This window comes from Actinomadura chokoriensis, assembly GCF_041463665.1.
GTDB lineage: Bacteria > Actinomycetota > Actinomycetes > Streptosporangiales > Streptosporangiaceae > Spirillospora > Spirillospora chokoriensis_A.
Genome location: NZ_JAXCEJ010000003.1, coordinates 1 through 113,602, shown reverse-complemented (window position 1 = coordinate 113,602; position 113,602 = coordinate 1). Strand labels below are relative to the sequence as shown.

At 73.1% G+C, this 113,602-nt stretch carries 104 protein-coding genes (1 of these 104 cut by a window edge); 68 read left to right on the top strand and 36 right to left on the bottom strand.

Features of this window, described 5'->3' with window-relative positions; genetic code table 11:
• The 6 genes from SM418_RS06730 to SM418_RS06705 all read left to right on the top strand — a co-directional run.
• Positions 1–1,185: the 3' portion of an NtaA/DmoA family FMN-dependent monooxygenase gene (locus tag SM418_RS06730; RefSeq protein ID WP_371939777.1), read on the top strand. It extends 162 nt beyond the left edge of the window; the window shows 1,185 of its 1,347 coding nt (coding positions 163–1,347); its start codon lies beyond the left edge, outside the window; it ends in the stop codon at positions 1,183–1,185.
• On the top strand, positions 1,182–2,378 hold the full coding sequence (locus tag SM418_RS06725) for an LLM class flavin-dependent oxidoreductase (RefSeq protein WP_371939776.1): 1,197 nt from the start codon (positions 1,182–1,184) through the stop codon (positions 2,376–2,378). The genes SM418_RS06730 and SM418_RS06725 overlap by 4 nt, the downstream gene beginning before the upstream one ends.
• A 34-nt stretch (positions 2,379–2,412) precedes the next feature.
• Positions 2,413–3,561 carry an MsnO8 family LLM class oxidoreductase gene (locus tag SM418_RS06720; protein WP_371939775.1) on the top strand — a complete coding sequence of 383 codons (1,149 nt, stop codon included), beginning with the start codon at positions 2,413–2,415 and terminating at the stop codon, positions 3,559–3,561.
• Positions 3,562–3,671: 110 nt separating this feature from the next.
• Entirely contained in the window at positions 3,672–4,115 is a 444-nt protein-coding gene (locus SM418_RS06715) for a nuclear transport factor 2 family protein (RefSeq protein WP_371939774.1), read from the top strand.
• 3 nt (positions 4,116–4,118) lie between these two features.
• Positions 4,119–5,249, top strand: a complete 1,131-nt coding sequence (locus SM418_RS06710; RefSeq protein ID WP_371939773.1) for an acyl-CoA dehydrogenase family protein — start codon at positions 4,119–4,121, stop codon at positions 5,247–5,249.
• Between the two features lie 66 nt (positions 5,250–5,315).
• Complete coding sequence (locus SM418_RS06705; protein ID WP_371939772.1) at positions 5,316–6,293, top strand: acyl-CoA dehydrogenase family protein; 978 nt, start codon at positions 5,316–5,318, stop codon at positions 6,291–6,293.
• A 103-nt stretch (positions 6,294–6,396) separates the two neighbouring features.
• Here SM418_RS06705 and SM418_RS06700 read toward each other — a convergent pair whose 3' ends face one another.
• The 3 genes from SM418_RS06700 to SM418_RS06690 are packed head-to-tail and all read right to left on the bottom strand — an operon-like array spanning position 6,397 to position 9,348.
• Positions 6,397–7,182 carry an enoyl-CoA hydratase/isomerase family protein gene (locus SM418_RS06700; RefSeq protein WP_371939771.1) on the bottom strand — a complete coding sequence of 262 codons (786 nt, stop codon included), beginning with the start codon at positions 7,180–7,182 and terminating at the stop codon, positions 6,397–6,399.
• Positions 7,179–8,309 carry an acyl-CoA dehydrogenase family protein gene (locus tag SM418_RS06695; RefSeq protein WP_371939770.1) on the bottom strand — a complete coding sequence of 377 codons (1,131 nt, stop codon included), beginning with the start codon at positions 8,307–8,309 and terminating at the stop codon, positions 7,179–7,181. Before SM418_RS06695 ends, SM418_RS06700 begins: the two co-directional genes overlap by 4 nt.
• Entirely contained in the window at positions 8,296–9,348 is a 1,053-nt protein-coding gene (locus tag SM418_RS06690) for an acyl-CoA dehydrogenase family protein (protein WP_371939769.1), read from the bottom strand. The genes SM418_RS06695 and SM418_RS06690 overlap by 14 nt, the downstream gene beginning before the upstream one ends.
• Before the next feature lie 329 nt (positions 9,349–9,677).
• Here SM418_RS06690 and SM418_RS06685 point away from each other — a divergent pair, with 329 nt between their 5' ends.
• Both SM418_RS06685 and SM418_RS06680 read left to right on the top strand, forming a co-directional pair.
• Complete coding sequence (locus SM418_RS06685; protein ID WP_371939768.1) at positions 9,678–11,267, top strand: FadD3 family acyl-CoA ligase; 1,590 nt, start codon at positions 9,678–9,680, stop codon at positions 11,265–11,267.
• Between the two features lie 103 nt (positions 11,268–11,370).
• Positions 11,371–12,525 (top strand): acyl-CoA dehydrogenase family protein, encoded by a 1,155-nt coding sequence (locus SM418_RS06680; RefSeq protein WP_371939767.1) that lies wholly within the window; start codon positions 11,371–11,373, stop codon positions 12,523–12,525.
• Between the two features lie 40 nt (positions 12,526–12,565).
• Here the strand turns inward: SM418_RS06680 and SM418_RS06675 are convergent, their stop codons facing one another.
• Both SM418_RS06675 and SM418_RS06670 read right to left on the bottom strand, forming a co-directional pair.
• On the bottom strand, positions 12,566–13,717 hold the full coding sequence (locus SM418_RS06675; protein ID WP_371939766.1) for a thiolase family protein: 1,152 nt from the start codon (positions 13,715–13,717) through the stop codon (positions 12,566–12,568).
• Positions 13,710–14,183 (bottom strand): Zn-ribbon domain-containing OB-fold protein, encoded by a 474-nt coding sequence (locus SM418_RS06670; protein WP_371939765.1) that lies wholly within the window; start codon positions 14,181–14,183, stop codon positions 13,710–13,712. The genes SM418_RS06675 and SM418_RS06670 overlap by 8 nt, the downstream gene beginning before the upstream one ends.
• Before the next feature lie 302 nt (positions 14,184–14,485).
• Here SM418_RS06670 and SM418_RS06665 point away from each other — a divergent pair, with 302 nt between their 5' ends.
• Together SM418_RS06665 and SM418_RS06660 are read left to right on the top strand one after the other, a co-directional pair.
• A complete protein-coding gene (locus SM418_RS06665; RefSeq protein WP_371939764.1) occupies positions 14,486–14,887 on the top strand; it encodes a nuclear transport factor 2 family protein in 402 nt (133 codons plus the stop codon).
• A 163-nt stretch (positions 14,888–15,050) separates the two neighbouring features.
• Positions 15,051–15,701, top strand: coding sequence for a TetR/AcrR family transcriptional regulator (locus SM418_RS06660; protein WP_371939763.1), 651 nt, complete (start codon positions 15,051–15,053; stop codon positions 15,699–15,701).
• Between the two features lie 80 nt (positions 15,702–15,781).
• Here SM418_RS06660 and SM418_RS06655 read toward each other — a convergent pair whose 3' ends face one another.
• The gene (locus tag SM418_RS06655) at positions 15,782–16,996 is read right to left on the bottom strand and encodes an acetyl-CoA C-acetyltransferase (protein WP_371939762.1); all 1,215 of its coding nucleotides are present in this window, start codon (positions 16,994–16,996) and stop codon (positions 15,782–15,784) included.
• Positions 16,993–18,207: a CaiB/BaiF CoA transferase family protein gene (locus SM418_RS06650; protein WP_371939761.1), complete on the bottom strand. Its 1,215-nt coding sequence runs from the start codon at positions 18,205–18,207 to the stop codon at positions 16,993–16,995. The genes SM418_RS06655 and SM418_RS06650 overlap by 4 nt, the downstream gene beginning before the upstream one ends.
• Before the next feature lie 151 nt (positions 18,208–18,358).
• Here SM418_RS06650 and SM418_RS06645 point away from each other — a divergent pair, with 151 nt between their 5' ends.
• The 10 genes from SM418_RS06645 (at position 18,359) to SM418_RS06600 (ending at position 27,471) form a co-directional block, all read left to right on the top strand.
• A complete protein-coding gene (locus SM418_RS06645) occupies positions 18,359–19,249 on the top strand; it encodes an enoyl-CoA hydratase-related protein (RefSeq protein WP_371939760.1) in 891 nt (296 codons plus the stop codon).
• Positions 19,246–20,010, top strand: coding sequence for an SDR family NAD(P)-dependent oxidoreductase (locus SM418_RS06640; RefSeq protein WP_371939759.1), 765 nt, complete (start codon positions 19,246–19,248; stop codon positions 20,008–20,010). The genes SM418_RS06645 and SM418_RS06640 overlap by 4 nt, the downstream gene beginning before the upstream one ends.
• Positions 20,011–20,063: 53 nt before the next feature.
• A complete protein-coding gene (locus SM418_RS06635) occupies positions 20,064–21,341 on the top strand; it encodes an acyl-CoA dehydrogenase family protein (protein ID WP_371939758.1) in 1,278 nt (425 codons plus the stop codon).
• Positions 21,342–21,374: 33 nt separating this feature from the next.
• The gene (locus SM418_RS06630; protein ID WP_371939757.1) at positions 21,375–22,265 is read left to right on the top strand and encodes an LLM class flavin-dependent oxidoreductase; all 891 of its coding nucleotides are present in this window, start codon (positions 21,375–21,377) and stop codon (positions 22,263–22,265) included.
• Between the two features lie 57 nt (positions 22,266–22,322).
• Positions 22,323–23,267, top strand: a complete 945-nt coding sequence (locus tag SM418_RS06625; RefSeq protein ID WP_371939756.1) for a branched-chain amino acid ABC transporter permease — start codon at positions 22,323–22,325, stop codon at positions 23,265–23,267.
• On the top strand, positions 23,264–24,427 hold the full coding sequence (locus tag SM418_RS06620; protein ID WP_371939755.1) for a branched-chain amino acid ABC transporter permease: 1,164 nt from the start codon (positions 23,264–23,266) through the stop codon (positions 24,425–24,427). The genes SM418_RS06625 and SM418_RS06620 overlap by 4 nt, the downstream gene beginning before the upstream one ends.
• On the top strand, positions 24,424–25,143 hold the full coding sequence (locus tag SM418_RS06615; protein WP_371939754.1) for an ABC transporter ATP-binding protein: 720 nt from the start codon (positions 24,424–24,426) through the stop codon (positions 25,141–25,143). Before SM418_RS06620 ends, SM418_RS06615 begins: the two co-directional genes overlap by 4 nt.
• The gene (locus SM418_RS06610; RefSeq protein ID WP_371939753.1) at positions 25,133–25,924 is read left to right on the top strand and encodes an ABC transporter ATP-binding protein; all 792 of its coding nucleotides are present in this window, start codon (positions 25,133–25,135) and stop codon (positions 25,922–25,924) included. Before SM418_RS06615 ends, SM418_RS06610 begins: the two co-directional genes overlap by 11 nt.
• Before the next feature lie 46 nt (positions 25,925–25,970).
• Positions 25,971–26,195, top strand: a complete 225-nt coding sequence (locus SM418_RS06605) for a hypothetical protein (RefSeq protein WP_371939752.1) — start codon at positions 25,971–25,973, stop codon at positions 26,193–26,195.
• Between the two features lie 91 nt (positions 26,196–26,286).
• Positions 26,287–27,471 carry an ABC transporter substrate-binding protein gene (locus SM418_RS06600; RefSeq protein WP_371939751.1) on the top strand — a complete coding sequence of 395 codons (1,185 nt, stop codon included), beginning with the start codon at positions 26,287–26,289 and terminating at the stop codon, positions 27,469–27,471.
• Between the two features lie 65 nt (positions 27,472–27,536).
• Here the strand turns inward: SM418_RS06600 and SM418_RS06595 are convergent, their stop codons facing one another.
• On the bottom strand, positions 27,537–27,995 hold the full coding sequence (locus tag SM418_RS06595; RefSeq protein WP_371939750.1) for a VOC family protein: 459 nt from the start codon (positions 27,993–27,995) through the stop codon (positions 27,537–27,539).
• Positions 27,996–28,299: 304 nt separating this feature from the next.
• Between SM418_RS06595 and SM418_RS06590 the strand changes: the two genes are divergently transcribed.
• Genes SM418_RS06590 through SM418_RS06580 form a run of 3 tightly spaced genes read left to right on the top strand, consistent with a single transcriptional unit; the run spans position 28,300 to position 33,065 of the window.
• On the top strand, positions 28,300–29,520 hold the full coding sequence (locus SM418_RS06590) for an ABC transporter substrate-binding protein (RefSeq protein ID WP_371939749.1): 1,221 nt from the start codon (positions 28,300–28,302) through the stop codon (positions 29,518–29,520).
• Between the two features lie 27 nt (positions 29,521–29,547).
• Entirely contained in the window at positions 29,548–32,331 is a 2,784-nt protein-coding gene (locus SM418_RS06585) for an ABC transporter permease subunit (RefSeq protein WP_371939748.1), read from the top strand.
• Between the two features lie 5 nt (positions 32,332–32,336).
• Positions 32,337–33,065, top strand: a complete 729-nt coding sequence (locus SM418_RS06580) for an ABC transporter ATP-binding protein (protein ID WP_371940124.1) — start codon at positions 32,337–32,339, stop codon at positions 33,063–33,065.
• A gap of 93 nt (positions 33,066–33,158) precedes the next feature.
• Here SM418_RS06580 and SM418_RS06575 read toward each other — a convergent pair whose 3' ends face one another.
• The 4 genes from SM418_RS06575 to SM418_RS06560 are packed head-to-tail and all read right to left on the bottom strand — an operon-like array spanning position 33,159 to position 37,864.
• Complete coding sequence (locus SM418_RS06575) at positions 33,159–34,319, bottom strand: acyl-CoA dehydrogenase family protein (RefSeq protein ID WP_371939747.1); 1,161 nt, start codon at positions 34,317–34,319, stop codon at positions 33,159–33,161.
• Positions 34,304–35,341, bottom strand: a complete 1,038-nt coding sequence (locus SM418_RS06570; RefSeq protein ID WP_371939746.1) for an acyl-CoA dehydrogenase family protein — start codon at positions 35,339–35,341, stop codon at positions 34,304–34,306. Before SM418_RS06570 ends, SM418_RS06575 begins: the two co-directional genes overlap by 16 nt.
• Before the next feature lie 16 nt (positions 35,342–35,357).
• Positions 35,358–36,965, bottom strand: coding sequence for an AMP-binding protein (locus tag SM418_RS06565; RefSeq protein WP_371939745.1), 1,608 nt, complete (start codon positions 36,963–36,965; stop codon positions 35,358–35,360).
• Positions 36,962–37,864 (bottom strand): MaoC family dehydratase, encoded by a 903-nt coding sequence (locus SM418_RS06560; RefSeq protein WP_371939744.1) that lies wholly within the window; start codon positions 37,862–37,864, stop codon positions 36,962–36,964. Before SM418_RS06560 ends, SM418_RS06565 begins: the two co-directional genes overlap by 4 nt.
• Before the next feature lie 164 nt (positions 37,865–38,028).
• Here SM418_RS06560 and SM418_RS06555 point away from each other — a divergent pair, with 164 nt between their 5' ends.
• The 6 genes from SM418_RS06555 to SM418_RS06530 all read left to right on the top strand — a co-directional run bounded on the left by SM418_RS06555 (position 38,029) and on the right by SM418_RS06530 (position 44,096).
• Positions 38,029–38,925 carry an acyl-CoA thioesterase gene (locus tag SM418_RS06555; RefSeq protein WP_371939743.1) on the top strand — a complete coding sequence of 299 codons (897 nt, stop codon included), beginning with the start codon at positions 38,029–38,031 and terminating at the stop codon, positions 38,923–38,925.
• A 109-nt stretch (positions 38,926–39,034) separates the two neighbouring features.
• A complete protein-coding gene (locus tag SM418_RS06550; protein ID WP_371939742.1) occupies positions 39,035–40,669 on the top strand; it encodes an AMP-binding protein in 1,635 nt (544 codons plus the stop codon).
• Between the two features lie 116 nt (positions 40,670–40,785).
• Positions 40,786–41,133, top strand: a complete 348-nt coding sequence (locus SM418_RS06545; protein WP_371939741.1) for a DUF427 domain-containing protein — start codon at positions 40,786–40,788, stop codon at positions 41,131–41,133.
• A 52-nt stretch (positions 41,134–41,185) separates the two neighbouring features.
• Complete coding sequence (locus tag SM418_RS06540; protein ID WP_371939740.1) at positions 41,186–42,364, top strand: amidohydrolase family protein; 1,179 nt, start codon at positions 41,186–41,188, stop codon at positions 42,362–42,364.
• Positions 42,361–43,305 (top strand): LLM class flavin-dependent oxidoreductase, encoded by a 945-nt coding sequence (locus tag SM418_RS06535; protein WP_371939739.1) that lies wholly within the window; start codon positions 42,361–42,363, stop codon positions 43,303–43,305. The genes SM418_RS06540 and SM418_RS06535 overlap by 4 nt, the downstream gene beginning before the upstream one ends.
• Positions 43,302–44,096 (top strand): PaaI family thioesterase, encoded by a 795-nt coding sequence (locus SM418_RS06530; protein ID WP_371939738.1) that lies wholly within the window; start codon positions 43,302–43,304, stop codon positions 44,094–44,096. Before SM418_RS06535 ends, SM418_RS06530 begins: the two co-directional genes overlap by 4 nt.
• 29 nt (positions 44,097–44,125) lie before the next feature.
• On the opposite strand, the gene SM418_RS06525 is transcribed toward SM418_RS06530, so the two are convergent.
• The 5 genes from SM418_RS06525 to SM418_RS06505 all read right to left on the bottom strand — a co-directional run bounded on the left by SM418_RS06525 (position 44,126) and on the right by SM418_RS06505 (position 49,582).
• Entirely contained in the window at positions 44,126–44,965 is an 840-nt protein-coding gene (locus tag SM418_RS06525; RefSeq protein ID WP_371939737.1) for a TIGR03619 family F420-dependent LLM class oxidoreductase, read from the bottom strand.
• 59 nt (positions 44,966–45,024) lie between these two features.
• Positions 45,025–45,816, bottom strand: coding sequence for an enoyl-CoA hydratase (locus SM418_RS06520; protein ID WP_371939736.1), 792 nt, complete (start codon positions 45,814–45,816; stop codon positions 45,025–45,027).
• A 55-nt stretch (positions 45,817–45,871) separates the two neighbouring features.
• On the bottom strand, positions 45,872–46,384 hold the full coding sequence (locus SM418_RS06515; protein WP_371939735.1) for a DoxX family protein: 513 nt from the start codon (positions 46,382–46,384) through the stop codon (positions 45,872–45,874).
• A gap of 95 nt (positions 46,385–46,479) precedes the next feature.
• On the bottom strand, positions 46,480–48,378 hold the full coding sequence (locus SM418_RS06510; RefSeq protein ID WP_371939734.1) for an APC family permease: 1,899 nt from the start codon (positions 48,376–48,378) through the stop codon (positions 46,480–46,482).
• Entirely contained in the window at positions 48,371–49,582 is a 1,212-nt protein-coding gene (locus SM418_RS06505) for an ammonium transporter (RefSeq protein ID WP_371939733.1), read from the bottom strand. Before SM418_RS06505 ends, SM418_RS06510 begins: the two co-directional genes overlap by 8 nt.
• Positions 49,583–49,811: 229 nt before the next feature.
• Here SM418_RS06505 and SM418_RS06500 point away from each other — a divergent pair, with 229 nt between their 5' ends.
• Genes SM418_RS06500 through crcB form a run of 10 tightly spaced genes read left to right on the top strand, consistent with a single transcriptional unit; the run spans position 49,812 to position 57,274 of the window.
• Positions 49,812–50,792 carry an urea transporter gene (locus SM418_RS06500; protein ID WP_371939732.1) on the top strand — a complete coding sequence of 327 codons (981 nt, stop codon included), beginning with the start codon at positions 49,812–49,814 and terminating at the stop codon, positions 50,790–50,792.
• 51 nt (positions 50,793–50,843) lie between these two features.
• Positions 50,844–51,155 (top strand): urease subunit gamma, encoded by a 312-nt coding sequence (locus SM418_RS06495; protein WP_371939731.1) that lies wholly within the window; start codon positions 50,844–50,846, stop codon positions 51,153–51,155.
• Positions 51,152–51,934 carry a sirohydrochlorin chelatase family protein gene (locus SM418_RS06490; protein ID WP_371939730.1) on the top strand — a complete coding sequence of 261 codons (783 nt, stop codon included), beginning with the start codon at positions 51,152–51,154 and terminating at the stop codon, positions 51,932–51,934. Before SM418_RS06495 ends, SM418_RS06490 begins: the two co-directional genes overlap by 4 nt.
• Positions 51,927–52,391, top strand: coding sequence for an urease subunit beta (ureB, locus tag SM418_RS37950; protein ID WP_443098358.1), 465 nt, complete (start codon positions 51,927–51,929; stop codon positions 52,389–52,391). Before SM418_RS06490 ends, ureB begins: the two co-directional genes overlap by 8 nt.
• Before the next feature lie 2 nt (positions 52,392–52,393).
• A complete protein-coding gene (gene ureC, locus SM418_RS06480; protein ID WP_371939729.1) occupies positions 52,394–54,121 on the top strand; it encodes an urease subunit alpha in 1,728 nt (575 codons plus the stop codon).
• Entirely contained in the window at positions 54,118–54,828 is a 711-nt protein-coding gene (locus SM418_RS06475; RefSeq protein ID WP_371939728.1) for an urease accessory protein UreF, read from the top strand. The genes ureC and SM418_RS06475 overlap by 4 nt, the downstream gene beginning before the upstream one ends.
• A gap of 22 nt (positions 54,829–54,850) precedes the next feature.
• A complete protein-coding gene (gene ureG / locus SM418_RS06470; RefSeq protein WP_371939727.1) occupies positions 54,851–55,483 on the top strand; it encodes an urease accessory protein UreG in 633 nt (210 codons plus the stop codon).
• Positions 55,468–56,415: an urease accessory protein UreD gene (locus SM418_RS06465; RefSeq protein WP_371939726.1), complete on the top strand. Its 948-nt coding sequence runs from the start codon at positions 55,468–55,470 to the stop codon at positions 56,413–56,415. Before ureG ends, SM418_RS06465 begins: the two co-directional genes overlap by 16 nt.
• The gene (locus SM418_RS06460) at positions 56,412–56,906 is read left to right on the top strand and encodes a fluoride efflux transporter FluC (RefSeq protein WP_371939725.1); all 495 of its coding nucleotides are present in this window, start codon (positions 56,412–56,414) and stop codon (positions 56,904–56,906) included. Before SM418_RS06465 ends, SM418_RS06460 begins: the two co-directional genes overlap by 4 nt.
• Positions 56,903–57,274 carry a fluoride efflux transporter CrcB gene (gene crcB / locus SM418_RS06455; protein ID WP_371939724.1) on the top strand — a complete coding sequence of 124 codons (372 nt, stop codon included), beginning with the start codon at positions 56,903–56,905 and terminating at the stop codon, positions 57,272–57,274. Before SM418_RS06460 ends, crcB begins: the two co-directional genes overlap by 4 nt.
• A gap of 75 nt (positions 57,275–57,349) precedes the next feature.
• Here crcB and SM418_RS06450 read toward each other — a convergent pair whose 3' ends face one another.
• Positions 57,350–62,821: an ATP-binding protein gene (locus tag SM418_RS06450; protein ID WP_371939723.1), complete on the bottom strand. Its 5,472-nt coding sequence runs from the start codon at positions 62,819–62,821 to the stop codon at positions 57,350–57,352.
• A 148-nt stretch (positions 62,822–62,969) separates the two neighbouring features.
• Positions 62,970–65,054, bottom strand: coding sequence for a SpoIIE family protein phosphatase (locus SM418_RS06445; RefSeq protein ID WP_371939722.1), 2,085 nt, complete (start codon positions 65,052–65,054; stop codon positions 62,970–62,972).
• Positions 65,055–65,214: 160 nt separating this feature from the next.
• Between SM418_RS06445 and SM418_RS06440 the strand changes: the two genes are divergently transcribed.
• The 6 genes from SM418_RS06440 (at position 65,215) to SM418_RS06415 (ending at position 70,703) form a co-directional block, all read left to right on the top strand.
• The gene (locus SM418_RS06440) at positions 65,215–65,739 is read left to right on the top strand and encodes a DUF488 domain-containing protein (RefSeq protein ID WP_371939721.1); all 525 of its coding nucleotides are present in this window, start codon (positions 65,215–65,217) and stop codon (positions 65,737–65,739) included.
• Positions 65,740–65,919: 180 nt separating this feature from the next.
• A complete protein-coding gene (locus SM418_RS06435; RefSeq protein ID WP_371939720.1) occupies positions 65,920–66,675 on the top strand; it encodes an SDR family oxidoreductase in 756 nt (251 codons plus the stop codon).
• A 27-nt stretch (positions 66,676–66,702) separates the two neighbouring features.
• Positions 66,703–67,479 (top strand): methyltransferase domain-containing protein, encoded by a 777-nt coding sequence (locus SM418_RS06430; protein WP_371939719.1) that lies wholly within the window; start codon positions 66,703–66,705, stop codon positions 67,477–67,479.
• A 9-nt stretch (positions 67,480–67,488) separates the two neighbouring features.
• A complete protein-coding gene (locus tag SM418_RS06425) occupies positions 67,489–67,704 on the top strand; it encodes a hypothetical protein (protein ID WP_371939718.1) in 216 nt (71 codons plus the stop codon).
• A 10-nt stretch (positions 67,705–67,714) separates the two neighbouring features.
• Positions 67,715–69,487, top strand: a complete 1,773-nt coding sequence (locus tag SM418_RS06420) for a ferritin-like domain-containing protein (RefSeq protein WP_371939717.1) — start codon at positions 67,715–67,717, stop codon at positions 69,485–69,487.
• The gene (locus SM418_RS06415) at positions 69,468–70,703 is read left to right on the top strand and encodes a low temperature requirement protein A (RefSeq protein WP_371939716.1); all 1,236 of its coding nucleotides are present in this window, start codon (positions 69,468–69,470) and stop codon (positions 70,701–70,703) included. Before SM418_RS06420 ends, SM418_RS06415 begins: the two co-directional genes overlap by 20 nt.
• Positions 70,704–70,713: 10 nt before the next feature.
• Here SM418_RS06415 and SM418_RS06410 read toward each other — a convergent pair whose 3' ends face one another.
• The 3 genes from SM418_RS06410 to SM418_RS06400 all read right to left on the bottom strand — a co-directional run bounded on the left by SM418_RS06410 (position 70,714) and on the right by SM418_RS06400 (position 72,711).
• Positions 70,714–71,133, bottom strand: a complete 420-nt coding sequence (locus SM418_RS06410) for a cold-shock protein (protein WP_371939715.1) — start codon at positions 71,131–71,133, stop codon at positions 70,714–70,716.
• A gap of 83 nt (positions 71,134–71,216) precedes the next feature.
• Positions 71,217–72,371: an NAD(P)/FAD-dependent oxidoreductase gene (locus tag SM418_RS06405; protein WP_371939714.1), complete on the bottom strand. Its 1,155-nt coding sequence runs from the start codon at positions 72,369–72,371 to the stop codon at positions 71,217–71,219.
• Positions 72,372–72,471: 100 nt separating this feature from the next.
• On the bottom strand, positions 72,472–72,711 hold the full coding sequence (locus SM418_RS06400; protein ID WP_371939713.1) for a DUF2249 domain-containing protein: 240 nt from the start codon (positions 72,709–72,711) through the stop codon (positions 72,472–72,474).
• A gap of 97 nt (positions 72,712–72,808) precedes the next feature.
• On the opposite strand from SM418_RS06400, the gene fdxA reads away from it, so the two are divergent.
• Positions 72,809–73,165: a ferredoxin gene (gene fdxA, locus SM418_RS06395; RefSeq protein WP_371939712.1), complete on the top strand. Its 357-nt coding sequence runs from the start codon at positions 72,809–72,811 to the stop codon at positions 73,163–73,165.
• Positions 73,166–73,195: 30 nt separating this feature from the next.
• Here the strand turns inward: fdxA and SM418_RS06390 are convergent, their stop codons facing one another.
• From SM418_RS06390 to SM418_RS06380, 3 genes are all read right to left on the bottom strand, one after another.
• Entirely contained in the window at positions 73,196–73,819 is a 624-nt protein-coding gene (locus SM418_RS06390) for a maleylpyruvate isomerase family mycothiol-dependent enzyme (protein WP_371939711.1), read from the bottom strand.
• 89 nt (positions 73,820–73,908) lie between these two features.
• The gene (locus SM418_RS06385; RefSeq protein ID WP_371939710.1) at positions 73,909–74,253 is read right to left on the bottom strand and encodes an SPW repeat protein; all 345 of its coding nucleotides are present in this window, start codon (positions 74,251–74,253) and stop codon (positions 73,909–73,911) included.
• A gap of 81 nt (positions 74,254–74,334) precedes the next feature.
• Positions 74,335–74,562 (bottom strand): hypothetical protein, encoded by a 228-nt coding sequence (locus SM418_RS06380; RefSeq protein ID WP_371939709.1) that lies wholly within the window; start codon positions 74,560–74,562, stop codon positions 74,335–74,337.
• A gap of 268 nt (positions 74,563–74,830) precedes the next feature.
• Between SM418_RS06380 and SM418_RS06375 the strand changes: the two genes are divergently transcribed.
• From SM418_RS06375 to SM418_RS06350, 6 genes are all read left to right on the top strand, one after another.
• Positions 74,831–75,034: a cold-shock protein gene (locus SM418_RS06375; RefSeq protein WP_067460243.1), complete on the top strand. Its 204-nt coding sequence runs from the start codon at positions 74,831–74,833 to the stop codon at positions 75,032–75,034.
• Between the two features lie 220 nt (positions 75,035–75,254).
• Positions 75,255–76,721 (top strand): DEAD/DEAH box helicase, encoded by a 1,467-nt coding sequence (locus SM418_RS06370; protein WP_371939708.1) that lies wholly within the window; start codon positions 75,255–75,257, stop codon positions 76,719–76,721.
• Between the two features lie 294 nt (positions 76,722–77,015).
• Positions 77,016–78,104, top strand: coding sequence for a TIGR03857 family LLM class F420-dependent oxidoreductase (locus SM418_RS06365; RefSeq protein ID WP_371939707.1), 1,089 nt, complete (start codon positions 77,016–77,018; stop codon positions 78,102–78,104).
• The gene (locus SM418_RS06360) at positions 78,101–79,096 is read left to right on the top strand and encodes a phosphotransferase (protein ID WP_371939706.1); all 996 of its coding nucleotides are present in this window, start codon (positions 78,101–78,103) and stop codon (positions 79,094–79,096) included. The genes SM418_RS06365 and SM418_RS06360 overlap by 4 nt, the downstream gene beginning before the upstream one ends.
• A gap of 16 nt (positions 79,097–79,112) precedes the next feature.
• Positions 79,113–79,697 carry a GNAT family N-acetyltransferase gene (locus tag SM418_RS06355; RefSeq protein ID WP_371939705.1) on the top strand — a complete coding sequence of 195 codons (585 nt, stop codon included), beginning with the start codon at positions 79,113–79,115 and terminating at the stop codon, positions 79,695–79,697.
• 50 nt (positions 79,698–79,747) lie between these two features.
• Positions 79,748–80,542 (top strand): sigma 54 modulation/S30EA ribosomal C-terminal domain-containing protein, encoded by a 795-nt coding sequence (locus SM418_RS06350; RefSeq protein ID WP_371939704.1) that lies wholly within the window; start codon positions 79,748–79,750, stop codon positions 80,540–80,542.
• Positions 80,543–80,663: 121 nt separating this feature from the next.
• On the opposite strand, the gene SM418_RS06345 is transcribed toward SM418_RS06350, so the two are convergent.
• Positions 80,664–81,230, bottom strand: a complete 567-nt coding sequence (locus SM418_RS06345; protein WP_371939703.1) for an Rv1733c family protein — start codon at positions 81,228–81,230, stop codon at positions 80,664–80,666.
• 134 nt (positions 81,231–81,364) lie between these two features.
• Here SM418_RS06345 and SM418_RS06340 point away from each other — a divergent pair, with 134 nt between their 5' ends.
• Together SM418_RS06340 and SM418_RS06335 are read left to right on the top strand one after the other, a co-directional pair.
• Positions 81,365–82,267, top strand: a complete 903-nt coding sequence (locus tag SM418_RS06340; protein WP_371939702.1) for a universal stress protein — start codon at positions 81,365–81,367, stop codon at positions 82,265–82,267.
• Positions 82,268–82,288: 21 nt separating this feature from the next.
• The gene (locus tag SM418_RS06335) at positions 82,289–83,131 is read left to right on the top strand and encodes a universal stress protein (RefSeq protein WP_371939701.1); all 843 of its coding nucleotides are present in this window, start codon (positions 82,289–82,291) and stop codon (positions 83,129–83,131) included.
• Positions 83,132–83,195: 64 nt separating this feature from the next.
• Here the strand turns inward: SM418_RS06335 and SM418_RS06330 are convergent, their stop codons facing one another.
• The 4 genes from SM418_RS06330 to SM418_RS06315 form a co-directional block, all read right to left on the bottom strand.
• Positions 83,196–83,798: a TetR/AcrR family transcriptional regulator gene (locus tag SM418_RS06330; protein ID WP_371939700.1), complete on the bottom strand. Its 603-nt coding sequence runs from the start codon at positions 83,796–83,798 to the stop codon at positions 83,196–83,198.
• Positions 83,799–83,927: 129 nt separating this feature from the next.
• Positions 83,928–84,962, bottom strand: a complete 1,035-nt coding sequence (gene dmpG, locus SM418_RS06325; RefSeq protein ID WP_371939699.1) for a 4-hydroxy-2-oxovalerate aldolase — start codon at positions 84,960–84,962, stop codon at positions 83,928–83,930.
• On the bottom strand, positions 84,959–85,906 hold the full coding sequence (locus SM418_RS06320) for an acetaldehyde dehydrogenase (acetylating) (RefSeq protein WP_371939698.1): 948 nt from the start codon (positions 85,904–85,906) through the stop codon (positions 84,959–84,961). The genes dmpG and SM418_RS06320 overlap by 4 nt, the downstream gene beginning before the upstream one ends.
• Positions 85,903–86,697 (bottom strand): 2-keto-4-pentenoate hydratase, encoded by a 795-nt coding sequence (locus SM418_RS06315; protein WP_371939697.1) that lies wholly within the window; start codon positions 86,695–86,697, stop codon positions 85,903–85,905. The genes SM418_RS06320 and SM418_RS06315 overlap by 4 nt, the downstream gene beginning before the upstream one ends.
• Between SM418_RS06315 and SM418_RS06310 the strand changes: the two genes are divergently transcribed.
• Positions 86,600–87,121, top strand: a complete 522-nt coding sequence (locus tag SM418_RS06310; protein WP_371939696.1) for a helix-turn-helix domain-containing protein — start codon at positions 86,600–86,602, stop codon at positions 87,119–87,121. The genes SM418_RS06315 and SM418_RS06310 overlap by 98 nt on opposite strands.
• Here SM418_RS06310 and SM418_RS06305 read toward each other — a convergent pair.
• Complete coding sequence (locus SM418_RS06305) at positions 87,033–89,795, bottom strand: FAD-binding and (Fe-S)-binding domain-containing protein (RefSeq protein WP_371940123.1); 2,763 nt, start codon at positions 89,793–89,795, stop codon at positions 87,033–87,035. The two genes, SM418_RS06310 and SM418_RS06305, sit on opposite strands and share 89 nt — an antisense overlap.
• A 221-nt stretch (positions 89,796–90,016) precedes the next feature.
• Here SM418_RS06305 and SM418_RS06300 point away from each other — a divergent pair, with 221 nt between their 5' ends.
• From SM418_RS06300 to narI, 6 genes are all read left to right on the top strand, one after another.
• Positions 90,017–94,297, top strand: coding sequence for a tetratricopeptide repeat protein (locus SM418_RS06300; RefSeq protein WP_371939695.1), 4,281 nt, complete (start codon positions 90,017–90,019; stop codon positions 94,295–94,297).
• Positions 94,298–94,524: 227 nt separating this feature from the next.
• Positions 94,525–95,760, top strand: a complete 1,236-nt coding sequence (locus tag SM418_RS06295; RefSeq protein WP_371939694.1) for an MFS transporter — start codon at positions 94,525–94,527, stop codon at positions 95,758–95,760.
• Between the two features lie 112 nt (positions 95,761–95,872).
• Entirely contained in the window at positions 95,873–99,538 is a 3,666-nt protein-coding gene (locus tag SM418_RS06290) for a nitrate reductase subunit alpha (protein WP_371940122.1), read from the top strand.
• On the top strand, positions 99,538–101,280 hold the full coding sequence (narH, locus tag SM418_RS06285; protein WP_371939693.1) for a nitrate reductase subunit beta: 1,743 nt from the start codon (positions 99,538–99,540) through the stop codon (positions 101,278–101,280). Before SM418_RS06290 ends, narH begins: the two co-directional genes overlap by 1 nt.
• Positions 101,277–102,008, top strand: a complete 732-nt coding sequence (narJ, locus tag SM418_RS06280; protein WP_371939692.1) for a nitrate reductase molybdenum cofactor assembly chaperone — start codon at positions 101,277–101,279, stop codon at positions 102,006–102,008. Before narH ends, narJ begins: the two co-directional genes overlap by 4 nt.
• Positions 102,005–102,778, top strand: a complete 774-nt coding sequence (narI, locus tag SM418_RS06275) for a respiratory nitrate reductase subunit gamma (protein ID WP_371939691.1) — start codon at positions 102,005–102,007, stop codon at positions 102,776–102,778. Before narJ ends, narI begins: the two co-directional genes overlap by 4 nt.
• A 78-nt stretch (positions 102,779–102,856) precedes the next feature.
• Here narI and SM418_RS06270 read toward each other — a convergent pair whose 3' ends face one another.
• The 3 genes from SM418_RS06270 to SM418_RS06260 all read right to left on the bottom strand — a co-directional run bounded on the left by SM418_RS06270 (position 102,857) and on the right by SM418_RS06260 (position 105,235).
• Positions 102,857–104,104, bottom strand: a complete 1,248-nt coding sequence (locus tag SM418_RS06270; protein ID WP_371939690.1) for a globin domain-containing protein — start codon at positions 104,102–104,104, stop codon at positions 102,857–102,859.
• A gap of 53 nt (positions 104,105–104,157) precedes the next feature.
• A complete protein-coding gene (locus SM418_RS06265) occupies positions 104,158–104,589 on the bottom strand; it encodes a pyridoxamine 5'-phosphate oxidase family protein (protein ID WP_371939689.1) in 432 nt (143 codons plus the stop codon).
• Between the two features lie 217 nt (positions 104,590–104,806).
• Positions 104,807–105,235 (bottom strand): pyridoxamine 5'-phosphate oxidase family protein, encoded by a 429-nt coding sequence (locus SM418_RS06260; protein WP_371939688.1) that lies wholly within the window; start codon positions 105,233–105,235, stop codon positions 104,807–104,809.
• Between the two features lie 137 nt (positions 105,236–105,372).
• On the opposite strand from SM418_RS06260, the gene SM418_RS06255 reads away from it, so the two are divergent.
• A complete protein-coding gene (locus SM418_RS06255) occupies positions 105,373–105,762 on the top strand; it encodes a hypothetical protein (RefSeq protein WP_371939687.1) in 390 nt (129 codons plus the stop codon).
• Positions 105,763–105,782: 20 nt separating this feature from the next.
• On the opposite strand, the gene SM418_RS06250 is transcribed toward SM418_RS06255, so the two are convergent.
• On the bottom strand, positions 105,783–106,730 hold the full coding sequence (locus tag SM418_RS06250; RefSeq protein ID WP_371939686.1) for a helix-turn-helix transcriptional regulator: 948 nt from the start codon (positions 106,728–106,730) through the stop codon (positions 105,783–105,785).
• Between the two features lie 61 nt (positions 106,731–106,791).
• Between SM418_RS06250 and SM418_RS06245 the strand changes: the two genes are divergently transcribed.
• The 4 genes from SM418_RS06245 (at position 106,792) to SM418_RS06230 (ending at position 110,117) form a co-directional block, all read left to right on the top strand.
• Positions 106,792–107,910, top strand: coding sequence for an epoxide hydrolase family protein (locus tag SM418_RS06245; protein ID WP_371939685.1), 1,119 nt, complete (start codon positions 106,792–106,794; stop codon positions 107,908–107,910).
• 18 nt (positions 107,911–107,928) lie between these two features.
• Positions 107,929–108,804, top strand: a complete 876-nt coding sequence (locus SM418_RS06240) for a Gfo/Idh/MocA family protein (protein ID WP_371939684.1) — start codon at positions 107,929–107,931, stop codon at positions 108,802–108,804.
• A gap of 10 nt (positions 108,805–108,814) precedes the next feature.
• The gene (locus SM418_RS06235) at positions 108,815–109,204 is read left to right on the top strand and encodes a rhodanese-like domain-containing protein (RefSeq protein WP_371939683.1); all 390 of its coding nucleotides are present in this window, start codon (positions 108,815–108,817) and stop codon (positions 109,202–109,204) included.
• 202 nt (positions 109,205–109,406) lie between these two features.
• Entirely contained in the window at positions 109,407–110,117 is a 711-nt protein-coding gene (locus tag SM418_RS06230) for a hypothetical protein (RefSeq protein ID WP_371939682.1), read from the top strand.
• Between the two features lie 283 nt (positions 110,118–110,400).
• Here the strand turns inward: SM418_RS06230 and SM418_RS06225 are convergent, their stop codons facing one another.
• Entirely contained in the window at positions 110,401–111,237 is an 837-nt protein-coding gene (locus tag SM418_RS06225) for an alpha/beta fold hydrolase (RefSeq protein ID WP_371939681.1), read from the bottom strand.
• Positions 111,238–111,263: 26 nt separating this feature from the next.
• Here SM418_RS06225 and SM418_RS06220 point away from each other — a divergent pair, with 26 nt between their 5' ends.
• Positions 111,264–111,764: a metallophosphoesterase family protein gene (locus tag SM418_RS06220; protein WP_371939680.1), complete on the top strand. Its 501-nt coding sequence runs from the start codon at positions 111,264–111,266 to the stop codon at positions 111,762–111,764.
• Between the two features lie 171 nt (positions 111,765–111,935).
• Complete coding sequence (locus SM418_RS06215; protein WP_371939679.1) at positions 111,936–112,769, top strand: crotonase/enoyl-CoA hydratase family protein; 834 nt, start codon at positions 111,936–111,938, stop codon at positions 112,767–112,769.
• Positions 112,770–113,602 lie beyond the last annotated feature (833 nt).

The window sequence follows — 113,602 nt, the reverse complement described above, 5'->3', positions numbered from 1 at the left end:
GGACTGCGGCTGCGGGAGATGAAAGGACGCATCCACGAACTGGACGTCGCCGGACGGCCCGAGTCGCTCACCGTGCTGTCCGCGCTGTCGGGCGTCACCACTCGTCTCGGGCTCGCCGCGACGGTCAACTCCACGTTCAACGAGCCCTACGAGGTGGCGCGCCGGCTGGCCACCCTCGACCACCTCAGCGGCGGCCGGGCCGCCTGGAACGTCGTGACGAGCTATGACGCCTTCACCGGGGAGAACTTCCGGCGCGGCGGATTCCTGGCCGAGGCCGACCGCTACACCCGCGCGGCCGAGTTCCTGCACACCGCCCGCGAGCTGTGGGACTCGTGGGCGGACGGCGACCTCGTCGCCGACCCGGCGGCGGGGGAGTTCGTCCGCCGCGGCGCGGGCGCGTTCGCGCACCGCGGGCCGCAGTTCGACATCGCCGGCCGGTTCAACGTGCCGCGCGGGCCGCAGGGCCACCCGGTGATCATCCAGGCGGGCGACTCGCCGGAGGGCCGGGAGTTCGCCGCCGCCGACGCCGACGTGATCTTCAGCCGGCACGGCACCCTGGAGGACGGCCGGGCCTTCTACAAGGACGTCAAGAGCCGGCTCGCCCGGCACGGGCGGCGGCCGGACGAGCTGAAGATCATGCCGGCCGTCACCTGCGTCCTCGGCGACACCGAGCAGGACGCGGCCGAGCGCGCCGCCGGGATCCGCCGCGCGCAGGTCTCGCCGCAGACCGCCATCGCCTACCTGGAGGGGTTCTGGGGACGCGACCTGTCGGCCTACGACCCCGACGGCCCGCTCCCGGACGTCGAGCCCGATCTCGACGAGGGCGTCTCGAAGGGGCGCGCCCAGTTCCGCGGCGACCGGAGCGAGACCGTCCGGCGGTGGCGGGCGCTGGCCGCCGAGCGCGGCCTGAGCATCCGCGAACTGGTCATCGAGGCGGCCGGGCGGCAGACGTTCGTCGGCACCCCGCGCTCGGTGGCCGACCAGATCGACGAGTTCGTGCAGACCGACGCCGCCGACGGCTTCGTGTTCGTCCCGCACCTGACCCCGGGCGGCCTCGACGACCTGGTGGACCGGGTCGTCCCGCTGCTGCAGGAGAAGGGCGTCTTCCGCACCGACTACACCGGGTCCACGCTGCGCGACCACCTCGGCCTCGGAGCACCGCGCGCCCGCAAGGAGGCTTCATGACCGGTCTGCACCTGTCCGTCGCGCTCAACGACGCCGGGTGGCATCCCGCCGCGTGGCGCGACCCCGCCGCCCGTCCGGCCGGCCTGTTCACCGCCGGTCACTGGACCGGCCTGGCCGCGGAGGCCGAGCGCGGGCTGCTCGACTTCCTCACCATCGAGGACTCCCTCGGCCTCCAGTCGTCCGCCCCGGCCGCCACCGACGACCGGACCGACCAGGTCAGGGGCCGTCTCGACGCCGTGCTGGTGGCCGCCCGGCTCGCCCCCGCCACCACCCGGATCGGGCTCGTCCCGACCACGATCACCGCGCACACCGAGCCGTTCCACGTCTCCATCGGCATCGCGTCCCTGGACCACGCGAGCGGGGGACGCGCGGGCTGGCGGCCGCAGGTCGCCGGCGCCCGCCTCGGCGACGCCGCCCACTTCGGCCGCCGCGCCTTCCCCGAGGCCGGCCCGCCCTGGTTCGCCACGGACGAGGGGAGGGCGTTCATCGCCGGACTGTTCGCCGAGGCCGACGACTTCGTGGAGGTCGTGCGGCGGCTCTGGGACAGCTGGGACGACGACGCGGAGATCCGCGACGTCGCGACCGGCCGGTTCCTGGACCGCGACAAGCTGCACTACATCGACTTCGAGGGCGCCCACTTCAGCGTCCGCGGGCCCTCGATCACGCCGCGCCCGCCGCAGGGGCAGCCGCTCGTCACCGCCCTGGCCCACGACGTCGGCCCGTACGAGTTCGCCGCGCGCGGCGCCGACGTCGTCTACGTCACGCCGCACTCGCGTCCGGACGCCGTCACCGTCATCGCCCAGGTCCGCGAGGCGGAGCGGACCGTCGGACGGACCGGCGACCCGCTGCGCGTCTTCGCCGACCTGGTGGTCTTCCTCGACGAGACGCCGGGCGCGGCGGCTGCCCGCAAGGCCCGGCTGGACGGTCTCGACGGCGCCGCGCTCGCCTCCGACGCCGAGATCTTCACCGGCACGCCCGGCGACCTGGCCGACCTCCTGCTCGACTGGCGGGACGCGGGCCTGGACGGCTTCCGCCTCCGCCCCGGCGTCCTCCCGTCCGACCTGACCGGGATCACCCGCGGCCTGGTGCCCGTGCTCCAGGACCGCGGCGCGTTCCGGACCGCCTACGAGGCCGCCACGCTGCGCGGCCATCTCGGCCTGGCCCGCCCCGCCGGCCGCTACGCGCCGGCATGAGCCGGCCGTTCCCTCGATTCCCCGGGAGGCGCCCGTGACCCCCCTGTCCGTCCTCGACCTCGCGCCGATCCCCGCCGGCGGCACCGCGCGCGACGCCCTGCGCAACACGCTCGACCTCGCGCGGCGCGCCGAGGCCGCCGGCTACCACCGGTACTGGCTCGCCGAGCACCATCTCGCGCCCGGGGTGGCGAGTTCGGCGCCGCAGGTCCTCATCCAGGCGGTCGCCGCGGCCACGTCCCGGATCCGCGTCGGCTCGGGCGCCGTGCAGACCGGCCACTGGACGCCGCTGGCCATCGTGGAGCAGTTCGGCACCATCGACGCGCTGCACCCCGGCCGTGTCGACCTCGGGCTCGGCCGCTCCGGGCAGCGCCGCGCCGAGACCGCCCGCCGCGCCGCCGCCCCGCCGCCGCCCGCCCGGGAGGCCGAGGTGGTGGACGGGCTGCTCATCCCCGCGCCTTTCGACTTCACGCGGCTCGCGGCGTCCCCGGCGTTCGGCCTGCACGGCGCGCTGCTCCAGCAGCCCGGCGCCGAGTCGCCCGACTTCGCCGACGTGGTGGACGACATCGCCGCGCTCCTCGCCGGCACCTACACCAGGGAGGGGCACGAGGCGCACGCGAATCCCGGCGAGGGCGCCGCCCTCGAACTGTGGATCCTCGGCAGCAGCGGCGGCCAGAGCGCCCGCGTCGCGGCTGAACGCGGGCTGCCGTTCGCGGCGAACTATCACGTCAGCCCGTCCAGCGTGCTGGAGGCCGTGGACGCCTACCGGCAGGCGTTCAAGCCGTCGGACGTGCTGGACGAGCCGTACGTCGTCGTGTCGGCGGACGTCGTCGTCGCGCCCACCGACGAGGAGGCCCGGGAGCTCGCGTCGCCGTACGCGCTCTGGGTGCACAGCATCCGCACCACGCTGTCCGCCGTCCCCTTCCCGGCTCCCGCGCAGGCCGCCGCCCACCGATGGAGCCCGGAGGATCTCGACCTGGTCGCCGACCGCCTCGACACCCAGTTCGCCGGGGCGCCCGAGACGGTCGTGGAACGCCTGGACACCCTCCGGCGCGTCACCGGCGCCGACGAGCTGCTCGTCACGACGATCACGCACGACCACGCCGACCGCGTCCGCTCCTACGAGCTGCTGGCCGCCGCCTGGAGCCGCGCGGAGGCGGCCGCCGCCCAGCCACCTCCCCGGTAACTGGATTTGACGTCGATGTCGAGTTAGGATCTCGGTGTGCGCGGGGAGGATCGCCCGTGCGCGGCGCGAGTCCGACGGACGCGCATCCCGAATCCCCGAGGAGGTCACGCGTGGACGGTTCACGCATCGCCGACATCATCGAGATCGAGCAGCTGCTCGCACGCTACGCGGCCGGCATGACGATGGACGACGTGGAGGCGGTGCTGGCCGTCTTCGCGCCGGACGGCACCTACAGCGCCTTCGGCGAGCGGTACGGGGTCGGCGACTTCCCGGAGCTCATGGCCGCCGCGCCCAAGGGCGTCTTCTCCGTGAGCACCCCGGCGATCGAGTTCGACGGGCAGGACGCGGCCACGGGCGTCCAGCCCCTGTGCTTCGTCGCCCAGACCGACCACTCGATGCGGATCGGCTACTACACCGACAGCTACCGGCGGACGGCGGACGGGTGGCGGTTGCAGACCAGGGCGATGACGTTCCTGCGCCGCAACGGCTCCCGGGACTCCGGCCGTCCGCACGACCCGCGACGCCCGGTGCCGGGCGGGAAGTCCGCGGGCTGAACCATGGATCTGCGGGAGTTTCGCGCCGGCCTGGACGCCTGGCTCGACGAGCACCGGCCGGAGCTCGAACCCCGGCACGGCCCCGACGTCTCGCTCGACGAGGAGATGGCGCACCTCGCCAAGGTCAAGCGCCTGACCTACGACGCGGGCTGGATGCGGTGGGGCTGGCCCGAGCGGGTGGGCGGGCTCGGCGGGTCCACGCTGATGCGCGCCTACCTCGGGGAGGCGCTCGCGTTCCGGGACCTGATCGAGCCGGGCGTCTACTCCATGACCGAGGTGCTGGCGCCGACGATGATCGAGTTCGCGCGTCCGGAGCTGGCGGCGGAGATGGTGCCCCGGCTGCTGCGCGGGGACGAGACGTGGTGCCAGGGGTTCTCCGAGCCGAGCACCGGCAGCAACCTCGGGTCGCTGGCGTGCCGCGCCCGCCGCGACGGGGAGGAGTGGCGGGTCAGCGGCCAGAAGGTGTGGACGAGCCTGGCGCAGTTCGCCGACCGCTGCGTCCTGCTCACCCGGACCGGCACCCCCGAGTCGGGCAGCAGGGGCATCACCGCGCTGTTCGTCGACATGGACTCGCCGGGGATCACGGTGCGCCCGATCCGGGCGATGCACGGGCGGGACGAGTTCTGCGAGGTGTTCTTCGACGACGTGGGGGTTCCGCTCGACCGCACGCTCGGTGAGGTGGACGGCGGCTGGGCCGTCGCGATGGACCTGCTGCCCTACGAGCGGAGCACGTCGCTGTGGCACCGCGGCGCCTACCTGCGGCAGCGGCTGGCGTCCCTGCTCGGCTCCGCGCCGGAGGGCGCGCTCGACCCCGCCGAGCTGGGCGAGGTCGTCCAGCTGGTGTTCGCCTTCCAGGCGCGTTCCCGGTCGACGCAGCACCGGATGGCGCGCGGCGAGCGGCTCGGCCCGGAGACGTCGATCGACAAGGTGATGGTCGCGGCGACCGAGCAGGCCGTGTACGACCTCGCCGCCGGCGCGGTGGCGGCGGACGTCGCCCTCGGCGACGACGCGGACGGCGAGCGGTGGCGCACCGAGTTCCTGTACTCGCGGGCGGCGACGATCTACGGCGGGAGCGCGGAGGTGCAGCGCAACATCATCGCGCGCCGCCTGCTGGACCTGGGAGCGGAGCGATGACGAAACCCGGGAGCGGAGCGATGACGAAACCGGGAGCGGAGCGATGATGGACCCGGGAGCGGAGCGATGATGGACCCGGGAGCGGTGATGGACGCGGAGATCGCCGGCCTGCTGGCGCAGAGTTTCGAGCGGGCCTTCGAGAAGGAGGGCGCCGAGGCGGTCGAGGCCTCGCTGGACGAGGTGGGCTGGCGGGAGGCGCTGGAGGCCGAGGGCGCCGCCGTCCTGCCGCTGCTGTTCACCCGGCAGGGCGCCGCGAACGCGGCCTCCGGAGCGCTCGACGACGTGCTCGCCGCGGCGCTCGGCGTGCCGCCCGCGCCCGGGACCGCGGTCGTCCTGCCGGAGTTCGGGAGGCACGCGGCGCCCGGCTCCGTCCGGAACGGCGTGCTGGCGGTGCGCGGCCTCGGCACCGTGCGGTCGGCGACGGCCGACGCCGCCGTCGTGGTCGCCGAGGAGGACGGCGTTCTCCGGGCGATGACCGTCGAGACGGGAAGGCTCAGGATCCGGCCGGTCAGGGGCGTCGACCCGTGGCTCGGGCTGGTCACCGTGGAGGCCGAGGGCCTGCCCGCGCAGGGCGGCTCCGAGGTGGACTGGGACGACGCGCTGGCGGCCGGCCGCTGCGCGCTGGCGCATGAGCTGATCGGCGCGAGCCGGACGATGCTCCGGCTCGCGCGCGAGCACGCCCTGACGCGGGTCCAGTTCGGCAAGCCGATCAGCTCGTTCCAGGCCGTCCGGCATCGCCTGGCCGAGTGCCTGTTCGCGATCGAGACCGCGGACGCCGCCGCCGCGGCCGCGGTCGAGGAGGCGGATCGGGCGCTGCTCGCCGGCATCGCCAAGTCGCTCGCCGGCCGCAACGCGCGCACGGTGGCGCGCCACTGCCAGCAGGTGCTCGCCGGGGTCGGGTTCACCGAGGAGCACGAGTTCCACCGCCACTTCCGGCGCGTCCTCGCCCTCGACGGCCTCCTCGGCGACGCCCGGACGCTGACCCGCGAACTCGGGGAGGAGCTGCTGCGCACCCGGCGCGTCCCGGCGGTGCCGCCGCTCTGACGGGCGAACGCTCTGACGGGCGAACGCTCTGACAGGCGAAGACGACCGGCGAATGCGAAAGAGCCCCTCCCGATGCGGGAGGGGCTCTTTCGGGTCGTCGCCGTCAGCCGGCGTCGTCGCGCTTGGACAACTGCCTGTCCAGGGTCGCCCGCAGCTCGGGTGAGAGGAAGGAGCGGTCCTCCGCGGCGATCGCGAAGTCGAGCGTGGCGAGGACGGCGCGCTCCAGGTGCAGGTTGAGGATGCGCTTGGTGTCCTCCAGGGCCCGGCGCGGCAGCGCGGCGAGCCTCCGCGCGCACGCCATGGCGGCGGTCATCACCTCGTCGTCGGCGCAGACGTGGTTCGCCAGACCGATCTCCGCCGCGCGGCGGGCGGGGATCCGCTCGCCGGTCAGCGCGTACTCCTTGGCGAGCTGCAGGCTCGTCAGCAGCGGCCAGGTCACCGGGCCGCCGTCGGCGGCCACGAGCCCGACCATCACGTGCGGGTCGGCGAGGTGGGCGCTCTCGGCCATGTACACGATGTCGGAGAGCGCCACCAGGCTGCAGCCCAGCCCGACGGCGGGCCCGTTGACCGCCGCGACGATCGGCAGCCGGCACTGCACCATGCCGGTGACGATGCGCCGGGCGTCGGCGAGGGTCTGCCGCCGGAGCTCGTCGTCCTTGGTGAGCATGTCGAGGTAGGAGAAGTCGCCGCCGGCGGAGAACGCCCGGCCCGCGCCCGTGATGACCACCGCGCGGGCGTCGTCGTCCGCGTCGAGCAGCGGGAACAGTGCGCCGAGCCCCTCGTGGAGGGCGTGGTTGGTCGCGTTCAGCCGGTCCGGCCGGTTGAGCGTCACGATCCGGACGGGCCCGTCGGCGGTGACCTCGATCTCCGGGGGCAGGTCGCCGCTCATGACGCCGGCAGCCCGAGGATCCGGGTCGCCACCAGGTTGCGCTGGATCTGCGACGTCCCGCCCATGACGCTCTGCGCCCGGCTGTAGAGGTACATTCTCAGCCACGTGTCCTCCTCCGCGCCGCCGGTCACGCCGCTCACGCCGAGCGCGGCATGCCCGACCGCCTGTTCGACCCATGTCATCAGGAGCTTGTCCACCGAGCCCTCGGGCCCGTGCGAGATGCCGTCGAGCCGGTCGGAGAGCCGCCGGCAGACGTGCAGCCGCAGCATCTCGGCCTCGACGATCGCCCACGCGACGTCGCGGACGTTCTCGCCGGTGAACCGCTCCGGTTCCGCGCGCAGGCGGGCGACGAGCTCGTTGACCGCCTTGCCGTACCGCGCGACGTAGCCGAGCTCTCCCGGCTCCCGCTCGTGGCTGACCACGGTCATGGCGAGCCTCCAGCCCTCGCCCGGCGCGCCGATCATGTCGGACGCCCGGGCGATCGCGCCGTCGAAGACGACCTCGCCGAACTCCCGGGTCACCCCGTTGATCATCTTGAGCGGGCGCTGCTCGATGCCCGGCTGGTCCATCCGGACGGCGAACGCCGACAGCCCGCGGTGCTTGGCCACGTCGGGGTCGGTCCGGGCGAGGACGAGGCACCAGTCGGCGGCGTCGGAGTAGCTCGTCCAGACCTTGTGGCCGGTGATCACGTACTCGTCGCCGCGGCGCTCGGCGCGGGTGCGCAGGGACGCCAGGTCGGACCCGGCGTCGGGCTCGCTGAACCCCTGGCACCAGCGCTGCCGGCCGTTGACGATGCCGGGCAGGAAGCGCTGCTTGACGTCGTCGTTCCCGTGCCGCAGCACGCCCTGGACGAGGTAGCCGAGGCTCGGCCGGGGCGGGGCGCCGGCCGTCGCGAGCTCCTCGTCGACGATCGCCTCGTACACGCTCGGCAGGCCGTGGCCGCCGATCTCCTCCGGCCAGGACAGCGCGAAGAAGCCGGCGTCGTAGAGGGCCTGGTGCCAGGGCGCCTGCCCGTCCCAGTACTCGTCGGACGTCGAGGACGCCGGGAGCCCCGGGTTGTTCTCGGCGAGCCACGCGCGCAGCCGCCGGCGGAAGGCGGCCTCTTCGGCGGAGTCAGCGAAGTCCATCGTGCACGCCTCCAAGCCCACGGTGAGCGACAACTCGCTCCAGGTTCGTCCCCACGTCGCCGAGTACCTGTGTCGACAGGAAGGCCCGGCGCAGGTGGACGTGGGCGAAGCATTCCCAGGTGTTGCCGATGCCGCCGTGCACCTGGACGGCGGTCTCGCACACCGCGCGCGCGGCGCGGGCGCAGTAGGCCTTGGCGAGGGCGGCGGCGTCGAGGGCCTCGCCGGCAGGCAGGGTGTCGGCCGCCCAGGCCGCGTGCAGCGCGATGCTCTTGGCCCCCTCCGCCGCGACGAAGGCGTCCGCGAGCATGTGCTGGACGCTCTGGAAGGACCCGATCGCCACGCCGTACTGCTCCCGCAGGGTCGCGTACGAGCAGGCGAGCTCCACCGCGCCGCGCATCGTCCCGACGAGGTCGGCGCAGGTCAGGGAGAGCGCGAGGGCCGACCAGGCGGCGATGTCCTGCGCGCCGAGGCGGCGGGTCGCGCCGGGCAGTGGTTCGAACGGCACCCCGTCGAGCGCGGCGATCGGGCGGGTGAGGTCGCGCCCCGGCGCACCGCCGGCGACCGGCGCCACGACCAGGTCGTAGCCGTCGCCGTTCCGGGCCAGGGCGAGAGCGGACGCGGCTCCCCGGGTGTCGACGGCGACGCCCGAGCAGCGCGTGTCCCCGGCCTCCACGACGGCGAGGCCGGACAGGTCGGGGAGGAGCAGCACGGTCTCGGGCGCGGAGCCGGGAGCGGCGTCGGGCGCGGCGGCGCGGCGCCGCAGCTCCGCGGCGAGGGTCGGCCCGAGGAACGGGGTGTCGGCCGCTCCGCGGCCGAGCTCCTCCGCCACGATCGCGGTCTCGACGGCCGACGCCAGCGGCCGGTTCCCGTCGGCGGGGGTGCGCAGCTCGCGCCACCCGGAGCCGGTCAGCGCCGTGTCCAGCTTGGCGGCGCGGGCCGCGTCGTCGAGCTCGGCGACGGACTTCGGGGCGAGGTCGTCGACGAGCCGGGCCGCGGCCTCGCGCAGCGCCTTCTGCTCCGGGGAAGGGCGGACGTCCATCAGCGCTCACTCCGCATGCTGTCTCGCGGGCCGGGCGTGCGCCCGGGGCCGGGGGAGGAAGGGGGGAACGCGCCCCGGGTGAGGAGGCGGCGTCGCCGCGGCGGCTCCGCCGCGGCGGGGTCGGGCTTCGTGATCATGTACCGGCGACCTCGGAGGAAGACGCGCCGGGGCCCTGCGGTCGGGCCGCCGGCGCGGACGTTGCGAGCGATTTACAGTTCTAGATAAAAGTCTATACTGACGTCGATGTCAATCCTTGGCCGGAGGCCGAGGGTGGCCGATCCGGAGCGTGCGGCGATACGTTCGGCACGGGAGAGAGCGGGAGTTGCGCCATGAACGAAAGCTTTGAGCCGGCATGGCCGAACATCGCGGTCATGACGGCGTCCGCGGCGGAGCGATTCGCCGACCGCACCGCGATCGTGGACGGCGCCGAGCGCACCTCCTACGCGGAGCTGTACGCCGAGGCGCGCCGGTTCGGGGCGGCGCTGGTGGCCGCGGGCGTCGAGCCGCGCGACCGCGTCGGCATCTGGGCGCCGAACGGCCGTGATTGGATCGTCGCGCTGCTCGGGCTGTACCAGGCCGGCGCGACGCTCGTTCCGGTCAACACCCGGTTCAAGGGCCAGGAGGCCGCCGACATCCTCCGGCGCGCGAAGGTGAAGGTCCTCGTGACGGTGACCGAGTTCCTCGGCAACGACTACGTCGCGATGCTCACCGGCTCGGGCGCGTCCCTGCCCGATCTGCGGACCATCGTCATCGCCCGCGGCGAGCAGTCCGACCCGGGCGAGACGTGGGCCGGCTTCATGGCGCGCGGCACCGACGACGGTCTCGCCGAGGTCGATCGCCGGCGTGCCGCCCTCGGCCCGGACGATCCGTCCGACGTGCTGTTCACCTCCGGCACCACCGGCACGCCCAAGGGCGTGCTGATGACCCACCGGCGGGCGATGGGCGTCGGGGCCGACTGGGTCGCCATGGCCGGGCTCACGGCCGACGACCGCTACGTGCTCGTCAACCCCTTCTTCCACATGTTCGGCTTCAAGGGCGGCATCCTCGCCTGCGTCGCCGCCGGCGCCGCCATGCTCCCGCAGCCCGTCCTTGACGTGGACCGGGTGCTCGGCCAGGTCGCCGAGGAGGGGGTCACCGTGCTTCCCGGGCCGCCGGCCCTCTACCACTCGATCCTGGAGCACGCCGACCGCGACCGGTACGACCTGACGAGCCTGCGCGTCGCCGTCACGGGCGCGGCCGACATCCCGGTCGAACTCATCCGGCGCGTGCGCGAGGAACTGCCGTTCTCGATGATCGTCGCGGGCTACGGCCTCACCGAGGCGGGGACGGCCACCTCCACCTCGCCCGACGACGACCCGGAGACCATCGCGACGACCGTCGGGCGCCCCCGTCCCGGCTTCGAGATCCGGATCGCCGACGCCGCCGGGGCTGACGTCGCGCCGGGCGAGGTCGGCGAGATCGTCCTGCGCGGCCCGACCACGATGGTCGGCTATCTCGACGATCCCGCCGCGACGGAGGCGGTGCTGTCCGCGGACGGCTGGCTGCGCACCGGCGACCTCGGACGCCTCGACGAGAGCGGGTGCCTGCGCATCGCCGGACGCTCCAAGGACATGTTCATCGTCGGCGGCTTCAACGCCTACCCCGCCGAGATCGAGGCCATGCTCCTGGAGCACCCGGGAGTGCGGCAGGTCGCGGTCATCGGCGTCCCCGACGAGCGCCTCGGCCAGGTGGGCATGGCGTTCGTCGTGCCGCGCTCGCCCGCGCTGGACGGCGCCGGCGTGATCGCCTGGTGCCGGGAGCGGATGGCCAACTACAAGGTCCCGCGTTTCGTCGAGCTGATCGACGAGCTGCCGCTCACCGAGAGCGGGAAGGTGCGCAAGAACGCGCTGGAGGCGCGGGCCGCCGGCCGTCCCGGCTGATCCCGGGAGCCCCTGACCGCTCCGCCCCATTGATTGACATCGACGTCGGTATTGAAAGATGTGCCGCACGCGATGGCCCGGAACCGATACGGAAGGTGGCGCCATGCCAGACCACGACCTCGACCCCATGCTCGACGCGGTGCGGGACTTCATCCGCAAGGAGGTCATCCCGCGCGAGGCGGAGATCGACGAGAAGGACGAGGTGCCCGCCGTCCTGCGCGAGGCCGCCAAGCGGATGGGCCTGTTCGGCTTCACCATCCCGGAGGAGTACGGCGGGCTCGGCCTCGGCATCGTCGACCAGTGCCGGCTGCTGATCGAGGTGGGGTACACCACCCCGGCGCTGCGCTCGATGTTCAGCACCAACGTGGGCATCGCCGGACAGGTGATCATGGACGGCGGGACCGAGGAGCAGAAGGCCGGGTGGCTCCCCAGGCTCGCCTCGGGCGAGGCCGTCGCGTCGTTCGCGCTCACCGAGCCGGACGCCGGGTCCGACCCGTCCGACCTCCGCACGAGCGCCGTCCGCGACGGGGACGAATGGATCCTCAACGGCGCGAAGCGGTACATCACCAACGCGCCGATCGCCGACGTGTTCATGGTGTTCGCCCGCACCGACCCGGACGCGAAGTCGTCCCGCGGCATCTCGACGTTCATCGTCCCGGCCGGCACCCCGGGCCTCACGGTGGGCCCCCGCGACCACAAGATGGGGCAGTTCGGCGCCTGGACGGCCGACGTCTACCTGGACGACGTGCGGGTGCCGGCCGACGCGGTCGTCGGCGGGGAGGCGGGCGTCGACACCGGCTTCCTGACCGCGATGCGCTGCCTGTCCAACGGCCGCCTGCTGCTCGCCGCCGCCTGCGTGGGGATGTCCGAGCGGCTCATCGACGAATCGGTGAGGTTCGCGTCCGAGCGCAAGCAGGGCGGGCGCGCCATCGCCTCCCACCAGCTGGTGCAGGCGATGATCGCCGACTCGGTGACCGAGACGATGGCCGCCCGCAGCCTCGTCCTGGAGTCGGCCCGCGCCTACGCCGACGGCTCGGACCGCCGGACCGGCCCGGCCGCCGCCAAGTACTTCTGCAGCGAGGTCGTCGGGCGGGTCGCCGACCGCGCCGTCCAGGTGCACGGCGGCGCCGGGTACATGCGCTCGGTGGCGGTCGAGCGGTTCTACCGCGACGCGCGGCTGTTCCGCATCTACGAGGGCACCAGCCAGATCCAGCAGCTGATCATCGCCCGGCAGACGATCGGGGCGGCCGCGGGCTGAGCGCCCGGGACCGCCCCGGTCGGGGTCGTCGCCGTCTCCGTCAGGTGGACAGGATGGAGACCGCGGCGACCCCGGGCGCGCCGTACAGCTGGGCGAGCCCGACGCGCGGCTCGTTCGCGACCTGGCGCTCGCCCGCCTGCCCGCGCATCTGCAGCACCAGCTCGCGGACCTGCCGCAGACCCGAGGCGCCGACCGGCTCGCCGTTGGCGATGAGGCCGCCGTCGGTGTTGACCGGCAGGCTGCCGCCGAGGCCGGTGGCCCCGGAGGCGATCAGCTCGTTCTGCGCGCCGTCCTCGCAGAGCCCGCACTCGGCCAGGTGGATGACCTCGGCGCCGGCGTCGGTGTCCTGGAGCTGGGCGATGCCGACGTCCTGCGGGGCGACGCCCGCCGCCTCGAACGCGGCGCGCGCGGCGTCCACGGTCGGCGCGGGGACGTGGTCGGCCGCGAGGGACGCGGACGGCGTGTGCACCTCGAAGGCCCCGTAGCGCCGGGTCCGGGTGACGACGCTGCGCAGGTAGACCGGCTTGTCGGTGTAGCGGCGCGCCACGTCCGCGCTGCACACGACCAGCGCCGCCGCGCCCTCGTTGGGGCTGCAGAACATGTACTGCGTCAGCGGGTGGTTGACCATCCGCGACCCGAGGATCTGCTCGCTCGTCAGCGGGGTGCGCCGGTGGGCGTTGGGGTTGAGGCCGCCGTTGCGGTAGTTCTTCTCGGCGACCGCCGCGAGCGTCTCGGGGGTGATCCCGTGGTCGTGCATGTAGCGGTTGATCTTCATGCCGAAGAACTTCGTGGTCAGGAACAGCCCCATCTCGCCGTACCACGGAGGGCAGCCGTACTCCTGCGGCTCCGCGGTGAAGGCGCCCGGCTCGTGCTTGTCCATGCCGAGGACGAGCCCGATCTCGTGCCGCCCCAGCTCGATCGTCTGGCTGGCGAGGGCCAGCGCGCTGCCGGCCGTCGCGCAGCCGTTGTAGACGTTGGTGAACTGGACGCCGGTGAGCCCGAGCTCGGCGACGACCGCGTCCGGCTGGTCGACCTCGTAGCTGCCGCCCACCGCGAACTGCATGTCGGCCCATGTCAGCCCGGCGTCGGCCAGCGCGTCCCGGGCGGCCTCGGCGCCCATGGCGAGGGCGGGCTTGCCGGGGAACCGGCCGAACCGGTGGATGCCGACTCCGATGATCGCGACGTCAGGCATGGCCGGCCTCGGCGGGGTTGCTCGGGGACACAGGCAGGGCTCCTTCTTCGGGGCTGAAGGCGAATGTGATGATCTCGCGGCCGTCCTCGTCCGTGCGGAACGGCATGGTGACGACCCGCATCGGCATGCCGATGGCCAGATCGTCCTGGGCGCAGCCGACGATGAGCCCCTCGACGCGCAGCTGACCGGTGAGTTCGATCACGCCGACGAGCCACGGCTCGAACGGGCCCGTTCCGGCGAACTCGCCGCGGAACGGCGCCTTCGGCGGGAAACCCTGGGTCGTCCACGTCCAGAGGGTTCCGGAGCGGTTCAGCGGCGTGCGCTCCACCGCGGTCGCGCCGCACCGCGGGCAGCCCGCCCGCAGCGGGAAGGTGTACGCGCCGCATTCCGCGCACCTGCCGCCGATCAGGCTGGGTTCGCCGTCGGGCCAGGTGAACAGATCGTCGGCGATGGGGACCGGTGCCATCTCTTCTCCTTGCTTCCCCCGCCTCGCCGGGACCGGCGGGACGGGGGTTCACGGGTGTCGAGGGCGGGCGGGACGCCGTCCTGCCCGCCGTCCGCGGGGCCCGCCGAGCGCTGCCTGGATAGCGACCGGGGCCGCGCGCGGCGAGCCTTATCTTATACTGACGTCGACATCAAAGAGAAGGCGCAGGAACCCCGCAACGTCTGCTTTCTCCCCCGACGACGCTCATCGTCGTATAGATATCGACGTCAAAATCGTAAGATGGAGGACGGCCCGGAGCGGGCCGCCCGAGGACGAGGTGGGACATGCTGGACGATGACGCTGAGGCCGGCCGGCGGCTGGCCGCGGTGACCCGGTTGCAGGCGGACTACTCCCGGTTCGTCGACGACCGGGACGGGGAGGCGCTCGCCGGCCTCTACGCCGCCGGCGGGGCGCTGGTCCTCGGGGACCGCGAGATCGGCGGCGAGCGGGAGCTGGCCGCCTTCGCGGCCGGAGGGCCGCGCGCGGTCCACTCGCAGGGCGTGCCGAGCATCCGGCTCCGGCCGGACGGCGACATCGACGCCGTGTCGTCCTTCACTGTCGTCGTCGCGGACACCGGCGCGATCCTCGCCGGACGCTACACCGACCGGATGACCTGGGAGGACGGGCGCCTCCTGTTCGCCCGGCGGCACGTCGACATCCGGATCGCCCGCCGAGACGCCGGGTGACCCTCGCGCGCCGGACCCGCGGCTCCGCAGAGCACCGGCCGGCGGCCGGCGCGCTCCGCGAACGTGATCCGGATCGCCGCACCCGACACCCGCGCATGATGTTGGACGCGGCTGAGTTGCGGCATTATGTTTCTGACGTCAAATTCAGCGTTTGGAGGACAGGATGGACACAGAGCCTCGCTCGGCGAAGGGCCGCCGGACGCGGGCGCGCCTCTTCGAGGCCGGCAAGGTCGTGTTCGAGCGCGACGGCTTCCTCCAGGCGCGGATCACCGACATCGCGGCCGAGGCGAACGTCTCGCACGGATCCTTCTACCACTATTTCGACTCGAAGGAGTCGCTCTTCCGCGAGATCGCCGAAGAGGTCGAGGTGCGCCTGGTCTCCATGGACGACATCGCGCAGGACCGGGGCGAGGACGGCGGGCCCATCCAGCGCATCCGCGCCGCCAACAAGGCCTACCTGACCGCGTACAAGAAGGAGGCCCGCATCATGCGGGTCATCGAGGAGGTCAGCCGCTACAACGACGACGTCCGCCAGGTGCGCTCCAAGCGCGACGACTACCTCGCGGCCCGGCTGGAGTCGGCGATCAAGCGGCTGCAGGCGGAGGGGGTCGCCGACAAGCGGATCGACGAGCGGTACGCGGCCACCGCGCTCGGCGGCATGGTCGCGAAGTTCGCCGAGATGATGTTCGTCGGCGGCGCGCGGTTCGACATGCAGGAGGCGGTGGAGCAGCTCACGCTGCTGTGGGCGAACGCCCTCGGCCTGGACCCGGCCGCCGCCGACCGCAAGGCCCCGGCCAAGACCGGCACCGCCTGAGCCTGCCGCCCGGGCAGCCGGGCGGCAGGCTCAGGGGTGAGACCCGGCGCCTCAGCAGGGGACGCCGGGCCGCCCGCCCGTCACGCCGGGACGCGCTCGAAGACCGCCGCGATGCCCTGCCCGCCTCCGATGCACAGCGTCTCCAGGCCGTAGCGGGCCTCCCGCCGCGCCATCTCGTGCAGCAGCGTGGCCACGATCCGCGCGCCGGTGGCCCCGACCGGGTGGCCGAGCGAGATCCCCGAGCCGTTGACGTTGAGCCGCTCGAAGTCGGCGGCGCCGAAGCCCCACTCCCGCGTGACCGCGAGCGCCTGGGCGGCGAACGCCTCGTTCAGCTCGATGAGGTCGATGTCGGACAGCTTCAGCCCGGCGGCGTCGAGCGCCCGCTGCGTCGCCGGCACGGGCCCGATGCCCATGACGTTCGGCGAGACGCCCGCGACCGCCGTGGACACCACGCGCGCGAAGGGCCGCAGCCCGTGCTCGGCGGCGAACTCGGGCGTCGTCACGAGGCACGCTGCCGCGCCGTCGTTCTGGCCGCTCGCGTTGCCCGCCGTCACCGTCGCCTCGGCGTCCTCCTTCCGCATCACCGCGCGGAGGGCGGCGAGCGCCTCGCGGGAGATGTCGCGGCGCGGGTGCTCGTCGGTGTCGACGACCACCTCGCCCTTCCGGGTGCTGACCCGCACGGGGACGATCTCCTCGGCGAACGCCCCGCGGTCCTGGGCGGCGAGGGCGCGCTGGTGCGACTGGTAAGCGAGGTCGTCCTGGTCCTCCCGGCTGATCGAGTACTCGCGCCGCAGGTTCTCGGCCGTCTCGAGCATGCCGCCCGGCACGGGGTAGGACCGGCCGCCGGCCGTCGTGCGTCCCCGCGTGAGCGTGTCGGTGAGAGTGATGTCACCGGCGCGCGAGCCCCAGCGCGCGGTCAGGGAGTAGTGCGGCGCCTGCGACATGTTCTCCGCGCCGCCGGCGATGATCGCCTGGGCCGCGCCCGAGCGCACCATCGCGGCGGCCTGCACCACGGCCTGGAGGCCCGAGCCGCAGCGCCGGTCCACCTGCATGCCGGGGACGGTCGTCGGCAGGCCGGCGTCGAGGGCGATGACCCGCCCGATCGCGGGGGCCTCGGCGGTTCCGTAGCAGTGGCCGAATATGACGTCGTCGACGAGCGAGCCGTCCAGGCCGCTGCGGGCCATCAGCGCCTCGACGACCGTCACGCCCAGCGTCTGGACGGGGACCGTCCGCAGGGCGCCGCCGAACCGTCCGATCGCGGTGCGCAGGGGCTGGCAGATCACGGCCTCGTTCATGTCTCTCCTTGAGGGATGTCGCCTGGGGCGAAGCCCAGTTCCGTGAGGATCGCCGCGGTGTGCTCGCCCAGGCCGGGGACGTCCTGCAACGGCGTGCTCCACGCGGGGGTGATGACGGGGGGAAGCAGCGAGGCGAGCGGCCCGACCGGCGAGCCGACCTGCTGCCAGCGGTCGCGGGCGGTCAGCTGCGGGTGGGCGACGACCTCGGTCACCCGGTGGAACTCGGCGTTGCCGATGCCGGCCGCGTCGGCGAGCGCGCACACCTCGGTGAGGTCGAGCTTCGAGGTCCACGCGGCGACGGCCTCGTCCAGCCTGTCGCGCTGCTCGCAGCGCTGCGGCGTGGTGGCGAGGGTCTCGTCGTCCGCGAGATCCGGGCGCCCGATCAGGTCGCGGGCGAGGCGCTGCCATTCGGCGTCGTTGGTCGTGCCGAGGACGACGGTGCGCCCGTCCCTGGTCGGGTAGGCGTTGTACGGCGCCACGATCGGCGACGACATCCCGATGGGGGCCCGCTCCTCGCCGGTGTAGCGGGCGTAGAGGAGGGCGAAGCCCAGCAGGTCGGCGGCCGTGTCGAACATGCTGACCCGCAGCGCGGCGCCGGCGCCGGTGCGGGCCCGCCCGAGCAGCGCGGCCATGATGCCCGCCGCCGCCTGCATCGCGGTGCCGATGTCGGCGATGGGGATGCCCGGCTTGGCCGGGGCGTCCGCCTGCCCGGTGGCCGCGCAGGACCCGCTCTCCGCCTGGACGAGCAGGTCGTAGGCGCGCCGGTGGTCGAGCGGCCCACCGGTGCCGTAGCCGGAGATGTCCACCGCGACGAGGGACGGGTGGCGCTCGACCAGCGTCTCGGCGTCCAGCCCGAGGCGGCGGGCGGACCCGGGGGCGAGGTTCTGCACGACGACGTCGGCGCGCTCGATCAGCCGGTCGAGGACGGGACGGGCCTCCGGCCGCTTGCAGTCGAGGGCGAGGGACTCCTTGTTCCGGTTCAGCCAGGCGAAGTAGGTGGACATGCCCTCGGCGGCGTCGTCGAACCACCGGGTGAGGTCGCCGGCCCGCGGATGCTCCACCTTGATGACCCGGGCGCCGAGGTCGGCCAGCATCCGCGTGCAGTAGGGCGCCGAGACCGCCTGCTCGAAGCTCAGCACGACGGTGCCCGCCAGCGGCGGTCCGGGGCGGGCGGGGCGGTCCTGGCGTCCGGGGTCTGGCCGATCGTGCATGTGCTCCTCCGTGTGCGCGGTCGCGGGCGCGGCCCCGACGGCTCGATCCTATGCACAAGTTTGACGTCGATGTCGAGTCATGACGTGGTCCCGCGCGCGATCAGCCTTCTGGGATTGACCGGATGTCCGTCTCATTATAATTTCGACGTCTATGTCAAATAACTTGGAGGCGGGCCCGCCCGGTGCGCGGCCGGCCGGGGCCGTCGAGACGGGCACCGGGCACCTTCTCGCGTCCCTGGACTCGGGGGTGCTGACGCTGACGCTCAACCGCCCGGACGTCCGCAACGCCCTCTCGCGGGAGATGCTCGAATCCCTGGCCGCGATGCTCGACCTCGCCGACCGGTCGGCGGACGTCCGCGTCGTGGTCCTGCGGGGCGCCGGAGGCGTCTTCTGCGCCGGCGGCGACCTCGGCAGGCTCGCCGCCGGGGAGAGCGTCTTCGGCCCGGCCGGCGAGCCGGCCGTGCGCCTGGCGACCCAGAAGGCGCTCCAGCGCGCGACGGTCGCCCGCCTGCACGAGATGGGCACGCCGAGCATCGCGCTGATCGACGGCCCGGCCGTCGGCGCCGGTCTCGGCCTCGCCCTCGCCTGCGACCTGCGCTACGCGAGCGACGAGGCGACGCTGCACACCGGGTTCGGCCGGCTCGGCCTGGCCGGCGACTTCGGCTGCACCTGGCTCCTGCGCAGGCTGGCCGGGCACTCGCGGGCGCTGGAACTGCTGTACTTCTCGCCGCCCCTGCCGGCGGCCCGCGCGCGGGACCTCGGCCTGGTGACGGACGTGCTGCCCGGCGAGCTCCTCGGCGACCATGTCGCGAAGCTCGCCGGACGCCTGGCGGCCGCCTCCCCGGACGCCCTGCGCGTCATGAAGGCGCACGTGTCCCGCGCCCACGACGCCGACCTCGCGACCTGCGCCGACGCGGAAGCCGATTGGCACGTCCGGCTCCTGGAGTCGGACGCGCATCGCGACGCCGTCCGCGCGCTCACCCGGGGGCGGACGGCGCGCCCGGAATCCACTGCACAGAACTCAGGAGCTGACCGATCATGACGAACCTCGACGGCCGCGTCGCACTGGTGACGGGCGCGGCCCGCGGCATCGGCGCGGAGATCGCCCGCCTGTACGCCCGCGCCGGAGCCAGGGTCGGCGTCCTCGACCTCAAGGATGACATGACGGCCGGCACCGTGGCCGCCATCACGCAGGCCGGCGGGCAGGCCATCGGCCTCGGCGCGGACGTCTGCGACGCCGCCCAGGTGGACGCCGCGCTGGAGCGGATCGTCCAGGAGTTCGGCGGCCTCGACATAGTCGTCAACAACGCCGGCGTGACCCGCGACAACCTGCTGTTCAAGATGACCGAGGACGACTGGGACACCGTGATGAGCGTCCACCTGCGCGGCACGTTCCTCGTCACCCGCGCGGCCCAGCGGATCATGGTCGAGAAGCGGTACGGGCGGGTGATCAACGTGTCCTCGACCTCGGCGCTCGGCAACCGCGGCCAGGCGAACTACTCCGCCGCGAAGGCGGGGGTCCAGGGCTTCACCCGGACGACCGCGATCGAGCTCGGGCCGTTCGGCATCACCGTCAACTCGATCGGGCCCGGCTACGTCGACACGGAGATGACCCGCGCGACGGCCGAGCGCCTCGGCGTCCCCGTGGAGCAGCGCCTGGCGGAGATCGCGGCCGGGCTCCCGGTGCGGCGCGTCGGGCGGCCCGCGGACATCGCGAACGCCGCGCTGTTCCTCGCGGCCGACGAGTCCGGGTTCGTCACCGGCCAGGTCCTCTACGTCGACGGCGGGCGCTCGGTGCGCTGACCCGTCCGTGCCCCATCACGAACTGCATTGACAACGGAGGAGGAGACCCGCACATGACCGAGAAGACCGCACCCGTCCCGCCGGACGACACCGCCGCCGGCGAGCCGCTGACCGACGAGCCGCTGACCGACGAGCCGCTCACAGACGAGCCGCTCACAGACGAGCCGCTCACAGACGAGCCGCTCACAGACGAGGAGCTGCGCACCGCGGTCCGGGAGGTGGCCGGCCGGTTCGACGACGCCTACTGGGCGGAGGTGGACCAGGAGGTGCGGTTCCCCTGGGAGTTCTACGAGGCGTTCGCGTCGGCCGGCTGGCTCGGCATCGCGATCCCGGCGGAGTACGGCGGCGCCGGGCTCGGCATCTCGGCGGCGTCGTCGATGGTCTACGAGATCGCCGCGTCGGGGGCCGGCATGAACGGCTGCAGCCCGTTCCACCTCACGATCTTCGGCCTCAACCTGGTGGCCAAGCACGGCGGCGAGCGGCTGTGCCGCGAGCTGCTCCCGGCCGCCGCCACCGGAGACCTGCACGTCTGCTTCGCCATCACCGAACCCGACGCGGGCTCGGACACGAGCCGCATCCGCACGTTCGCCCGGCGGGACGGAGCGGACTACGTGATCAACGGCCGGAAGGTCTGGATCACCAAGGCCGCGCAGTCCCAGAAGGCGGTGCTGCTGGCGCGCACGAGCGAGCCGCGGGAGGGCAGGCGGCCGACCGACGGGCTGTCGATGTTCGTCGTCGACCTCGCCGGGCCCGGCATCGAGATGCGGGCGATCCCGAAGATGGGCCGCAACGCGGTGTCCTCCTACGAGGTGTTCCTGGACGACTTCCGCGTCCCCGGGTCCGCCTTGGTGGGGGAGGAGGGGCGCGGGTTCACCTACCTGCTGGACGGCATCAACCCGGAGCGGATCCTGCTGGCGCACGAGGCGCTCGGCATCGGCCGGGCGGCGCTGCGCCGGGCGGTGCGGTACGCCGGGGAGCGGGTGGTGTTCAACCGCCCGATCGGCCAGAACCAGGGGATCGCCTTCCCGCTCGCCGAGGCGTCGATGCGGCTGGACGCCGCGGAACTGGCGGCCCGGCACGCCGCCGCCCGCTACGACGGCGGGCAGCCGTGCGGGAAGGAGGCGAACACGGCGAAATGGCTGTGCGCCGACGCCGGTTTCGCGGCGGCCGACGCGGCGGTGCAGACGCACGGCGGATACGGATACGCGCGGGAATACCACGTCGAGCGCTATTTCCGGGAGTCCCGCCTCATGCGCATCGCCCCGGTGAGCCAGGAAATGGTGCTGAACTACATCAGCGAGCACGTCCTCGGCCTGCCCAAGTCCTACTGAGACCGCGACGGGACGCACGTGACGGAGGAACGCATGCGCATCGCCATTCATTCGGGACTCACCATGCGCGGAAAGGTCGACGGCGTCGTCGAGCAGGTGCGCAGGGTCGCCGAGTTCGGACTCGCCGGTTACTGGGCGCCGATGCTCACCGGGCATGACACGCTCACCGCCTTCGCCGTCGCCGGGCGCGAGGTGCCGGGCGTGGAACTCGGCACGGCCGTCGTGCCGATTCCGCTGCGTCCGCCGTTCGCGCTCGCGCAGCAGGTGGCGACGGTCCAGGAGGCGATCGGGGGACGGCTGGCGCTCGGCATCGGCCCGTCCCACGAGGCACTGGTCCGGGACGCGTTCGGGCTGGAGTGGACGCCGCCGATCGCGGCCACGCGCCGCTACGTGGCGGAGCTCGAGTCCGTCATGGCGGGCGGGGACGGCCGGCGGGTCGTCGTCGGGGGCGATCCGACGCCGATCCTGCTGGGCGCGGTCAACCCGGCGATGGCCGCGCTCGCCGCGGAGGCGGCGTCCGGCGTCGTCACCTGGGCCGCGGGACCGCGGACGATCACCGAGGTGATCCGCCCGGCGCTGCGCGACCGGCCGGCCGGCAAGCCGTTCCGGATCGTGGCCGCCCTGCCGATCTGCGTGACCGACGACGTGGCGGGCACGCGCGAGCACGTCCACGCCATGCTCGGCGCCAACGACCGCTTCCCGTCCTACCGGAAGGTGCTGAGCCGGGAGGGGGTGGACGGTGTGGCCGGGCTCGCGATCGTCGGCTCGCCGGACGAGGCGGCCCGCCGCCTGGACGCGTTCGCGGCGAGCGGGGTCACCGACTTCGCCGCGCACGTCCTTGCCACAACCGACGTCGATGCCGAACGTACATGGGAGTTTCTGGCCGACCGAGCAGCGGGGCACAGATGCGCAGGTCGGAGATGATTCCGATCGTTGACGCGGCTCTTCGGGTCCGTATATTGTGACGTCGAAGTCAATTAAGTGGTCCCGCAGCTGCGGGATCGCGGCGGGTGCGCGCCGCGATCCCGGCGGAGAAGGGGGAGCGACGTTGTGAGCGTTGTCGCCCAGGCTGTCGAGGGCACGATAGTGACCGGTTCCATTTACGGATTGGTCGGAGTCGGGTTCGCGCTGCTCTTTCGCGCATCGAAGGTACTCAGTTTCGCGCAGGGCGGTTTCATGCTGCTCGGCGCATTCCTCTTCTATTCCCTCGTGCGGGACGGCGACCGGCCGTTCCCGCTCGCCGCGCTCATCACGATGATCACGGTGGCGGCCTTCAGCGCCCTCGTCTACGTGCTCATCTTCGCCCGGGTCGCCGCGCGGGAGGCGTTCGCCACCTCGGTCGCGACGATCGGCCTGGCCGGCGTCCTGCAGGCGGCCGTGGGGATCAAGTACGGGACGGCGCCCCTCAGCCTCCCCGACGTGGTGTCCACGCGCGCCTACCGGGTCCTCGGGGCGGTGGTGCCGGTCGCCGACATCGTGGCCGTCGCCATGGCCGCGGCCGTCGTGGCGGTCCTGGTGCTGATGCTGCGGTACACCCAGCTGGGGCTGCGGATGGCGGCGGTGGCCGACAACGCGACGCTGGCGGTCCACCTCGGCGTCAGCTCGGCCCGCGTCGCCACCGTGGCCTGGGCGCTGGCCGGCGGCACCGCCGCCCTGGCCGGCATCGCGTTCAGCCTCCGGTCGTCGGTCGACCCGGTCGGGGTCGCCAACGTCGGGCTGTTCGCGTTCCCGGCCATCATCCTCGGCGGCCTCGGCTCGGTCGGCGGCGCCCTGGTCGGCGGCGTGATGCTCGCCGGGATCCAGAACGCGGTGCGGATCGGGATCGGGTCCGCCTGGGTGGACCTCTTCTCCTTCGCGATCATGCTCGCGTTCCTGTTCTTCCGGCCGTCCGGCCTGTTCGGCAAGGCGGAGGTCGTGCGGCTGTGACCGGCAACGAAGCAGGAGGCGAGCGCCTCGCCGTGCCGCCGGCCCCCGCCGACGGCGCGGCCCCCGCCGCCGGCGCGGCGCGCGGGCGGCGTCCCGCGATCACCGCGGCGCTGGGCGGGGCGCTGGGCAGGCAGGGAAGCCTGACCCGGCTCGTCCTGGCGGGCGTACTGCTCGCCGCCGCGCTGTGGGCGCTGAACGGCGGCCCCTTCCTCAACCTCGTGGGGCAGGCCTGCGCCGTCTACGCCATCGCCTCGATCGGCCAGTCGGTGCTCATCGGCAGCGCGGGCCAGATAGCGCTGAGCGGCGCCGCCTTCATGGCCATCGGCGCCTTCGTCACCGGCAGCCTCGCCGACACGCCGCTGGAGACGTTCCCCGTCCCGCTCGTGGTCTGCGCGGTGGCGGGCTGGCTCGTCGGGCTGCTGTCCGGGCTCCCCGGGCTCCGCTTCCGGGGCCTGTACCTGCTGCTGTCCAGCCTCGCGCTGCAGTTCATGGTGACGGCGCTGACCAAGAACTACCAGTCGGAGTACCACCCGGCGGGCCTGGTGGTGCCGCCGCTGCGGATCGGCTCGCTGGACGTCTCCGGCGGCCGGTCGCTCTACCTCGTCCTCATCGCCGTCCTCGCGATCGTGTACCTCGCCGTCGCCCTCACCGAGCGGACCGGGGTCGGCCTCGCGTGGCGCTCGATCCGCGAGAGCGAGGTGGCGGCGGCGGTCAGCGGCATCGACGTCGTCCGCTGGAAGCTGTACGCGTTCGCCGCGAGCGGCGCCGTCACCGCGGTCGCCGGCTCGCTGCTGGCCTACCTCGTCGGCCGGGCGGACTACGCCACCTACGACCTCAACCTGTCGATCGCGCTGATCACGATGATCTACATCGGCGGCGTCCGGTCCAGGCTGGGCGCGCTGACCGGGGCGGTCGTCATCACCGCGCTGCCGTACGTCCTGCAGTTGCGGCTGTCCGGCTGGCTGACCGAGCTCGGGCTGAGCGCGAACTGGTACACCGAGAACCAGAGCATCGCGAACGCGGGCCTGTTCTCCCTGCTCTTCCTCCTCGTCGTGCTGTTCGAGCCGGAGGGCATCGAGGGGCTGCTCGGGAAGGCGGAGAGATCGCTGCGGCGCGCGTTCGGCGGGCGCCGCGCCGCGGAAGGGGCGGCGGAGTCATGACACAGCCCCTGCTCAGCGTCCGGGACCTCGTGGTGTCCTACGACGGCGGCCTGCCGGCCGTGTCGAACTACCGGGTCGACCTGCTCCCCGGCACGCTCACCGTCATCCTCGGCCGGAACGGGGCCGGCAAGACCAGCACGCTGCGCGGCATCACGGGCTTCCTCGCCCATGAGGCCGGCACCGCGCGGGGCACGATCTCCGTGCGGGGCGAGGTGGTGCGGCGCCCCGGCCCGCTGCGGCTGTCCAAGCTCGGCGTGGGCCTGGTCGCCGAGCGCGACAAGGTCTTCGTCAACATGACGGTGCAGGACCAGCTGCGCCTCGTGACGTCGCGGAGACCGGACGTCGAGGAGATCTTCGAGTTCTTCCCGCGGCTGCGCGAGCGCCGGGCCGTGCGGGCCGGGCTGCTGAGCGGCGGCGAGCGGCAGATGCTCGCCACCGCGCTCGTCCTGCTGCGCAAGCCGAGCGTCCTGCTGGTGGACGAGCTGTCGCTCGGGCTCGCGCCCGGCGTCGTGCGGGAGCTGATGGGCCATCTGCGGCGGCTCGCGGACGAGCGCGGGCTCACCATCCTCGCCGCCGACCAGGCGGTGCACGCCTCCCTGCACGTCGCCGACGAAGTACAGGTCATGGACAGCGGGTCGCTCGTGGCGAGCGGGCCCCTGGACTCGCTGGACATCGACGCCGTCCTCGATGCCTACCTGGGGCGACATGAGCGCTGAGCAGCCGGGCCGCCGGCTGGACGTCGGGAACGTGGACGTCCGGCTGGGCGGCGTGCAGATCCTGCGGGGCGTCACCTTCGACGTCCGGCCGGGCGAGGTCTTCGGCATCGTCGGCCCGAACGGAGCCGGCAAGACGACGATCCTCAACGTCGTCGACGGGATCGTCCGGCCGACCGCTGGAACGGTCCGCTACGGGGACGTCGACCTGTGCCGGGTGCGCCCGCACAGGATGCGCGACCACGGGATCGGACGCAGCCTCCAGTCGACCCACTATTTCCGCGACCTCACGGCGCTGCAGCTCGTCGCGCTCGGGGAGCTGCCCAACTCCGTCGTCGGCGCGCTGCGGTTCGGCGGCCACCGGGCACGGCGGGCGAAGGCGGCGGCGCGGGACCGGAGCGCGGAGGCGCTGCGGGAGCTCGGGCTGGAGCGGTACGCGCACCGGCCGCTGGGCGAGCTGTCGAGCGCCGTGCAGAAGCTGGTCGACATCGCCCGCGCCGTCGTGGTCGGCAGCGAGCTGCTGCTGCTCGACGAGCCCACCTCGGGCGTGAGCGGCCGGGAGCGCGGCGCGATCGGCGAGGCGCTGCACCGGCTCCGCGAACTCGGCCGGACGATCGTGCTCATCGACCACGACCCCGGGTTCGTGACGGCCAACTGCGACCGGCTCATGGCCATGAACTTCGGCGAGGTACTGCACGTCGGCCTCCCGGACGAGGTGATGAACAGCGACGTCGTCAAGCGCTCCTACCTGGGCGAGGCCGCCGAAGGCGGGGCGGGTCCGTGAGCGGGCGCGCGGGCGCGATCCTCCTGCAGGCATGTGGGAGCGCGCCTTGCGCGACTACATCAGCCTGGAGGGCACCATCCGGGCGATCCGGAACTTCCGCATGGCGCGCTTCACTCCGGCTGGCGCCGTGGTCCGGGTCGAGGGCGGGGTCGTCGCCAAGGAGCGCCGGGAAGGTTGCGCAATCGTCGAAATCGAGTTGCGGACAGTGGCGGACGGCGTGGTGACGGTGGGCCCCGGACTTGCCGAGGTCACGCCGCCGGAGAGGTCTTGACACCGCCTCCCGGCTGCTTTTATTTTGTGACATCGAAGTCGAAAATGACTCAGATCACACCCCCGGTTCTTCCAGGACAAGGATGCTTGCGATGCCCGGTGCACCCCGAACCCTCCACAAGGCCCTGGCCGTCGCCGGCGCGGGCGTCCTCGCCCTCGCCGGCTGCGGCGGCGGCGACTCCAGTTCCGGCGGCGAGTACAACTGGGGCGTCAACGCGGAGCTGTCGGGAGCGGCCTCGTCCTACGGCAAGACGCTCCAGCAGGGCATCCAGGGCTACGTCGACGAGGTCAACGCGGCCGGCGGCATCAACGGCCACAAGATCAAGCTGACCTCGCTCGACAGCGGCGGCGAGCAGTCCCGGGCCGCGGCGAACGCGACGCAGCTGGCGACCGCCGCCAAGGTGAACGCGATGTTCGGCAACGTGCTGAGCTCGAACTGCTCGGCCGCCCAGCCGGTCGCGGAGCGCTACAAGGTTCCGCTCGCCTGCATCTCGGTCGCGGAGCCGAACCCCTACGTCTTCAACATCGGCCCCGACAACACGCGCGCGGCGAGCGCCATGTTCGACGGGGCCAAGAAGGTCACCGGGAAGGACAGGCCGAAGGCCGCCCTGGCCTACCTGAACACGCTGACCAACAAGGCGCTCGCCAAGACCATGACCGAGCAGGCCGGCGGCGCCGGCGTCGAGCTGGCCACGGCCCAGGAGCTCGACCTGATGGCCTCCGACGTGTCCGCCCAGGTGACGAAGATCGTCGATGCCAAGCCCGACGTGGTGCTGGTGACCGCGACCGGGCCGGGGGTCCTGAGCCTGCTGAAGGGCGTCCGCGCGGCGGGCGTCCAGGCGCCGTTCGTATGGCTGGACGGCACCGGGAACTTCGCCTCCCTCGTCTCGTCCAAGGACGAGGGCGTCTACGCGATGAACGTCTACTCGCTCGTCGACCCGGCGGGCACCGGGAGCGGCGTCAAGGAGTACATCGGCGCGGTCAAGCCGGTGATCAAGGACGCCGCGACCGCGAAGGGACTGAACGACGGCGAGCTGGTGATCGGCTACCTGGCCGCGCGGGCGTTCGGCGAGGCGTTGAAGAGCTGCGGCCACCCGTGCTCCGGTGAGCAGCTCAAGACCCACCTGGACAAGACCCGCATCTCGGTTCCCGGCGTCGTCGACGACTACGGCTACACGCCCGAGGACCGCTACCCCTTCAAGAACTGGTACCTGTACCACGCCGTCGGGAGCAAGACCACGCTGACCGAGACGCTGACGGCGTCGTCGGCCGCCTGAGCGCGCGTCCGCCCGCGAAGGCCGGGAACCGGCGACGTCCCCGGTTCCCGGCCTCCGCGACGAGATCAGCGATAGTCGCCGCCCGCCAGGTAGCGCTCCAGGCGCGGGGCGCTGGCGGCGCGGGACACGAGCTCCACCCGCGCGCCGAGGTCCGGCAGGACGTGGTAGCAGCCGCCCGCCCGCCGGCCCTCGGCGTCGAGGAGCGCGGCCTCCCACGGGCAGCCGCCGCCTTCGAGGCCGGCGGACTCGCCGGGCACGTCGTCGCTCCACATCCCGAGATGGTGCAGGCCGGTCCTCTCCCACACGCTGCCGGGGACCCGGACGAGCAGCTCGATGTAGGGCGGTCCCTCCAGGGACAGGACGAACTCCTGGTCGAACGTGCGGGGGCCCGAGGGCGTGCCGAACTCGGCCGCGAACCGCTGCACGCTGCCCCACGTGACGCCGGCCGCGTCGCCGAACTGCTCCATCGCCGGTTCGAGGGCGTCGACCACGATGCCGACGTGGTAGATCCGGGGCGAGGTCATCTCCGCGTTCTCCTCACTGCGTGCCGTCCACTCGTCACTTCATTGATGTTGACGTCAAAATATACGATGACCCGCTGCGCCAGGCGGCGGTAGATCCTTGACGTTCCCCAAGTCTTCGGTGTTGACACGGTACGAACGGTGGGATCGAATCGTTATTGATATCGACGTCACATCCTGTTAACTTCAAGGCAATTCGCCTCGGCGATCGGTGCCGCCGTCCGGATCGGACGGCTCCCGCGGCCGCCGGCCGGCCCCTCCGGGTCGCTCAGAACGCGCCTACGCGCAGATAGTTGGGAGTTCCACCGTGCGTCGCTTTCTCTCCGTCGCCGCCATCGCGGCCCTGACGGCAGCCGCCGCCACCGCCTGCTCCGACTCCGGCTCCGACGCCGAGTACGGCAAGGGCCTCACCGGCGAGCCGATCAACCTGTCGGTCATCGCCTCCGGCCCCGGCCCCATCTACCAGCCCGAGCTGCTGAAGGCCGCGCGGGCCGCCGCCAACGCGATCAACGACGCCGGCGGCGTGAAGCCGGCCGGCGGCGGCGAGGCCCGCCCGATCAAGCTGATCGACTGCGAGGCGTCCACCGTGACCGATCCCAACGCGGCGGTGAAGTGCGCCCGTGAGGCCGTCGACAAGAAGGTGGTCGCCACCGTCGGCAAGTACGTGTCGTCGGACGCGGTCGTCCAGGCGTTCCAGTCGGCGTCGATCCCCCTGGTGGGCACACAGGTGCAGACCGAGCAGGACTTCGTCAACCCGGCGTCGTTCCCCCTCGTGGGCGGCTCGCCGATGCTGTCGGCGGCGACCGGCGCCTCGCTCCAGGACGCGGGCGCCAAGACGGTCGCCGTCGTCACCGGCGACAGCCCGTCCGGGCGCCTGGTACCGAACTACGTCAAGGCGCTGCTCAAGTCGCCGAGCGACCTGAAGGGCGCCTACTACCTGCCCTTCGACGCCTCGGCCGACCTCACCTCCCACTTCAGCCAGATCGTCGGCGACAAGCCGGACGGCGTCGCCCTGCTGGCCTCCACCGACGTCACCAGCAAGACCATCGTGGGCCTGCGGCAGGCCGGCTACAAGGGCAAGATCGCGGTCGTCGCGACCGCGGTGTCCGAGGCGTCCCTGGCGAAGATGGGCGACGCCGCGGAGGGCACCATCGTGGTCAGCGACTACGACGCCCCGACGAACACCGCCAACCCGAAGATCAAGCAGTTCCAGGACGAGATCAAGAAGTACGGCGACGGCCAGATCGAGGGCACCGAGTTCGCGCTGAACGCCTGGGCGGCCGTCCACTTCGTGGCCGACCGGCTCGGCACCACGAAGGAGATCAGCGGTTCCGCGCTCATGGCCTCGCTCAAGGGCAGCAAGGTCTCCATCGGCATCGCCCCCGACTTCACGTTCGGCACGCCGAACTTCCTCAAGCTGTCGCAGCTTCCGCGCGCGACCGTTCAGTTCCAGACGGTGAACGGCGGCCAGATCAAGGCACCGGCCGGCGGCAAGTTCACCGACCTGAACGAGCTCGCGAAGAAGTAGCGGCCGGACAGGCCAGGAGCCTCGCCCATGAACGACTTGCTCACCTTCGTCATCCTGGGGCTCTCCGTGGGGGCGGTCTACGCTCTCACGGCCCAGGGTCTCGTACTCATCTACCGCGGCAGCGGGGTCGTGAACTTCGCGCAGGGCGCCTACAGCATGATCGGCGCCTACCTGTTCTACCGCGTCGCCCCCGACCTCGGCCTGTCGCAGGCCGCCGCGTGGCCGCTCGCCCTGGGCGTCCCCGCGGTGCTCGGCGGCGCCACGCACCTGCTGCTGATGAAGCATCTGCGGCGCGCGTCGGCGCTGGTGCGGCTGGTCGCGACCCTGGGCGTCTTCGCGCTGCTGGTCGGCATCGGCTACCAGTTGTGGGGGCGCGGGCAGGACCTCGTCGTCTCCCCGCTCCCGCACTCGGTGCACCACCTCTTCGGGACGGACGCGGGGATCAGCGAGGACCGGTTCTGGATCATCGGCATCGCGGGCGTGCTGACGCTCGGCCTCGTCGCCCTGTTCCGCTGGACGTCGTTCGGGCGGACGACCGAGGCCGTCGCGGAGAACCCGGTCGCGGCGGCGGCGCTCGGCAAGTCGCCGGACCTCGTCGCCACGGTCAACTGGATGATCGGCGCCGTGCTGGCGGCGCTGGCGGGCGTCCTGGTCGCGCCGATCCTGTTCCTCAGCGTGGAGGCGCTCGCGCTGATCGTCCTGCGGTCGCTGGCCGCGGCGCTCGTCGGCCGCTTCTACTCCTTCTGGCGGACCCTCGCGGCGGCGCTCGTCATCGGCCTGGTGGAGACGCTCCTCGGCCGCTACATCGTGGACGAGGGCCCGCTGGCGCCGCTCGTCTCGGACAACCGGCTGCTGTTCGGGACGTTCACCGCCCAGTCGGTGTCCCACTCGGCCGCGTTCCTCATGATCGTCGTGGTGCTGTTCGTCGCGGGCCGCAACCTGCCGGTCCGCGGCGAACTGCTCGACCGGCTCCCGGTGCTCGGCACGGGCCGGATCTCCGTCCCGGGCCTCATCGCGGCGGTCGCGGTCACCGCGGTCGTCATCATGACGGTGCCGCCCGCCTGGGCGGCCTCGGTCCAGGTCAGCCTCGCCGCCGCGATCATCTGCCTGTCGCTGGTGGTGGTCACCGGCCTGACCGGGCAGATCTCCCTCGCCCAGATGGGCCTGGCCGGCACCGGCGCGTGGATCGCCGGCAAGCTGATCCAGACGCAGTCCTGGCCGTTCCTCCCGGCCCTGATCGCCGCCGTGGCCATCACCATGGTGGTCGGGGTCGTGATCGCGGTTCCGGCGCTGCGGACGCGGGGCGTGAACCTCGCCCTGCTCACCTTCGGCCTGTCGGTCGTGCTGTCCCAGCTGATCCTGCAGAACCCCGCCCTCACCGGCGGGATGGCCGGGATCGACATCGGCACGCTGAACCTGTTCGGCTGGGCCATCGACGGCTTCGACCATCCGCGCCGGCTCGCCTTCGTGACGCTCGCGCTGCTCGTCGCGGTGTCGGTCGCCGTGGCGAACGTGCGGCGCGGCTGGACAGGGCTGCGGCTGATCGCGCTGCGCAGCAACGAGCGGGCGGCAGCGGCGCTGGGGCTCGACAGCGCGACCATCAAGGTCTACGCGTTCGCGCTCGGCGCGGCCCTCGCCGCGCTCGGCGGCGTGCTGCTCGCGTTCCGGCAGCGGAACCTGGTGCTGACCGAGTTCTCGCCGTTCTCGTCCGTGCAGCTGGTCGTGTACACGGTGATCGGCGGGATCGGCTTCGTCATCGGCGCGATCGGCGGCGGCACGTTCGCCCCGGGCGGCATCGGCGGCCAGATCATCCATTCCTTCGGGCTCGGCACCAACGCCCTGGAGATCGTCTCGGGCGCCATGCTGCTGATCATCATTCTCGCCAACCCGAGCGGGATGGCCTTCGAGCAGGTCCGCTTCGCCGCGCTGGTGCGCGACCGGTTCCGGCCCGCCGAGGGCCGCCCGGCCGCGGCCGTGCCCGCGCGGCCTGCGGCGGAGGCCAAGGCGGACTCGCCGCACCGGGAACGCCCGGCCGGCGAGCGCGTCCTGGACGTCTCGGAGCTGAGCGTCCGCTTCGGCCGGGTCAAGGCCGTGGACGACGTCCGGCTGCACGTCGGCCACGGCGAGGTGCTGGCGCTGATCGGGCCGAACGGCGCCGGGAAGACCACCGTGATCGACGCGCTGACGGGCTTCGTCCGTCCCGAGCGCGGCGCGCGGATCCGGCTCGGCGACGCGGCCATGGAGGACTGGGCCGCGGCCCGCCGGGCCCGCGCCGGGCTGGTCCGCTCCTTCCAGACGCTGGAGCTGTTCGAGGACCTGACCGTCCTGGAGAACCTCCTGGTGACGGCGGGGAGCCCGGCGCCGCTGCGCTACGTCACCGACCTGGTCCGGCCGCGCATGCCGCGGCTGACCGCCGCCGGCGAGGCGGCCGTCCAGGAGTTCGGGCTCGCCGACGACCTCGCGCGGCTCCCGGACGAGCTGCCGCACGGGCGGCGCCGGCTGCTGGCCATCGCCCGCGCGGTGGCCGCCGACCCGGCCGTGCTGCTGCTCGACGAGCCCGCCGCCGGGCTCAGCGAGGAGGAGACGGCCGAGCTGGCCCGGCTGATCCGGCGGCTGGCCGGAAACCTCGGCATCGCGGTCCTGGTCGTGGAGCACGACATGTCGTTCGTGCGGACGTGCGCCGACCGGGTCGCCGTCCTCAACTTCGGACGGCTGATCGCGGACGGGGAGCCGGAGGAGATCCTGCGGGATCCGGCCGTGGTGGCCGCCTACCTCGGCACGGACGCGCAGGCCGAGCGGGAAAGGGCGTGACGTCGATGCTGCTGAGCGTCGAAGGGCTGTCGGCGGGGTACTCCGGCGCGGACGTGATCCGGTCGCTGGACCTGCGCATCGACGAGGGCGAGGTCGTGGCGCTGCTCGGTCCCAACGGGGCCGGCAAGACCACGACGCTGCTCGCGCTCGCCGGGGTGCTGGCGCCGACGTCCGGGACCGTCCGGTACCGGGGAGCCCCGCTGCGGGGCGCGCTGCACCGGCGGAGCCGGCGCGGCGTGTCCTACATCAGCGAGCAGGGGTCGATCTTCAGCCGGCTGACGACGCTGGCGAACCTGAAGCTCGGGGCCGGCCGGGTCGAGGACGCGCTCGCCCTCTTCCCCGAGCTGGAGCCGCTGCTCAAGCGCCGCGCCGGCCTGCTGTCCGGCGGCGAGCAGCGGATGCTGGCGCTCGGCCGCAGCCTCGCGGCCAAGCCGGACCTGCTGCTGGTGGACGAGCTGTCCCTGGGCCTCGCCCCGCTGATCGTGACGCGCCTGCTGGACGCGCTGCGCGCGGCGGCCGACACCGGGACGGCGGTGCTCATCGTCGAGCAGCACGCCTCGCAGGTGCTGTCGGTCAGCGACCGCGGTCACGTGCTGCGGCGCGGACGGCTGGCGATGTCGGGCACCGGCGCGGAACTGCTCGCCTCGTCCGGCGAGTTGCAGGCGGCGTACCTGAGCGCCGGACCTGCGGAGGAGGCCACCGAGGAGACCGCCGGGAGGCCCACCGAGAAGTGACGGAACGGCGCCGGCGGCCGCCCTCCCTGACGGGGGCGGCCGCCGGCGCCGTTTCACCTGCTCGGCGATCTGCCTGTTCGGCGTCTCTCGCTCTCAGCGGGGGAGCCCGAGCCCCCGGCGGGCGATGATGCCGCGCTGGATCTCGCTCGTCCCGCCGTAGATCGTCGTCCCGAGGGAGAAGCGCAGCGCGTGCTCGACGCGCCCGCCCTCCGGCGCGGTGGGGGACAGGTGGCTGCGCAGGGCGTCCGGGCCGAGCATGGCGAACAGGTCCTCGGCCGCCCGGGTCAGCGCCTCGGAGCTGAAGAGCTTGGACATCGGCCCCTCCGCCGCGGGGACGGCGCCCTGCCGGGCCATCACCGCCGCGCGCCGCTGGAGCAGCAGGGAAACCTCCGCCTCGGCGGCGCAGCGGCCGAGGCGCTCCCGGACGCCGGGGTCGGCGAGGCGGGGCCGGCCCCGCTCGCAGGTCGCCGTCCGCGCCCAGCCCTCCGCCGCCTCCAGCATCCGCAGCATCGAGGCGCCGAAGCCGGTGGAGTGCTCCTCCTGGAGCGCCTCCCCGAGGACGCGCCAGCCGGCGCCGGCCTCGCCGATCCGCCACTCGTCGTGGACGCGCGCGTCGCGGTAGTAGGTGATGTTCGTCCGCTCACCGGAGATGGTGCGGACGGCCTGCACCTCGATGCCGGGCTGGTCCAGGGGCACGAGGAACACGGTCAGCCCCTCGTGCTTGGCGGCGGCCGGGTCGGTCCGCGCGAGCAGGAACACGTGGTCGCCGATGTGGGCGTTGGTCGTGAACATCTTGGAGCCGTTGACCACCCAGTGGTCGCCGTCCCGTACGGCGCGGGTCTGCGCGGCGGCGAGGTCGGAGCCGCATTCGGGCTCGGTGAACCCCAGCACGATGACGGTCTCGCCGCGCACCGCCTTCGGGATGATCTCCTTCCGCTGCGCGTCGCTGCCGCACCGCAGGATGGCCCGCGCGACCATGTGCGTCGTGCTGACCCCGTAGGTGGGAGCGTCGGCCCTGCTCAGCTCCTCTTCCACGACGCACAGGTCGAACGGGTCGCAGGGACGTCCTCCCCACTCCTCGGGCCAGCCCAGCGCGAGCAGGCCGGCCTCGTGCATCGCGCGGACGAATCCCGCGTCGTGGGCCACGCCGGTGCGGTGGCACCGCTCGGCGAGCTCGTCGGTGAGGTGCTCCTCGAGGAACGCCCTGACCTCCGTGCGGAGCGCCTCGCCGCGCTCTCCTAGGCGAAAGTCCACTGCTTCTCCATCTGTGCGGGGCCGTAACGGCGGTCGGCCGCCCGGCGGTAGGCGGCGCGCGGTTCGAGGCAGACGCCGGCCCATGCGCGGGCGCGCCGGTAGTACAGCTGGACGTCGTACTCGTCGGTGAATCCGTAGCCGCCGTGGAAGTGCAGGCTGCGGTAGGTCGCGTCGCGCGCCGTCTCCGTCGCGAACCCGAACGCCATGGCGGCGAGCTCGGCGAAGCGCCCCGGGTCCTCGGTGGCCGCCCAGGCGGCCTCGTGGACGAGCAGCCGGGCGCCGTCGACGGCGGCGGCCGAGTCGGCGAGGGCGTGGGCGACCGCCTGGAAGGAACCGATCGGAACGTTCCACGCCCGCCGTTCCCTGACGTACCCGACGCCGATCTCCAGGGCGCGGGCCGCGATGCCGACCTGGGCGGCGGCCGCGAGCAGCAGGAACTCGTCCTGCGCCGCCTCATGGGCGGCCGCCGCCTCCGGCCCGGCGGCGAGCGTCTCCGCGTCCGGGCCCAGCGGCAGGTCGGCGAGCGGCATCGACCCGATGTTCTCGACGGGCGGTCCTCCGGCCGGGACGAGCAGCAGCCGATCGCCGTCCAGCACCAGCGCGTCGTCAGCCACGGCGCCCGCCGGGACGAGCCGGGCCACGCCGTCGCGGACCGGATGGACGGCCATCGTCACGGTGCGTTCGCCGGCCAGCGCCGCGGCGAGCGCGGCGGCGGCGCTCGGCGTCCCGATCCGGGCGAGGAGCCGGACCGCGACCTGCGCCTCGACGATCGGCACGGGCGCGAGGAAGCGCCCGTGGATCTCCGCGACGAGCGCGAGGTCGAGCGGCTCGGCGCCCCAGCCGCCGGCGTCCTCGCCGGCCGCCATGGGCACCGCGCCGGCGGACCGGACGGCGTCCCACAGGCCCGCGTCGAAGCCGAGCGGTTCGGCCTCCCGCACCCGGGACGGCGGCGACGCGCCGGCGAACAGGGCGGTGAAGGACTCGACGAGCTGACGTTGTTCGGTACTCAGACCGACGTCCATGATGGGGATACCGCCTTCAGATCGCGATGACTCCGCGCCGGGTGGCGCGCAGCCCGTTGAGCTCCGCGTCCCACGCGTCGTCCGGGACGCCCGCCGCGCGCAGCGGGCCCTTCTTGATCTTGTTGGACGCGGAGCGCGGCAACTCGGGGACGAAGGCGATGAAGCGGGGGACGGCGAAGTAGGGCAGCCCGTCCGCGACGTACCGGAACAGCTCCGCCGGGTCGGGCGGCCCCTCGGGATGGGGGACCACGAGCAGCAGGACCTCCTCCTCGCTGTGCTCGCTCGGCACGCCGATCGCCGCGGCCTCGACGACCCGCGGGTGCGTGTTCGCCTCGGCCTCGACCTCGACGGAGGAGATGTTCTCGCCGCGGCGGCGGATGCTGTCGCTGATGCGGTCGACAAGGAAGAACTCGCCGCCGGGCGTCCTGCGGACGGCGTCCCCGGTGTGGAAGTAGGAGTTCCGCCATGCCTCGGCCGTCGCCTCCGGGCGTCCGGCGTAGCCCTGGAACATCGTCCACGGCTCGTGCGGCCGGACGATCAGTTCGCCGATCTGCCCGTCCGGGACCGGCATGTCGTGCTCGTCGACGACCAGGGCGTCGAATCCCGGCCGCACCCATCCGATGCCGCCGGCGCCCGAGACCCCGTGCGGGGCGGCGAGCGGGGTGGCGGCCTCGGTGCTGCCGTAGCCGGAGCAGTAGGTGACCCCGAACCGCTCGCAGAACGCGTCGGCGTCGGCCGGGACCGGCGCCAGGCACACCGCGCGGAGACCGCTCGTCCGGTCCAGCGGGCCCGGCGGCCGGGCCTCCAGGAACCGCGCCATGGCGCCGGTCAGCACGGCGAAGGTCGAGCCGCTTCGCGCGACCTCCGCCCAGAAGCCCGAGGCGGAGAACCGGGGGGTGAGGTAGGCGCGGGCACCGGCGATCAGCGCGTTGTACACGCCCCACAGCTGACCGCCCACGTGGAACAGCGGCAGCGCCACGTAGCTGGTGTCGTCGGGCTCGACCGCGCCGACGTACACCGGGCTGGCGTACCCGTAGGCCTGGGCGTGGGGGACGAGCACCCCCTTGCTCGGCCCGGTCGTCCCGGAGGTGTAGAAGATCGCCGCGATGTCCCACGGCCGGGCGTCGGCGACGGTGGGCTCGCCGTCGGGCAGGCCGAACCGGCTTGGGCCCGTTCCGTAGAGGCCCGCCTTCGCCGGAGCGCGGGTGATGACGCGGCCGCGCAGCCGCCCTCCGTCGGCGGCGGACAGGCGGTCGAGATGGTGCTCCTCGGCGATGGCCGCCACGCCGCCGCTGTCGTGGACGACGTGGTCGAGGAAGCCGCCGTCGAACGCGGTGTTGACCGGCACCTCGACGGCGCCCGCGCAGGTGAGCCCCAGCCATGCGACGACCGCGTCGACGTGGTTGTCCAGCATCAGCAGCACGCGGTCGCCGGGCCGGATGCCGTACGCGCGCAGGGCGCCGGCCAGCGCGGCGGCCTCGTCCAGCAACCGGCCGTAGCTCAGCTCGACGCCCGGCCCGGCGATCGCGGGACGGTCGGGGTGCCGCTCGGCGTGCCCGCGCAGGACGTGCAGGACGGTGCGCTCCGCCAGCGGCGGAAGCGAGCCTTCGAAGGAGGGTTTCACGATGCCTCACAGCGTGCGGGGTCGGGGTGGAAGTGCAGTTCGCCGCGCAGCGCGACGCGGCCGTCGCCGTTGACGGCCCGCGCGCGCACCGTGCCGCCGCCGGCGGGGGCGAAACCGAGCACCAGCCGGTCGGCGTCCGCCACGGGCTTCAGGTACGAGACCGCGGCCCCGCGAAGCTCGCCGACGCCGAGCCGCGCGGCGTTCTGGACGGCCAGCCGGGCGACGATGCCGAGGGTGACCTCCCCGGGGAGCGCCGGCGCCGGCAGCCCGAGCCTCCGCGACTCGGCCGGATCGATGTGCATCACGTCCTGCACCCGCCCGTCGGCCGTGAGCCCCAGCAGGGTGCGGAAGACCGCGGCCTGGTAGGGGTGGACGGTCTCGCGGGCCTCGACCCGCCAGCCGGTGTCCCCGTCCGCGCCGTCCCGCGCGGCGGTGGGCGGGCGCCGCGCGCCGTCCGCCGCGGGCAGGCGGAAGTGCACGTCGAGCGAGGAGTCCGCGATCGGCTCGCCGCCGGCGGACGTCTCGACGTCGAGCCTCAGCACGAGCCGGCCGGCGGTCCGCTCGGCGACGGCGAGCGAGGCCGACGCGACGGCGTCGCCGCACTCGGCGGCGAGCGGGCGGTGGACGCGGACGCGGGTCGCGCGCGCGAAGGACAGGAGCCCCGCGTGCCGCGTGCCCGTCGCGAAGTCGACGAGGGCCTCGTGCGCGAAGCGGGTGGCGAACGTCGCGAGCGTCCCGAAGCCGGGCGCCGACTCCCAGACGAGCGCCCGGCCGTTGTGCGCGTCGGCGCCGGTCGCTATGGCGTAGGTGATCGTGTCCCGGACCGACCAGGGCACCGGGTAGGCGCGCCGGCCCCAGCCCTCGACGAAACGCAGGATCTCCGAAACGCCGTCCGGCACGGTACCTCCTCGTCCTCCGCCCCCGCTGCGCGGTCCGACGAGCACACATGATTTCGACGTCGTTGTCAATAGGTATCTCTAAGACATAGGTTGATCTGTGAGCCGGCGGAACCGACCGGCGCCAGGTATCGACGTCGCAATCGGATCGAAGGGGAGTGGGAGTGATGGAGGCTGGAGCGCCGACCGGTGCGGACGACCGGGCCAGGCCCTGGGACCAGGACGAGCTGCTCAGGCTGATGGACGTCCGGCCGGACGGTCCGGGGCGGTACACGGCCCCCGCCCACGGGCCCGCCGGCCGCAACGTGGTGGAGGCCGGCCAGCTCGTCGCGGACGCCGTCGTCGCCGCGTCCAAGGAGATCCCCGGCCAGCGCGTCACGTCCGCCACGATGATCTTCTCGCGGGCGGCCCGCCACGACGACGAGATCACCGTGGAGCTGGACGTCCCGCACCGGGGCCGGACCTACTCCACCGTCCAGGCGCGGGCGGTCCAGCAGGGGAAGGTGCGCGGCGCGGGCCTGATCCTGATGGGCGCGGACGCGGGCGACCTGGTCGCCTCGACGGCGCCGATGCCGGACGTGCCCCGCCCGGACGAGCTGAACCCGTTCGAGCCGCCCGAGATGCTGGTCGGGGGCAGGGAGATCCGCGTCGTCGACGACGCCTACGACTGGGACCCGGGGCATGTGGGGCCCCCGGAGCTGTTCGTGTGGACCCGCTTCGCCGCCGCGCCCCCGGCCGGGTACCTGCACGCCGCGCTGATGACGCAGTCGACGACGCACTGGACGATCGCGGCCGCGCTGCGCCCGCACGCGGGCTACAGCGAGGCCATGGCCCACAAGACGATCTCCACCGGGATCCTGACCGCCACGGTCTCCTACCATTCCGACGTCGACGTCACACAATGGCTGCTCTACGCCAACCAGGTCGTGTACACCGGCCGGGGGATGACGCAGAGCGAGGGGCGCGTCTACGCGGAGGACGGGCGGCTGGTCGCCTCCTACTCCGTGCAGGGCATGATCCGGCCGCTCACCGGCACCGCCCCGGTTTCGGGCACGACGCTATGAGGCCGCTCCCAGGTATTGACCTCGACGTCGAAACATACTTTGATGGTGAGCGCCAGGACCGGCGGGCCGCAGCCGCCCGCCCCCACGACCGACGACTGAAGGCGATACGGTGACGGCAAGCTCTGCTTTCGAAGGCTGGGGCCTCCGGACGGTTCCCGCCGGGCTCGCCCAGCGCTACCGCGACGAGGGCCGGTGGACCGGAGACTCCCTCGGCTCGATGGTGGCAGCGGGACTGCGCCGCGCCCCCCGCTCGCGCTTCCATGTACGGTCCGCGGCGCGCCCCTACACCGGCACCCTCGCCGAGGTGGACCGGGCGGCGCGCTCGCTGGCCTGGGCGCTGCGGGTCCGCGGCATCGGCCCGGGCTCGGTCATCGTGCTCCAGCTCCCGAACTGGGCCGAGGCCGCCATCACGTTCTGGGCCGCGACGTACACCGGGGCGACCGTCGTCCCCGTGGTGCACTTCTACGGCCCGAAGGAAGTCGGCTACATCCTCGACGTGGTCCGGCCCGACGCGATCGTCACCCCCGACGCCTTCGGCCGCACCGACCACTTGCAGCAGTACGAGGAGCTGCTGGCGAAACGGGACGCCGAGCCGCTCTGGCTGGTGGTGAGCGACCGTCCGGAGCGGGAGCTGCCCCGGGGCGCGACGCCCTTCCACCGGATGCTGGAGGCCGACCCGCTCCAGGAGCCGGAGGCCGTCGATCCCGCCTCACCGGCCATCGTCGGCTTCACCTCCGGCACGACGCTCAACCCCAAGGGCGTGGTGCACAGCCACCAGACGATCGGCTGGGAGGCGCGCCAGGCCGACCATTTCTACGGCAAGGGCGGGCCGCCGCAGATCGTCGGCACCCCGGTCGGCCACTTCATGGGGATGATCAACGCGTTCCTGCTGCCGCTGCTGCGGGCCGAGCCGGTGAACCTGATCGACCGGTGGGACCCGGCCGAGGTCCTGCGCATGATGGCCGCGGACGGTCTCGGCATCGCCGGCGGCCCGCCGTACTTCCTGACCAGCCTGCTGGACCACCCCGACTTCACCCCCGGGCACCTCACGCAGATCCCGTACATGGGGCTCGGCGGCGCGTCGGTTCCGGAATCGTTCACCGAGCGGGCGACCGCGGAGGGCATCGCGGTCTTCCGGTCCTACGGGAGCACCGAGCACCCGTCGGTCACCGCGAGCCTCCTGGAGGACGCGCAGGAGAAGCGGCTGCGCACCGACGGCCGCGCGCTGCCGGGCGCCGAGTTCCGCATCGACGAGGACGGCGAGATCCTGACGCGCGGCGCGGACTGCTTCATCGGCTACACCGATCCGGAACTGACCGCCCGCGCGTTCACCGGCGACGGCTGGTACCGCACCGGCGACATGGGCACGGTGGACGCCGACGGCTACCTCACGATCACCGACCGCGTCGCCGACGTCATCATCCGCGGCGGCGAGAACATCAGCGCGCAGGAGATCGAGTCGCTGCTGCTGAGCATGGAGCAGGTCGCCGAGGTCAGCGTCGTGGCCGAGCCGGACCCGCGGCTGGGCGAGCACGCCACCGCGGTGATCCGCCCGCACGAGCAGGCCGGTCCGGTCTCGCTGGACGACGTCCGCGCCCATCTGACCGCGGCCGGGCTGGCGCGGCAGAAGTGGCCGGAGTCGGTGCACCTGGTCACCGACTTCCCGCGGACCGCGACCGGGAAGATCCAGAAGTTCCGGCTGCGCGAGCAGGTCCGCGACGGCTCGCTGCGGCACGTCCGGTGACGGGCACAGGCCAGGGCGCCCACTGCGACGGTGCGGTGTGCGGTGGGCGCCCTTCCGAAAGGGGAGAGGGTTTGGAAACGCCGGGTTATGTCGAACGGCCGGACTACCGCGTCGACGTGCGTCGCAAACGGAACCTCGTCCAGGTCTCCTGCGACGGCGTCACGCTGGCCGAGACGACGGCCGCGCTCATGGTGGACGAGCAGGACCACGGCCTCGTCGTCTACGTGCCGCGGGCGGACGTGCGGGTCGAGCTCCTCGCCCCCTCCGACCACACGTCGCGGTGCCCCTTCAAGGGCCGGGCGAAGTACTGGCGGCTGCGGGACGGCGCCGCCCCGATCGCCTGGGAGTACCCCGAGCCCTACACCGAGGTCGCGCTACTGCGCGACCACCTCGCCTTCTACCAGGACCGGGCCGTCGTCCGGATCGGCGCGGCCGACCCGGTCACCTCGGCCCCCCGCCCCTGATACCGGCCCGGGCCGCCGGGCGCTCAGCGCAATTTCCGAAAGGGTGACAGTAATGCCGTCACGTGAGCTGCCGTTCCCGCTGTTCGACGCGGACAACCACCTGTACGAGACCGAGGACGCCTTCACCCGGTACCTGCCGAAGGAGTACCAGGGCGCCATCGAGTACGTCCAGGTCCGGGGACGGACGAAGATCGCGATTCGCGGGCAGATCAGCGACTACATCCCGAACCCGACGTTCGAGAGGGTCGCCCGCCCCGGCGCGCAGGAGGACTACTTCAAGAACGGGAACCCCGAGGGCAAGTCGTACCGGGAGATCGTCGGTAAGCCGATCGAGTCGGTCCCGGCGTTCCGGGAGCCGGCGCCGCGGCTGGAGCTGATGAACGAGCAGGGCATCCAGCGCAGCCTGATGTTCCCGACGCTGGCGAGCCTGCTGGAAGAGCGGATGCGGGACGACCCGGAGCTGACCCACGCCGCGACCCACGCGCTGAACCAGTGGCTGGACGAGGTCTGGTCGTTCAACTACCAGGACCGGATCTTCACCGCCCCGGTGATCTCGCTCCCGATCGTCGAGGAGGCGGTCAAGGAGCTGGAGTGGTGCCTGGAGCGCGGGGCGCGCGTGGTGCTGGTCCGTCCCGCCCCGGCCTACGGCGTCCGCGGTCCCCGCTCGATGGCGCTGCCGGAGTTCGACCCGTTCTGGAAGCTGGCCCAGGACAGCGGCACGCTGGTGGCCTTCCACTCCTCCGACAGCGGGTACCAGCGGTACACCGCGGACTGGGAGGGCAAGCAGAACGAGTACCTGCCGTTCACCCTCCAGCCCTTCCGCGAGATCGGCCAGTGGCGGGCGATCGAGGACACGGTCGCGTCGCTGATCTGCCACGGCTGCCTGTCCCGCTTCCCCGACCTGAAGATCGCCACCATCGAGACCGGGTCGTCGTGGGTGGGGCCGCTGCTGGACAAGCTCGCGGTCACCTTCAAGAAGATGCCGCACGGCTTCCAGGAGCACCCGGTGGAGCAGATGCGCCGGCTGATCCACGTGAGCCCGTTCATCGAGGACGACATGTCCGCGCTCGCCGACCTGCTCGGCATCGACCGGGTGCTGTTCGGCTCGGACTTCCCCCACCCCGAGGGCAAGGCCGACCCGATCACCTACATCGACGACCTCGCCGGCCTCAGCGACGACGCCAAGGCGAAGATCATGGGCGGCAACCTCTCCCGCCTCCTCCCCGTGTGACCGGGCCGTCCGGGCCCGGCGGCCCGGTCACCCGGGCGCGCGCCGGCCTCTACCTGCCGCAGATCCGGATGGACTTCACCGCCATCGAACGGCGCGCGCGGGCGGCGGAGGAGGCCGGCTTCCATTCCGTCTGGTTCATCGATCACCTGGCGCCCCCCGGGGGCCGCGGTCTCGACATGCTGGACGCCTGGACGGTCGCCACGGCGGTGGCCATGCGCACCGAGCGGCTGCGCGTCGGCCACCTCGTGCTGTGCGCCGAGTTCCGCCACCCGGCGGTGCTGGCGAAGATGGCCGCGAGCCTCGACGTCATCTCCGGCGGCCGGCTGGAACTCGGCCTCGGCTGGGGGTCGGTCCCCCGGGAGCTCACCGACTACGGTTTCCACGACCCCGGTCCCGCGGCCCGGGCCGGCCGGCTCGCCGAGACGATCGACCTCCTCCGCCTGCTGTGGACCGGGGAGCCGGTCGGCTTCGACGGCGAGCACTGGACGCTCCGGGACGCGGTCTGCCGGCCGCGGCCCGTCGCCGGCCGGGTGCCGATCCACCTCGGCGGCGCCGGCCCGCGGCTCACCATGCCCCTGGTCGCGGGCAGGGCCGACTGGTGGAACTGCCCGTCGAGCGCCGCGCACCGGCTCGCCGAACTGCGCCCGTCGGCGGGCGCGGCGCGGATCTCGGTCCAGCACCCGATCGGCCTGGCCGCCTCCTCGGCGGCGCGCGAGGAGGTCGTGGAGACCGCCCGCCGCCGCTTCGGCGCGTGGGGCGGGGTGATCGCCGGAACCCCCGACGAGGTCGCCGCCGAGCTGGCGCGCGAACGCGCGGCCGGAGCCGAACTTTTCGTCTGCCAGTTCCATGACTTCGGCACGCCGGAGACGATCCGGCTCTTCGCCGAGGAGGTCCTCCCGGCACTGGAACGGCCCATCACCTCGAAGGAGCACGGGGAGTGACCATCAGCAGCGAGCCGCCCGCGCAGAAGTACCTGCTCGACGAACTGGGCTTCGCGACCAGGCGGGACGGCGAGGACCTGTGCGGTTCGGCCTCGATCACCCCCGTGATGCACGTACCGGGGACGACGCGCCTGCGGACGTCCATCCTGGCCGCGTGGGCCGACACCCTGACCGGCCTGCTGGCCACCCAGGTCACGACTCCGCGGGTTCCGGTGACCCTGGAACTCGACGTGCAGCTGTACCGTCCGGCCCCCGCGGAGGGCACCGTCGAAGGGATCGCCAGGGTCGTCAAGGTCGGCCGTTCGGTCTTCGTCTCCTCGGTCGAGTTCACCTCGTCCGGCGCGGGACCGCTGGCGATCGCGAACGCCTCGTTCATGATGGCGCCGGATCCGGGCCTGAAGCTGCCGCCCAGCTTCGACGTCGAACTCCCGGCGCGGGAGGACCGGATGGTCCTGCCGTTCGCCGAGCGCGCCGGCTGCGAACGTCGCGGTCCCGGCGTGGCCGTCCTTCCCCGGTCCGAGGACGGCTTGAACGTCTCCGGCACCGTCAACGGCGGGCTCATCGCCCTGGCCGCCGAGGAGGCGGCGCTGTCGCTGGCGCCGGGCGACACGTTGTGCTCCCTCGGCCTGCGCTACGTCCAGCCCGCCCGCGTGGGACCCGTCGTCGCGACCGCCCGCCAGCAGGACGGGCTCGGCCAGGTGGAACTGCGCGACGCCGGCAACGGCGACCGCCTCAGCTGCATCGCCACCGCCAGAACCTTCCCCGCCGGAGCCTTCCCGGGCGCCCGGTAGCCGGGCCCGGCCGAGCCCGGCGGGGCCCGTTACGCGAGGAACTCGTCGGCGAACCGGCGCAGGCCGTCCAGCGCCTCCCGGGAACGGGCCCAGGGCGCGACGATCAGGCGTGTCACGCCGGCCCGTGCATAGGTCTCGACCTCTTCGGGCCGGCCGATCCGGGCGCCGGGCAGCGTGACCTCGATGGGGGACGTCCGTCCGGCGCCCTCGGCCAGTTCGCCCAGCCGCGCCAGCGAGCGGGGGAGCCGTTCCAGGGTGTGGTTCATCGGCATCCAGCCCGTGCCGACCGTGGCCGCCCGGCGCAGCGCCGCCGCCCCGTCGCCGCCGATGTGCAGCGCCGGACCCGGCCGCTGCACCGGCTTCGGCTCGAACGCGACGGGGCCGAAGTCGAAGTGGTCCCCGTGGTGCTCCACCACGGCCTCGCTCCACAGGCGGCGGCAGATCTCAATGGCCTCGTCCATCCGGGCCCCGCGGCGGTCGAAGTCCAGCCCGACCGCCTCCCATTCGGCGCGCAGCCAGCCGGCCCCGACACCGAACGCGAGCCGCCCGCCGGACAGGACGTCGGCCGTCGCCGCCGCCCGGGCCGTCACGAACGGGTGCCGCAGCCCGATGTTGTACACGCAGGTGCCGAGCCTGATCCGGGTCGTCCGCGCGGCCAGGTGGCACAGCACGCCGAACGCGTCGAAGACCGGGACGTCTGGGGGGATCGGCGGGTGGTCGGAGCCCTCGTGCGGGCTCCCCGCCCCGTCGACCGGCAGGACCAGGTGCTCGGGGATCCACACGGACTCGAACCCGAGCCGGTCCGCCTCCTCGGCCACCTCGCCCCAGAGCCGCGGACTGACGGCGCCGAGCTGCACCCCGAACTCCATGCCGGCCTCCCGACCCGCCGTGCGTTCTCGATATCGAAGTCAGTAGTGAATGCGGCCGCTCACTGGCTCTTGAGCTTGTCCTTCATCCCGTCGAGCTGCATCAGGACGGGGAGGCCGCTGTCGCTGAGGGCGTTGCCGTGGCCGGTCTGGTGGATGTCGAAGACCGACTGGATGGCGGCGTAGAAGCCCTGGACGTCCTGGGTCTGGTTGACGGCGCGTTTGGCCTGCCGCAGGGCGAAGGGGTGCATGCGGGCGATCTGGGCGGCCAGTTCCATCGCGGCGTCGTCCAGTTGGTCCAGGGGGACGACGCGGTTGACCATGCCGACCTTCTCGGCCTCGTCGGCGGTGATGGCGCGCCCGGTGAACAGGATCTCCTTGGCCTTGCGCGGCCCCAGTTCCCAGGTGTGGCCGTGGTATTCGACGCCGCCGATGCCCATGTGGACCACCGGGTCGGAGAACTGCGCGTTGTCGGCCGCCACGATCAGGTCGCAGGGCCAGCACAGCATGAGGCCGCCGGCGATGCACTTGCCCTGCACCGCCGCGATCGACGGCTTGGGCACGTTGCGCCACCGCAGGGAGTACTCCAGGTAGCGGCGTGCCTCGATGCCGTAGATGTACTCAAGGGTGAGCTTGTCGGGGGCGGGACCTCCGCCCTTCATGTCGTGCCCGGCCGAGAAGTGCCTGCCGTTGCCGCGCAGCACGATCACCCGCACCTCGTCGTCGGCCGCCGCCTTCGACCACGCCGCGTCGAGATCGTCCAGGAGTTCCATGCTCTGGGCGTTGGCCGCCTCGGGACGGTTCAGCGAGATGACCGCGACCCGGTCCTCGACCTCGTACAGAATGTGGTCCATCGGATTCTCCTTGTCTGACCGGCCGAGCAGGCGCCCGGCGAGCATGGGGGCGGGCTCAGGCGGCCGCTTCCGCCTTCTGCGGTTCCGGCCGCCAGAACGTCGCGAGCAGGCCCGCCGTCGCGACCGCGGCCACGCCGAGCGCGACGCCGCCGCCCGCCCAGCCGTCCAGCACGATCCCGGCGGCGTCGTCCACCGACCACTTGCCCGGGCCGAGCAGCGCCAGGGCCAGCGAGACCACCGCCAGCACGAGGACGTACTCGTAGCCCTCCTTGAAGACGAAGAACCCGTTCGGGCGGTGCGCGAGGATCCCCGCGACCAGCATCACCGAGATGACCGCCGCGCAGGCCAGCGGCGTGAGGAAGCCGATCACCAGCAGCGCGCCCGCGCCGATCTCGGTGACCACGCTCGCCCACGCCTGCACCCTCCCGTGCCGCAGGCCGAGCCCCGAGAACCAGCGGGCGGTGCCGTCGATGCGGCCACCGCCCACCCAGTGATTGACCCCGTGCGCGATCATCGTGACGCCCAGCACCGCGCGTACCAGCAGCAGGGCGACGACCTCGGCGTCCATCACGTCCACCTTCCAGCCGCCGCGGCGGGCACCATTCTTGACATTGAAATCAGAATCAATATTCGGCCACCGGCCGGGACCGTGTCAAGGCCGGGTCACCCGGGGACGCGATGCGGCAGCATGCATACGAGGACGCCCGGAGCGTGCTCGCGGACACCCTCGACGAGGAGCAGGCTCCACTGGTCGTAGAGGAACCGGTAGCGGGGACGCGTCGATTCGACGATCGGGATCAGCGCCATGTGCGGGCGGTCGTCCCGTGCCGCGGCGCGGGCGATGTACTCCACGAGGGGACGCACCCTCGCGTCCCGCGGACTGGTCAGGATCGTCAGCCGCACCCCGGGATCCCACCGGTCCCACCGCTCCCGGAGTCCGCGGGCGTGCTCCTCGTCGGAGGACACCGCGACCGCGACGACGTCGCCGCCCAGGCTCAGCGCGGCGCCCAGGGCCTTCCCGGTCATCGCCCCGAGGTCGTCCACCGGCACGATGACCCGCCAGGCGGCGCGGGCCGCCTCCGGTCGCTCGGAGGGGACGCGGCCGAGCCCGAGCTCCCGGCCGACGCGGTCGTAGTAGCGGCGGATGCGGGCGAAGAGCAGCATCAGCAGCGGCACCGCGACGACGACCACCCACGCGCCCTCGGTGAACTTGGTGACCAGCAGGACCGCCGTGGCGATCGCGGTGAGGACCGCGCCCGCCCCGTTCAGCAGCGCCTTCCCCGTCCAGCCCTGGGGGCGCAGCCGTGCCCAGTGCAGGACGAGACCGGTCTGGCTGATCGTGAACCCGGTGAACACCCCGATGGCGAACAGCGGGAGCAGCCTGCTCGTGCGGGCGTCCACCGCGAGCAGCAGCAGTGCGGCGGCGAGCGCGACGGCGAGCACGCCGTACCGGTGCACCGGACGCTCGCCGCGCAGCGTGAACAGGTGGGGGAGCCTGCGGTCCTTGGCGAGCAGGCTGAGCAGGACGGGCAGGCCGCCGAAGCTCGTGTTGGCGGCCAGCGCCAGCGCGACCGCGACGACGATTCCGGCCGCCCGGTAGAGCCAGCCGGTGCCGTAGGCCCCGGCCGTGAGCTGCGCGAGCAGCGTCACGCCCTCGCGCGGGGCGAGGACGTCCCGCCGGATCAGCAGCGCCAGCCCGATGAGCATCACGCCGAGCAGCGCGCCCAGCATCAGCTCGGTGCGCTGCGCCCGCGCGACGCGCGGGCGGCGGAACATCGGCACGCCGTTGGCGATGGCCTCCACTCCGGTCAGGGCGGCGCAGCCGGCCGAGAACGCCTTGAGGATCAGCAGGAGGCCCAGTGCCTCGTGGGCGTGCGGGAGCACCGCGCCGCCGACGGACGCCACCGGGTGGCCCCGGATCAGCCCGGCCGCGACGATCCCGAGGACGGTGACGATGAACAGCAGGGTCGGCGCCATCAGGAACCGGGCGCTGTCGGTGATCCCGTACAGGTTGACCGCGGTCAGCACCGCCAGGACCGCCAGCGCCACCGGCAGCAGGTGGGGCCGCAGCGCCGGGAAGGCCGAGGCGAGGCTCGCCGCGCCCGACGCCAGGCTGACCGCCACGGTGAGGACGTAGTCGACGATGAGCGCCGCCGCGGCCAGCATGCCCATCCGGGGCCCCATCTCCGTCTTCGCCACGGCGTAGGAGCCGCCGCCGTCCGGGTGCACCGCGATCACCTGCCGGTACGACACCACCAGCACGGCCAGCAGCGCGGCGATGGCCAGGGTGATCGGCAGGGTGCGGCGCACCTCCGGGACCCCCGCGGTGATCAGCACCAGGGCGATCGCCTCGGGACCGTAGGCGACCGAGCTGAGCGCGTCCAGCGACAGCGCGACCAGCCCCTGGAGGCTGGTCAGACGGCTCTTGTCGCCCTCCCCGTGGCGTCGCTGGAGCCGCGGGCGGCGCCCTCCCGCGAGCGGTCCCCGCGCGTGCACCAGCGCCCGGCCGGCCTCCACGCCGGGCGGGCCGGCGCCGGAACCGGCCGGGCCGGCGTCAGCCATCGACGAAGCCGGTGTCCATTCCGGCGGCCTGTTCCTCCTCGGTCGTCCGCATCCGGAACAGCCGGTCGATGATCTTGCCGATGAGGTAGGTGACGACGAAGGCGTAGACGCCGACCGCGATCACCGCGACGACCTGCTTGCCGAGCACCGAGGCGGAGCCGCCGTAGAACAGCCCCGGCACGCCGCGCTCCCAGCCGGTGGCCAGGAAGCCGAGCGCCACCACCCCGACGATCCCGCCCGCGCCGTGGATCCCGGTGACGTCGAGGGTGTCGTCGTAACCGGCGACGAGCTTCAGCTCCACCGCGTAGGTGCACACCAGGGCGGCCACGACGCCGATGAGGAAGGCGCCCTCGACGCTGACGAAGGCGCAGGACGGCGTGATGGCGACCAGCCCGGCGAGCACGCCGCTGGACGAGCCGAGCCTGGTCAGGTGCCGGAACCGGAACCACTCCAGCGTCCGCCAGGTCAGCATCCCGGCGCAGCCCGCGATCATCGTGCTGACGAACGCGCGGGTCGCGAGCGCCCCGTCGCTCAGCGCCGAGCCGGCGTTGAACCCGAACCAGCCGAACCACAGCAGGCCGAGACCCAGCATGACGAACGGGACGTTGCCCGGACGGGGGCCCTCCCGGCGCCGGAAGGCGACGCCCGGTCCGAGCACGAGCGCCATCGCAAGCCCGGAGATGCCGGAGTTGAGCTCCACGACCAGGCCGCCGGCGAAGTCCATCACCCCCCACTTGCTCAGCCAGCCGGAACTCGCGAACACCCAGTGCGCGATGGGGAGGTAGACCAGCGTCACCCACACGACGACGAAGAGGATCCACGGCCCGAACCTGGCACGGCCCGCGATCGAGCCGCTGATGAGCGCGACGGTGATGATCGCGAACGTCAGCTGGAAGCACGCGTAGATCTGCTCCGGGATCCGGCCCTGCAGCGCGGTCGGGCCGATGTGACCGAGCCGCCAGTTGCCCCAGCCGATGAGACCGAGCCCGCCGGCGTCCTTGCCGAACGCTATCCCGTACCCGTACAGGAACCACAGGATCGTGACGAGGCTGATGCAGACGAAACTCATGTAGAGCATCGACAGCATGTTCTTCGAGCGGACCATGCCGCCATAGAAAAAGGCGAGCCCGGGAGTCATCAGGAGCACCATCGCGGTGCTCACCATGAGCCAGGCGGAATCCCCCGTATTGAGGCCCGTCGACATATTCGAACCAATCGTCGATCCGTCTTCCGCCGGGCGCTCGGCGGAAAGGCTACCGCCCTTATGTTTCGCATCACGGCGGTGCGCCAAACTCAATATTCCATGGCTTGACCAATGATTTGCGAGTACCGATTTTTCGCGATGCGGGAACGTGGGAAGTGAGCACGTTGTCGGCCATGCAGGTGAGTGCGGAGCATGCCCGGGACGGGTTCCCGGCGATGGGAGAGTGTCGATGGCACCACCGCCGCCGTCCGCGGATGCGCCCGGCGAGGACGCCGCGCCCGCCCCGGGGCGGGCGAAGGAATCTCTCCTCGCGATCGTGCGAGGCGTCGCCCAGGTGGAATTCCAGCCCAGCGTCTGGACCGGTTTGATCTTCATCGTCGCGCTGTTCGTCGGGGGCTGGCAGTTCGGCGTCTTCGCGCTGCTGGGCGTCGTGACCGCCACCGTGACCGCCTACCTGCTCGGGGTCTCCTGGGATCGCGTCTCGATCGGCCTCGAAGGCTTCAACGGGACGCTCATCGGCGTCGCCCTGGTGCTCTACCTGGGCGCGACCTGGTCGACGGCCGCGCTGGTCGTCGGCGGGGCGATCGCGGGCAGCGTGCTCACCGCGGCGCTGAACGCGGTGCTCAGCCCGTACAACCTGCCCACCTTCACCGCGCCGTTCTGCGTCGTGGCGCTGGTGATGGCGATCGGCGCGCCGTCCTACAACCGCGTGTGGGCCCACCACTTCAACACCGCCCCGCCGTCGGCCGCCGACCCCGGCACCGCGATGACGTGGCACGACTTCTGGCACGGCTTCTTCAACGGGATCGGCCAGGTGTTCTTCCAGGACGCCTGGTACGTGGGGCTGATCTTCCTGATCGGGCTGGCGGTGTCGAGCCGGGTGGTCGCGGCGGCGGCGGCCGTGTCGAGCCTCATCGGCCTGCTGACCGGCTGGTGGCTCGGGGCGCAGGCGGCCGACCTCGGCGCCGGCCTGTACGGCTACAACGCGGTGCTGACCGGGATCGCGCTCGGCGGGACGTTCGTCGTGCTCAGCCCGGCCGGCGCCGTCTACGCGGCGATCGGGGCGGCGACCGCCGCCGGGCTGACCGCGGGTCTCACCAACCTTTTCAACGTGGTCGGCGGCCACACCCTGACCTGGCCGTTCGTGCTGGTCGCCTGGGTGTTCCTGGCAGCCGTCCCGATCTTCTCCAAGATTCGGCGGGTCACGTGAGGGGCTCACCGCCGTCCGTGTCCCGGCGCGTCCGGGCAGAAAGGGGCATTCATGAACCTGTCACCACGAGAGATCGACAAGCTGCAGATCTTCACCGTCGCGCAGATGGCGGAGAAGCGCCGGCAGCGCGGCCTGAAGCTCAACCACGGTGAGACGGTGGCGCTGATCAGCTCCGCCATCGTCGAGGCGGCGCGGGACGGCAAGTCCGTCTCCGACTGCATGGAACTGGGCAAGCAGGTCGTCGGGCCGGAGGAGGTGATGCCGGGCGTGCGCGGCATGCTGAAGCTGATCCAGGTCGAGGCCGCGTTCGACGACGGCACCAAACTCGTCTCCTGCCACGATCCCGTCGGCGGCGGCAAGTGACGGGACCTCCCGGACGCGCCGTCCTGCCGGTCGGCGGGCACGAGAGCCGCGGCGCGCTCCCGGCCGGCGCGGCGCCGTTCACCCTGCCCGGGGCCGGCGAGGTCCGCGGCCCCGGACGCGGGCTGCGGACCTCGCTGCGGGACCGGCCGCGCGCCGTCGCGGTGCCGCTGACGCTGGGCCGCGACGCGGACCTCGCGCCGGCGGCCGCGCAGACCCTGGCCTGGGCGGCCCGCGACCGGCGGCCGGGCGACCTGCTGCTCGCCGAGCCTCTCGGCACGCTGACCCACCTGGTGGGCTGGATTCGCGCGGCGGTCATGCGGATCGCGCGGCCCGGGGACGACGCGCAGGCCGTGCTGCTGGTCGCGCCGGCCGCCGGGCCCGACGCCGACGCGGAACTGTTCAAGGTGGCGCGGCTGGTCTGGCACCATCTGCCGGTCCGCCGGGTCGAGGTCGCCCTGGACGGCGGCGAGCCCGACGTGGTCGAGGGCGTCGAGCGCTGCCGCCGCCTGGGCGCACGCGAGGTCGCCCTCGTCTCCGCCTCGCTGGTGCCGCCGCCGCGGTGCCCCGGGGCGGTCGCCGCCGGGCCGCTGCTCCGGCCGGCGGCCGTCGGGGCCCTGATCCGCGAACGCGCCGCCGCGGCGGAGCGGCGCTGGGAGCGCGACGGCGAGGACGGGCTCGCGGTGGCCGCGCACCACGGGCACTCCCATGAGAGCCGCCATCACCACGCTTTTCCCGAAATCACCGAGACGACCCTGGAGGGGGCGGCCGCTCATGGCTGATGACCTGTACATGTTCGGCAAAGGAGAGATCGAACTCAACAAGGGCCAGCGCAGGGAGTCGCTGACCGTGCAGAACACCGGTGACCGGGCCATCCAGATCGGCTCGCATTACCATTTCTTCGAGGTCAACCGGGCGCTGAGCTTCGACCGCGAGAAGACCATCGGAATGCGGCTGGACATCCCGGCCGGTACCGCCGTCCGGTTCGAGGCGGGCGACACCAAGGAGATCCGGCTCGTCGAGTACGGCGGCGGCATGCGCATCGTCGGCTTCGGCGGCCTGCTCAACGGAAGCGCCCGGTCCCGCGCCGCGCGGGAGGCCGCGTTCACCCGGATGCACGAGTGGGGCTACCTGGACAGCGAGATGGCGGGCGGCGACGGATCGGGCAACGGGCACCGGGCCCCCGCCAAGCGCTCCGGGCGCGCGAAGGCGGGCGCGGGCCGATCGAGGAAGGGCTGACGATGGCGACCACGATCACCCGCGAGAAGTACGCGAGCATGTACGGCCCCACCGTGGGCGACCGGTTCCACTTGGCCGACACCAACCTGGTCGTCGAGGTGGAGAAGGACTACAACGAGGGCCACTATGGGGACGAGACCCAGTACGGCGGCGGGAAGACCGCGAGGGACGGCATGTCGGCGGATCCGGCCTCGCTGAACTCGACGACCACCCTGGACACGGTCATCACCAACGCCGTGATCATCGATCCGCTGCTGGGCGTCGTCAAGGGCGACATCGGGATCAAGGACGGGCGGATCGCCGGCGTCGGCAAGTCCGGCAACCCGCACACGCAGAACGGGGTGGACCGGCGGCTGATCGTCGGGCCCGGCACCGAAGTGATCTCCGGGGAGAACCTCATCGCGACCGCCGGCGCGATCGACAGCCACGTCCACTTCATCGCGCCCCAGCAGGCGCAGCACGCGCTGAGCAACGGCATCACCACCCTGGTCGGCGGCGGCACCGGGCCCGCCGACGGAAGCCGCGGGACCACCTGCACGCCGGGGCCGTGGAACATCTCCCGCATGCTCCAGGCGTACGAGGGGATCCCGGTCAACATCGCCGTCTACGGCAAGGGGAACGGCAGCCTGCCCGGCCCGCTGGACGAGCAGCTGCGCGCCGGGGCCTGCGGGCTGAAGGTGCACGAGGACTGGGGCACGACGCCGATGGTCATCGACTGCGCCCTGCGCGTCGCCGACGACCACGACGTGCAGATCTCCATCCACACCGACACCCTCAACGAGGCCGGGTTCGTCGAGGACACGATCAGCGCGATCGACGGCCGCGCGATCCACACCTACCACTCCGAGGGGGCGGGCGGCGGGCACGCGCCCGACATCCTGCAGATCACCTCGGAGCCCAACGTGCTGCCGGCCTCGACCAACCCGACGCTGCCCTACACGGTGAACTCGGCGGACGAACTGCTGGACATGACGATGGTCTGCCACCACCTCAGCTACGACGTCCCCGAGGACCTGGCGTTCGCCGAGAGCCGCGTCCGCGCCGAGACGATCGCGGCGGAGACGGTGCTCCACGACCTCGGCATCATCAGCATCATCGGCTCGGACTCGCAGGCGATGGGCCGGGTGGGCGAGACGGTCACCCGGGCCTTCCAGGTCGCGCACCACTGCAAGGACAAGCGCGGCGCCCTGCCCGAGGACTCCTCGCGCAACGACAACAACCGCGTGCTGCGGTTCCTCGCCAAGGTCACCATCAACCCGGCCCGCACCTGCGGGATGGCCAACGACATCGGGTCGCTGGAGGACGGCAAGCTCGCCGACATCGTGCTGTGGCCGATCCGCTCCTTCGGCGCGAAGCCGGCCATGGTCATCAAGGGCGGCATGATCAGCTGGGCGCAGATGGGCGACCCGAACGCCTCGCTGCCGACCCCGCAGCCGGTCTACCTCCGGCCGACGTACGGGGCGATGGGCAAGGCGCTGGCGAAGACCTGCGTGACGTTCATGTCGGACGCGGCGATCTCGGACGGCGTCCCGGAGAAGCTCGAGCTGGACCGGATCGTCCGGCCGGTGCGCCAGTGCCGCACCGTCGACAAGCGGCACATGATGTACAACTCCACGCTCGCCGAGGTCAGGGTGGATCCCGAGACCTACCGGGTCACGGTGGACGGGGAGCCCGTGTCGATCGAGCCGGCGCGCGAGCTGCCGCTGAACCGGCTGCACTTCATCGCATGACGGACCGGCCGGCCGGAACCGGGGGGCTGGAGGCGCTGCTGGCGCAGCTCCAGCTCACCGACTCCGGCTTCCCGAGCGGGCTCTACACCCTGTCGCACGGGCTGGAGGGCCACGTCCAGCTCGGCCGGGCAGCGCCGGAGGATCTGCGCGACCTGGTCTCGGACCTGGTGCGGGCCGCGGGCACCGCCGACGCGGCGGCGCTGGCGCTGGCGCACCGGGCGGTCGCGGCCGGCGACTGGGACCTGCTGGTGGAGACCGATCGCAGGCTGCACGCGATCAAGCTGAACCGGGAGCAGCGCAGGGCGTCGGTGCGCACCGGCCGGCAGGTCCTGGACACCGCCGGGCCCGCGTTCGGCTCGGCTCCGGCGGCCCGGCTGGCCGCCCTCGTCGCGGACGGCGCGACGCCCGGCACCCACGCGGTCGTCGTGGGGGCGGTGCACGCGGGCCTCGGGGTGCCCGTGCGGGACGCGGTGGCGAGCGACCTGTACGCCTTCGCGGCGAGCTGCGCCGCGGCGACGGTGCGGCTCGGCCGGCTCGACTTCCGCCGGGCGCAGGCGCTGCTGCGCGAGGTCCGGCCGGATCTCGTCCGGGCGGCGGGCGCGGCGCTGGCCGCCCGGGACCCCCGGGACCTGCACGCCTCGGCGCCCGCGGCGGACGCCGTCGCGGCCGTGCACGAGCGGGCCGAGGCGCGGCTCTTCATAACCTGAATGATCGGACGAGGGGGACGTCATGGAACTGGAGCAGGTGTACAAGGTCGGCATCGGCGGGCCGGTGGGGTCGGGGAAGACCGCCCTCATCGAGGCGCTGGTCCCCCTCCTGGTGGACCGGGGGCACCGGCCCGGCGTGATCACCAACGACATCTACACGCAGGAGGACGCCGAGCACGTCCGCCGCACGCTCGCGGGCACGCTGGACGCCGAGCGCGTCGTCGGCGTCGAGACCGGGGCGTGCCCGCACACGGCCGTCCGGGACGATCCCACGATGAACCTCGCGGCGGCGTCGGAGATGCTCGACCGCTTCCCCGACATCGACGTGCTGCTGTTCGAGAGCGGCGGCGACAACCTGACGCTCACCTTCAGCCCGGCCCTCGCCGACGTGTACGTGTTCGTCCTGGACACCGCCGAGGGCGAGAAGATGCCGCGCAAGCGCGGGCCGGGCACCACCGACTCCGACCTGCTGGTCATCAACAAAATCGACATCGCCCCGTACGTGCGCACCGACCTCTCGGTGATGGAGGGCGACGCGCGGAAGGTGCGCGGGCCGCGCCCCGTCGTGCTGACCGACTGCCTCACGGGGACCGGCGTGACCGACGTCGCCGACTTCGTCCTCGCGCGCCGGGAGGCGATGTGCTCACCGGCGTGATGGCCCCGGCGGAGACGCCCGCCGGGGGCCTCGCCCGGACGGCGCCGGAGCGCTGCGCCCCGGAGTGGGTGCCCGCCGAGGTGGCGCGGTACGCCTCGACGCCGGACACCCTCCCGGTCGGGTCGCCGGGGAAGGTCGGCGTGCTGGAGCTGCGCTTCGCGGTCGCCGGCGGCCGGACGGAGCTGACCGGCTGCTTCCAGAAGGCGCCGCTGCACACGACCCGCCCGCTGTACCCCGACGCCGGGCGGCCGGGCATGCCGCACGTGTTGTTCATGTCGTCCGGGGCCGGCGTCCTGCAGGGCGACCGGTTCCGCGTCGCGCTGGACTGCGGGCCGGGGACGTCCGTGCACTTCACCACCCAGACCGCGGCGCGGATCTACCGGATGGAGCACGACTACGCCACGCAGGTCGTCGAACTGACCGCCGGGCCGGGCAGCCACGTCGAGTACCTGCCCGCGACCACGATCCCGTTCGGGGACTCGCGGTTCTACCAGCGCATGAGCGTCACGGCCGACCCGGAGGCGACCGTCGTCCTCGGCGAGAAGCTGATGGCCGGGCGGCTGGCCCGCGAGGAGTGGCACGCCTACACCGCCTACTGCACCGACCTGGAGGTCCATGACCCGGACGGCCGCCTGCTGTTCGCGGACCCGCTCCGGCTCGTCCCGGACGAGCACGAGGTGACCGGGCCCGCGGTGATGGGCGGCTTCGGGCTCATGGCGTCCCTGTACGTCGTCACCCGGACGAGAGGCGCGCAGGAGATCGCGGACGTCATGCACGAGGCGCTCGCCGGGACGGGGCTGTGCGGCGGCGCGAGCGTCCTGCCCGGCGGCTGCGGGGCGTGGGCCCGGATGCTGGGCGACCGCTCCCCGGAGGTGGAGGCGGCGTTCCAGCGGACGTGCGACGCCGTCCGCCGGTTCCTGCCCGGCCGATGAGGGAACCGCTGAGGGGACGCCTGCACAACCGGGAGCGGGCGGAGGCGCGCGTCCTCCACCCGCGCAAGGGGCCGCCGCCCATCCCCGGCCTGAAACCGCGGGTCATCGCCGACATCGCGGTGGGAGGCGCGCTCGGGGCACTCGCCCGTTACGGCCTCACCCAGGCGATTCCGGCGGCCCGGCTGGGCTTCCCCTGGAACACCTTCACCGTCAACATCATCGGCTGCCTCGCCATGGGGATCCTGACGAGCTACCTGCTCGGCGGCCGTCCGCATCCCGTGGCGCGCCCGCTCGCGGTGACCGGCTACCTGGGCGGGTTCACCACGTTCTCGCACCTGATCGACGGCGTCTACACCCTCGGCGACGGCGGCAAGCCGGGCCTCGGCATCGGCTACGCGGTCGCCAGCGTGGTGCTCGGCTGGGCCGCGGTCGCCGTGGGCCTCGTCCTCGGACGGAAGATCCCGCACCACGACTCCGGGGGAGCAGAGTGACGACCCTGATCGTGTCGATCCTGGTCCTCGCGGGCGGAGCCGTGGGAGCCGTGATCCGCTACGTGGTGGACGGCTATGTCAAGTCGACCGCGGGCAAGTCCATGCCGTGGGGCACGCTCGCCGTCAACCTCCTCGGCTCGGGCGCCCTGGGCGCCCTTCACGGGGCGGGAACCGGAACCTACGTCGAGGCGCTGATGGGCACCGGCCTGTGCGGCGCGCTGACCACGTTCAGCACCTTCGAGCTCGACACCGTCCACCTGATGCAGGACGGCGCGTACACCAGGGCCGCCGTCAACGCCGTCGGCAGCCTGCTGCTGGGGTTCGCGGCCTTCCTCGTCCTCCACATCATCTTCCAGCAGCTCAACTGACGAGCCGCTCAGCCTGACGGGCCGCTCAGCCTGACGGGCCGGGCCGCGTTCTTGCAGCGGCCCGGTCGCGGGCGGTCAGGGCAGGCGCGACTCGATGGCCTCGATGATCCGCGGACGCAGTTCGGCGGCGGGGATGACCGCGTCCACGGAGCCGACCTCGACGGCGCGGCGGATGTCGTGGACGCGGTCGAACTCCGTGGCCACCTCGCCGAGCTTCTCGGCGCGGACGGACGCGCGCAGCTCGTCGAGTTCCGCGGTCAGCGCGGCGCGGTCGGGGCCGGTGGCCGCGGCGACGCGGGCCTCCAGGTCGCGGACGCGCGGGTCGGCGGCGGTGCGGGCGTCGACGTCGCGGGAGAACACGACCGCGGCGGCGGGGGCGCCGCCGAGCACCGAGGCGAACGAGCCCTCCAGCGCGAGGACGGTCATGTTCGGGTTCAGCGCCTTGGAGAACACCACGAACGCGCCCCCGTGATAGCGCGAGATCACGCAGAACACGATGGGCCCGCGGAAGTTCACGATCGCGCGGCCGATCTCGGCGCCGTACTCCAGCTGCAGCTTCCGCAGCGACTCCGGCGAGCCGTCGAAGCCCGACAGGTTCGCCAGCACCACCAGCGGCCGGTTGCCGCTGGCCGCGTTGATCGCCCGCGCGGCCTTCCTGGACGACTGCGGGAACAGCGTGCCCGCGGTGTAGGCGTCCGGGCCGTCGGTGGGCGGGAACCCGCGCCGCGGCACCGCCTGCGACTCGATGCCGAGCAGGCACACCGGCATGCCGCCGAGGTGGACGTCCTGCACGACGGCGGTCTCCGCGTCGGCCATGCCGGCCCAGCGCTCCAGGACCGGGTGGTCCTGGTCGGACAGCGCCCGCATCACGGTCCGGATGTCGAACGGCTTCTTGCGGTCCGGGTTGGCCTCGGCGGAGAAGATCTCGCCGACGGTGGTGAAGTCGCTGCCCTCCACGATGTGCGGGTAGTCCGAGACGTCGCGGTCGGCGGGGTCGGCGGTGACCGCCCGCCGGGGCGCCGTCTCGCCGGGCGCGACATAGGTGTGCTCGTAGTACGACATCAGCACGTCCCGCGCGGCGACCAGGTTCGGCGCCCAGTACTGCGCCTGCCCGTTCGGGCCCATCACCCGGTCGTAGCCGCCGATGCCGAAGTTGTCCTCGGCGGACACGCCGCCGGAGAAGTCGAGCGACTGCTTGCCGGTGAGCACCATCGCCGATTCCGGCGTCATCACGAGGACGCCCTTGGTGTGCATGAGCATCGTCGCCTCGGCGTTCCAGTACGGCTGCGCGCCGACGTTGATGCCCGCGACCACGACGTTGATCTCGCCGCCGTCCTGGGTGAACTCGACGATCCGCTTGAGCGCCGCAGCGACCCAGTCCATGTTCTCCGTGCCCGACTCCATGGAGATGCGGGCGCCGGCCGACAGCGCGTACCACTCCAGCGGCACCCGCATCCGCTCGGCCAGGTCCAGCGCGGCGATCACGCGGCGGCACTCCGGCTCCGACAGCGCCCCGAGCGCCTTCGTCGGGTCGCCGAGCAGCACGACCCTGGTGACGCCCTGCGGGTGCCGCCGGGTCGGGGTGGTGACGACGCCCGCGACGATCGCCGCGGTGTTGCGGCCCTTCGGGCGGTCGACCGGCACCAGTGCGTGGCCGTCGTCGAGGTCGTACTCGGCGAAGTCGCCGAGCACCTCGGTCAGCTCGTACGGGTAGACCGTGTTGCGGCTGGCCGCGCGCAGCACCTTCTGCCGGTAGCCGTCGACCGGCTCGACCGGCTCGTCCGACGGCTCCCCGACGGTCAGCACGGTGCCGCCGGCGGCGTCGAAGGCGACGCGCATGACGATCTTGGCGAGCTCGCCGGTCTCCCGGTCGCGCTGCCGCGCGATGAACTCGATCTCCTCCAGCCCGGCGCCCGCGGCCGTCGGCAGCATGCGCTCGACGAGCATCTCCAGCTCCGCGCGGGTGAGCTCGCTCGGCGGCCAGACGTAGATCACGATCCGGTTGGTGGGCAGCCGCCTGCTCGACGGCCGCCGCTCCTGCGCCCGGCGGATCGAGTCCAGGCAGGTGGCCAGGGTGAACTCGGCCGTCGGGAGGGTGAGCAGCCTGCCCTCGTGGTCGCGCAGCTCGGACAGGTCACGCACCTGCGCGAACGCGACGAGGCGGTCGTCGGACGGGTTGTCGCGCGCCACGCACTGGAAGAGGTAGACCTCCTCGTCCGAGGACGGCAGCCGGGTGAGGTCGAACCCGCTCAGCCGCTCCATCCGCATCCGCTGCGCGATGTGGGGGTGCAGGCCGCGGATGAGCCGGTCCTCGGTCATCCCGGCCGCCGACGGGCGGAAGGTGAAGTGGTGGTGCATCACCGCGCCGCTGCTGCCCGCGACGGTCGCGGTGAGCCTGCGGACCCGCTCCGGCAGCGGGTGCGCGCCGATGACCTCGTGCAGCGCGGCGGCGATCGCCTCGAAGTCCTCCGGCTGGCTCTCCCAGGAGAGGTAGACGTCGGCGTCGACGGCGTCCTCGCCGTCCGCCAGCTCCGCGAGCCCCCGCAGGGCCCCGCCCAGCGCGTCGAAGCTCACCGCGGTGGAGACGAGGCGGGACCCCTCGCGCTCGGCGACGACGAACGCGCAGCCCGCGACCTCGCTGGTGCGGACGCCCGTCAGGCCCTTGTTGCCGTAGTACCGCCGGGTCAGCACCTCCAGCATGACCGAGTTGTCCAGGCCGTCGCGGCGCAGCCGGCGGCCGAGCAGCCGCACCAGCGGCTCGGTGCTGCGCACCATCTCGGCGATCCGCTCGGCGCGGTCCGGCGCGTCCGGGTGGGCGTCCAGGTGGCGCAGGTGCCCGCGGACGCCGGCGTACACGCGGGCCCGGTTGCGGCGCAGCATCGGCTGCGCGTACCAGGCGAACACCACGCCGCACGCGAGGTCGTAGACCACCGGGAAGCGGACCTGCGTCGCGGCGATCAGCCGCTCCAGGGCGAGGCCCGCGGGCTCGCGCAGCGCCTCGGCCGGCGGGGGCTCGCGCAGCCAGGCGCGCAGCAGCGACGTGACGACCGCGGCGTCCGCGGACGCGCGCTGCCGGGCGAGGAAGACGCGGAAGACCGCGGCCTCCAGCTCGGGGGAGCGGTCCAGTTCGGTGACGCCGTAGTGCCCGAGCGCCTTGGCGAGCCGGGCCTGGAACGCCTCCGGCAGCCCGGCCCGCTCGACGTCCAGGCTCTGCAGGTAGGTGTGGAAGTACTCGCGGGCGCTGTGCACGTGACCGTCCGCGCCGTCCTCGCCCGCCGACCGGTCGCGGCTCAGCTCGGCGAGATCGGCGAACACGTCGAGCAGCGCGATCTCCTCGGCCAGCGGCCGGTGGCCGTCCTCGGCGGCGGCCCCGCGCGCGGCGAGGTAGTCGTCGAGGACGCGGCGCTCGTCGTGCGGGTCGACGTCGAAGCCGAGCAGCAGGCTGCGCAGGTCCTCCCGGCCGCGCGCGGCGCGCTCGCACGGCGGGACGGTTCCGGGCGCGGCGGGCAGGTCCAGCTGCACCGACACCGCGGCCGAGGCGCCCCCGGCCTCGGCGTCGCCGCCGAGCGGCTCCAGGCGCAGCAGCGGCGCGCCCGTCTCCACCTGGCTGCCGACGGACACGACGCATTCCTTCAGCCGCGCCCTGAACGGCGCCCGCAGCACCGTCTCCATCTTCATGCTCTCCAGCACCAGCACCGGCGCGCCCGCCTCGACCTCGGCGCCGGCCTGCAGCGGCGTGGCGACGACCAGCGCCGGCGCGGGGGAGCGGACGACGCCGCCCTCGTCGCGGCTGACCCGGTGGGTCACGCCGTCCACCTCGACCAGGTGAACCGGCCCGTGCGTGCCGGTGAGCAGCCGGTACCGGGTGCCGTTGACGACGATCTGCGCGGTGTGCCGGTCGAAGCGGTCGAGTTCGACGTCGGCGGTGCGGGCCGCGCCGCCCGCGCCGTCGCCCGCCTCGATGCCGACGCGGAACCGGTCCGCGCCGACCCGCGCCACGCGCACCCGGTAGCCGGCGCCGCGCAGCTTGAGCTCCAGCGGCCGGCCGCTCTCGTGCCGCACCTGCGGGCGACCGCCGGACGCCGTCGACAGCAGCCGCCGCCGGGCGGCGCGCTCCCCGTCCTCGTACGCCTCGATGGCGGCGGCGGCCAGCGCGACGGCGGAGTGCCGGTGGGAGACGAGATCGCCCTCGGCGCGGACGCGGTCGATCCAGCCGGTGTCCGCGCTCGCGTCGATCACCTCCGGCCGGTCGAGCAGGTCCAGCACGAAGCTCTTGTTCGTCGCGCCGCCCTCGATGATCACCGTGGTCTGCGCCATCGCCCGGCGCAGCCGGCCGAGCGCCTCGTCCCGGTCCCGGCCGTAGGCGATGATCTTGGCGATCATCGAGTCGAAGTCGGCGGGGATGGTGTCGCCCTCCCGGACGCCGGTGTCCACCCGGATGCCCGGCCCGGCGGGCAGGGCGAGCCGCGCGATGCGGCCCGGGGCGGGCGCGAAGTCGCGGTCGGGGTCCTCGGCGTTCAGCCGGGCCTCGACGGCGTGCCCGCGCTCGGCCGGCGGCCCGCCTTCGAGCCGGCCGCCGGACGCCACGTGCAGCTGCGCCCTGACCAGGTCGAACCCGGTGGTCGACTCGGTGATCGGGTGCTCGACCTGCAGCCGGGTGTTGACCTCCAGGAACGCGAACAGCTCGTCGCCGGGGTGGTAGAGGAACTCGACGGTCGCCGCGCCCCGGTAGCCGACCGCGACGGCGAGCCGCTCGGCCGCCGCCTTCAGCTCGGCGGCCTGCTCGGCGCGCAGCACCGGCGACGAGGACTCCTCGATGATCTTCTGGTTGCGCCGCTGCACCGAGCAGTCGCGGACGCCGAGCGCCCACGCCGTCCCCTGGCCGTCGGCGATCACCTGTACCTCGACGTGCCGGGCGCCGGTGACCAGGCGCTCCAGGAACACGACGCCGCTGCCGAACGCCCGCGCGGCCTCCTGGCTGGTGCGCTCGTAGGCGTCCGCCAGCTCGGCCTCGCTTGTGATCACGCGGATGCCCCGCCCGCCGCCGCCCGCGGTCGCCTTCAGCATCAGCGGGTAGCCGATCTCGGCCGCCGCCGCCAGCGCCGCGTCCAGCGTCTCGACCGCGCCGCGGCTCCACGGCGCGACCGGCACGCCGACCTCCTCGGCGATCAGCTTGGCGCCGATCTTGTCGCCGAGCTTGCGCATCGCCTCCGCGCTCGGCCCGACGAAGGTCACGCCGACCTTCTCGCACAGCTCCGCGAACGCCGGGTCCTCCGCGACGAAGCCCCAGCCGACCCACGCCGCGTCGGCCCCGGTCTCCACCAGGGCGCGCTCCAGCGCCGCGAGGTCGAGGTACGGGCGCGCGGACGCGGGACCGAGGTCGTAGGCGATGTCGGCCTCCCGCACGAACGTCGCCGTCCGGTCGACGTCGGTGTGCAGGGCGACGGTCTCGATCCTCGTCCCGGTCTCCGCGGCGATGTCCCGCACGGCGTGGATGAGCCGCATGGCGGCCTCACCCCGGTTGACGATGGCGACACGACTGAACACCCGACCGAGCCCTCCTGTAGACCAGCGAGCACACCGCGAGACGGCGGCTCCGACGGTGCCACCTTTCCGCCTACCGGCCCGTAGCGCCATGTCGCAGACATCGCACGCTGAGCGGCTGGAGTTGTGGGAATCGTGCAAAGAGCCCCGGCTAGGTGCAGGCCGCCAGGCGAGCGGCGGACGTGCCCGGGGGAGGCCGGTCCGCCGCCGGGAGGCGCAGGGCGATGACGGCGATGTCGTCGGTGCCGGTGGTGGGGAGGCCGGTGAGGATGCCGTCGCAGAAGTCCGGCAGGGACGCGGTGGCGAGGGCGGCGGCCCGGCGGATGAGCCGGTCCAGCCCCCGGTCCAGGTTCTCACGCGGACGTTCGACGAGGCCGTCCGTGTAGAGGAAGAGTGTCGAACTGGGAGGGAGGGGCTCGACCGCGCTGACGTACGCGTCCTCGACGACCAGCCCGAGGAGCGGGTTCACGGCTTCCGCCAGCAGGCGGGCGTCCCCGTCGGAGGTGACGAGCAGCGGCGGCGGATGGCCCGCCGCCGCGTAGACGAGCCGCCACCCGCCCGGCCCGGCCTCCTCGACGCGGGCCATGACGCAGGTGGCCGTGCTGTCGGGCGTCAGCGTGTCCATCGCGATGTTCAGCCGGCGCAGGATGTCGCCCGGCGGCTCGTCCCGGTCGACCGCGAGCCCCCGCAGCATGTTCCTGAGCCGGCTCATCCCGACGGCGGCGGCGAGGTCGTGCCCGGCCACGTCCCCGATGACCAGGGCGATCGCGCCGTCGCGCAGCACGAACGAGTCGTACCAGTCGCCGCCCACGTCGGCGGCGAGCGGGCTCGCCTGGTACCGGGCGACGATGTCGAGACCGGGGACCTCGGGCGGATCCGCCAGGAGGCTGTGCTGGAGGGCGAGGGAGATCCGCTGGTTGCGCTGGAACCGCAGGGCGCTGCTCAGCGCGTCGTGCGCGTGGTCGAACATCTGCCCGATCAGCGCGACGTCGTCCCAGCTCATTGGCGGGCGGCCGGCGCTCGTCGAGGCGGTCACCACCGCCGCCGGGGCGCCGTCCACGATCACCGGCAGCAGCACCACACTGTTGGCATCCGCCTCGGTCAGCCACCGCACCGTGCTCGCGGGCAGCAGGCCCGCCGGCGGCTTGCCGCGCGGGAACGCGCGGCGCAGCGGGCGGCGCCGCCGGACCGCCCGGACGAACCCGCTGTCGGCGGCGAACCACTCCTCGCCGAACGGGAGCCTGCTCGGCAGCCCCGGCCGCGCGGCGGCGGCGATGCGGCGGGTGAAGACCGGGGCTCCCTCGGGACGTTCCGCGAAGTCGGGCAGCAGGTGCACGCCGCAGCCGTCGGCGAGTTCCGGGACGAGCACGTCCGCCAGCGCGCCGAGCATCTCCCGCAGTTCGGTGTGCTCGGCGGTCGCGGCGGCGGCCCGGCCGAGCAGTTCCCGGCGCCGCTGCCGCTGCCAGCGCTGCTCGACGTCGGTGCAGGTGCCCACCCATTCCACGACCCGGCCGCCCTCGTACACGGGCGCGGCGTGGACCTCGAAATGCCGGTAGCCGCCGTCCACGGTGTGCAGCCGGTAGACGTGCCTCCAGGGGCGGGCCAGCCGCAGCGCCTCGTTCCACGAGCGCACGGTCGGCTCCCGGTCCTCGGGATGCAGGGCCTGCATCCAGCCCCTGCCGCGGAACTCCTCCCAGCGCTGCCCGGTCACCCGCTCCCAGCCGGGGCTCGGCTCGATGGGGCCGCCCCTCGGGCCCGTCACCCACACGATCTCGGCGGTCAACCGGACCAGGCTCTGGAACCTGCGCAGGGCCCGGCGCCGCGTCTCGGCCACGTCGCCCGCCTGCCGGGCCGCGAGGACCTGCTCGGTGACGTCGACGGCCACCGCGAGCACCCCGGGCTCGCCCTGGTCGAAGCGGGAGAGGCTGAAGGAGAGGAAGCGCTCCTCGCGGCCGGTGCCGGGGTAGAACAGGCTCACCGGCGCCTCGGCGACGCTGACCGGCTTCCCGGTGGCCAGCACCTGGTCGAACAGGTCGAAGTACTCCTGCTGGAGAAGCTCGCCGAACGCCTCCCGGATCGGCCGTCCGAGCGGACGTTCCCCGAAGGTCGCGCGGTAGGCCAGGTTGGTGTAGACGATGCGGTGATCGGGCCCGCTCGTCACGGCCACCCCGACCGGCGCGGGGTCGAAGACCTCCAGCGGCAGGCCGCCGGGCACGTGCTCCCGGGCATCGTCCATGGTCCCCCCGTCGACCGGCCGTCCTCATGGTCGCCGTACCCCCGGAACGGGGCGGTATGAGGCGCTCACTGGGAGGCTCACCGTTCGCGGCACGTTCATGCGTCCTGCGGGAACCGGTCATCGGCGTGTTCCGCGGCCCCTTCCGGGCAGCCTGGACGGTGTGGAGCCGCTGTTGACGTTCGGGCACGGCACCGCGGGGCGGGAGACGCTCGTTCCGCTGCTGCGCGGTGCCGGGGTGCGGTCCGTGGTGGACGTGCGGACCGCGCCCGGGAGCCGGCGCAACCCGGACGTTCAGCGCGACTGCCTGCGGGTATGGCTGCCCGCGGAGGGCATCGGCTACCGGTGGGAGAAGCGGCTCGGCGGCTTCCGGCGGGCCGCGCCGGACGCGCCCGACACGTTCTGGCGCAATGACTCCTTCCGCGGGTACGCGGGGCACGCGCGCAGTCCCGAGTTCCTGGACGCCATGGACGAACTGCTGCGCGAGGCGGCCCAGGCCGGCACCGCCGTGATGTGCAGCGAGTCGGTGTGGTGGCGCTGCCACCGCCGGATCATCGCCGACTTCGCCGTGCTGGCCCGCGGCCGTCCCGTCCTGCATCTCGCCCACGACGGCCGGCTCACCGAGCATCCACCGACGTCCGGAGCGCGGCTGCGGGACGACGGGCTTCTCGTCTACGACGGAGAGTGACCTCCGGCGCCAACCCCCCGGTTTCGGCGAGCGGGGCCGGCGGGTGCCCGCCCCTGGTGGCTCGGCGGGCCGTGGGCTCCGCCCAAAAAAAGTTCGAGGAGCTGTCACAGGACCGAGGCCCGTCCTGTCTTTGCTGGCAACCGGGCAAAGGGACGCCCCGGCGCACAGGAGGGATCTGGCATGAAGATCGTGGTAATCGGCGGAACCGGCCTGATCGGGTCGAAGCTGGTGACCAGGCTCGGCGAGCAGGGCCACGAGGCGGTGGCGGCGGCCCCGAACACCGGGGTCGACACCCTGACCGGCGAGGGCCTCGCGGACGTCCTGACCGGGGCTTCGGTGGTGATCGACGTGGCGAACTCGCCGTCGTTCGAGGACGCCGCGGTGCTGAAGTTCTTCGAGACCTCGACCGGCAACCTGCTCGCCGCGGAGGCCGCGGCGGGCGTCCGCCACCACGTCGGGCTGTCGATCGTGGGGACCGAGCGGCCGCCGGCGCGCGGCTACTTCCGCGCGAAGGTCGCCCAGGAGAACCTGATCCGCGAGTCCCCGATCCCGTTCTCGATCGTGCACGCCACGCAGTTCTTCGAGTTCACGAGGGCGATCGCCGACGAGGCCACCGACGGGAACACCGTCCGGCTGGCGCCGGTGCTGTACCAGCCCATCGCCGGCGACGACGTCGCCGGGCAGCTCGGCAAGGTCGCGGTCGGGTCGCCGCTGAACGGGCGGATCGACATCGCCGGGCCCGAGCGGTTCCGGATGGACGAGTTCTTCCGGGACGCGCTGGCCTCCTGGGACGACCCCCGCGAAGTGGTCGCGGACCCGCACGCGCACTACTTCGGCGCCGAGGTCGAGGAGCGCAGCCTGGTCCCGGTCGGCGACGCCGTCCTCGGCACGATCCGCTACGCCGACTGGCCCGGCCGCGTCCCGGCCGCGAAGTAGCGCGTCGAGGCGAGGGGGGATTCCGCCGTGACCGCGCCCGCGATGGTCGCCGAGTTCGATGACGTCGCCGGCTGGACGGCGGAGGCCGTGGAAACGCTGGGGGAGCGGCACGCGATCCCGGCGGCGTGCCGCGGCAGCGCCAACCCGGCGGCGCTGGCCTGGCTGGCCGAGGCGTGCGAGCTGACGCCGGGGACGAGGCTGCTGGACGTCGGCGCCGGGGCGGGGGGCCCGGCGGCCTGGGCGGCCGGGCGGTTCGGGGTCCGGCCGATCCTGCTGGAGCCGATGCCGGCCGCGTGCCGGGCCGCCGCCCGGCTGTTCGGGCTGCCGGTCATCACCGCGGACGGCACGCGGATCCCGCTCCGCGCCGGATCGGCCGACGCCGCCTGGTGCCTGGGTGTGCTGGACACCGTCCGGGACAAGGCCGCGCTGCTCGGCGAGATCCGGCGGGTCCTGGCGCCCGGCGCCTCGCTCGGGCTGCTGGTGGTCGTCGCGCGGGGCCGCCGGGTCCGGGCGGCCCCGGAGGGCAACCACTTCCCCACCCAGCGCGAACTCGCCGCGCTGCTCGACGCCGCGGGTCTCGACCTGGTCGAACAGATCGACCGGCCCGCGGGCACGCCGCTCGCCTGGACCCGCCGCGCCGAGCGGGTCGCCGCGGTCGTGGCCGCCCGGCATCGCGGCGACCGCGCCTACGCGCTGGCGGCCGACCAGGGCGAGCGGCTCTCCCGCCTGCTCGCCTCCGGGCAGGTGTCGATGCAACTGGTCCACGCCGTCAGCCGCCCGCTCCGCCGGGCGCCCATCACGTGAGGAGAACAAGTGAGCACATCGGACGGCGATCGCGGCTTCGAGGTCGAACTCGAAGTCGAGATCGAGGCGGAACTGACCCTGGTCGAGTCGAGCCGCGCGGCGCAGGAGGCCGCCGGCCCGCCGGCCGCCGAATGGCTGTTCGACCCGACGGACGCCGAGCGCGACGAGGTCGGTCTCCGCAACCTTCTCGGTGCGGCCGAGGCACTGGAAGGCGGCCATGAATAACCCGCAGGCCATGACCACGCCCGGAACCACAGCCGGAACCGCCGCGGGGATCGCCCGCCCGGCGCGGATCACGACGCTCGACAGTCTCCGCGAGCACCTGCAGTGGGCGATCGAACTGGAGCACGCGACCCTGCCGCCGTACCTGTGCGCACTCTACTCGCTCGACCCGGAGCGGAACCCCGACGCCGTCCAGGTGGTGAGCAGTGTCTTCGCCGAGGAGATGCTCCATCTGGCGCTGGCCGCGAACCTGCTCAACGCGGTCGGCGGACGGCCCCGGCTGGACTTTCCGGGAATGCTTCCGCCGCATCCCCGGCCGCTGCCGCACGGCGACCCCTCCCTGGAGCTGTCCCTGGTCCCCTTCGGCGCGGAGGCGATCGAGACGTTCCTCCGGATCGAAAAGCCGGCGCCCCCCGGTGCGCCCGCGGAGGACGACGGCTACGAGACGATCGGGCAGTTCTACGACGCGGTCGAGGAGGGGCTGCGCCACCTGTGCGAGCGGCTCGGTGAACGGGAGGTGTTCTGCGGCGACCCGGCCCGCCAGGTGACGTCCGCGCACTTCCGCAACAGCGCCGGGCGGCTGATAGCGGTCGACGGTCTCGCGTCGGCGCTGGCCGCGCTGAAGGAGATCGTCGAGCAGGGCGAGGGCACCGCCCGCGGCGATGTCTGGGACGGCGACCGGGACGTCTTCCACCCCGAACGGGACGAGGTCGCGCACTACTACCGTTTTCAGGAACTGAAGGCCGGACGGCGGTACCGGCGCGGCGACACCCCGCAATCCGGGCCGACCGGAGAAGAGGTCCGCGTGGACTTCGAGGGCGTCCGCCCGATGAGACGCGATCCGCGGCCCGGCGACCATCCCCCCGGCAGCGCGATTCGCACGGCCCAGGAGGAGTTCGACCACACCTATTGCGCCGTCCTGCATCTGCTGGAGCAGACGTTCAACGGCAGCCCGTCCATGCTCGCGGTCGCGACCGGCACCATGTACGCGCTCAAGGCGCAGGCCGAGGCTCTGATGCGGATGCCCGACGAAGGCGGGACGACCGCCGGCCCCACGTTCGCATACGTCCCGCCCGAGTCGCGCGGCTGGACCATTGGGGAGGAGCGGCGCGTCGTCGTGCTCCGCGACGGCCCCTACATCGTGTACGGCGGTGTCCCGCTCCGCCGCAAGCGCAAGATCGTCTCGGCGGGGAACGACGCACTGACCTGGAAGACGGGCGAGGACCTGCCCACCGAGGACGCCTACGCGCTGTGCCGCTGCGGCCATTCGAAGTCCAAGCCCTTCTGCGACGGAACGCACGCCCTGATCGGTTTCGACGGGACGGAGCCCGCCGGCCTCCGCCCTTACGCGGAACTGCAGCACGTCCACGACGGGGTGGGCATCTCGGCCCAGCGGGTCGGGGAGCTGTGCATCCACGCCGCCTTCTGCATCGGGCGCACCCGGCCGATCGCGGCGATGCTCGCCGACACCGAGGACAGCGACGTGCGCTCCAACATCATGGGACGGATCGACCACTGCCCGTCCGGGTCCTACAGCTACGCCCTGGAACGCGGCGGGGCGACCGTCGAGGCCGACCTGCCGGAGGCGGTCTCCGTCCTGGAGGAGGAGGACGGCCTGGCCAGCGCGCTGTGGGTCACCGGTGAGGTGCCGGTCGTCCGGTCGGACGGCCTGCCGCTGGAGGCCCGCAACCGGGTGACGCTGTGCCGCTGCGGGCGTTCGGGCAACAAGCCGCTGTGCGACGGCACCCACCGGGAGATCGGTTTCCGTGACGAGCGCACAGCCTGACCGGACCGTGCCGCCGGGGGGCGCCGGAATCCGGGTCCGGGTGCGGATGAGCGCGCGCCCGATCGACGAGCGGCACCGTGCCGCGAGCCCGCTGGAGCTGCTGTTCGACCTGACCTTCGTGGTCGCGGTCGCGGCCGCCACGGCGTGGCTCGCGCACGACCTCGCCGCCGGGCACGGCGCAGCCGGGCTCGTCCCGTTCCTCCAGGTCTTCTTCGCGATCTGGTGGGCCTGGATGAACTTCACCTGGTTCGCCTCGTCCTACGACACCGACGACGTCGCCTACCGGCTGCTGACCATGGTGCAGATGGCGGGCGTGCTGGTCCTCGCGGCCGGCGTGCCCGCCGCGGCCGACCACTCCGACTACCGGGGCGTCACCCTCGGCTACGTCGTCATGAGGGTCGGGCTCGTCGCGCAGTGGGTGCGGGCCGGCGTGGAGGACCCGGCGGGCCGCCGCACCGCGCTGCGCTACGCCGCCGGCATCGGCGTCCTGCAGGCGGGGTGGCTGCTCCGCCTGCTGCTCGCCGAGACCGGCGCCCTGCCGCCGTCCGCCCAGGTGCCGGCGTTCGCGGCGCTGGTCGTCCTGGAACTGGCCGTGCCGCCCTGGGCGGAGCGGGCGGCGCCCACCACCTGGCACCCCCACCACATCGCCGAGCGGTACGGCCTCTTCACGATCATCCTGCTCGGCGAGAGCGTCCTCGCCGCGACCCGGGGCGTCGCGGGGGCGCTGGAGAAGGCCGAGATCAGCAGCCCGTTCCTGGTGATCGCGGTGTCCGGGCTCGTCATGCTGTTCGCCCTCTGGTGGCTCTACTTCCTGGCGCCCGCGGGAGACGGGCTCACCGGCCGCCGCCACCGCTCCTACCTGTGGGGATACGGCCACTACGGCATCTTCGCCGCCCTCGCGGCCCTCGGCGCGGGACTGGAGGTCGCGGTCGAGCAGACCGGGCACGGGCCGCACGCCTCGCCCGCGGCGGTCTGCTACGCGGTCGCGATCCCGCTCAGCGTCTTCCTCGGGATGCTCTGGCTCGTCCACGCGTCGATCGCGGCGGAGCCGCTCGCCCATCCCGTCGCGGTCGCGGCCTGCGTCACCGCCGTCCTGCTGCTCCCTCCGGCGGCGCCGCACATCGGAGTCGCGGCCGTGATCGCCGCGCTCGCCGCGATCTGCGTCCTGCTGACCGCCTTCACCATCGGCTGGGGGAGGGCCCGGAGCCCGGCGTAGGGCCTGCGGGTCAGTCCTCGCTCCAGCCGTGCTTGCGGGCGAAGGCCAGCAGCCCCTCGCGCAGCTTGACCAGGTGCGCCCCGGTCAGCTCGGGCACGGTGTCGAGGATCAGCTCGGTCAGCTCGATGCGCAGTTCCGAGGTGGTGAGGACGTCGCAGAGGACATCGTCGTCGGACGGGGAGACCCGGCCGGTGCCGCTGCCGGTTCCGGCCGGGACGCCGCGGTCGCCGATGACGCTGACGTCGAACGCCTTCAGCCCCCGCTCGCCGTCGATGAGCTCATATTCGACCGACGTTCCCGTGGTGATCAGAGATTTGTCGTCGTTCAGATCATTCACGTGGACGAAGACGTCGGGACCGCCCTCGTCGGGGGTGATGAATCCGTAACCGCGAACTTCGTCGAACCGCGCGATCCTGCCCACATGTACCACGACAACATCCTTCACCGAACACCTGCATCAGCTACCGCCGAAATGCGCGGATGTATCACGATGGCGCCGCGCCGTCTCGGCCTTCAGCCTCCAGAGTAGCCAAAGAGCGGCCCGGCGTGCGCCGATGCCAATTGGGCCCGAATTGGCCGGCCAGGGCGGTAAGGGGCCAGGGCCGGCTCGTCGTCGCGAAGGTCGGCGGCGATGAGATCCGCCAGATGCGGGCCGAGGGTGATGCCGCTGTGCGTCACGGCGGTGTAGAGGCCGGGGAGGTGCCGGCCGGCGAGCGGGCGCCCGTCGGCGGGGAGCGGCCGGACGCACCGCCGGACCTTCTCGATCCGGGCGGTGAGGCCGGGGATGAGCGAGCGGGCGCGGTCGAGCAGTTCGGCGGCGCGGGCGTCGAGTTCGGCCGGCGAGCTGGTGAGGTCCGTGGCGTCGTCCAGGTCGGCGGCCTCCAGCACGAGCCCCTGCCCGGGGGTGGGGCGCAGGTCGAGGCCGGGGGAGTGGACGACCCCGTTGACAAGCCCGGGGGCAGGGGTCGTGGTGGCGGTGAGACCGGGGGCGGACGACCCGGCCGCCTCGGCGTCCACCAGGGGGAGGACGACGCCGGCGCTTGCGAGCAGGGCGGGGCTGTGCCGGCCCGCCGCGCAGATCGTGAGGTCGGCGTGAAGGTCATCGCCGGTGCCGAGCCGGACGCCGGTGACGCGCTCGCCGCGAAGGTTGAGCCGGGTCGCCGGCGTCCCGGTGACCAGCCGGGCTCCGGCGTCGCGGGCGCGGCCGAGGAGGGCCGCCACCGCGTCCGGGCCGTGCACGTACCCCTCGCCGGGGTAGTGCGCGATGACCGCACCGGCCGGCGGCCGCAGGGACGGTTCGATGTCGCGCAGCCGATCGGCCGTGATCAGCGTCGCCGCGTAGCCGAGGGTGGACAGCCGCGCGACCCGCTCGCTCAGCACCGCCTTGACCGGGTCGGTGTCGGCCCAGGCGGTGTTGCCCGTGATGCGGAACCAGCCGGGGTCGCCGAACTCGCCGGCCAGGCGCCGCCAGGCGCCCAGCGCCGCGACGCGCAGCGAATGGTAGGCGGGGTCGCCCGGATCGTTGGCGTTGAGCCAGGCGAAGCTCGCGCCCGAGGCGCCGGCGCCCGGCCGGTCCTGCTCGACCAGGGTCACCTCGTCCGTCCCGCCGGTGAGCCGGTCGGCCAGCGCGGCGCCGATGATCCCGCCGCCGATGATGACGATGCGCACGCGTCCAGGATCGCAGCCCCGCCGCCGGGCGGCCATACCCTCCGGCCGCCCGCCCGGACCCGGCTCCGAATTTTCTACAGAGACGGTTGTCGAAACGCGGCTAGGCGGCGGTGCGGCCGATGCGGACCCGCCAGGTCTCCGGGCCCTCCTCCAGGGAGTCCCAGGTGAACGCGCCGGCGTGCTCGGCGGCGAACTGGTAGTACAGCGGCTTCGGGTCGTGGTCGTTGACGAGCACGAAGCCTTCGCCCGCGCCGAGCGAGGCCCACGTCTCGAAGATCAGCTCGTGGCGGCGCGCGGGCGCCTCGGCGCGGACGTCGAGCGGGCGGTCCCCAGCGGTCATGTCGGTCTCCCTCGCCTGTTTCTCCAAGGATAATTTGTTTATACAAGGAGACTAGTGCAAAATAGGGGGCGCGACAACGTGACCGAGGAGGCCCGTCGTGACCTACGTGATCGGTGAGCCGTGCATCGATGTGATGGACCGCGCCTGCGTCGACGAGTGCCCGGTCGACTGCATCTACGAGGGCGAGCGCTCCCTCTACATCCATCCGGACGAATGCGTCGACTGCGGCGCGTGCGAGCCGGTCTGCCCGGTGGAGGCGATCTACTACGAGGACGACCTGCCCGCTGCGCTGGAGCCCTACCGGGACGACAACGCGCGGTTCTTCGCCGAGGCGCTGCCCGGCAGGGACGAGCCACTCGGCACGCCCGGCGGTGCCGCGAAGCTCGGGGCGGTGGGCGTCGACACCCCCCTGGTCGCCGCCCATCCGGAGCCGGAGGGGGCGGCCAGGGCCTGACCGGTGGTCAGCCGAGGTCCACCGCCGCGTTCAGCGCGCGACCCTTTCGGCGAGCAGTTCACGCCCCGGCCCGGACAGTTCTCCGACGGCGCTCGGCCGTCCGGCGATGGCCATGAGAATCGCCTCGGCCGACCCCCTCGCCTCCGGCCCGGACCCCCTGGACCAGTCCAGGTCGGTCGCCACGAGCCGCAGCCTCCGCGCCCGCCGGGCACCGCCGAAGACCGGCACCTTCAGCGCGCCCCGCAGCGCGGCCACGAGGCGCTCCGCCGGGATCTCGCGCGGCAGCCCGAGGGGGCGCCGGATGTCCTGATGGTGGATGACGCCGCCGGTCAGCGCGACGACGCCCCCGGACCACGCCATCACCCCTGCCGGCCGGACGTGCTTCCTCGCCAGCGCCAGCAGTTCCCCGCTCGTGCGGCCGCCGTATTCGGCGAGACCCACGTCGTTGGCCCCATCGAGCGTGAAGCGCCCTTTCACGAACCGCCCGGCCATGTCCCGCAGGCTCAAATCGTCGTAACTCACCAGGTGGGCGACGAGGTCCCGCACGCGCCATTCTCCGCACAGCGTCGGGGCGTCCCACTGCTCCGGCGAGAGCGTCTCCAGGAAATCCGCTAAATCCGTTCGCTCGTCACGCGCCAACGACTTGAGATCCATGCCCTTCTGGGTAACCCATGCACCGGAGGCGCGCAAGCGCGGGTCCGGGCCGGCGGCCGCCGGCCCGGACCCGTACTCCGGACGTCGGGCTAGACCTTCTTGCGCATGACCGCCACGCCCATCGCCGCCGCCCTGAGGGCGACCGTGATCGCCCCCGTCACGACGTTCGTCACGACGTTGCTCCAGACCGTCGAGGTCGTGGACATGTCACCGGCCACCGCCCAGGGTGCGATGATCGTCCAGATCCCGACGACCGGGGCCACCCAAGACATCGTGTGGGTGCGGCCGTAGGTGGACGCGAAGCCGGCGGCCAGCAGGGTCAGCGCGACCCCCATGATGAGGTTGTTGATCGCGAGGTCGGTCAGCCCGCTGAACCCGACGATCCAGGGGGACGCCGCCAGGTACAGGCCGGTGAGGGCGATGAGGCCGTGCACGCCCTGCGCGACGGGCGTCTCCGCCGCGGCCGCGGGACGGGCGCGCCGACGATCGGGTCGGACGCTGGAGCCTGCGGGGTCTCAGAGCTTGAAGAGCTTGGTGAAGGGGGCGAGGACCTTGACCTTCTGCGCTCCGAAGTCGACCAGGACGCAGTGCCCCTGCTGGACTTCCAGGATGCGGCCGAGCCCGTACTTGTCGTGGGTGACCCGGTCCTCGGGCGCGAATTCCTTCGCGGGCGGGGCGGCGGGCGGCGGCTTGAAGGGGCTGGTGGGCAGGTGCCGCCGGCGGGAGGGTTCGGTGGATTTCACCCTTGCAGTATGCGCTCACCTGGGACGTTGGGGGGCCGTCTTCGGCAGGCGGTATGGAAATCATCACAGTGGATCCCGGATGGCGCCTCCGTACCGCGGGCCATGTGGTACGGTCGGAAAAGTTGCGGTTCCCAAGACATGTGCATGCGCCTGCGGATCAAACTTCAGCAGGCGCATTTTTTGTTGCTCTGGATTTTCCGGATGGGCCATCGCGGCGTCCCCGGCCGTGCAAGGTGTGCGCCCGGGACCGACCAGAAGGAGAACGACCATGGCCACCGGCACCGTCAAGTGGTTCAACGCGGAAAAGGGCTTCGGCTTCATCGAGCAGGACGGCGGCGGCGCCGACGTCTTCGCCCACTACTCCAACATCGCCGCCCAGGGCTTCCGTGAGCTCCAGGAGGGCCAGAAGGTGTCGTTCGACGTCACCCAGGGCCAGAAGGGCCTCCAGGCGGAGAACATCGTCCCCGCCTGATCGCCGAACGGACGGCGGGCGGGCTCCCCGGAGCCCGCCCGCTGTGCGAGGTGCCCGCACGGCACCGTCTCCGGCGGGGCGCGTCTCGCCCCCGCCCGGCCCGCTGCGAGAGCACCGCGGGTTCAGTCCCGGTTCGTCTTGAGAGCTGTTCGTCCGGCCCCTGGCCGCGATTCCGCGCCCGCGGAGCACTTCCTCGACACGCACCGCTTTCGAGGAAGGCTTGACCATCTCCCGTATCCCCAGCCCGGCCGCCCCGGAGCGCTCCTCCCGCCCCTCCCGCTCCCGCCGCGCCGCCGGACGCCGCCGTCCGGCGCAGCGCTCCGCGGCCGAGTCCGGTCCTCCCGAGACCCTCACCGCGCCGCTGCCCCCGGTCGAGTCGTTCTCCGACCTGCGGATGCCGGCGCCGCTCCTGGCGGCACTGGCCCGCCAGGGAGTGACCGCCCCGTTCCCCATCCAGGCCGCGAGCCTGCCGAACGCCCTCGCCGGCCGGGACGTCCTCGGCCGGGGACGAACCGGCTCCGGTAAGACCCTCGCCTTCGGCCTGGCGGTGCTCGCCCGTACCGCCGGCCACCGCGCCGGGCCCGGCGCGCCCTCGGCCCTGGTCCTGGTGCCCACCAGGGAACTCGCCCAGCAGGTCGCCGGCGCGCTCGCACCCTACGCGGACGCCGTCGGGCTGCGGCTGGCCACCGTCGTGGGCGGCCTGCCGATCGGCCGCCAGGCGAGCGCCCTCAAGAGCGGCGCGGACGTCCTGATCGCCACCCCCGGGCGGCTCGCCGACCTGATCGAGCGCGGCGACTGCCGGCTCGGCGAGGTGGGGATCACCGTGCTGGACGAGGCCGACCAGATGACCGACATGGGGTTCCTGCCGCAGGTCACCCGGCTGCTGGAGCAGACCCCGCGCGGCGGCCAGCGGATGCTGTTCTCCGCGACGCTCGACCGTAACGTCGACCAGCTCGTCCGGAGGTTCCTCAGCGACCCGGTCACCCACTCGGTCGACCCGCCGGCGGGCGCGGTGGCCACGATGGAACACCACCTGCTGCACGTCACCGACACCGACAAGCACGAGACGACGGCGCACATCGCGGCCCGCGCCGACCGAGTGATCATGTTCGTGGGCAAGAAGCACGCCGCCGACCGCCTGGTCCGCAAGCTGACGTCCCGCGGCATACGCGCCGCCGCGCTGCACGGCGGCAAGACGCAGTCGCAGCGCAACCGCGCGCTGAACGGCTTCCACACCGAGGACGTCACCGTGCTGGTCGCCACCAACGTCGCCGCGCGCGGCATCCACATCGACGACCTCGATCTCGTCGTCAACGTGGACCCGCCCGCCGACCACAAGGACTACCTCCACCGCGGCGGACGCACCGCCCGGGCCGGACGCACGGGAACGGTGGTCACCCTCGTCCTCCCCGACCAGCGCCGCGAGATGAACGACCTGATGGCCAAGGCCGGCATCACCCCGCGCACCGCCAGCGTGCGCCCCGGCGACCCTGAACTGGCCCGGATCACCGGTGCCCGGACCCCGGTCCGCGCCGCCGCCACGGGCACCGCCCCAGGACGGAAGCCGCGCAACGCCGCGCCCGCCGCGCCCGCCGGGAAGGCCGGGAAGGCCGGGAAGGCCGGGAAGGCCCGGGCCACCACCCAGGAGCGCAGGCCGCGGCGCCGCGCGTCCTCCCTGAACTCCTGACGCCTCCTGCCCGGGCCAGATCTCGGTGAGCACCGGGATCTGGCGCCGGGCCGGTCACATGGTGTCGAACAGGTTGGGCCGGCCGGCACGGTAGCCAGGAGCGGCTCGTCGTTGGCGTTGCGTCCGGTGGCAGGGTCCCAGCTGATTGCGGGGTCCAGGAATCACGAGTGCAGGAGGTCGACCCTCGCCCGGGCGATCTGGCTGACGGTCTACGGCGTGGCGCCGCCCCCGCCCGTCCGCACCCGGGCCGTCCGCCCTTGATTGTGGACAACTGTCCAGACTAGATTCCACATCGTGCAGAGCGCCGATCTCCCCGAATTGGGCTGCTACGGGCTCGCCGGGCATTCCGCCAGCCCCCGCGATCTCCTCGGCGAGGTCGCCGAGGCCGAGCGGCTGGGCCTCGGCGCGGTCTTCCTGTCCGAGCGCTTCACCACCAAGGAGGCCGCCGCGCTCTCCGGCGCCGCCGCGGCGGTGAGCGAGCGGATCGGCATCGCGACCGCCGCCACCAACCACAACACCCGGCACCCGCTGCTGACCGCGACGTTCGCGACGACCGTGCACCGGCTGTCCGGCGGACGGTTCGCGCTCGGGCTGGGCCGCGGCTTCGACATGCTCTTCGACGTCATGGGCCTGCCCCGCGTCACCGCCGCGCAGCTCGAGGACGCCATCGGCGTCCTGCGCCGCCTGTGGCGCGGCGAGGCCGTCGTCGGGCACGACGGGCCCGCCGGGAAGTTCCCCTACCTCAGCCAGGACCCGTCCTTCGACGAGGACATCCCGGTCATCCTCACCGCGATGGGGGAGCGGACGCTCGAGTTCGCCGGACGGGTCGCGGACGGCGTGGTCCTGCACACCTTCTTCACCGACGGGACTCTCGCGAAGGCCGTGGCCGCCGTCCGGCGCGGAGCGGACCAGGCCGGGCGCGACCCCGCGTCCGTCCGCGTCTGGTCGGTGCTGGCCACGGTCGGCGAGCACCTGGACGAGGAGGCGCGCCTGCGCAAGCTCGTCGGCCGCCTCGCGACCTACCTGCAGGGGTACGGCGACCTGCTGGTCAGGGTCAACGGCTGGGACCCGGCGGTCCTGGACCGGTTCCGGGCCGACGAGCTCGTCGCGGGCTACCCCGGCGCGTTCGACGTGATCGGGACGACCCGCGATCTGCGGCATGTCGCGGACCTCATCCCGCGCGAATGGCTCGCGGCGTCCGCGACCGGGTCGCCCGAGCGGTGCGCGGCCCGCGTCCTCGACCAGTTCGACGCGGGCGCCGACGGCGTGATCCTGCACGGCGCGACGCCCGCCGAACTCGCCCCCGTGCTGGAGGCCTACCGGCGCGTCCGGCCGGACGGTTTCGACGGCCTTCCCCGCAACCCCGGACGGGTCCGCCGTTGATCACCGCGCCGTGGCTCGGCGGCGTCCTGAACCGCCGGGTGGACGAGGTCACCATGGAGCCGATCGGCACCGGGCAGATCGGCTCGGTGTACCGGCTGAGCCTGGCGGGCGTCGGGGCCCCGCCCCGACTCGTCGCGAAGCTCCCCCTGGCCGACCCCGCCGCCCGCGCCATGCTCGGCGGCACCTACCGGACCGAGGTGCTCTTCTACCGCGACATCGCCGGGACGGTCGCCATCCGCACACCGCACTGCCACCACGCCGAGATCGATCCCGACACCTTCGAGTTCGTCCTGCTCCTGGAGGACCTTGCCCCGGCGGTGCAGGGCGACCAGCTCGCGGGCTGCTCGGCGCGGCACGCGCGGGACTGCGTCGCCGGCCTCGCCGGGCTGCACGGACCCCGCTGGTGCGACGCGTCCCTCCTGGACGTCGACGGGCTGACCCGCCCGACCGCCTCGGACGCGGCGACCCTTGCCGAGGTCTACGGCCCCGCCGTCGAGATCTTCATCGACCGCTTCCCCAACCGGCTCTACCCCGAAGACAGGGAGACGCTGCGGAGCACGGTCGGCGCCATCGGTTCGTGGCTGATCGACCGCTCCGAGCGCTTCGGGCTCGTCCACGGCGACTACCGGCTCGACAACCTGCTCTTTCCACCGGAAGGCGTGCCCGTCACCGTCGACTGGCAGACCCTCACCATCGGGCTGCCCGCACGCGACCTGTCCTACTTCCTTGCGACCAGCCTCAAGGTCGCCGACCGCCGCGCCCATGAGCGCGACCTCGTCGCCCACTATCACCGGGCACTTCTAGGCCACGGTGTCCGCGACTACTCTCTCGACCTCTGCTGGGACGACTACCGCTTCGCCCTCCTGCAAGCCCCCCTCATCATCGTCCTGGGCTGCGCCTACGGAACCCCCACCGAGCGCGGCGACGCCATGTTTCTGGCCATGACCGCCCGTGCCTGCGCCGCGATCCGCGACCATTCGGCCGTACCGTGACGAGTAGGGTCGGCCGATGGCTGTGACACTGCGTACCGACCGCCTCCTCCTGCGCCGCTGGAAGGACGCCGACCGCGAGCCGTTCGCCGCGCTGAACGCCGACCCGGAGGTCATGGAGCACTTCCCGGCGCCGCTGAGCCGCCCGGAGAGCGATGCGCTGATCGACCGGATCGAGGAGCGCTTCGACGAGAACGGGTTCGGCTTCTGGGCCCTGGAGGTCGCCGGCACGGGCGAGTTCATCGGGTTCGCGGGTCTGTGGGTACCGCGCTTCCACGCCCATTTCACCCCGGCCGTGGAGATCGGCTGGCGCCTCGCCCGTTCCGCCTGGGGCCGTGGTTACGCCACCGAGGCCGCCCTTCGCGCGCTCGGCTTCGCCTTCGACGACCGGGCCCTGGACGAGGTGGTCTCCTTCACCAGCCTGGGAAACGTCAGATCCCAGGCCGTCATGAAGCGCATCGGCATGTCCCACGACCCCTCCGACGACTTCGACCACCCCCTCGTCGACGAAGGGCACCGCCTGCGCCGCCACGTCCTCTGGCGGATCACCGCCGCCGGCTGGGCAGCGAAGGTCCTTCCCGGGACGGACGTTCGTCCCTGGTGACGCGCGCCCCCCGGCGGGAAGGTGGAGGCAAGACGGAATGAGGGGGACGCATGGTGCACGTGAGGAATCTGCAGGACGCTCCCGACGCGGTCTTCGACGTCAGGGGCCACGTCCCGGACCGGCTCGCCGAGACCGCCCGGGAGAAGGTCGCGGCAGCGTTCCGGCAGGCGCCCGAGCCGGTCCTGTTCGCCCGCGTCAAGCTGGCGACCGCGCCCGACCCCGCGGTGGAGCGCCCGGCGATGGCGCAGGCCAACGTCGACGTCAACGGGCGCCCCGTGCGGGTGCAGGCGGCCGCGCCGACGATGCAGGAGGCCATCGACCTGCTGCCCGACCTGCTGCGCGCCCGGTTCGAGCGGATCGGCGGGCGGCGCGAGGCGTCCCGCGCCCCGAAGGCCGGGCGGCACGCGCACCGGCCCGCCCGCCACGTCCGGCCGCCGGGCGAGCGGGAGATCGTGCGGCGCAAGACGTTCGCGGCCGACACCCAGACCCCGGACGAGGCCGCCTTCGACATGGACCTCATGGACTACGACTTCTGGCTGTTCACCGACGCCGAGACCGGTCAGGACGCCGTCGTCTACCGTGCGGACGGCGGCTACCGGATCGCGCTCGCGGACCGCGAGGCCGACCGCGAGGCCGACCGCGAGGCCGACCGCGAGGGGCCGGTGGCGATCCCGCTGACCGTCAGCCCGCACCCCGCGCCGCGCATCGGGGAGGGGGAGGCGGTCGAGCGGCTGGAGGCGCTCGGGCTCCCGTTCGTGTTCTTCGCGGACGCCGGTACCGGGCGCGGCAAGGTGCTCTACCACCGCTACGACGGCCACTACGGTCTCCTGGAGGCCATGCCGTAGCCGCGGAGAAGAGCCGCCCCACCGGCAGGTGGGGCGGCTCTTCCATGCGACCGGCAGGCCCGGAACTGCGGGCCGGAACAGCAGGCCTGGAACAGCAGGCCCGAACCAGCAGGGCCCCGGGTCAGAAGGTCTCGCGGTGGGCCAGGGCCGCCCAGCTCTCGTCCCACATGGCCTCGCGGCGGCGGTCGTAGCGGCGGCGGGCGGAGAAGTAGACGGCCAGCAGCGGCAGGCCGACCACGGCGACCGCCATGGTGCCGCTCACGGTCGTGGTCGCGACGGTGTCGGCGCGGGTTCGCGGGGCCCGGACCAGGGCGCCGGACCCGTCCACCCAGATCCGGTGGCTCGTGCCGGGCTTGACGGACGTGTCCGCCGGGATGACCGCCGTGTGCGGCCGGTCGTCGGGGGACGTCCAGGCCAGCTCGGCGGAGGGTCGCCGGACGCCCGCGCCCTCCCGCGGCTTCACCCGGGTGACGCGGGCTTCGACGCGGTGGTACGCGGCCTGCCGCTGCTCGGCCTCGACGCCCGTCCGGTAGGACTGGACGGCGACCGCGACGGAGGCCGGCGGCGCGAGACCCGCGAACAGGACGGCGGCGCCGGCCCCGACGGCCCACTGGCGGCGGTCGACGGTGCGGCGCAGGTCGTTGCGGTCGAAGCCGAACCGGCGGCGGACGTGTCCGAGCCTCTCCATCACTCCTCCTTCCCCTCGACGGTAATCGGTGCGCAAAGAACCCCGGCAGGGCCCGCCGGTCCCGCGCGCGGGGACGTTGGTCCCCTTCTGGACAGGCCGCGCCGCGCGCAGACTGGCAGGAGGGAGGCAGGCATATGAACGGAGAGGAAAGGACACGGTGGCCGCACGTCCTGTTCGGGTTCGACGGGACGGCGGAGAACGAGGCGGCGTTGCGCTGGGCGGTCGAGGAGGCCCGGCTCCGGGGGATGGGGCTGGTGATGTGCCACTGCTGGCACTGGCCCTACCCGGCGGGCCACACCGACCCCGACATCGAGGCGATCATGAGGCGGGCGGGGGAGAACCTCCTCGACAGCGGCGTGCGCCGGGCCTATGAGCTGGGCGTGCCGGGCGCGGTCCGAAGGCGGCTGCGGCGCGGCCCCGCCATCGAGGCGCTCCTTCGCGCGTCCGCGGGCGCGGAACTGGTCGTGGTCGGGGCGCCCGAGGAGTCCGCCGAGGGGTCGGCGGCCCTGGAGCTGCCCGCCCGGTCCCCGCGCCCGGTGATCGCGGCCCGGGAGGGGGCGGCGCCGCGGCTGGTCGTCGTCGGGGTGGACGGCTCGCCCGGCTGCGCCCCCGCCCTCGGATTCGCCGCGCAGGAGGCGGCGCTGCGCGGCTGGGACCTGCACGTCGTCCACGGCTGCTGGGAGCCCGGCGCGGTCGTCGAGTACGAGCTCGCGTTGTTCCACGACCGGGACCTGCTGGAGCGGACCCGCGCCGCCGAGTTGGAGCAGGCCGTGGGGCCGCTGCGCGTCCGGTACCCGGATCTGCGCATCGAGGCGTCGCCGCTGCTGGAGCGCCCCTTCGACGCCCTGTGGGAGGCGGCGAAGGACGCCGGCCTCGTGGTGCTCGGGGACCGGGGGACCGGCTTCGACCCGCTGGGCGCGACCGCCACGGCCATGCTGCTCCGGGCCCGCTGCACCGTCGCGATCGTGCCGGGACGAAGGTCCCGGGAGGCGCGGACCGTCGCCTCTGACCGGCGCGTCCCCGCCCGGCAACGATAGGGAGTGGTGAAGGGAGCGACGATGAGCGATCGACGCGGTGTGGTCGTCGGTTACGACGGATCCGGGCAGAGCGAGGAGGCCGTGCGCTGGGCGGCCGAGGAGGCGCGGCTGCGGGGAGTCCCGCTGACCGTGGTGCACGCGTGGGAGATGTTCACCGCCGTCGGGCCGATGGCGATCCCCGTCGCCGACCTTCGGGCGGCGGCCGAGGAGGTCGCGGCCGAGGGCGCGAAGCACGCCCGCGAGGAGACCGGCGACGTGCACGCCGTGCTCGGCCGCGGCGTGCCGGCGACCGCGCTGCTGGAGGCCGCCGCCGGGGCCGAGCTGGTCGTCGTGGGCTCGCGGGGACGCGGCGGGTTCACCGACCTGGTGCTCGGCTCGACGGCCGTGGGACTGTCGGCGCACGCCTCGTGCCCGGTCGTGGTCGTCCGCGAGCGGCGGGCCGCTGGCCCCGTCGTGGTGGGGGTGGACGGTTCCGCGGGCTCGCTGGAGGCGCTCGGCCCGGCCTTCGACGAGGCCCGGCTGCGCGGCGCCGAGCTGGTGGCGCTGGTCGCCTGGCCGCCCGACGCCGAGCCCGGGCCCGCCCCGCTGGTGGACGCCGAGGGGCTGCGCGAGTTCGCCGGCGAGCGGCTCGCCCGGCTCGTCGCGCCCTGGCGGGAGAAGTACCCGGACGTCCCCGTCCGGACCGAGGTGGTGACCGGCGCGCCGCGCGAGGTGCTGCTCGGCGCGGCGCGGGAGGCCCGGCTCCTCGTGGTCGGTTCGCGCGGGCTCGGCGGCTTCCGCGGGCTGCTGCTCGGCTCGGTCAGCCACGCCCTGCTGCACCATGCCGCCTGCCCGGTCGCCGTCGTGCACTCCCCCCGCGACTGACCGGGCGTCCGAGACGCGCGGGCGTCCTGGAGGGGACGCCCGCGCGTCACTGCCCGTGGGCGGGTCAGGGCCCGGTGACCAGGGCCTCGGTGGCGTCCAGGGCGGGATCGGCGGACAGGTCGGGGTCGAGGATCAGCTGCAGCAGCAGGCCGTCCAGCATCGCGGTGAACAGCATGGCGGTGCCCTCGCGGCGCTCGGCCGGCCAGTCCGGGCACAGGTGGCCGAGCCGCGCGGCGATCCGGGCCCGGACGGTGCGCGACCAGTCCCGCCGCTCGGCGCCCATCCGCGGGTCGCGCAGCGCCCTGACCAGGAGCTCGGCGGCGAGCCGCAGGTTGCGCTCGCCGGCCGCCATGCGTGGGACGAGGACGCGCAGGGCGCGCAGCGCGGCCGGGATGTCGGGCGCGGCGAGCAGCGCGTCCACCACCGGGTCGACGATCATCTCGCTGGCGCGCTGCGCGACCGCGACGTGCAGGCCCGGCAGCCCGTTGAAGTAGTGGTGGAGCAGGCCCGGACGGGTACGGGCGCGGTCGGTGACGGCCCGCGCGGTGACCGCGGGCCAGCCGCCCTCGGCGAGCAGGTCGAGACCGATCCGCACGAGCTGGTCCCTGCGCGCCCGCCCGCGAGGAGTCGACGCGGCACTCGCGCCGGCGGGCTCCTCGTGGGTCATGCCGCCCAAGCTATCCCAACGCTTGCAGCGTGCAAAGATCATCGCGGGAGGCGGGGAACACGCGAACCGGGCGCGGCGGCCGTCGGCGACGACCCCCGCGCCCGGTGGACGCGCCCCTCGGGGCCCGTCCTACGACGCGCGTTCGCGCTCCGCGCGCAGCTGGAGCGCCACGTCGATGATCATGTCCTCCTGGCCGCCCACGTAGCCGGCCTCGCCGACCTTCTGCAGGATCTCGTGCGTCGGGACGCCGTAGCGCTCGGCGGCCCGCTCGGCGTGCAGCAGGAAGCTGGAGTACACGCCCGCGTACCCCTGCGTGATCGCGCCCCGGTCGGCGAACGGCAGCCGGTGCAGGAACGGCTTCACGACGTCGTCCGCCGCCGCCATCGCGCCCTGCACGTCCACGCCCGTCGGGACGCCGAGGCGCTCGAACGTCGCGACCAGCACCTCGGTGGGGGAGTTGCCCGCCCCCGCGCCGAGCGCGCACAGCGCCCCGTCGATCTGCCGGGCGCCGTTCTGCTGCGCCAGCACCGAGTTCGCGACGCCCAGGGACAGGTTCTGGTGGCCGTGGAACCCGACCTGCGCCTCGTGCCCGATCTCCTTGACCAGCGCGCTGATCCGCTCCTGCGCGTCCCCGAGGACGAGCGCGCCGGCGGAGTCGACGACGTACACGCACTGCGCGCCGCCGTCCACCATGATCCGTGCCTGCCTCGCCAGCTCCGCCGGGCCGACCCGGTGCGACAGCATGAGGAACCCGACGGTCTCCATGCCGAGGTCGCGGGCGGCGGCGAAGTGCTGCAGCGACACGTCCGCCTCGGTGCAGTGCGTCGCGACGCGCGCGACCGACGCGCCCGCGTCGTGCGCCATCTTCAGGTCGTTGACCGTGCCGAGGCCCGGCAGCAGCAGGACGGCGATCTTGGCGCGGGTCGCCTCGTCCACGGCGGCGGCGACGAGCTTGACGTCGTCCTCCAGCGAGAAGCCGTAGTTGAAGGACGAGCCGCCGAGGCCGTCACCGTGGGTGACCTCGATGACCTCGACGCCCGCGGAGTCCAGCGCGTGGACGACGCCGCGGACCTGCTCCTCGGTGAAGCGGTGCGCCATCGCGTGGCTGCCGTCCCGCAGCGTCGAGTCGGTGATCCTGATCTTGTCGTTGACGACGTCGCTCATGCGGTGGCCTTCCTGCGCGCGAGCTGCTCGCCCACCCGGGCGGCGGCCGCGGTCATGATGTCGAGGTTGCCGGCCCACGGCGGCAGGTAGTCGCCGTTCCCGCGGACCTCCAGGAACACCGCGACACGGGCCATCCCGTTCCAGATGTCGCGGGGCTCGTCGAACTGCGGCTCGGCGCGCAGCGTGTAGCCGGGCACGTAGGTGGCGACCTCCGCGACCATCTTCTCGATCGACGCGGCGATCGCCTTGGTGTCGGCGTCGGCCGGGATCGCGCAGTACACCGTGTCCCGCATGATCATCGGCGGGTCGACCGGGTTGAGGATGATGATGGCCTTGCCCCGCGCGGCGCCGCCGACCTGCTCGATCGCGCGGGCGGTGGTCTCGGTGAACTCGTCGATGTTCGCGCGGGTGCCGGGACCGGCCGACCGCGACGCGATCGACGCGACGATCTCCGCGTACGGCACCGGGACGACCGAGGACACGGCGTGCACGATCGGGATCGTCGCCTGCCCGCCGCACGTGATCATGTTGAGGTTGGGGGCGTCCGAGAGCGTGTCCAGGTTCACCGGCGGGCACACGAGCGGGCCGGCCGCGGCCGGCGTCAGGTCGATCGCGGTGATCCCGGCCTCCTCGTAGCGCGGGGCGTTCGCCAGGTGCGCCTTCGCCGAGGTCGCCTCGAACACGAGGTCGGGCAGCGTCGGCTGCTTCAGCAGCCAGTCCACGCCCTCCGCCGACGCCGGGACGCCCATCTTGCGGGCGCGCTCCAGGCCGTCGGACTCGGGCACGACGCCGATCATCGAGTGGACCTCGATCAGCTCGCTGCGCGTCAGCTTGACCAGCAGGTCGGTGCCGATGTTGCCCGGCCCGACGATGGCCGCCGTCAGCTTGCGCGCCGTCCCCGCTTCCTGCGGGGGGACGCGCGCCCCCCGGTTCGCCTCGCTCATTTCTGCTCCTTTCCGAACCGGGCGGTCACGGAACCGATCCCGGCGAACGTCGCCGTCAGGGTCTCCCCGGGCGCGACCGGCACGGCCGCGGTGATGGAGCCCGGCAGTACCACGTGGCCCGCCTCCAGCGTCACGCCGCGCTCGCCGAGGACGTTGGCCAGCCAGACCAGCGCGTTGATCGGCGAGCCCAGCACGGCGCCGCCGGCGCCGGTGTCGATCAGGTCGCCGTCGCGGCGCAGCAGGCAGCCCATCAGCGACAGGTCCTGGTCGTCCAGCCGGACGGGACGGGTGCCGAGCACCACGCCGCCGCTGGAGGCGTTGTCGGCGATCGTGTCCGGCAGGGTGATCTTCCAGTCCGCGATGCGGGAGTCGATGACCTCCAGCGCCGGCAGCACGTAGTCGACGGCGGCGACGGCGTCCGCCGTGGTCGCGCCCGGCCCGGCGAGCGGGCGGCCCAGCACGAACGCGATCTCCGGCTCGATCCGGGGCTGCAGGAAACGGCCGGTGTCGATCGGCGCGCTCTCCTGCAGGAACATCGTGTCCAGCAGGACGCCGAAGTCCGGCTGGTCCACGCCCATCTGGCGCTGCATCGCGGCCGAGGTCAGCCCGACCTTGTGGCCCTTGATCCGCGCCCCGGCGGCCGTCCACGCCTCGACCTGGGCGAGCTGGACCGCGTAGGCGTCGGCCACCGACATGTCCGGATGGTCCTTCGTCAGCGGCGAGATGGGAGTGCCGGTGGCGTACGCGTCGAGCAGCGCCGCCGCGGCCTTCTCCACGGAACCCGGGTCCATTGGGCCGTCCTTTCGTTGTCTCGGCAGGCCCGAGCCTCTCCCGGCGGGGGCGCCGCGGGCAATGCGCGCGTCCCGCGTGGTGGGACACTTCTTCTACAGTTGGCGCCATGCCGCCCGACGACACCTCCTGCGCCGCGCCGTCGCGGTGCTGACCGCGTTCCGGGCGGACGACGGCGGCCTCGGCGCCGCGGAGCTGGCCCGCCGCAGCGGCCTCCCCAAGTCCACCGCGCACCGGATCGCGCTCGACCTCGCCGAGGCGGGCCTCCTGGAGCGGGACGGCACGCGGGCCCCGGCCGTCCACACCGCCGCGCTCACCCTTTCCGCACCCTCCAGGGTTAGCCGCCGGGAAGGTGGCGGGCCAGGAGCTCGGCCAGGTGCTCGCTGTCGCGGTGCGCGAGGTCGCCCAGCTGGGTCCGGCAGCTGAAGCCGTCCGCCAGCACGACCTCACCCTCGCCGGTCTTCCGGACGGCCGGGAGGAGTTGCGTCTCGGCGACCGCCACCGAGACGTCGTGGTGGCCCTTCTCGACGCCGAAGTTCCCGGCGAGACCGCAGCAGCCGCCGAGCCTGCCGACGGCCGCGCCCGCCCGCTCCAGCAGTGCCGCGTCCTTCGTCCAGCCCATGACGGCGTGGTGGTGGCAGTGCGGCTGCGCGATCCCGGTGACGCCGGACAGGTCGGGCGGCGTCCAGTCCTCGGTCTCGGCGAGCAGCTCGGCCAGCGTGCGGGTCGCCGCGGCCACCTCCCGCGCGGCCGCGGCGTCCACGCCGCGCAGCAGCTCCACGGAGTCCGACCGCAGCACGCCCGTGCAGGACGGTTCCATGCCGACGACCTTCGCGCCGCGCCGGACGCGGGGGAGCAGCGCGCGGACGGTCCGCCGGGCCTGCGCGCGCGCCCCGTCGAGCTGGCCCGTCGAGATCCACGTGATCCCGCAGCACACCGGGCGTTCGGTGACCGTCACCCGATAGCCGGCGTGCTCCAGCACCTTCACCGTCGCCTTTCCGACCTCGGGCGAGAACGCGTCGGTGAAGGTGTCCACGAACAGGACGACGTCGCCGTGGCGTCCCGCGGGGCTCCGGTGGGACGCGAACCAGCGCCGGAACGTCACCGGCGCGAACGCGGGCAGCGAGCGCCGCCGGTCGATCCCGGCGCCCCACGCGACCAGCGGCTTCAGCGCGCGCGACCGCATCGCCGCGTTCACCGCCTTGACCGACGCCGGGGCCTTCGCCGCGAGCCGCGTCCAGCGCGGAAGCCACCCGAGCGCGTAGTGGGCGCGCGGCCGGATCCGCCGCCGGTACCGCCGGTGCAGCGCCTCCGCCTTGTAGGACGCCATGTCGATCCCGGTCGGGCAGTCGGACGCGCACCCCTTGCACGAGAGGCACAGGTCGAGGACGTCGTGCAGCGCGCCGGACTTCCAGCCGCCCGGCCCCAGCTCCCCGCTGACGACCTCCTGGAGGACGCGCGCCCGCCCCCGCGTGGAGTCCTTCTCCTCCCGCGTGGCGAGGTAGGACGGGCACATCACCCCGCCCGCCGCCGTGTTGTCGGCCCGGCATTTGCCGACGCCCGTGCACCGGTGCACGGCGCGCGACAGGTCGCCGCGGTCGTCCCGGTAGGCGAGACCGAGGCCGCGGTTCAGCGGGACGAGCCGCACCGCGCGCAGATCGTCGTCCACCGGCGCCGGACGGACGATCACCCCCGGGTTCAGCACGTCCCCGGGGTCGAACACGTCCTTGACGGCGGCGCACAACGCCAGCGCCTCGGCGGAGTACATGTGCGGCAGCAGCTCGCTGCGCGCCCGCCCGTCGCCGTGCTCGCCCGACATGGTGCCGCCGTGCCGCGCCGCGAGCGCCGCCGCGTCGTTCAGGAAGTCGCGGAAGATCCGCGCGCCCTTCGCCCGGCCGAACGGGAAGTCGATCCGCACGTGGACGCACCCGTCCCCGAAGTGCCCGTACGGGACGCCGAAGAGGCGGTACTCCTCCAGCAGCGCCTCGAACTCCCGCAGGTACGCGCCGAGCCGCTCGGGCGGGACGGCCGCGTCCTCCCACCCGGCGTGGGCCTGCTCGCCCTCGGGCGTCCGCGCGACGAGCCCGGACCCGTCCTCCCGGATGCGCCACAGCGCCTCGGCGAGCGCCATGTCCTCGACGAGCATCGAGTCGAGGCAGCCGGACTCGCCGGCGACCTTCCGCGCGGCGGCCCGCAGCGCCCCGGCCTCGGCCCCGGCGAGCTCCACGAGCAGCCAGCCGGACCCGTCCGGCAGCGGCGGCACGGCGCCCGCGCCCCGCCGCTCGCGCACGACGTTCGTGATCCGCGAATCCAGCCCTTCGCACGCCACCGGCCCGTGCGGCAGGATCGCCGGCACGGCGTCGGCGGCCTCCGCCATCGACCCGTACCCGAGGACGACCAGGATCCGGCGGGCGGGCTCCCGCACCATCCGCAGCCTCGCGGCCAGGGTCACGGCGAGCGTCCCCTCGCTGCCCACCAGCGCCCGCGCGACGTCGAACCCCTTCTCCGGCAGCAGATGTTCGAGGGAGTAGCCCGAGACCTGCCGCCCGAACCGCCCGAACTCCGTCCGCATCAGCGCGAGGTTCTCACCGACCAGCCCCCGGAGCCGGTCGAGAAGCCCGCTCTCCGCCGGCCCCCCGGGCACGTCGCCCAGCCGGAGCCGCTCACCGGACCCGGTGACCACGTCGAGCCCGAGCACGTTGTCGCTGGTCCGCCCGTATCCGAGCGCCCGCGACCCGCACGCGTTGTTCCCGATCATCCCGCCCAGCGTGGCCCGCGTCCGGGTGGAGGGGTCGGGCCCGAAGCGCAGCCCGTGCCCGGCCGCCACCTGATGCAGCCGCGCCTGCACGATCCCCGGCTCGACCAGCGCCGTCCCGGCGTCCGGATCGATCTCCAGCACCCGGTTCAGATGCCGGCTGACGTCCACGACCACACCCGGCCCGACCGCGTTCCCCGCGATGGACGTCCCGCCGCCGCGCATCGTCAGCGGTACCCCGGCGTCCCGGCACACGCCGAGCACGACCGGAAGCTCCGCGGCGTCCCGGGGCGTCACGACGACCGTGGGCGGCACCCGGTAGAGCGAGGCGTCGGACGAGTACATGGACCGCGCGAGCGCCGAGTCGTCCACCCCGGAGACACCGGCCCGCCGCAACGCCTCCGCAACCTCGCCCTGCCCGCTCACCGGACCTCCGTCCCCCGCAGCCGATTCCCGAGAGCCACGTTAGTACCCGCCGCTCCGTCCACCCCCGGCCAACGTCCCCGGGAGACGCGGGCGGCCTGTCTAGGATTCTCGTCTTGGGTATGCGGGGTGGAGGCGGGGGCATGACGTCCGAGCTTGAGCGTGATCTGCCGGCCGGCTTCCACCGGCACCGGAGCCGCTGCGAGTACGCCGAGGCCGAGGCGGAACTGCGCGCCGCGGCCGGGACGGGCGCCGGCGAGGCCGATCTCGAACTCGGCTGGGGACGCCTGGAGTTCGATCGCCGGGATCACCCGGCGGCGCTGCGACATTTCGTCCGCGCCGTCGAGGTCGATCCGTCGTGCGACGAGGCGGTCGCCTGGCGGGTGGCCGCGCTGGGCCGGCTGTACCACTTCGAGGAGGCGCGGCGCGTGGCCGAGGAGGGCCTGCGCGACTTCCCCGGCAGCGCGCATATCGGGGTCGCGCTGGGGCGCGTATTCGATGAGTGGGAGAATCCGGTCGAGGCCCTGGTGAACTTCGACCGGGTGCTCGAAGGACACCCGGAGGACGAGAAGGCGCTGGAATGGCGCGTCTTCGAGCTCTTGATGCTCAACAGATACACCGAATCGGAGAGTGCCGCGGAAGCCGCGCTGGCTCTGTACCCGGATTCTCCAGGAATTCTCGACAGTGCGGCCCGGCTCTATGCCACGCGCCACCAGTACGACTCGGCTCTTGAGTGCTACGACAAGGTCCTGCGCGTTCACCCTGATGAGGAGGACGCCCTGCGGGGACGGATCAGGACGCTGCGCGGCGCGTCCCGGTACGACGAGGCAAGGGCGGCGGCCGAGGACGCTGCCGGAGTACTCCCCGGATCAGCCGACATCTGGCTCCAGTGGAGTTACATCGAGGAGGACGCCGGCGATCTCGCGAGAGCGCTGGAACTCGCCGTCCACGCGACACGTCTGGCGCCGAGGAGCGAGGACGCGCACGGGCAGCGGGTGGACGTCCTGCGCAAACTGCACCGCCATGCCGAAGCCGACGAGGTCGCGGACCGGGCGATCGAGGCGCTGCCGCGGTCGCCGGGCCTGCTCGCCGTTCGCGCCTGGTCCCGGAGCGGGGCGGGCCGGTACGAGGAGATGCTCGCCGACTGCGAGCGGGCGTTGGAGATTCACGATCGGCATGCGATCGCCCTGGACGGGCGGGCCACGGCCTTGCGGAAGCTGCGCAGGTACGCGGAGGCGGGCACGGCGATCGCGGAGGCCGTGCGGGCTCTTCCGCATTCCTCCCGGCTGCACAATGAGTGGGGCCTGCTTCTCGACGACCGGCAACGGTACGCGGAGGCCCTGAAACGCTTCGACATCGCGGCGGACGTCGATCCGTTCAACCTTTTCGCGCTGCGCTGGCGCATCGTCGAGCTGCGCAAGATGGGCAGGTTCGCGGAGGCGCACGAGGCCGCCGACGTGGCCCTGGAACGCGGTCCCACCGTTCTGCTCTACGCGGAGATCGGAAATCTCTACGCCGAGCAGGACCGATTCACGGAAGCGCTCACCGAATACCGGCGGGCGCTCGACCTGGATCCGGGGTACGGGTACGCGCACGGGCAGCTCGGTTACGTTCTTCGGCGCCTGCGGAGGTTCCGGGAAGCCGAGGAGGCCGCCCGGAAGGCGATCGAGCGGCTGCCCCACGACGCCCATCAGCGCTGGAGTCTCGGGTGGGCCTACATCAGCCAGGATCTCGACGAGGCGGGCCTCGCCGAGTTCCGGCGGGCGGTCGAACTCGACCCGGACGACGCGTGGTTCCAGGCCCAGGTGGGCCAGGCGCTGTGGTATCTGAACCGGTACGGTGAAGCCGAATCATTCATCCGGGACGCTCTGCGCACGCAACCGGACAACGTCGACCTGCGCAGTCAACTCGGTCAGATTCTTCTCTATCAGCACCGTTACGACGCCGCGCTGGAGGAGTTCACCCGGGCGGAGGGCGCCGAGGTCAGCGACCTCACCGCGATGCGAATCGCCACGCTGAGGGCGGCCGGTCTGTACGAGGAGGCGGAGGTGCTCGCCCGCGACGCGGTGCGGCGGCGCCCCGATATCGCGGCCCTGTACACCGAACTCCGCCTGGTGTACTCCGACCGTGGCCGCTACGCGGAGGCCGAGGCGACGTTACGGGACGGCATGCGGGTACTGCCCGCTTCGGCCGAGCTCACGTACGCGCTCTTCGATCTCTACGAATGGCTGGGACGCCACGAGGAGGTGGTGGCCGAATGCGAGCGCCTGCTGGCGGAGAATCCGCAGCAGGTGGATCCGGCCCGGATACGCATCGACAACCTCGAGACCCTCCGCAGATATCCGGAGGCGATCCAGGCCGCCGAGGAGGCGCTTTCCCGGCATCCGTCCCTCGCGCCGTTCGCCGTCCAGCTGGGGTGGCTCCACTATGAGCGGGGCGAGTACGACGAGGCGCTGGCCGCGTTCGAGCGGGCGGCCGGGATGGAGCCGAGCCGGTGGGCGTGCTACGGCCGGGCGAACACGCTCGCCAAGCTCGGCCGGCACGGCGAGGCGGTCATGCTGCTGCGCGCGGAGATCGGGCTCCGCCCGAACTACGCGCAGACATGGACGGAGCTGGCGGACGTCTGCGAGGACGAGGGCCGCTACGAGGACGCCCTGGGCGCGGCGGAGCAGGCGACCCGCGTCGATCCCTACAACCGCCCCGCCGTCGAGGCGCGCCTCGTCGCGCTGCGCCACCTGCAGCGGTGGGACGAGGCGGAGTCCGTCGCGCGCGAGGCGCTGGACCGGATCCCGCGCAATCCGGAGCTGACGATCGCCCTCGGCCGCGTCCTCGACGACCAGAACCGGTACGTCGAGGCGCTGGCCCAGTACGACCGCGCGCTGGAGCTCAAGCCGATGCTCAACACGGCGCTCGTCGCGAAGTCGTCCACGCTTCGCTCGCTCCGGCGGTTCGCGGAGGCCGAGCACGCGATCTCGCCCGCGATCGAGCGATATCCGATCTTCACGTTCCTGCGCGCGGAACTGGGGTGGATCCACCGTGACCAGGGCCGCCGGGGCGAGGCGTGCCGGGTCTTCGAGCGGCTGCGGGAGGCGGCGGTCAGCCCGGCCAAGCGGGCCGAGGCGTGCATCGGGCTCGGCTGGGTCGCGTTCACGGGCGACGACCACCAGACGGCCGCCCGCCACTTCCGGGAGGCGTGCGCGGCGGACGCCCGTTCCCGGGACGCCAAGGTCGGCCTGGCCTGGGCCCTCGCGGGGCAGGACGACAAGGAGAGGTGGGCGGAGGCCGAACGGCTCTGCCTGGACGTCCTCGGCACCCGGCCCGACGACCTGCTCGCCCACACGTGCCTCGGCGTCCTCTACTACCGGCGGGGCGAGTACGCCGCGGCGGAGCACCATCTCAGGCGGACCATCGAACTCGACCCCTACGACGGCGGCTACGTCGACCTCGGCGCGCTGTACGTGCAGCTGGGGCGTTTCACCGAGGCCGAGGAACTGCTCGGCAAGGCCCTCGACCGCGACTGGTACGACGCTCAGGCGCACATCGAGTACGGCAACCTGTGCCTGCAGTGGGAGGGCGACGAGGCCGAGGTCGCGGCGCGCGGCAGGCAGGCCGTCCGGCACTTCCGGCAGGCGCTGTCGATCAGCCCGGCGAGCGCGCCCGCCGCCATCGGCCTCGCGATCGGGCTCACCCGGGCGCCGGGGGACTTCCCGGCCGCCGAGCGGGTGCTGCGCGACGCCATCGACCGGATCGGCGACGGCCCGTCCCGCGCGGGGCTGCTACTGGCGCTGGCCCGCCTGCTCATCGAACGGGGCGACCTGACCCAGCGTCCCGAGCTCTACCGGGAGGCCGTGACCACGGCGCAGGAGGCCATCGACCGCGCCGGCACGGAGGCCGAGGCCCACTTCGTCGCCGGTGTCGCCATGTACAAGGTCGGGGCGAGCGACGAGGTCCGGGCGCGGCCGTTCTATCGCCGCCGCGCCGTGCGCTACCTGCGCGAATGCGTGCGCCGCGATCCCGCCCATGTGGAGGGGCGGCGGCTGCTCCTGCTGGCCAGGGAGAACCTGAAGACGGCCAGGGGCGGCGCGGTCGGCAGCTTCGTCATGACGGTCGTCGCGATGTCGCTGCTCATCACCATGTGGGTGTCGCTCTTCTTCTCGGACCGCATCACGACCGTGATGCTCACGACGCTCACCCCCGTCCTCGTCGGCCTGGTCGCGCTCGGGTTCGTCCTGCCGCTGCTCGTGCGGCTCAAGCTGCCCGGCGGCGTGGAGGCCGATCTTTCGGCGAGCCTCCAGCAGGTCTCCTCGGGCCCCACCGGCGACATGAGCATCGGCCCCGGCCGGATCGGCGGCCAGGGCGGCGAGACGATGAGCATGGCCCCGTTCCCCGCCGGGCCGCGCGGCCAGCTCCCGCGCCTGGAGTAGCCCGCCGGAGCACCGCATCGCACCGCGCTGAGCTGCTCGAACGCCGTTCGCGCCAGCCCGCCCGCCGTGGGTCCTTCGGGGACGGTTGTCGGGACGAAGGTCCCTGTCGAGGGGTCGCCGCCGTCCGGGAGGGTGAGTAGCGGCGGGAGGACGATCATGGTTATCCCGCCCGGGGTCGGGGAAGGCCCAACGGCACTGCTCTGGGAGCGATGGAAATGGTGCGGCAGGTGAGCGAGTCTCGGCAGGAAACCGGTCCGGCGAGGGCCGGGCAGGTCGCCGGTGGCGGACGGCCGATGGTGATGCTGGTGGTGGCCACCATCGGGTTCGCGGTGAACTTCTGGGCGTGGGCGCTGCTGAGCCCGCTCGGCCCGAGATTCCATGACGTGCTGTCGCTGACCTCGTTCGAGCAGTCGCTGCTGGTGGCGGTGCCGGTCGTGGTCGGGTCGCTCGGCCGGATCCCGGTGGGGGCGCTGACCGACCGGTTCGGCGGGCGGGTGATGTTCCCCGCGGTGTCACTGATCACGATCATTCCCGTCCTGTATCTGGGGCTGGCCGGTCACTCCTCGCTGCCGGCGCTGCTCGTCGGCGGGTTCTTCCTCGGCATCGGGGGGACGGCGTTCGCGGTCGGGGTCCCGTTCGTGAACGCGTGGTTCCCGCCGGAGCGGCGCGGGCTCGCGATCGGGATCTTCGGCGCGGGCATGGGCGGCACGGCGATCAGCGCGCTGACGACCGTCAAGGAGGTCGACAGGTTCGGGATGGAGACCCCGTTCGTGGTCATCGCCGTCCTGCTCGCGGTGTACGCGGCGGTCGCGTGGGTCGTGCTGCGGGAGGCGCCGGGACGCACCGCCCCGACCGAGCCGCTCGTGAAGCGGCTGGCGGCGACCGCGCGGATGGGCGTCACCTGGCAGATGGCCGCGCTCTACGCGGTGACCTTCGGCGGCTATGTGGCGTTCTCGGTGTACCTGCCCACCTACCTGAAGGCCGAGTACGGGCTGACGCAGGCGGACGCGGCGAACCGGATGGCGGGGTTCGTGGTGCTGGCCGTGGTGATGCGGCCGGTCGGCGGATGGCTGTCGGACCGGTTCGGCGCGGTGCGGGTGATGACCGCGTCCCTGACGGTCACGGTGCTCGGCGCGATCGCCCAGTCGTTCGCGCCGGCGCTGATCCCCACCGGGACGATCGCGTTCCTGGCGATGGCGGCCGCGCTCGGCGCCGGCAGCGGTGCGACGTTCGCGCTGGTGGCGCGGCTCGTCCCGGCGAACAAGGTCGGCGCGGTCACCGGCGTGGTCGGCGCCGCGGGCGGCCTCGGCGGGTTCGTCCCCCCGCTGGTGATGGGGGCCCTGTGGGGCAGCCTCGGGGAGTACCGGATCGGCCTGCTGCTGCTCGCGCTGGTCGCGGCGGCCGCCGGGGTCTTCACCGCGACGACCGTCCGGCAGGCCGTGGTGACACGCCAGGCGAGCTGAGATCGGATCATGCCGCCGGACCCCGGCGGCATGATCCGCCCCGGGGCGCAATGTCCCGGATGAATGTGGAAGAAGGGGATCCGAGTTGAGTTCGACCAACGGCCGGCCAGGGATGGACGGCCCGCTGGAAGACGCGCTGGTGAGCACGCGCAGGTACTTCACCCGCACGCGCGTCTCGCCGGACCTGCGGACGGTGACCAAGAAGGGCGGCCGGGAGGCCGACGCCTTCTACCGGGACCGGTGGTCGCACGACAAGGTGGTGCGCTCCACCCACGGGGTCAACTGCACCGGGTCCTGCTCGTGGAAGGTGTACGTCAAGGACGGCATCATCACCTGGGAGGCGCAGCAGACCGACTACCCGTCGGTCGGCCCGGACCGTCCCGAGTACGAGCCGCGCGGCTGCCCCCGCGGCGCGTCGTTCTCCTGGTACACCTACTCGCCGACGCGGGTGCGCTACCCCTACGTCCGCGGCGTCCTGCTGGAGATGTACCGGGAGGCGAAGGCCCGCACCGGCGACCCGGTTCAGGCGTGGCGCGAGATCGTCTCCGACCCGGAGAAGGCCCGCGCCTACAAGGACGCGCGCGGGCGCGGCGGCCTGGTCCGGGCGACCTGGGACGAGGCGACCGAGATGATCGCCGCCGCGCACGTCCACACGATCAAGGAGTTCGGCCCGGACCGCGTCGCCGGGTTCTCCCCGATCCCGGCGATGTCGATGGTGTCGCACGCCTCGGGCGCCCGGTTCGTGTCCCTGCTCGGCGGGACGATGCTGTCGTTCTACGACTGGTACGCAGACCTCCCGGTGGCGTCCCCGCAGGTGTTCGGCGACCAGACCGACGTCCCGGAGTCCGGCGACTGGTGGGACGCCGGGTACCTCATCATGTGGGGTTCCAACCTGCCGGTGACCCGCACGCCCGACGCGCACTGGATGACCGAGGCCCGCTACCGGGGGCAGAAGGTCGTCGCGGTGTCCCCGGACTACGCCGACAACGTCAAGTTCGCCGACGAGTGGCTCGCCGCCCAGCCCGGCACGGACGGGGCCCTGGCGATGGCCATGGGCCACGTCATCCTCAAGGAGTTCTTCGTCGACCGGCAGGTCCCGTACTTCACCGACTATGTGAAGCGCTACAGCGACCTGCCGTTCCTGGTGCGGCTGGAGGAGCGCGACGGCGCCTACGTCCCGGGCAAGTTCCTCACCGCGGCCGACCTGCCGGGCGCCGAGGCCGAGTCCGAGCACGCCGCGTTCAAGACCGTGCTCCTGGACGCGAACACCGGGCGCCCGCTCGTCCCGAACGGGTCGCTCGGCTTCCGGTACGGCGAGGCGGGCACGGGCAAGTGGAACCTGGACCTGGGCGACGCCGACCCGCTGCTGTCCGCCGAGGGCGGCGAGGCGGTCGAGGTGGAGCTGGCCCGGTTCGACGGCATCGACGGCGCCCCGGGAACGCTCCGCCGCGGCGTGCCGGTCCGCGACGTCGGCGGCCACCTGGTCACCACCGTGTACGACCTGCTGCTCGCCCAGTACGGCGTCGGGCGCGAGGGCCTGCCCGGCTCGTGGCCGACCGGGTACGACGACGCGTCCGAGCCCGGCACCCCGGCCTGGCAGGAGACGTTCACCGGCGTCCCGGCGCAGGCCGCCGAGCGGATCGGCCGCGAGTACGCCGCGAACGCCGAGGAGACCCGCGGCCGCTCGATGATCATCATGGGCGCGGGCACCAACCACTGGTTCCACTCCGACACCATCTACCGGACGTTCCTCGCACTGACCACGCTGACCGGCGGGCAGGGCGTGAACGGCGGCGGCTGGGCGCACTACGTCGGGCAGGAGAAGTGCCGCCCGGTCACCGGTTGGGCGCAGCTGGCGTTCGGGCTGGACTGGTCCCGCCCGCCCCGGCAGATGATCGGCACAGCGTTCTGGTACCTGCACACCGACCAGTTCCGCTACGACCAGTTCGACGCCGGCACCCTGTCGGCGGCGACGGGCGGCGGGCAGCTCGCCGGGCGGTCCACCGCCGACGTGATCGCGCAGGCGGCGCGGCTCGGCTGGATGCCGTCCTACCCGACGTTCGACCGCAACCCGCTGGACCTCGCCGACGAGGCGGAGGCCGCCGGGAAGCAGGCCGGCGAGTACGTCGTGGACGAGCTGAAGGCCGGCCGGCTGAAGTTCGCCTGCCAGGACCCCGACGCCCCGGAGAACTTCCCCCGCGTCCTCACGGTCTGGCGGTCCAACCTGCTCGGCTCGTCCGCCAAGGGCAACGAGTACTTCCTGCGGCACCTGCTCGGCGCCGCCGACGCCGTCCGTGCCGAGGAGACGCCGCCGGACGTCCGGCCGCGGGAGGTCGTCTGGCGGGACGAGGCCCCGGCGGGCAAGCTCGACCTGCTGCTCTCGCTGGACTTCCGGATGACCAGCACCACGGTCTACTCCGACATCGTGCTGCCGGCGGCGACCTGGTACGAGAAGCACGACCTGAACACGACCGACATGCACCCGTTCGTGCACTCGTTCAACCCGGCGATCGGGCCGCCGTGGCAGACCCGCAGCGACTGGCGGGCCTTCCAGGACATCGCGGGCGCCTTCAGCCGGCTCGCCGAGGGGCACCTCGGCGTCCGCAAGGACGTCGTCGCCGTGCCGCTGCTGCACGACACACCCGACGAGATGGCGACCCCGCACGGGCGCGTCCTCGACTGGGCGAAGGGCGAGTGCGAGCCGGTCCCCGGCGTGACGATGCCCAAGCTCGTGACGGTCGAGCGCGACTACGCGGCCGTCGCGGCGAAGATGACCGCGCTCGGCCCGCTCGCCGAGCGGCTCGGCGCGACCACCAAAGGCGTCACTTTCGACGTGGAGCGGGAGGTCGAGTACCTCAAGCACAAGAACGGCGTCGTGCGCGGCGGGCCCGCGGACGGCCGCCCGTCGCTGCGGCGGGACGTGCACGCCTGCGAGATGATCCTCGCCTTCTCCGGCACCACGAACGGGCACCTGGCGACCCAGGGCTTCAAGACCGTGGAGAGACGCACCGGCACCCGGCTCGCCGACCTCGCCGCCGAGCACGAGGGCAAGCAGATCACGTTCGCGGACACGCAGGCGCGCCCCGTGCCCGTCATCACCTCCCCGGAATGGTCGGGGTCGGAGAGCGGCGGGCGCCGCTACTCGCCGTTCACGATCAACGTCGAGCGCCTGAAGCCCTGGCACACCCTCACCGGGCGCCAGCACTTCTACCTCGACCACGACTGGATGGCGGAGCTCGGCGAGCAGATGCCGACGTTCCGGCCGCCGCTCAACATGTCCGCCCTGTTCGGCGAGCCCGAGCTGGGGGAGAAGGGCGAGCTGGGGCTGACCCTGCGCTACCTCACCCCGCACAACAAGTGGTCGATCCACTCCGAGTACCAGGACAACCTGTTCATGCTGTCGCTGTCGCGCGGCGGCCCGGTGATCTGGATGAGCGGCGTGGACGCGGCGAAGATCGGCGTCCGCGACAACGACTGGATCGAGGCGGTCAACCGCAACGGCGTCGTCGTCGCCCGCGCGATCGTCACGCACCGGATGCCCGAGGGAACCGTGTACATGTACCACGCGCAGGACAAGCTGATCGACGTCCCGCGCTCGGAGACGTCCGGCCGCCGGGGCGGCATCCACAACTCGCTGACCCGGCTGCTGATCAAGCCGAGCCATCTCGTCGGCGGGTACGCGCAGCTGTCGTTCGCGTTCAACTACCTCGGGCCGACCGGCAACCAGCGCGACGAGGTCACCGTCATCCGCCGCCGCTCCCAGGAGGTGCAGTACTGATGCGCGTGATGGCGCAGATGTCGATGGTGATGAACCTCGACAAGTGCATCGGCTGCCACACCTGCTCGGTCACGTGCAAGCAGGCGTGGACGAACCGCAGCGGCGTCGAGTACGTCTGGTTCAACAACGTCGAGACCCGCCCCGGCCAGGGCTACCCCCGCCGGTACGAGGACCAGGAGAAGTGGCGCGGCGGCTGGACGCTGAACCGGCGCGGGCGGCTCGCGCTCAAGGGCGGCGGCCGGTTCCGCAAGCTGCTGACGATCTTCTCCAACCCGAAGCTGCCGGGGATCGACGACTACTACGAGCCCTGGACCTACGACTACGAGACCCTCACCGACGCGCCGCTGCAGGAGCACACGCCGGTCGCCCGGCCGAAGTCGCTGCTGTCCGGCAAGGACATGAAGGTGTCCTGGTCGGCCAACTGGGACGACGACCTCGGCGGGTCCGTCGAGCACGGCGACAAGGACGTCCTGCTCAAGGAGATCTCCGACAAGGTGAAGATGGAGTTCGACAAGACCTTCATGTTCTACCTGCCGCGGATCTGCGAGCACTGCCTCAACCCGTCCTGCGCGGCGTCCTGCCCGTCCGGCGCGATCTACAAGCGCACCGAGGACGGCATCGTCCTCGTCGACCAGGACCGCTGCCGCGGCTGGCGCATGTGCGTGTCCGGCTGCCCGTACAAGAAGATGTACTTCAACCACCGGACCGGCAAGGCCGAGAAGTGCACGTTCTGCTTCCCGCGCATCGAGGTCGGCATCCCGACCGTGTGCTCGGAGACGTGCGTGGGCCGGCTCCGCTACATCGGCCTGATGCTCTACGACGCCGACAAGGTGCTGGAGGCCGCGTCCACGCCCGGCGACAAGGACCTCTACGAGGCGCAGCGCAGCGTGTTCCTCGACCCGAACGACCCGGAGGTCATCGCGGCGGCCGAGCGGGAGGGCATCCCGCAGGACTGGATCGAGGCCGCGCAGCGGTCCCCGATCTACGCGCTCATCAACACCTACAAGGTGGCGCTGCCGCTGCACCCGGAGTACCGGACGATGCCGATGGTCTGGTACATCCCGCCGCTGTCGCCGGTCGTGGACGTCGTCCGCGACACCGGGCACGACGCCGAGGACAGGGGGAACCTGTTCGCGGCGATCGACGCACTGCGCATCCCGGTCGAGTACCTGGCGGAGCTGTTCACCGCCGGGGACACCGCCGTCGTCGACGGCGTCCTGCGCCGGCTGGCCGCGATGCGGTCCTACATGCGCGACATCAACCTCGGCCGCGAACCCGACCCCGGCATCCCCGAGCGCGTCGGGATGACCGGCGAGTCGATGTACGACATGTACCGGCTGCTGGCGCTCGCCAAGTACGACGAGCGGTACGTGATCCCGACCGCGCACGCCGAGGAGGCGCACAGCCTGGAGGAGCTGGCCACCGAGTGCAGCCTGGACTACGAGGGCGGGCCCGGCATGGGCGGCGCCGGCATGGGCGGCGGCTCGGGCCCGTTCGGTGAGGCGTCGGGACGCCCGAACCCGATCGCGGTGGAGAACTTCCACATGCTGCGGGAGCGGCAGACCTCCGACAACCCGGTCGACCCGGCCGACAAGCACAAGCGGGTCAACCTGCTCAACTGGGACGGCAAGGGCACGCCCGCCGGGCTGTTCCCCGAGCGCGGGCCCGACTCGGGCGTCGGACCGGACGGCACCAACCCGCCCGCCGACTCGGGCGCCGCCGAAACGGAGCCGAAGCCATGAGGATCAAGTCCGCGGGCAAGCAGATCGCCGGCAGGCAGGCCGGCGGCGAAAAGGTCGCCGGAAAGCAGGGGCTGAGCGACGGGGAGCTGGCCACGGCCTGGCAGGCGGCGTCGCTGCTGCTCGGCTACCCCGACGAGGAACTGCTCGCCCGGCGCCCGCTGCTGCGCCGGGCCGCCGCGAGCCTGCCCGCGGCGGTCGCGGAACCGCTCGGCCGCGTCCTCGACCACCTGGACGCGACCCCGCCGCCGGAACTCGCGGCGGACTACGTCGCCACGTTCGACCACCGCAAGCGGTGCTGCCTCTACCTCACCTACTACGCCTACGGCGACACCCGCAAGCGCGGCATGGCCCTGCTCCGGTTCAAGCAGGCCTACCAGGCGGCCGGGCTCGACCTGGACGACGGCGAGCTGCCCGACCACCTGGCCGTGGTGCTGGAGTTCGCCGCGACCGGCGACCTGGCGCAGGGGCGGCGGCTGCTGATCGAGCACCGCGCCGGCCTGGAACTGCTGCGCATCTCGCTTTCCGGGGCGGGCTCGCCGTGGGCGCCCGTCCTGGACGCGGTCTCGGCGACGCTGCCGCCGCTGACCGGCCGCAACGAGGAGGCCGTCGCCCGCCTCGTCGCCGAGGGCCCGCCCGAGGAGACGGTCGGCCTCGCCCCCTACGGGGCGGACGCGACCGCCATGGGTCCCGTCTTCCTGCCCGATCCCGTTGTTGGAGCCCGCTCATGACCAGCGACCTGCCCGTCCTCGCCGCGGAGAACGGCGGCGACCCCGGCGTCCTCGGCACCCTGCTGTGGGTCGCCCTGCCCTACGTCACCATCGCGGTGTTCGTCCTCGGGCACGTCTGGCGGTACCGCTACGACAAGTTCGGCTGGACGACCCGCTCGTCACAGCTCTACGAGCGGCGCCTGCTGCGCATCGGCAGCCCGCTCTTCCACTTCGGGATCCTCGTCGTCGCGCTCGGCCACGTCGGCGGGCTGATCATCCCGGACGGCTGGACCGAGGCGGCGGGCATCACCGAGCACATGTACCACGTCGTCGCCGTCGTCCTCGGGACCATCGCCGGGTTCTGCACCCTGGCCGGCCTCGCGATCCTGATCTACCGGCGCCGGACGGTCGGCCCGGTGTTCCTCGCGACCACCCGCAACGACAAGCTGATGTACGTGGTGCTCGCCGGCACCATCGCGATCGGGCTGGCCGCGACGGTCGCCGCCAACATCGTCGGCGGCGGCTACAACTACCGGGAGACGGTCTCGCCGTGGTTCCGGTCGGTCTTCTACTTCCAGCCGGACCCGGACCTGATGACCGGCGTGCCGGTCCTGTTCCAGCTGCACGCGCTCAGCGCGCTGGCGCTGTTCTGCATCTGGCCGTTCACGCGGCTGGTGCACATGCTGACCGCGCCGATCGGCTACCTGACGCGTCCCTACATCGTCTACCGCAGCCGCGACGAGCACCTGGGGATGCACACGACGCGCCGCGGGTGGGAACGCGTCCAGTAATGCCACGCCCCAGTCACCCGCTCCATGAGGAACGCTCCCACCCCGGGCCCGGGGTGGGAGCGTTCCTCATGGAGCGGGTCAGCGGATCCAGAGGTCGGGGCCGAACACCTCGTAGTGGATGCGCTCGTCGGAGACGCCCGCTTCGAGCAGGACGCGCCGGATCTCGCGCATGAACGGCAGCGGCCCGCACATGAACACGCGGGCCTTGTCGGGCAGCGGCAGCTCCGCCACGTCGATCCGGCCCGGCCGGACGTCCTCGCCGAGTTCGGCGTCGCCGGGGTCCTCGTACCAGGTCAGCTGCCGGAACCCGGTCATCCGCGCGCCCGCCCCGGCGATCTGTTCGCGCAGCGCGTGCGAGCGCGGGCTCCGGTCGGCGTGGACGGCGAGGACGGGGCGGTCCGGGGCCGTGACCGCCAGATGGTCGATGATCGCGGCGGCGGGGGTGATGCCGATGCCCGCGCTGATGACGACGAGCGGGTCCTCCGCCTCGTCCAGCACGACGTCGCCGAACGGGTGGGACAGCTCCAGCTCGTCGCCGACCGCGACCCGGTCGAACAGGTACGCCGAGACGGCGCCGTCCGGCGCGGCGTCCTCGCCGCGCACCCGCCGGACCGTGATCTGGATCGTGTCGCCCGCACCCCGCGACAGCGTGTACTGGCGGGGCTGGCGCAGGCCGCCCGGGAGCGTCACGGCGACGGAGACGTACTGGCCGGGACGGTGCGCGGGGACCTCCCCGCCGCCGGCGGGCGCCAGCACGAGGGAGATCACGTCCTGCGCCTCGTCCCGCCGCTCCACGACCCGCCACGGCAGGTACGGGACGGCCGGGTCGCAGCCGGCCTCCTGGTACAGCCGCGCCTCCTCGGCGATGAGCAGCGTCCCGAACAGCCAGTACACCTCGGACCAGGCCGCGTGCACCTCCGGCGTCACCGCGTCGCCGAGCACGTCGGCCACCGCGTTCATCAGGTGCCGCCCGACGATCGTGTACTGCTCGGGGCGGATGCCGAGCGAGGCGTGCTTGTGCGCGATGCGCGGGAGCATCTGCTGGAACCGCGTCCCGCCCTCGGGGTTCACCAGGTGCTCGGCGAACGCGGCCACCGAGCCGGCGAGCGCCTGCCGCTGCTCGCCGTTGGCCTGGTTGCCCTGGTTGAACACGTGCCGCAGTTCCGGGTGGGCGTCGAACATCGCGGAGTAGAAGCGGCCGGTGATCTCAACACCGTTGGCGCCGACGGCGGGCAGCGTGGCCCGCACGATGTCGGCGTGGTCGGACGAGAGCATCAGATGCCTTCCTGTGGGGGAGACGTCGCCGCGGACGACTCGGACCAACATGATCGTAGGCTCTTATTGGCGGGGCGCCAATAAGAGCCCGGTCCCGGCGCCGGTCACAGGCCGGGCGGCGGGCCGCCGGGAGGGATGCGGCGGCCGGTGACCCGCCAGAGCGGGACGCGGATGAAGTTGTCGCGCGGCCCCGGCGCCCACGGGCGCAACGGCAGCCGGGCCAGCCGCCCGGTCTCCGCCGGATCGGTCACCGCGCGGGCCTGCCCGACCACGGTCACCGACCAGCCCGTACGGGCGGCCGAGTCGAATGCGTCCACCTCGAACGCGACGATGGCGCCGCGCAGCGCGGCGTCGAACTTCGAGCCGGGGGCGGTGCGGATGATCACGGCGTCGCCCCCGTCCAGGACGAAGGTGACCGGCTGGATGGCGGGGAGCGCCTGATCGGTGTAGACCACGCGCCCCACCGGCGCGGACCGCAGCAGCGCCACGCACTCCTCGCGACCGAGGATCTCAAGGTCTTCTCCGACGGTTGTCATATCACCAGGGTTCCCGGTGCCGGGCGGGTGCCGGCAGAGGCGAACGTCCTGGTCAAGGCCGGGGCCCGGCGTCCTAGGTCCCGCCTTGGAACGGACCTTCGCCCCTCCCGGGCGGAAGCCTCCGGGCAGCGGGTCGAGGTGAGGAGCCGGCCGCGCACACCAGGGAGGGGGCGACCAGCGTCCGCCGTCGTCCAGGGGGGTGCTCACAGGGGAGCCGTCACGAGGCGGGAGCGGCCACCGGCCCGCCGATCCGGCGGCCGGTGACCAGCCCGGGCCGGATCCGGATGAAGTGGTCGCGCTCGCCGGGCGCCCAGCTGCGCAGCGGCAGGGCCTCCAGCGCGGCGGCGTCGCCGGGGTCGGCGACGTGCCGGGCGGGGCCGACCACCACCACCGACCAGCCCGTCCTCGCCGCCGTGTCGAACTCGTCGATCTCGAAGGCGACGATCGTGTCGGCGGCGGCCCTGGCCAGCCGCGACGTCCGCGACGTGCGGATCACGATGTCGCCGTCGCTGACGGCGAAGTTCACCGGCTGGACGGCCGGCAGCGCGTGATGGGTGAACACGATCCGGCCGATCGTCGCGCGCGACAGGAGGGTGCGGCACTGGTCCTCGTCGAGGATCTCCAGGCCGCTGTGGTCGAGCTGCATGCGTCCAGCGTGGATCGCCCGCGCGTCACGGCGTTAGGGACCAAGGTCCCGAATCCCGGGGTGGTGCCGGAACATACCGGTGCAGCCGGTAACGTCCCCATAAACCGATCAACGCCCGGTCCGCTCTGGAGGCTCTCGTGCTCGCCCTCACCACCGCCGACGTGCGCCTTTTCCTGCACGTGCTCGCCGCGACGATCTGGGTCGGCGGCCAGATCACGCTGGGCGCGCTCGTTCCGGCGCTGCGCGGCTACGAGGGCGTCACCAAGGTCGCGGCCCGCCGCTACAACATGGTCGCCTGGCCCGCGTTCGCCGTCCTGGTCCTCACCGGCGTCTGGAACCTCACCGCGGGCGAGCTGGGCGACGCCGCCCAGCGGACCCTCGAGGTGAAGCTCGTCTTCGTCCTGCTGTCGGGGGTCGCCGCGTTCCTGCACACCCGCGCCTCCTCCAAGGCCGGACTCGCCGTGTGGGGAGCGCTCGGCATGGTCGGCGCGCTCGCCGCGCTCTTCTTCGGCGTCCAGCTGGGCTGACCCCGCCGTCCGGCGGACGGTCACGCGCGGCGGGCGCCCGCCGCGCACCGCCCGGCGATCACCGCCAGGGCGTCCAGCAGCTCGGGCGGCCCGTCCACCTCGAAGTCGGCGCCGAGCATGAGGATGTTCAGGGCGAGCCGCTCGGGGGTGTCGCCGCTCGCGTGGACGACGCACGTGCCCTCCTCCAGCGGCTCCACGCGGACGGACGCGGGCACGAGCGCCGTTATCTCCGAGGCCGGCGCCCGGACGGTGACGCGGGCCCGGTGCCTGGCGAGGGCCGCCTCCACCCCGCGCGGCACGAGGTCGGCGGGAGGCGCCTCACGCGGCGTGAAACGCGGGCCGTCCGGGACGCGCGGGGCGAGCCGGTCGACGCGGAACGTGCGCCAGCCGTCGCGGTCGACGTCCCAGCCGACCAGATACCAGCGGCGGCCCGTGTGGACGAGCCGGTACGGCTCGACGTCCCGGACGGTCTCCGAGCCGTCGTGGCGCCGGTAGCCGAACCGCAGCCGCCGGTGGTCGCGGCACGCGGCGGCGACGGTCGCGAGCGTCTCCGCCGGCACGGTCGGCCCGGCCGGCGCCAGCGGCGTCGTGTACCCGTGCAGCGCGCCGACCCGGCGGCGGAGCCGGGACGGCAGCACCTGCTCCAGCTTGGCCAGGGCGCGCACGCTGATCTCCTCGATGCCGGCGACGGTGCCGCCGGCGGCGGTGCGCAGGCTGACCGCGACCGCCACGGCCTCCTCGTCGTCCAGCAGGAGGGGCGGCAGCGCGGCGCCCGCGCCGAGCCGGTAGCCGCCGGCGACACCGGGCGCCGCGTGCACCGGGTAGCCGAGCTCGCGCAGCTTGCCGATGTCGTAGCGGACGGTCCGGGGGCTGACGCCGAGGCGCTCGGCGAGTTCGGGGCCCGTCCAGTCGCGGTGGGTCTGCAGGAGCGACAGCAGCCGGAGCAGGCGGGCGGAGGCTTCGAGCATGGTCCGATTCTCCCCGCGATCGCGGCAAGGATCTTGCCGCATGGGACGAAAGCCTTCCCTCATGAGCGAAGACATCCGTCCTTTCCGCATCGAGATCCCGCAGGCCGACCTGGACGACCTCCGCGAGCGGCTCGCCCGGACCCGGCTGCCCGGCCAGGTCCCCGGCACCGGCGCCGAGCGCGGCGTCCCCGAGGACCGGCTCCGCGACCTCGTCGAGTACTGGGCCGCCGGCTACGACTGGCGCGTCCACGAGGCGCGGCTGAACGAGCACCCGCAGTTCGTCACGGACATCGAGGGCCAGCGCGTCCACTTCCTGCACGTCCGCTCACCCGAGCCGGACGCGACGCCGCTGCTCCTCACGCACGGCTGGCCCGGCTCGGTCGCCGAGTTCCTCGACGTGATCGGCCCGCTGACCGACCCGGGCGCCCACGGCGGCGACCCCGCCGACGCCTTCCACCTGGTCGTCCCGTCCCTGCCGGGCTTCGGGTTCTCCACCCCGCTCGCCGGAACCGGCTGGGACCTGCGGCGGATCGCCGGAGCCTGGGCGGAGCTGATGGAGCGGCTCGGCTACGACCGCTACGGCGCCCAGGGCGGCGACTACGGATCGGGCGTGTCCCGGGAGCTGGCCAGGCTCGTCCCCGACCGGCTGATCGGGGTGCACCTCAACTTCCTGCTCACGTTCGGCTCCCCGGAGGGACTCTCCGAAGCGGACCGGGAGCGCCTCGCCGGGCTGGAGCGGTTCACCTCCGACATGGGCGGCTACATGGCCATCCAGTCGACCCGCCCGCAGACCCTCGCCTACGGGCTGGCCGACTCCCCGGCCGGGCAGCTCGCGTGGATCGCCGAGAAGTTCACCGAATGGACCGAGGACGGCGTCGACCGCGACGCGCTCCTGACCGGGGTGACGCTCTACTGGCTGACCAACACGGCCGGCTCCTCGGCCCAGCTCTACTACGAGGCGTCCCGCACCTGGGGACGGGACGAGCCGACGCCGGTCCCGGTGGGGGTGGCCGTGTTCCCGTTCGAGGCGGCGCTGCCGGTGCGGGCGCTCGCCGAGCGCACCGAGAAGATCGTCCACTGGACTGAGTTCGACCGCGGCGGCCACTTCGCCGCGCTGGAGCAGCCCGCCCTTCTCGTGGCCGACATCCGGAAGTTCTTCCGCGAACTGACCACCGGGTAGATCGTCTAGGTTTGCCCCATGAGTGATTCCGTGGCGGTGGGGCTGGTCGGGGCCGGGCCCTGGGCGGGGATGGTGCACGCGCCCGCCCTGGCGGCGGGGCCGTCGACGCGGCTGGCGGGGGTGTGGGCGCGGCGTCCGGAGGCGTCCGCCGAACTGGCCGGCAGGCACGGCGCCCCTTCCTTCGAGCGGATCGAGGAGCTGTTCGACGCCTGCGAGGCCGTCGCGTTCTCCGTCCCGCCGGACGTGCAGGCCGGCCTCGCCGCCCGGGCGGCCCGCGCGGGCAAGGCCGTCCTGCTGGAAAAGCCCCTCGCCATGGATCTGGACGGCGCCCGCCGGGTCGCCGGAGCCATCGCCGACGCGGGCGTCGTCTCGCAGATGGTCCTCACGCTGCGCTACTCGCGCGCGGCGCGCGACTTCCTCGACCGGGTCGGCGACCTCGACCCGTTCGGCGGCTACGGCTCCTTCGTCTCCTCGGTGCTGAGCGGCGGGCCCTTCGCCACCCCGTGGCGCCTGGGGAAGGGCGCGCTGCTCGACCTCGGCCCGCACATCGTCGACCTGCTGGACGCCTCGCTCGGCCGCGTCACGGGCGTCCGCGCCCACGGCGACCCGCTGGGCTGGCTCGGCCTGACGCTGGAGCACGAGAGCGGCGCCGTCAGCCAGGCGTCCGTCTCGATGGCGGGGACAGGGGAACTGCCGCCCGCCCGCGTCGAGGTCTACGGGCGCCGGGGACACGCCGTGCTCGACTGGTCACAGCTGGGCGACGACGCGTTCGCGACGATGGTCGGGGAGTTCGCCGCGGCGGTGCGCGGCGGGCCGGGCCCGCGGCTGGACGCCGCGCACGGGCTGCGCATCCAGGAAGTCCTCGCCTCGGCCGAGGCGCAACTGACCAAGTGAGGCTGAACCCATGGCACGGACGATCGATGAGATCCTCGCCGACGCGCGCGGCAGGCTGGAACGGCTGGACCCCGACAAGGCCCACGCGGAGGCGCGCGAAGGCGCGATCCTGGTGGACATCCGCCCGGCCGCCCAGCGCGCGGAGGAGGGAGAGGTGCCCGGCGCGCTGGTCGTGGAGCGCAACGTCCTCGAATGGCGCTTCGACCCGGCCTCCGACGCCCGCCTGCCGCAGGCGACCGGCCACGACGTGCGCGTCATCGTGCTCTGCTCGGAGGGCTACACCTCCAGCCTCGCCGCCGCGTCCCTGCACGACCTCGGCCTGACCCGCGCGACCGACGTCGTGGGCGGGTTCAGGGCGTGGCGGGCCGGCGGACTCCCGACGACCGGGGGAGCGGACTGAAAGCGGGCGCGGGCGGCCGGTTTCCGCGCCGCCCGCCCGACCCGATCCGCCTATTTCGGCAGGCTGTATCGTACTCGCCTTAGCGGTCGGTTCCGCCTTTTTAGCGGAGTTCTCTAAAATGCGATTATCTTTGGCTCAGGGCCTTGATTTCCGCGTTCGCTCGGGTAGAAAAAAATGAAACTCTCCCGAGGAGGAACCCCCCGTGAAGGCTCCCACCCCCAGGCTGGCCGCGCCGCTGGCCGCCGCGTTCGCCGTGCTGGCCCTGACCGCGACCGGCGCGTCCGCCGCCACCACCACCATCCACGAGGAGACCGCCGCCGGAGCGCCCTACTCCGGCAACTGGCAGGTCTCGACCGTCGGGCCCCTCACCTTCTCCGTCGTCTACCTGGGCGCGACGGTGACCGGCTCCTGCACGAGCGCGACCCTGCGGGGCTCGGTCGCCTCCACCGGCGCCGGCGAACTCACCGCGGCCTCGATCGGCGCCTGCCAGACCTCCAACGGGCTCAGCTCGCCCGCGACCGACCTCGACCTGTCCCAGCTCCCCGACCGCAGCGGCCAGATCGCCTACGCCCCCGTGCCCGGCGGACGCGACGGTGTCCTGACCGTCAACGGCGGCCTCAGCTTCAAGCTGCAAGGCAACATCCTCGGCATCCCCATCACCTGCTACTACGGATTCCAGACCGGCGGCGTCCCCGGTCTCAGCTTCGACGTCTACAACCGCGACAACCCGAACCGCCCGCTCCCGGCCCTGGACGACGCGCAGGGCAAGTCCGACAACATCACCCTCGTGCGGCAGTCCGGAAGCAGCAGCCTCTGCCCGTCCAACGGCACCGGGAAGGGCGCCGGGATCGCCCGCGGGGAGAGCACGCCCGGCTCCGGCGTCTTCGACCGCAAGCTCTACCTGACCTCGTAGTGCGGAAAGCGGCCGGTCCCGAGGCGGTGCAAGGGAGTGATCGTCCACCTCGGGCCCGGCCGCCCTCACTCTGTCCTCGCGGTGCTGGGGTCGCCGTGTCGGAACGACCGGGGGCGTACGGCCGGATCCTTCTGGACGAAACGCGAGGAATTCGAGCGTAACTCCGCTGGTCATCACTATCTAATGACACGGTGCTTACAGTTGTTTCCCACCGGTGTCCAGACTCCGCCGTGGCAAAATCACCCGTTCCGTAATTCGCTGCCGGGGCATGACAGGACCTTCTTCAGGACGCTGTGCGGGCCAGGAACGCGCGGAGCAGGCCGATGCTGTGGTCGGGCGCCTCGCGGAACGTACCGTGGCCGGTGCCGGGCAGGATGTGCTCGTCGGCGTCCGCGAGGGCGGCGGCCAGGCGGCGGGCCGCCGAGACGGTCGCCACGGGGTCGTCCTCGCCGTTCATGATCAAGGTGGGGCAGGTGACCCGGTCCAGATGGGGCCAGGGATCGAACCGCGCTGCCAGGGTGTGGCGGAAATGCTCGACGACGTCCGGGTTCCAGCGGATCCGGGCGAGCCGGTCCGCCGCGTCTGGACGCCGCGAGTACAGGGGCAGGCAGACGCGCTCCCAGTCGTCCTGGACGTCCTCGCCGTCCCAGTAGCGGCGCGCGACGTCGCGGGCCTCCGCGCCGCCCAGCCGCTCGAACACCGCGAGGCGCTCCTCGGCCGGACCGGGCATGACGCTGTCCAGCACCAGACCGCGGACGCGTTCCGGGTGGCGGTGCGCCGCCGTCAGCGCCACCCAGCCGCCGCTGGACGTCCCGAGGAGCACCGGATCCTCGATGCCGACGGCGTCGCAGAAGTCGATGACGTCGTCCGCCCAGCGCTCCCACGTCCACGACGCGGGGTCGCCGACGTCCGACCGGCCGCTGCCGCGCTGGTCCAGGTAGACGACCTGCGCGAACTCGGCGGCCCGTCCCAGGACCGGCTTGAACAGCGAATGGTCGGCGCCGGGGCCGCCGTGCAGCGCCACGAGCACGGGGCGCTCCGCCATCGTGGCGCCGTCCGGGACGAGCCCGGCGCCCTCGACGTCGAAGTACAGACGCACGTCACCGATGTCGATCCGCATCGGGCCATTCTGCTCCGTGCGGGACAATGGGAGGCGTGAGAGCGGTGGCCATTTCCGACACCCACGCGCCCCGGCGCTGGAAGTCCTGCCCGCCGCGGGTGGCCGAGCACCTGCGCGGCGCGGACGTGATCCTCCACGCCGGCGACGTGTGCACGGCGTCCGTCCTGGACGAGCTGGCCGAGTACGCGCCGGTCCACGCCGTGCTCGGCAACAACGACGGGCCGGACGTCGCCGCCTGGGGCGTCCCCGAACGCCTCGAACTCGACCTGGACGGCCTCGCCGTCGCGATGGTCCACGACAGCGGCCAGGCCCGCGGCCGGACCGCCCGGATGCGCCGCTGGTTCCCCGCCGCCGACCTCGTGGTCTTCGGGCACTCGCACATCCCGTTCGACGAGACGGGCGACGGCGTCCGCGTCTTCAACCCCGGATCGCCGACCGACCGGCGCCGCCAGCCGCACGGGACCCTCGGCCTCCTCGACATCCGCGACGGCCGGCTCACCGCAGCGCAGATCGTCCCCGTCACCTGACGGGAGCCACCGGTCGGCCACCGCTGGCAGAGTCGGTGCCTGGTAGCCGCCGCCTACGGGCCCGCCTACCTCACGCACCTTCCATCGGGATCGGGGGCGGCCCTCGACTGGTTGCCGTACCGCATGGAATCGTCCCTATTGGAATGATTGCCAAGACGGAGGGAACCCGGCATGGCCGACCGCGTCACCGTGAACGTCCGAGAAGGGGTCGCCGACGTGCGGCTCAACCGGCCCGACAAGCTGAACGCCCTGGACGGGGGCATGTTCGACGCGCTCGCCGAGACGGGGGACGCGCTCGCCGCCGACCCGTCCGTCCGGGCCGTGGTCCTGTCGGGTGAGGGGCGCGCCTTCTGCGCGGGGCTCGACTTCACCAACTTCGCGGCCATGGCCGGCGATTCCGCCCACACCGAAGGCGGCTCACGGTTCGAACGGCTCGCGAAGGACATCACGGAACGCGAGCCGGGACGCATCACCAACCTCGGCCAGCAGGCCGTGCACGTGTGGCGGGAACTGCCGCAGCCCGTCATAGCCGCCGTCCACGGGCACGCCCTCGGCGGCGGACTCCAGATCGCGCTCGGCGCGGACATCCGCATCGTCGCCCCCGACGCGAGACTGTCCATCCTGGAGATCCGCTGGGGTCTCGTCCCCGACATGACCGGGACCGCCGCGCTGATCCGCCTCGTCGGCGAGGATGTCGCGAAGGAACTCACCTTCACCGGCCGCATGCTCTCCGGCGAGGACGCGGCCCGGATCGGCCTCGCCACCCGCACCGCCGACGATCCGCGCGCCGCCGCGACCGAGCTCGCCCGCGAGATCGCCGGCAACAGCCCCGACGCCGTGCGCGGCGCCAAGCGACTGCTCAACCGCGCATCGGACCACGACCTGGCGGGCCAGTTCCTCGAAGAGTCCCGCGCGCTCGACCGGCTGCGCGGCACCCCCAACCAGGTCGAGGCCGTCCGCGCCTACTTCGAGAAGCGCCCGCCCTCCTTCACCGACCCTGCCTGACGCGTCGCGCGGCGGCGTGCTGCTCTCCGGCCGGACGGCATGGGAGCAGCACGCCAAAGGTGAGGACGACCCCCGCTCGGTCGTTCCGTCGCCCGGAGCGAGGCGGCCGTCGCGGCCGCCGCCTCCGAGCTGCCAGGGCGTGAAGCGCGGGGAGAGAATCGCGAGCCCGGGCAGATCCGGCGACAGGTCGCTCGGCGGAGTCGCTGGTCGGCGACCGTCCGCGGCACCCGACGCGGGAGCATGTCGATTTGACGTGGCCGCTGGGACCACGTAAGTTAACCGCTCGTCCCCCTCACGGATGCAGGACGCCCGCATGGCGGCCGGCCGGGCGACGGGGAAACCATCAACGATCAAGCCGACGCGGCTTTGCCGTGCCCGCTGTGTCGTGGTGGCGTCGGAAAAGGCTTGGTTTTGACAATCGGGCCGGATCTGGTGAAATAGCTTCACCGCCCTGAAGGCGCCGCGCAAGCGGAATCGGACGGGTGTTATCGGAAAAAGCCGAAATTGACAGACCGGCCGGATCCGATAAAGTAAACCGAGTCGCCCCGGAGCGGGAAACGCGAAAGCGGATCCAGCGCGGTGGGTGTCCGTTTCTTGAGAACTCAACAGCGTGTTAAAAGCCAGTGCCTTTATCGGCTCGGCCCTTGTTGGGGTCGGGTCGCCCCGTGGCCGTCTTTCGGGATGGTCGGGGTTTCTTTGAGGCAATGCACGGCCCTTTTTGTGGGTTGTGTTTGCTGGGATTTTCTTCGAGGTTTGGCCGGCTGGGGTTCGCCCCCTGGTTGGTCGTTGAGGCCTTAATGGAGAGTTTGATCCTGGCTCAGGACGAACGCTGG

Bases quoted from the DNA above. Each gene is read 5' to 3' on its own strand.
- SM418_RS06630 (WP_371939757.1), top strand. From the start codon at position 21,375: ATGCGCATCGCCATTCATTCGGGACTCACCATGCGCGGAAAGGTCGAC.
- SM418_RS06340 (WP_371939702.1), top strand. From the start codon at position 81,365: ATGAACGGAGAGGAAAGGACACGGTGGCCGCACGTCCTGTTCGGGTTC.
- SM418_RS06290 (WP_371940122.1), top strand. From the start codon at position 95,873: ATGGACGGCCCGCTGGAAGACGCGCTGGTGAGCACGCGCAGGTACTTC.
- ureC (WP_371939729.1), top strand. From the start codon at position 52,394: ATGGCGACCACGATCACCCGCGAGAAGTACGCGAGCATGTACGGCCCC.
- SM418_RS06705 (WP_371939772.1), top strand. From the start codon at position 5,316: ATGATGGACCCGGGAGCGGTGATGGACGCGGAGATCGCCGGCCTGCTG.
- SM418_RS06435 (WP_371939720.1), top strand. From the start codon at position 65,920: ATGAAGATCGTGGTAATCGGCGGAACCGGCCTGATCGGGTCGAAGCTG.
- SM418_RS06245 (WP_371939685.1), top strand. From the start codon at position 106,792: ATGAGCGAAGACATCCGTCCTTTCCGCATCGAGATCCCGCAGGCCGAC.
- SM418_RS06320 (WP_371939698.1), bottom strand. From the start codon at position 85,906: ATGAGCGAGGCGAACCGGGGGGCGCGCGTCCCCCCGCAGGAAGCGGGG.
- SM418_RS06570 (WP_371939746.1), bottom strand. From the start codon at position 35,341: ATGGACGTCGGTCTGAGTACCGAACAACGTCAGCTCGTCGAGTCCTTC.
- SM418_RS06400 (WP_371939713.1), bottom strand. From the start codon at position 72,711: ATGACCGCTGGGGACCGCCCGCTCGACGTCCGCGCCGAGGCGCCCGCG.
- SM418_RS06260 (WP_371939688.1), bottom strand. From the start codon at position 105,235: ATGCAGCTCGACCACAGCGGCCTGGAGATCCTCGACGAGGACCAGTGC.
- SM418_RS06650 (WP_371939761.1), bottom strand. From the start codon at position 18,207: ATGCACGATCGGCCAGACCCCGGACGCCAGGACCGCCCCGCCCGCCCC.
- SM418_RS06660 (WP_371939763.1), top strand. From the start codon at position 15,051: ATGGACACAGAGCCTCGCTCGGCGAAGGGCCGCCGGACGCGGGCGCGC.
- SM418_RS06220 (WP_371939680.1), top strand. From the start codon at position 111,264: ATGGGAGGCGTGAGAGCGGTGGCCATTTCCGACACCCACGCGCCCCGG.
- SM418_RS06335 (WP_371939701.1), top strand. From the start codon at position 82,289: ATGAGCGATCGACGCGGTGTGGTCGTCGGTTACGACGGATCCGGGCAG.
- narH (WP_371939693.1), top strand. From the start codon at position 99,538: ATGCGCGTGATGGCGCAGATGTCGATGGTGATGAACCTCGACAAGTGC.
- SM418_RS06445 (WP_371939722.1), bottom strand. From the start codon at position 65,054: ATGGACGATGCCCGGGAGCACGTGCCCGGCGGCCTGCCGCTGGAGGTC.
- SM418_RS06655 (WP_371939762.1), bottom strand. From the start codon at position 16,996: ATGAACGAGGCCGTGATCTGCCAGCCCCTGCGCACCGCGATCGGACGG.
- SM418_RS06520 (WP_371939736.1), bottom strand. From the start codon at position 45,816: ATGGACCACATTCTGTACGAGGTCGAGGACCGGGTCGCGGTCATCTCG.
- SM418_RS06345 (WP_371939703.1), bottom strand. From the start codon at position 81,230: ATGGAGAGGCTCGGACACGTCCGCCGCCGGTTCGGCTTCGACCGCAAC.
- SM418_RS06595 (WP_371939750.1), bottom strand. From the start codon at position 27,995: ATGACCTCGCCCCGGATCTACCACGTCGGCATCGTGGTCGACGCCCTC.
- ureG (WP_371939727.1), top strand. From the start codon at position 54,851: ATGGAACTGGAGCAGGTGTACAAGGTCGGCATCGGCGGGCCGGTGGGG.
- SM418_RS06690 (WP_371939769.1), bottom strand. From the start codon at position 9,348: ATGGACGTCCGCCCTTCCCCGGAGCAGAAGGCGCTGCGCGAGGCCGCG.
- SM418_RS06555 (WP_371939743.1), top strand. From the start codon at position 38,029: ATGGAGGCTGGAGCGCCGACCGGTGCGGACGACCGGGCCAGGCCCTGG.
- SM418_RS06505 (WP_371939733.1), bottom strand. From the start codon at position 49,582: ATGTCGACGGGCCTCAATACGGGGGATTCCGCCTGGCTCATGGTGAGC.
- SM418_RS06695 (WP_371939770.1), bottom strand. From the start codon at position 8,309: ATGGACTTCGCTGACTCCGCCGAAGAGGCCGCCTTCCGCCGGCGGCTG.
- SM418_RS06240 (WP_371939684.1), top strand. From the start codon at position 107,929: ATGAGTGATTCCGTGGCGGTGGGGCTGGTCGGGGCCGGGCCCTGGGCG.
- SM418_RS06310 (WP_371939696.1), top strand. From the start codon at position 86,600: ATGTCCGGATGGTCCTTCGTCAGCGGCGAGATGGGAGTGCCGGTGGCG.
- SM418_RS06265 (WP_371939689.1), bottom strand. From the start codon at position 104,589: ATGACAACCGTCGGAGAAGACCTTGAGATCCTCGGTCGCGAGGAGTGC.
- SM418_RS06495 (WP_371939731.1), top strand. From the start codon at position 50,844: ATGAACCTGTCACCACGAGAGATCGACAAGCTGCAGATCTTCACCGTC.
- SM418_RS06390 (WP_371939711.1), bottom strand. From the start codon at position 73,819: ATGGATCTCAAGTCGTTGGCGCGTGACGAGCGAACGGATTTAGCGGAT.
- SM418_RS06500 (WP_371939732.1), top strand. From the start codon at position 49,812: ATGGCACCACCGCCGCCGTCCGCGGATGCGCCCGGCGAGGACGCCGCG.
- SM418_RS06675 (WP_371939766.1), bottom strand. From the start codon at position 13,717: ATGCCTGACGTCGCGATCATCGGAGTCGGCATCCACCGGTTCGGCCGG.
- SM418_RS06585 (WP_371939748.1), top strand. From the start codon at position 29,548: ATGAACGACTTGCTCACCTTCGTCATCCTGGGGCTCTCCGTGGGGGCG.
- SM418_RS06305 (WP_371940123.1), bottom strand. From the start codon at position 89,795: ATGTACTCGTCCGACGCCTCGCTCTACCGGGTGCCGCCCACGGTCGTC.
- SM418_RS06635 (WP_371939758.1), top strand. From the start codon at position 20,064: ATGACCGAGAAGACCGCACCCGTCCCGCCGGACGACACCGCCGCCGGC.
- SM418_RS06665 (WP_371939764.1), top strand. From the start codon at position 14,486: ATGCTGGACGATGACGCTGAGGCCGGCCGGCGGCTGGCCGCGGTGACC.
- SM418_RS06330 (WP_371939700.1), bottom strand. From the start codon at position 83,798: ATGACCCACGAGGAGCCCGCCGGCGCGAGTGCCGCGTCGACTCCTCGC.
- SM418_RS06375 (WP_067460243.1), top strand. From the start codon at position 74,831: ATGGCCACCGGCACCGTCAAGTGGTTCAACGCGGAAAAGGGCTTCGGC.
- SM418_RS06460 (WP_371939725.1), top strand. From the start codon at position 56,412: ATGAGGGAACCGCTGAGGGGACGCCTGCACAACCGGGAGCGGGCGGAG.
- SM418_RS06580 (WP_371940124.1), top strand. From the start codon at position 32,337: ATGCTGCTGAGCGTCGAAGGGCTGTCGGCGGGGTACTCCGGCGCGGAC.
- SM418_RS06270 (WP_371939690.1), bottom strand. From the start codon at position 104,104: ATGTTGGTCCGAGTCGTCCGCGGCGACGTCTCCCCCACAGGAAGGCAT.
- SM418_RS06640 (WP_371939759.1), top strand. From the start codon at position 19,246: ATGACGAACCTCGACGGCCGCGTCGCACTGGTGACGGGCGCGGCCCGC.
- narI (WP_371939691.1), top strand. From the start codon at position 102,005: ATGACCAGCGACCTGCCCGTCCTCGCCGCGGAGAACGGCGGCGACCCC.
- SM418_RS06525 (WP_371939737.1), bottom strand. From the start codon at position 44,965: ATGGAGTTCGGGGTGCAGCTCGGCGCCGTCAGTCCGCGGCTCTGGGGC.
- SM418_RS06700 (WP_371939771.1), bottom strand. From the start codon at position 7,182: ATGAGCGGCGACCTGCCCCCGGAGATCGAGGTCACCGCCGACGGGCCC.
- SM418_RS06600 (WP_371939751.1), top strand. From the start codon at position 26,287: ATGCCCGGTGCACCCCGAACCCTCCACAAGGCCCTGGCCGTCGCCGGC.
- SM418_RS06725 (WP_371939776.1), top strand. From the start codon at position 1,182: ATGACCGGTCTGCACCTGTCCGTCGCGCTCAACGACGCCGGGTGGCAT.
- SM418_RS06315 (WP_371939697.1), bottom strand. From the start codon at position 86,697: ATGGACCCGGGTTCCGTGGAGAAGGCCGCGGCGGCGCTGCTCGACGCG.
- SM418_RS06215 (WP_371939679.1), top strand. From the start codon at position 111,936: ATGGCCGACCGCGTCACCGTGAACGTCCGAGAAGGGGTCGCCGACGTG.
- SM418_RS06670 (WP_371939765.1), bottom strand. From the start codon at position 14,183: ATGGCACCGGTCCCCATCGCCGACGATCTGTTCACCTGGCCCGACGGC.
- SM418_RS06420 (WP_371939717.1), top strand. From the start codon at position 67,715: ATGACCACGCCCGGAACCACAGCCGGAACCGCCGCGGGGATCGCCCGC.
- SM418_RS06350 (WP_371939704.1), top strand. From the start codon at position 79,748: ATGGTGCACGTGAGGAATCTGCAGGACGCTCCCGACGCGGTCTTCGAC.
- SM418_RS06225 (WP_371939681.1), bottom strand. From the start codon at position 111,237: ATGCGGATCGACATCGGTGACGTGCGTCTGTACTTCGACGTCGAGGGC.
- SM418_RS06355 (WP_371939705.1), top strand. From the start codon at position 79,113: ATGGCTGTGACACTGCGTACCGACCGCCTCCTCCTGCGCCGCTGGAAG.
- SM418_RS06685 (WP_371939768.1), top strand. From the start codon at position 9,678: ATGAACGAAAGCTTTGAGCCGGCATGGCCGAACATCGCGGTCATGACG.
- SM418_RS06475 (WP_371939728.1), top strand. From the start codon at position 54,118: ATGACGGACCGGCCGGCCGGAACCGGGGGGCTGGAGGCGCTGCTGGCG.
- SM418_RS06540 (WP_371939740.1), top strand. From the start codon at position 41,186: ATGCCGTCACGTGAGCTGCCGTTCCCGCTGTTCGACGCGGACAACCAC.
- SM418_RS06645 (WP_371939760.1), top strand. From the start codon at position 18,359: ATGTCAAATAACTTGGAGGCGGGCCCGCCCGGTGCGCGGCCGGCCGGG.
- SM418_RS06615 (WP_371939754.1), top strand. From the start codon at position 24,424: ATGACACAGCCCCTGCTCAGCGTCCGGGACCTCGTGGTGTCCTACGAC.
- SM418_RS06510 (WP_371939734.1), bottom strand. From the start codon at position 48,378: ATGGCTGACGCCGGCCCGGCCGGTTCCGGCGCCGGCCCGCCCGGCGTG.
- SM418_RS06610 (WP_371939753.1), top strand. From the start codon at position 25,133: ATGAGCGCTGAGCAGCCGGGCCGCCGGCTGGACGTCGGGAACGTGGAC.
- SM418_RS06680 (WP_371939767.1), top strand. From the start codon at position 11,371: ATGCCAGACCACGACCTCGACCCCATGCTCGACGCGGTGCGGGACTTC.
- SM418_RS06235 (WP_371939683.1), top strand. From the start codon at position 108,815: ATGGCACGGACGATCGATGAGATCCTCGCCGACGCGCGCGGCAGGCTG.
- SM418_RS06300 (WP_371939695.1), top strand. From the start codon at position 90,017: ATGACGTCCGAGCTTGAGCGTGATCTGCCGGCCGGCTTCCACCGGCAC.
- SM418_RS06250 (WP_371939686.1), bottom strand. From the start codon at position 106,730: ATGCTCGAAGCCTCCGCCCGCCTGCTCCGGCTGCTGTCGCTCCTGCAG.
- SM418_RS06515 (WP_371939735.1), bottom strand. From the start codon at position 46,384: ATGGACGCCGAGGTCGTCGCCCTGCTGCTGGTACGCGCGGTGCTGGGC.
- SM418_RS06710 (WP_371939773.1), top strand. From the start codon at position 4,119: ATGGATCTGCGGGAGTTTCGCGCCGGCCTGGACGCCTGGCTCGACGAG.
- dmpG (WP_371939699.1), bottom strand. From the start codon at position 84,962: ATGAGCGACGTCGTCAACGACAAGATCAGGATCACCGACTCGACGCTG.
- narJ (WP_371939692.1), top strand. From the start codon at position 101,277: ATGAGGATCAAGTCCGCGGGCAAGCAGATCGCCGGCAGGCAGGCCGGC.
- ureB (WP_443098358.1), top strand. From the start codon at position 51,927: ATGGCTGATGACCTGTACATGTTCGGCAAAGGAGAGATCGAACTCAAC.